The following is a 115343-nucleotide window of genomic DNA, read 5'->3' on the forward strand; positions in this document are numbered from 1 at the left end:
TTGCAATATATTGTTCCTTGTAAATTATTGGTAGTTCAACTTGATTTTTAATAAATAACCCAGCCTGAGATAACTCATACATTAAACAAGATTCATAGCTTGACTCCAATAAGCCAGGGCCTAAAGTTTTGTGTACCTCTATTGCGCAGCCAATTACTGTTTGTGTTAACTCGTCAATGTGCATGATTATCCTTATTCAATGGTAACTTTAAGAGTTAGATTTTTTATTTCTACTTGTATTGATTTAAACTGATTATAGTTTAGTAAAGTAATTTATCCTTTACTCAACAATGCAAAGCTTACCTCACATAGAAAATTGTATGAGAAAACATTAAATACTAGGCCTAGTTATTAATTAAAATATTCTGTATTTGTCACGTCCTCTAAATCGCAGAGCCTTTTCATCCTTTATATGAATAATTTACTAAGACCTAATTGAACTGAGAGAAGCGAATGAGGAGCAAATGAGAAGATCAAACAGATCTTAGGTAGAGCTCATAACTTATAGACGCTGAGCTTGCCCGCGTGAGAAGTACAGCTTCTGATTTTTAAGTGTCATCCTCTAAAAGCGCAGCGTCTCTTAGCCCTCTTTGTGCATAATTTTCTTAAAGATCTTATTGCACTGAGAGAAGCGAATGAGTAGTAAATGAGAAACCAAAGCCATTAACCTAAGTACTAATTATTTTGTCACTACCTCTAAAAGCGCAGCGTCCCTTAGCCCTCTTTGTGCATAATTTTCTTAAAGATCTTATTGCACTGAGAGAAGGGAATGAGTAGTAAATGAGAAACCAAAGCCACTAACCTAAGTACTAATTATTTTGTCACTACCTCTAAAAGCGCAGCGTCTCTTAGCCCTCTTTGTGCATAATTTTCTTAAAGATCTTATTGCACTGAGAGAAGGGAATGAGTAGTAAATGAGAAACCAAAGCCCTAATCCAATTGAATAATTATTTTGTCACTACCTCTAAAAGCGCAGCGTCTCTTAGCCCTCTTTGTGCATCTTCACTTAAGAGAATATTAACTATCAAGTTGATTGAAAAATCATAAATTAAAGCGCTTGATACCATCAACCAACTTTAGTGTATTAAAGTTAATTAGTAAGCCCGTATTTATATTTGATAGCTTCATATATGTAATCAACTGCGCTGAGTGAATAGGTTGTAGTTTATCAACGGCCTTCAGTTCAATTATTAATTCATTTGGTAATAAAATGTCCAATTTATAGCCTGTTGCAATATATTGTTCCTTGTAAATTATTGGTAGTTCAACTTGATTTTTAATAAATAACCCAGCCTGACATAACTCATACATTAAACAAGATTCATAGCTTGACTCCAATAAGCCAGGGCCTAAGGTTTTGTGTACCTCTATAGCGCAGCCAATAACTATTTGTGTTAACTCGTCAATGTGCATGATTATCCTTATTCAATGGTAACTTTAAGAGTTAGATTTTTATTTCTGCTTGTATTGATTTAGACTAATTATAGTTTAGTAAAGTAATTTATCCTTTACACAACAATTCAAAGCTTACCTAACATAGAAAATTGTATGAGAAAACATTAAATACTAGGCCTAGTTATTAATTAAAATATTCTGTATTTGTCACGTCCTCTAAATCGCAGAGCCTTTTCATCCTTTATATGAATAATTCACTAAGACCTAATTGAACTGAGAGAAGCGAATGAGGAGCAAATGAGAAGATCAAACAGATCTTAAGTAGAGCTCATAACTTATAGATAGACGCTGAGCTTGCCCGCGTGAAAAGTACAGCTTCTGATTTTTAAGTGTCATCCTCTAAAAGCGCAGCGTCTCTTAGCCCTCTTTATGCATAATTTTCTTAAAGATCTTATTGCACTGAGAGAAGGGAATGAGTAGTAAATGAGAAATCAAAGCCACTAACCTAAGTACTAATTATTTTGTCACTACCTCTAAAAGTGCAGCGTCTCTTAGCCCTCTTTGTGCATAGTTTTCTTAAAGATCTTATTGCACTGAGAGAAGCGAATGAGAAGTAAATGAGAAACCAAAGCGACTAACCTAAGTACTAATTATTTTGTTACTACCTCTAAAAGCGCAGCGTCTCTTAGCCCTCTTTGTGCATAATTTCTCTTAAAGATCTAATTGTAATGCTAGGGCAAGTTTCGGGATTAAGCTCGTAACCCGATCCCCGAAGCCCGTTAACTTTCCCCTAGACAAAAAAAGACCCAGAGCTATAAGAACTCTGGGTTATAGAGGGGCTCGTATTTGAGCCCTGCGCTAACTAAAGACACTTTCAGATTCTTAGGGAGAAGAAGAAAGTTATTTAAGTATAGTCAAAAGTGCTAAAAATACACATTTTTGTTCGTTTTTTATACTGAAATAATTACAGTGAGTTACATTTGTTATGCACACCTTTGTTACATTTAAGTTGGAGTTTACGCCCAGTTTATTAACTGCGTATTTTGTACTAAATCTCTTGGTAAAGAGTTTTTAACTTTATTTTTTTGCCATTTCCCTAACCCAATAGGGCAACCACATAAAGTTAGGATCACCTCGCCGCTTGATTTGGTTACCTCTTCTAGGCGTATATCTTTACCATTAAAGTAATCGTTAGCCTGTTCATTGGTTAATGCCAGTACATTACTTTTACACTGCTTACCAAATACGGTGGCAAATTCATGGGCGAGGCGCACGCCATTTTTATGAATAACGCCAACCTGAATACCTAATCGCGCATATTTAATTTTGTTTTGTATCGCTTCAAATTCATCAGGAAACAGCCAAAGCTCTTTGTCGCGCTGCATTAAAGTGCCTGGCAGGCTTGTTAAACCAAATTGCTTTTTGAGAGAGCTCATAAACGCACTTTGCTGTTTACTATCAAAATCAGTAAAGGGGAATGCCCCTTTTTTAACTTTTAGATTTTGGTTTTCGCAGCTGCTGTGCTTTTTAAATTTAGCAATAAAAAAGCCTTCGCTGTCGAAGGTTTGCGGCCAAACATGTAAGTAGCCCTCTGCGGTGGTGGCTTTATCAGCCCCTGGGAAAAGATCACTTAAAGGCTCTGGCTTAATGTACTCACCAAATTCTTCTAGCAATGCCTCACACACTTGCTGGTTTTCGAGAGGGGTTAATGTACAGGTTGAATACACCAATGTGCCGCCAGGTTTAAGTGCGTAAAATGCACTTTTAATCAGATCTTTTTGTACTTGGGCAATGGTAATATTTGATTCGATAGACCAATTTTTTAGCGCGTCGCTATCTTTACGTACTGTGCCTTCACCTGAACAGGGCGCATCAAGCAAAATACTATCAAAGCATTCAAACATGTAATTACCAAATACCACGCCATCAAAATGCGATAACGCACAATTACCTACACCCATTCGTTTTAATGTGGCACTGAGTACTTTTAAACGTGATGACGACAGCTCATTTGCAACCAAAACGCCTTGATTGTTCATTAGTGCAGCCAGTTGTGAGGTTTTAGAGCCCGGTGCCGAGGCCATATCAAGAACTGTTTGGCTGGTTTGTAAGCTTTGCTTTAGTGCTATTGGCGGCAACATTGAGCTTGCCTCTTGCACGTACATAGCCCCGCTTAAATGTAAATCGGTATTACCCAGCGCTAGGTTTTGCTCTTCATCGTTTGGGCGCTCTAACCAAAAACCTTCATCACACCAAGGAATAGCGGTAAGTTGCCAGTTTTTTTTAGCCGCTTGTTGCTTAAACTCTTCAACACTCATTTTTAATGTATTAACGCGAACAGACTTACGTAAAGGTCGACGACACGCATTTAAAAAATCATCTAACGTAAGGTGATCAGGCAGATAAGTTTTTACGTCGTCAATAAATTGTTCTGGGATATAAGTGTTAGCGTCCACGATTTGGCTCATACAATAAAAATTAAAGCCGGATAATAGCATTTTTAACGATTTTTTTCAGTGTTAAAAATGAAAGAGTAACCCTTTTAAAGTGTCGACACCTTGTTGAGTAAAGCGGCTTAAACACTATTTTTTATTATACTTTTAGCTAATGCTGTCGACAATGTGGTGGTTTTTTATTCATTTTTAGTGTTTTCAGGGTTGACACTGTAGGTTAATAAGCACATAGTTAACCCATAAATTGTCGACAATATAAAAATACTTTATGACACAGCACTTGTTAAACGACACCGCAGTTACAACCGCTTCCGATAAAGTGTTTGTAGATATGCGCCGCGAGATAGTAGAAGGCAGTATTGCACAAGGCAGCAAAATATCAGAGCCGGAGCTTGCAAAGCGTTATGGTGTAAGCCGTGCAACCCTTCGAGAGGCATTAAATCGTTTAGAAAGTTGTTATTTAGTTGAGCGCAAAGCCAATATAGGTTGTCGTGTTGTAGCATTAACCGCGGAGCGTTTAATTGAGGTTTACCAAGTACGTAGTGCCCTTGAAGGACTTGCATGTAGGTTAGCTGCCGACAATATGGAACCAGATGAAGTACAAGGCTTGAAACAATTACTCAACCAGCATTTGCACACTCAGCGTGTTAAAGAAGGTGAGTCGTACTATCAAGAAGCAGGCGACTTAGATTTTCATTACAGAATAATCAAAGGCAGTAAAAACGCGCACTTAATTCATTTGTTATGCCACGACCTGTACCAATTAATAAGAATGTATCGTGTACAAATGGGTATGGTAGGGCCGCGGGTATCTAAAGCGTTTGATGAGCATTTAGCGATTATAAACGCCATAGAAAACCATGATGGAGAGCTTGCCGAAATGTTAATGAAGCGCCATATCAGTGCATCACAAGCAAATATACAAACAAAATTTGATAGATATCAACAATCAGTACAAGCCACTCAAAATGAAATGGCTAGCTAGTACAGATGTTTAAAAAATACTAAGTTGCCAAAGAGCAGCCCCGTTCAAAGTTAGGAGAAGGTAATGTCAGCAGGATTAAAATTTAAACAGGCAATTGCAAATAACCATCCGTTACAAGTGGTAGGTACTATTAACGCGTACACCGCGATGATGGCTGAAAAAATGGGCCATCAGGCTATTTATTTATCGGGTGCGGGTGTGGCTAATGCCTCATTTGGTATGCCAGATTTAGGTATGACCAGCCTTGATAACGTGCTTGAAGATATTCGCCGTATTACCGGTGCTAGCGATTTACCTTTGTTAGTGGATGCCGATACAGGTTGGGGCGGGGCCTTTAATATTGCCCGCACCGTTAAAGAAATGACTAAAGCAGGTGCAGCAGGCTTTCATATTGAAGACCAAGTAGCGCAAAAGCGTTGTGGCCATCGTCCTAATAAAGAAATAGTTACCCAAGCTGAAATGGTAGACCGTATTAAAGCGGCGGTTGATGCAAAAACCGATAGCGATTTTTACATTATGGCACGTACCGATGCGTTTCAAAAAGAAGGCTTAAACGCAGCAATAGACCGTGCAGCAGCTTGTGTTGAAGCCGGTGCCGATGCCATTTTTGCAGAAGCCGTTCATGACCTTGCAGATTATCAAGCATTTACCAAAGCGATTAATGTGCCTATTTTGGCCAACATTACCGAGTTTGGCCAAACCCCAATTTACACCAAAGAGCAACTAAGCGATGTGGGCGTAGAAATGGTGCTTTACCCATTAAGTGCATTTAGAGCAATGAACAAAGCGGCACTTAATGTGTACTCGGCTATTTTGAATGAAGGGTCGCAACAAAGCCAAATTGAAAACATGCAAACGCGTGCAGAGCTTTACGACTTTTTAGATTATCACTCATACGAAAACACGCTCGATAACCTTTTTTCAGCAAAATCTGACAAATAATAAAAATTCAACAGGAGACACATCATGGTAGATAAAGCATTAGGTGGCGCAGGCTTACGTGGCCAAGTAGCAGGACAAACCGCATTATGTACAGTAGGGCAAACAGGCTCAGGTTTAACTTACTGTGGTTACGACATTAGCGAATTGGCTGAAAAAGCGCAGTTTGAAGAAGTGTCGTTTTTACTTTCACGCGGCGAGCTACCAACATCAAGCGAACTGGCAGAGTACAAAGCTAAACTTAAAAGTTTACGCGGTTTACCAGAGGCACTAAAAACAGTGCTTGAGAACATCCCTAAAGACGCACACCCAATGGATGTAATGCGCACAGGGTGTTCTATGCTAGGTAACCTTGAAATGGAAAATGACTTTAGCGAAGCAAACGATGCGATTGACCGTATGGTGGCAACTTTCCCAAGTATTATTTGTTACTGGTATCGTTTTACTCATGACGGTGTTCGCATTGAAACACAAACTGATGATGACTCAGTTGGTGCACACTTTTTAACGCTATTACACGATAAAGCGCCAAGTGAATTATTTGCACAAGTAATGAATGTATCACTAATTTTGTACGCAGAGCATGAATTTAATGCCTCTACCTTTACCGGTCGCGTGTGTGCATCAACGCTTTCTGATATTCACTCATGTGTTACTGGTGCAATTGGTACCTTACGTGGTCCACTGCATGGTGGTGCCAACGAAGCCGCCATGGATATGATTGAAGGCTTTACCAGCGCCGATCAAGCAGAAGATGCACTGATGGAGATGCTTGAGCGTAAAGATAAAATTATGGGCTTTGGCCACGCTATTTACCGCGAGTCAGATCCACGTAATGTTATTATTAAAAAATGGTCTAAAAAATTAGCCGCAGAAGTGGGTGATGAGGTGCTTTACCCAATATCAGTTCGCTGTGAAGAAGTTATGTGGCGTGAGAAGAAGTTATTCTGTAATGCTGACTTTTTCCATGCATCGGCGTACCACTTTATGAGTATTCCTACTAAGTTATTTACGCCTATCTTCGTAATGAGCCGTGTAACTGGTTGGACAGCTCACGTAAAAGAGCAACGTGCAAATAACCGTATTATTCGCCCAAGTGCTGATTACACCGGGCCAGATGCGCGTAGCTACACGCCAATTGAATCAAGAGGCTAATTAGTTAGCGTTTAAGGTGAGCCTAGCTCACCTTTTATTGTTTATAGCGCTGATGATTACTCATTATAGCGCTTTAGCGTACTCTCCTCCGTCACCAAATTAGCGAATTTATTATGACCATTATTAATAACACCCAATACCGTAAGCCTTTACCGGGCTCAAATGTTGATTACTACGATACCCAAGCCGCCGTCGATGCCATTAAATCTGGCGCATACGCTACACTACCTTACAGTTCGCGTGTATTTGCCGAAAACTTAGTGCGTCGCTGTGAGCCCGAAATGCTAACCGATGCACTGAGCCAAATAATTGAGCGTAAACAAGACTTAGACTTTCCGTGGTATCCGGCACGCGTTGTATGTCACGATATTTTAGGGCAAACCGCACTGGTTGATTTAGCGGGCCTGCGTGATGCTATTGCTGCAAAAGGCGGCGATCCTGCAAAAGTAAATCCGGTTGTACCGACTCAACTGATTGTTGACCACTCATTAGCTGTTGAGCACGCAGGTTTTGATCCCGATGCATTTGAAAAAAACCGCGCCATTGAAGATAGACGCAACGATGACCGTTTTCATTTTATAAACTGGACCAAAACCGCGTTTAAAAATATTGATGTGATCCCACCGGGAAATGGCATCATGCATCAAATTAACCTTGAAAAAATGTCGCCGGTGATTCAAAACCGCGATGGCATTGCATTCCCAGATACCTTAGTAGGTACCGACAGCCATACCCCACATGTTGATGCTTTAGGTGTTATTGCTGTTGGCGTAGGTGGCCTTGAAGCCGAAAGCGTAATGCTTGGGCGCGCATCATATATTCGTTTACCCGATATTGTGGGCGTGGAGCTTACCGGTAAACGCCAACCCGGCATTACTGCAACCGATATTGTATTGGCTATTACCGAATTTTTACGCGAGCAACGTGTGGTATCGACTTACCTTGAGTTCTACGGTGAAGGGGCTGATGCACTAACCCTGGGTGATAGAGCCACCATTTCGAACATGACCCCAGAATTTGGCGCCACCGCGGCTATGTTCTACATTGACGATAAAACCATTGATTACTTGCGTTTAACAGGCCGTGATGAAGAGCAAATTGCCCTGGTAGAAAACTACGCTAAAACAGCGGGTTTATGGAGCGATAGCTTAAAAACTGCTCAATATGATCGTGTGCTTAAATTTGACCTATCAAGTGTAGGGCGCAACATTGCAGGCCCTTCAAATCCGCATCGTCGTGTATCTACCAGCGATTTAGCAGCGCAAGGTATTTCGGGTGTTGTTGAGAACGAAGAAGGCTTAATGCCAGATGGCGCCTGTATTATCGCCGCTATTACCAGCTGTACTAATACCAGTAACCCACGCAATGTAATTGCTGCAGGTTTATTGGCGCGTAACGCCAATGCAAAAGGTTTAATGCGTAAACCTTGGGTTAAAACCTCATTGGCACCGGGCTCTAAAGCAGTGCAATCGTATCTTGAGGATGCAAAATTATTACCAGAGCTAGAGCAACTTGGTTTTGGTATTGTTGGTTTTGCCTGTACTACCTGTAACGGCATGAGTGGTGCACTAGACCCTAAAATTCAACAAGAAGTGATTGATCGCGATTTATATGCAACAGCAGTGCTTTCGGGCAATCGTAACTTTGATGGTCGTATTCATCCGTATGCAAAGCAAGCGTTTTTAGCGTCACCACCGCTTGTGGTTGCTTATGCAATTGCCGGTACCATTCGTTTTGATATAGAAAAAGACATCCTCGGTAAAGATCAACAAGGTAATGATATAACCTTAAAAGATTTATGGCCATCTGATGAAGAAATAGATGCGGTTATCAAGCAAAGCGTAAAACCAGAGCAGTTTAGAAAAGTATACGAGCCAATGTTTAACTTAACCGTTGATTACGGCGAAGATAACGACCCACTTTACGATTGGCGTCCAGAAAGTACCTATATTCGCCGCCCACCTTATTGGGAAGGGGCTTTGGCAGGTGAGCGCAGTATGAGTGGTATGCGCGCGTTGGCAGTGCTTGGCGATAACATTACAACCGATCATTTATCACCCTCTAATGCGATTATGGCAAGCAGCGCGGCAGGTGAATACTTAACTAAAATGAACGTGCCAGAAGAAGACTTTAACTCGTACGCAACGCACCGAGGCGATCACTTAACTGCGCAGCGCGCCACGTTTGCAAACCCTAAACTATTGAACGAAATGGTATTGGATGAAAACGGCGAAGTGAAGCAAGGCTCATATGCGCGTATAGAGCCTGAGGGTAAAAACACACGCATGTGGGAAGCCATCGAAACCTACATGCAGCGTAAACAGCCACTCATTATTGTGGCAGGCGCTGATTACGGCCAAGGCTCGTCGCGCGATTGGGCGGCAAAAGGTGTAAGGCTTGCAGGTGTTCAGGTTATTGCAGCTGAAGGGTTTGAGCGTATTCACCGAACTAATCTCATTGGTATGGGTGTGCTACCACTGGAATTTGCTGCAGGTACAACCCGCAAAACACTTAACCTAGATGGTAGCGAAAGCTATGATGTAAAAGGTGAACCAGCACCAGGGGCAACTTTAGAATTAGTGATCACTCGTAAAAATGGTGAAGTAGTCACTGTGCCAATGAAATGCCGATTAGATACGCAAGAAGAGCTTTCTATTTATGCGGCAGGCGGTGTCTTGCAACGCTTTGCGCAAGACTTTTTAGAAGCAACGCAAGCATCATAAGGACATAAAAAAGATGTTTAAACCACAAATTAAAGTGCCAGCGACCTATATGCGTGGCGGCACCAGTAAAGGCGTGTTTTTTAATTTAACTGATTTACCTGAGCCTGCCCAAGTGGCAGGCGAGGCGCGCGATAACTTATTACTGCGCGTTATTGGTAGCCCAGATGCGTACGGTAAACAAACCGACGGTATGGGTGGCGCAACCTCAAGTACCAGTAAAACGGTTATTTTGAGTAAGAGTGAACAGCCCGATCACGATGTTGATTATTTATTTGGTCAAGTTGCTATCGATAAGCCATTCGTTGATTGGAGTGGTAACTGCGGCAATTTAACCTCTGCTGTGGGCGCATTTGCCATCAGCAATGGTTTAGTTGATAAAAGCAGAGTGCCAGATAATGGCATTGCTATTGTGCGTGTATGGCAGGCTAACATTAAAAAAAGCATTTTAGTGCATGTACCTATGGCCAACGCTCAAGTACAAGAAACCGGTGACTTTGAGTTAGATGGTGTTACCTTTCCTGCCGCTGAAGTAAAGCTGGAATTTATTGACCCAGCTGATGGTGATGGCGCGTTATTCCCAACAGGTAATGTGGTGGATGACTTAGAAGTGCCAGGCGTGGGCACGTTAAAAGCAACCATGATCAACGCAGGTATTCCGACTATTTTTGTAAATGCTAGCGATATTGGTTATTCCGGTACTGAGCTGCAAGATGATATTAATAGCGATAATGCGGCGTTAACTATGCTTGAAAGCATTCGTGCCCATGGCGCAGTAAAAATGGGCTTAATTAAGAATATTAATGAAGCGCAAGCACGCCAACATACGCCTAAAGTGGCTTTTGTTGCTCCAGCAAAAGACTACACAGCCTCAAGTGGTAAGCAGGTTGATGCCAGCGATATAGATTTGTTAGTACGTGCAATGTCAATGGGTAAGTTACACCATGCCATGATGGGCACAGCCGCCGTGGCTATTGGCACAGCAGCCGCAATTGACGGAACATTAGTTAATTTGGCCGCTGGTGGCGGTGCTATTAACGAGGTTAATTTTGGTCATCCATCGGGCACACTTAAAGTAGGTGCCGAGGCGGTTGTTACAAATGGCCAATGGCAAGTGACTAAAGCGAGTATGAGCCGCAGCGCACGTGTATTAATGGAAGGCTGGGTAAGAGCGCCATTTGATTTTTAAACATTATATAATAGCTGATGGCTATGAGAGCATCAGCTTTATAGTTACTATGGAGTTTAAAATAAATCGTTAATTATCCAAGGTTATAACACTGCTGTTTTTTATTTTTTATAAAGCCTTCAAATTCATTATTTGCACGCATAATCGCTATTTCTGCGTTGATATCATCTAAGATAAATTGCCAATTAGGCGTACTTTTACTGATTTCATAACACAGGGCTTTGTATTCTATGCTTGGCGTTAATGCAACTAGCGCACTAAGCATCCTCTTTTTTCTCTAGCTGATAATTGTGATTTATAAATACTGGCTTTTAGCACTTCTAAGTCGGCAACAATAAGCTCAACCCGACCATTTAAAAGCAAATGAATAAGCTGATATTCACTGTTAGCAACGATGGTTTTTATTTCGCCTTGTTCAATAAGTTCATCTAATTATTTACTATTTGTATATGAGCGTACCACCCCATAACCCTGTTTTTTTTACAGACTCAATACTGCCATCGTAATCTATGCTGTGATCTTAAAGTGCTACAAATGATAAGTCGCCACTAGGAATGGGCTCAGATAACGCCAATAACGGATTACGTGTTTTGGTTAAAGTGTTTTCTGACATTACATCGTTACTAATAAAATACTCAGGAAATAAAATATCAGCTTTACCTAATTCAGCTTCACGCACGGCACGCGTCCAAGGGTAAAACTCTATATGTACACCATAGCCGCTTTTGCATTTCTCTCCGGGAAGCGTGATGTTTTTATTGTCGACCGTATAGGTTACTGGCGCAGGTTGTGCGTAAGTGAAAAATGATAGCACTAAGGCAGCGATTAAAAATATTCTCATGAGGGTAATGCATTTTATCTTTAATTTTAAGTTTAGTGCGTTATTTGGAATAAACAACTTAAATAGTGAGGTTCTTCTAGAACAATTAAATATAGCCTTAAAAAGCGATAGCTATTAACATGCAAAGGTAAGTAATTTCACTTTAATACGACATAACAACTAAAAGTCTTTTTTACTAGAGGGAATTTTTATGGCTAACAAGCCAATAAGTGAAGACAATCCATTTGCTAATTTATCTGATGTACAGTGTGAGCAGATCCAAAATTGGTACCAAAAGCATATTTCTTCAACTTTACATTCTTTACTTAGAGGCAGTAAGTCTGGGCAAATTATTGAGAGTAAGTTAGAAAGTACTTTAAATAAAGCATTCTCTCAGAGCAAACAGCTTACTACTTATGCTATTGAGGGGAATTCGAGTATTAAATTAAAAAATGCCAGTGTTATGGCTGAGCTTAATGATACCCGTGATTTGTTTTATGGCGCGCAAGTTAAAATAAATATACTAGAGCAAAAAATAACAACCAGTGCTCAAGAAATACAATTATTAGAGACAGAAAAAAGCGAGCTGCAAGTAGAAGTACGTAGCTTAAAGCAACGTTTAAGTCACGTACTTTCAAAGCTAGAATCGCAAGGAGTCTCATTCCAAAAAAGCCATTATGTAGGACGTATATTAGTCCAGGCTTTGCGAGCAAGTTTTGAAAATTGGCAGCAAACTCCACAAGGAGAGCCCTTTAAAAATCATGATTTTTACAAGCTTTTCCCGCGTGTTTTGTACTCAAGCTTATTAAAGGAAATAGAAAAACTGCTAGGGGAGCAAGATTATAATCAAATCGAGCGTTCACTTAGTGATTTTGTGTTTAAGCAAAAGGGCTCGCCTGTAGAAAATTGGCCAGATGAAGACCCGATTTACGAGACGCGATTAATTAACCAAAAGCAGTCAGAGCTGTTAATAAAATTACATAGCCAACACCTGCAACGAAAAAACTTTACGTGCTATTTAGAAAAACGCCTCTCCAATACTGGTTTTACCCATAAACACAGTGATTTATTGATGACTTTAGTTGAGTTTGCGACACACGATGAAAATAGCAAATTTTCTAGTTATTGCCATTAAATGATAAGCAAAGCTGATGGGTAGAAAATAAGCGCTACTAGAGATTATGTTGTTGTAAGCCAAGCTGCTCTAATCTAGTTGCAAAAGTATTTTGTGAGAGTGCTTTTTTTACTAATTTATAAAGCGTGTTTATACCAAGTTGCTGTGTTGGACGAATTAATAACTGGTTTTTATACGTTTGCGCGACGCGTTCAGATATAAGCAGCTTTTTTTTACTTTGTGGGTATTTATTGAGGTATTGATTTAAGTAAGAACGGGTAACAATCGCCATATCGCTGCGTTTTTTTAATACTAATTCAATACTTTTTTTATGACTGCTCAGTAACGTCATTTTATATTCGTTTTCAAGTATTGATGGATTGTTTTCAAAGTTTGCTAACTGATAATGATAGCCTAAAATCCCAATGAGGGTTTTATCGTCTAAGTTATCAAACCAAGCTTGTGACTTTGCAAATTGCTTTAAAGCAATAAATACTTCGCTGTCTGTTGCTATCACAGGGGAGTTACTGATTATATGGTTGCCTTGCAGCCACCCCCAGTTTGGATCTTCAAAAAATACCGCATCGAACAAACCTTGCTGATAATCTTTAAAGCGCCGAATAGGTGTAGTGAGCACAAGCTCAAAATGATAGTCAGATTGTATTTTATTGAGTTCGCTAATTAGCTCTACGGTGAGACCTGAAGCTCGGCCGTCAACAATCTCTACGTAGGGAGGAAATTCATAGCCACCCACTTTGACCAGAGTTTTAGCTTGAACTTGCCCAGCAAAAATAAATAGCGATAGTAATATAATGAGTGCGGCAGACTTCACAGGTAAATCCTTTCCTAGAATACTTTCTGGTATTTAATCTTATAAGATAGCCTACTTGTTAACATAGTATTAATTTTCAAGCAATAAATTCTGACTTTGCAACGTGATTAAATGGATGTTACCTGATATTTATTAAGGAAGTTTAGAGCGTGTGCGCTTTTTCTTGGAATGTTTTTTGATGTTGGGCGTTGCTTGATGGCGGTAGGTTACACAATGTCGGGTGGCGCGGCTTCGCCACTTAACCGACCTACGTTCCCAACAATTAACGTAGGTTGGATAAGCCGGAGGCGTCATCCGACGATGTTGGATAATTCGGAGGCGTCATCCGACGATGTTGGATAATTCAAAGGCGTCATCCTACGATATTGAATAACCCAGAGGTATTAGCCGTTTATTATAAGGAGATTTTTTGTGAGATATCGTCGAAATTATCAACCGGGAGGAACGTATTTTTTTACGGTTAATTTGCAGGATCGTAAAGAGTCATTATTGGTTGAGCATATTGATTTATTGCGTGGAACTGTACGCTGGGTAAAAATGCATAAACCATTTTATATTGATGCGTGGGTGGTGTTGCCTGATCATATACATGCAGTGTTAACTTTACCCAAAGGTGATAGCGATTATTCTGGCCGTTGGCGCGAAATTAAAAAACGTTTTTCTAAAGGCTTGCCTAAAAACGAACATTTATCACTCGCACGCGTTAATAAAAATGAACGAGGGATTTGGCAACGCCGTTTTTGGGAGCATACCATTGTTGATGAACGTGATTATTGGCACCATGTAAATTATGTGCATTTTAACCCGCTTAAACATGGTTTGGTTGAGCGGGTGGTTGATTGGCCTTATTCAAGCTTTCATAAAGCGGTCGCATCAGGAATGTACAGCCGTAATTGGTGTGGGGAATAATATAATATATTTTATGTCGGGTGTTTCCAATACGTTACCAATAATGAACGTAGGTTGGATAAGCCGGAGGCGTCATCCGACGATGTTGGATAATCCGGAGGCGTCATCCGACGATGTTGGATAATTCGGAGGCGTCATCCGACGATGTTGGATAATTCAAAGGCGTCATCCGACGATGTTGGATAATTCGGAGGTGTCATCCGACGATGTTGGTATTTGTTATTACCGGTACAGGCCTTGCTTTATGTTGGGTGGCGTTTGGTATTGGAATGTTACCTAATGTCGGGTGTTTCACCCATGTCGGGTGGCGCGGCTTCGCCACTTAACCGACCTACGTTCTTTTTGAATTGGTACGACCGAGTGGATTCGAACCACCGACCTCTACCATGTCAAGGTAGCGCTCTAACCAGCTGAGCTACGGTCGTACAATTTTTTTAGGATTCTTAAATGTTGGTACGACTGAGTGGATTCGAACCACCGACCTCTACCATGTCAAGGTAGCGCTCTAACCAACTGAGCTACAGTCGTACTATGAGTTTACGTACTATTTAATTCATCCATGAAGCTTCATCCTGTCGGCGTCCTGCCTCCACCTCGTTCGGCTGCGAAGCTTCGCTTCGGTCTAACCTCGCCCAACTGAACTACAGTCGTACTTCTGTATTTAAGAATTGTTAATTGCTTAACAACGGTCGCTAATATATAGCGTGATGAGTGGTGAATCAAGCATGTTTATGTTATTTGAGTTTATTTGCCGTTTTTTTATTCATATTGGACTGATTTCGCACGTTTTATAAAATTTTTGCCACCAGATAACATGTTCTTTTGCTGACGCTTTTAGCTGAGCGAGTAAGTTGTTAGAATTTGGGTCAAGTAGGGCATTTACCGCTTCGCTACTCACTGCTTGATTAAACCATAGCTGCATATAAAGCGGCTGCAATGTTTCTAAATACCCGCTCAGCTGTGCTTGATAAGGCTGTATTTGTTTTAAATAATATTTATTAAATATATTACTGACAATTTTAGCTTGCTGCTTGTTTTTACCTTTAGGGCAAATATCTTCTACTACTAATGAATTTACAAACTGGGTTGCTGTATGATTTAAGCTAATTTGTTCTCGCGCAGCTTGAATAAGCTGTTGGTCAAATTTGTATTTGTTGAGCGTTTCAAGCGCTGACAAAATATCATCGCTGTTTATTGCCATACTCCCTTTAGTTTCTATTAGGTGTTTAATGGTCGTTAGCTTTTTAAGCGCCTCAACCGTGTCACTAAACCCAGCCGGTTGGGTGCTGAGTTCTTGGCCAGTTAGCTGCCAAGTGCTGCTTAGTTCAGGTTCACTATATAAAACATTATTAAAATAATAAGTGAGTTGAGTTTGTTTTTGGTTTTTTGCCGCTGTAATTTTACTGTGAACGTTGCTTTGTTTATCTAAGGTGTTTAAACAGTTTTGCGCGCTTTGAATAAAATCTATTTGGTACTTCAATTGGCTAGCAGCGGTGGCGGTTTTGCCTAATTGATTATTATGCTCGCTTATCAGAACGTTAAGTTTACATTGGCTAATACCAGCTAGTTCAGTTATGCCAATTTTAATGGCAGGTTGCAACGCTTCAACTGGCTTTACTAAGGCTAATTGTTGCAGTGGCTTTGTGTGTGGCTCAGGCGTTTGTAAGGTATTATTCAAGCGAGACAAATAGGTTTTATTTGCCTCACTGGGCTGCTCTGAGCAGCCCAAAAGCACCATACAACATGCCGCCAATAACCAATTAACCGGCAGTTTGGTATAGATTGATTGTTTAAGTGAGAATAAATGGTTCACGTTTAAATCGCCTATGAACGGTCAGCATCAGTAGTATAGCTGCAGCTGATAAGCCAACGATAATGCCTATCCAAAAACCATGCGGGCCCATTGCTGGCACTATCATGTCTGTTCTTGCTAATACGTAGCCTAAACTAAAGCCGATTAACCAATAAGAAATAAAAGTAATATACGAAATCGGCGCTGTGTGTTTTAAACCACGTAAAATACCGTTTGCAGCTACTTGTAATGCATCAGGAAGTTGGTAAATACAGGCTAAAATCATAATTGATGAAGCAAGCGCAAGTACCGCAGGGCTATCGCTATATAATTGGCTAATCACATCACGCCCTATAAATGTAATAAAAGCGATAAACAACGCAACCATAGCCGCCATAATATAACTTGTTGATACTGCAACTTTTAATTGATCTAAATGATTCTGCCCAAATAAATTACCAATTCGTATGCTAATGGCAATTGAGAGGCTCAGAGGCATCATAAATAATAGTGCCGTAACACTGGCTGCAATTTGATGGCCAGACACAGCCACCGCACCCAAATGCGCAATAAACAAGGGAATACAGGCAAACAAGGTCACTTCAAAAAAAGTAGCGAGTGAAATAGGAATACCGAGTTTGGTAATAATACCTATGGTTTTAAAATTGGGTTTTTCAAAGCCAGTTAATAGGCCTTTGGCATCTATTTTTTTACTCAGCTGGCAATAAGTAACTTGCGCAATAGCCATTACAGTAAATACCAGTGCGGTGGCAATACCACAGCCAGCGCCCCCAAATGCGGGTAGACCAAAGAAGCCCTTAATAAAAATATAATTGAGTGGGATATTTACCGCAAGTCCGAGTAGGCTGATATAAAACGCAGGCTTGGTCATCCCCATGCCTTCGGTCATATTTCTATACACGGTAAAAATTAAAAAACCAAATACACCCCATTTAACAAAATGAATGTAATCAAAAGCAAGTCCCGCAATCGCCGGGCTAGTATCAAGCTGTAAAATAACGGTATTAGCAAGCTGGGCAGCACAAAAACCTGCAATACTTAAAAGGAGCGTTAAATAAAGCGCTTGCTGAAAATAATGGCTAATGCCGTTGCGGTCTTTAGCACCCGCGAATTGAGCAATGACTCCCGTTAGGGCTAATAGAATACCTTGTATTGCTAATAAAATTGGGTTCCATATTCCTGTAGCGATTGACAGTGCAGCAAGATCGGTAGGGCTCACTTGTCCGGCCATAATGGTATCAACCACTGACATTAATACTAAGGTCACTTGTGCTAAAAAAACGGGAAAGGCGAGGGAAAGTAAACGTTTAGCTTCCCAACTACAAAAAGTCATAAAAAACAGCTATTCAGAAAAACATGGGCGCATTGTAATCTATTGTGATTGCTCTATCTATGTAGACAATCAGCGAATCTATTTAATTGCTGCATAAGCTTACTTTTGTTGCGAATAAAAGTGCTCTTAAGTGAATTATTTTAGCGATTGATACGTTAAACTAGCACTTTGTTAGAAAGAGAAGCGATTTTTATGTTTACCGGTATTATTCAAACTCAAGCAACAGTAGTCTCTAGAACCCATACGCAGGGTGTATTACGTTTAGTCGTTTCTGTTAATGAGCAATACGTAAAGCATTTAGACTTAGGTGCTAGCATCGCTATAAATGGTTGCTGCTTAACGGTTGTTAAAGTAGAGCTTAGTAATCAAGATGTAGTGGCTCAAGTGCATTTTGATGTTATTGACGAAACTTTGCAGCTTACTAACCTTGGACAACTGGAATTGGGTAGTTTAGTCAATTACGAGCGTTCTGTGTCGTTTGGTACTGAGCTGGGTGGGCACATAGTCTCTGGTCATATTCATTGTACTGCCAAAATAGTGCAAATAGTTAAACTAGAAAACAACTATAAAATACAGCTCAGCCTGCCACAAAAATGGCAAAAATATGTGTTATACAAAGGGTTTGTATCTATTAATGGCGCCAGTTTAACGGTTGGCAATATTGATGAGCATGGCTTTTGGCTGCATTTAATACCAGAAACACTCGATATTACTAATTTAGGTGCAGCCGTTGTAGGTGATGAGTTTAATATAGAAGTTGATCAGCAAACATACACTATTATAAACACCGTCGAAAACTACATGCGCCAACATAGCTAAAATATTTGTTCGTCATCGCTGTCCACGTGTAACTCTAATTTATTACGTGCATAGTCTATATGCATATTTAAATGAATTAGATTACAGCAGGCACTGCATTCTTCGTAGTAGTCTTGGTCGCCCATACTGGCATCAAGGTCTAAATGAATATGGTGTCCACAATGTGGGCAGGCGATACGTTGTGATAAAAAGTCTTTCATAACACCCCCTTAAAAATTAAGTTATTTTACCTAGATAGCACATAACGGCTTAACACTAGGTAGCTTAAACTCTGACTAAATGATTTACTTATATTGAGCTATCAACAGTCACTTATTACAAGTAAATTCAATGCAATTAGCGTTAAAAATAACACTCGAATAGATTTATTTTTTAGAGTTCAAGTATAAGTATAGTGCTTATATTTTGTTTACTCATTTATTTAAGTTTAGTAGTTTTTCAACGTGTTCTTTAGCCTGATTTAAGTAATGGCCTGCATAAATATTGGCGTGGTTTAAAATAGGGTAAAGCTGATAAATAAGCTTACGATGTTGGTAGTTCTGAGAGAGTGGATAATGATGATTATAGGCGCTATAAAATTCATCGGGTAATGGGGCAAAAAGCTCACTCATAGCAATATCGACCTCCCGATCACCGTAATAGCAAGCAGGGTCAAATAGGGTCGGAATATTATTTACAAATCCCATGTTTCCGCGCCAAAAGTCGCCATGTAATAACGAGGGCAAAACATGATGATTATGCAGTTGCTCTTTTACTAAATTTATCAGTTGTTCGGGGTCTGCCAGCACAATGTCTTTTTCAGCTAATAGCTGTAATTGCCAACCAATACGCTCTTCTGCAAAAAATACATCCCATTTTTTATGCCATTGATTTGGTTGAGGCGTAGAGCTTAAATAATTGTCTGTATCAAAACCAAACATCGCTTGCTCGTGTTTTTGATGTAACATGGCAAGGTGTTCACCCATCGTTGACCAATGCGTGTGGGGAAGGTCATCAAGTGTAAGCCACTCTAATACAATAAACGCATATTCTATATTGGCGCCAGTTGTAATACAGTCGGGCACCATAAATATACTGTTTTGAGTGAGTTGTTTTAAGCCCTGTGCTTGTGCTTCAAAGCGATCAAGCTCATTTTTTTGCGCAATTTTAACTAAATAATTGTGCTTGCCATCACTTATATGGAAAAGCTTATCGGTTGATGTGTTTTGCAACTGACGTTTATGGGTGTGTTTAAAATCGTAATGGATAGCCTGACTGATCTGTTGATTGATTGTTTTCCACATAACAATTGCTCACCTTTTAAACCTATAAATAAACTATGGCAAAAAGGGATTAAATAAACAAATTAATCGGTGTAAAATTAAGACTATCAATTTCTGATACAAATCACTGAAATGGAATAAAAATGAATAAAAGTTTTATCACTAACTTATTGGCAGCGTGTTGTGTTGTTATTGGTTTTGTATTTGATCAAGCCATTGTACTTTCGGTGGGCTTATTTGCACTCTCTGGTGCGGTTACAAACTTACTCGCTATTCATATGCTATTTGAAAAAGTCCCGTTTTTATATGGATCGGGGGTGATTGCGCTCAAGTTTGAAAGCTTTAAAGTAGCTATAAGAAATTTAATACTTACGGAGTTCTTTTCTGAGCATAAAATAGACAAGCTTCTAAGCAAGGCGCAGCCAACGATAGACTTTGAATCGGTAATTGAAAAGGTAGATTTAAATCCCGCTTTCGATAATTTGTTAGTGGTGATAGAGCAATCACAATTTGGCAGCATGCTGGCAATGTTTGGCGGTACAGAGGCGTTAGAGCCAATGCGAGAAAAATTTATCGAAAAAATGCAATTATCACTGGTGCAAATAAGCGGCACCGACGATTTTAAAATGCTACTAAGCGATATGCTTACTCAAGGCAATAACGCGGAAAGTTTACATAATACAGTACTCAAATTAGTGGATGAACGCTTAGATGAACTCACCCCTAAAATGGTAAAAGAAATAATTCAAACTATGATCCGCGAACACTTAGGCTGGCTCGTTGTATGGGGTGGGGTATTTGGTGGCTTGTTTGGTTTGTTGGCAGCGCTTATTTAATAATAAATACACGTTAAGCAGGTACTAAGCCCTGCTTAACGTGTTTGATTCGCGTAAATTGACCGTATTAAAAACCGATTTTCTAGTCATAATTTAGGTTATTTAGATCCCGCCATAATAACCACCATCGGTTTATTTACCTTTGCCAAATCCCTTATTGATGTGTTGGTGGTAGCCTCAATATTGAAAAAGCGTGCAGATTTGTCTAAATCATAAAGCGCTACAAAATCATTCATTGATAAATTATTGCAGCGTAATTTTTTGCCAATTACATGCTTGTTGGTATGGAGATCTTTAATTGTTTTGTGCAGTGTCAGTTGCTTGTTAGACACAACAGCCATGCAAACTTGTGTACCGGGTGATGAATCAGCGGCAACAAAAGTGGTTGCCTCTTTGTTTATGTGCAATTTAAGTATTGCTTAATGTAGCCGAAATCTTGTTAACTGAATGGGGCAAGCTGTAATAAGATGTGCATATAAATCATGCAATTTGTAGGGTGTATGAAAAGTTGTTCATAAGTAACCTGAACTATGAATAATGAATCTATCTCAAGCAGCTATTTTCAGCGCTAACTGGGTTGAATTTACTTGCAATACGCCCGCTATTGACACGAAAATTCGCCTTGTTTTCACTGTAAATTTCTAGCTGGGGAAAACAAACCAAGTTATTAATATAATTCAATATGTTAGTAAATCTCTTAACCAGAGTTCAGGTTAAGTAATTTATTTTTGACACACTTTAGCGTTTTCATACTGAAATATTTTTTCAGACTGTTATTATCGCGCCCTAAATTTGTGGCATTTTATATTTTTGGAGCGCAATTGTGAATAAAACGTTAGCCAGTTACTACCAGCAAGCTTATGCATGTGAGCAACAGCATTTTAACCAATGTTTTTATTGCGGCTGTGAGGCAACAGAGCGCGATCATTGCCCGCCATTACACATGCTACAAAGTATTATTGATTTAGGCGAAGAAGCAGATTTTGTTGCTATTGCGGCTTGTTATGAATGCCATGCATTACTTCATAATGAACGCTTAATGACCATTGATGAGCGTTTTAGTAAGCTTAAAAAGAAACTCTCAAATAAATACGCCAAGCCCTTACGTGTCTACAACATGTGGGAAGAAAGCGAGCTTGGCGACATGAGCGATGAATTTGCGCACAGCATTCAAGCGGGCATGAAACTCGGTAAAGAAGCGGCTGAGCGACTCGCCTTTACAGGATTTAGTTATGCCACTGAAGAAGCGCGCGTTACGGTGCGCGAAAAAACCAAAGAGTTTGATGTAGAAGGCACCGTATTTACCGACTTTAAAGAAGCGCTTAACTATTGCATTACTGTATTAAAAGTACAAAAAAGTGATTTTTATAAAATTTTAGTCGAGGATTATCAAGGCGATTTTAATAAGGCATTGAGCCAATACAGGCATCGTCATGATAAAGTCACCGCCGCAAAAGATGGTAATACATTAATTAAAGATTTTTCAAAATTACATAAGCAAAATTCGGATTTTGTAACCCGAACGGTTAAACACTTTATTAGTAAAGATCCATCGCTCACCACAGAAGGGGCACTGGATAAGCTTTATAACAATTATATAAAAAAATAATTACAGAAACTCACCTTAAATAACGGCCTTTTCACCTGTTTTTTTAGCTTTATGCGTTTGCTTTCGCTAAAGTAGTAAAAAAACAGGAGAACCTAAAAACATGCAAAAATTTGCTCCCTCATTGTTAGCTGTTGGTTTAGCAGCGGCTCTTGTTGGTTGCCAAGAAAGCGGCCCGCAAGATGCAAAAGTAACCATTAATAAAAACCCATACCCAAGTACTTATCAACCCGTTGCTACATCAAGCACATTAATTACCAATGCTACTGTATTAACAGGCACGGGTGAGCGTTTAGATGAAGCCGATGTATTACTTGTTGATGGTAAAGTACAGCAAGTTGGTAAAGATTTAACCGCTAACGCAGACACCACTATCGATGCGCAAGGCAAATGGGTAACACCAGGTATTATTGATGTTCACTCTCATTTAGGTGCTTATCCAAATCCGTCGGTTGAGTCTCACCAAGATGGCAACGAAATGACTAGCCCAAATACAGCAGAAGTATGGGTTGAGCATTCAATTTGGCCACAAGATCCAGGCTTTAATCGCGCACGTGAAGGCGGTATTACCTCGTTACAAATTTTACCAGGTTCAGCTAATTTATTTGGTGGACGTGGCGTTACCCTTAAAAATGTACCGGCTCACACCATGCAAGGGATGAAGTTTCCTGATGCACCATACGGTTTAAAAATGGCGTGTGGTGAAAACCCTAAACGCGTTTATGGCCGTAAAGGTGAATTACCGATGACACGTATGGGTAATATGGCAGGCTATCGCACAGCTTGGATTGGCGCTCAAGAGTACAAACGTGCTTGGGACAAATACGATGCTGATTACGCTGCGGGTAAAAACCCAGAAGCTCCACACCGCGATATTAAATACGATACCCTACGTGGTGTTTTAGAAGGTGAGGTTCGTATTCACAATCACTGTTATAAAGCTGAAGAAATGGCGATGATGATCGACCTTTCTAAAGAGTTTAATTATCATGCGGGTACATTCCATCACGGTATTGAAGCCTATAAAATCGCAGATTTACTGGCTGAAAATGGCTCGTGTGCAGCACTTTGGCCAGACTGGTGGGGCTTTAAAATGGAAGCCTACGATATGGTACAAGAGAACGTAGCGATTGTTGATGCAGTTAAAAACTCATGTGCCGTTGTGCATTCAGACTCAGACACGACGATTCAGCGCTTAAATCAAGAAGCCGCAAAAGTAATGTACAGTGCAAACCAAAATGGTTTTGATATTTCTGAGCAGCATGCAATTAAGTGGATCACGGCTAATGCCGCTAAATCACTCGGCATTGAAGATAAAACAGGCTCACTTGAAGCAGGTAAACAAGCTGATGTGGTTATTTGGAATCAAAGCCCATTTAGCGTTTACGCAAAAGCAGAGCAAGTGTTTGTTGATGGCGCAAAAGTTTACGATAGAAACGATAGCGCATTCCAAGCACAAAGTGATTTTATGTTAGGTCAACAATAAGGAGCACCCAGAATGAAAAAATTATCACGTTCGTTTTCGCTTTCTCTGGTTGCTGCAGGGTTACTAGCATCGGGTGCGGTGAGCGCTCAATCTCTTGCTATTATTAATGCAACTTTACATACATCATCAGATCAAGGCGTATTAGAGTCTGCCAGCATCGTAATGAATGATGGCAAAATTACTGCAATCAATCCTAGCGATGTTAAAGCAGATAAAATTATTGATGCCAAAGGTCAAATCGTGACCCCTGGTTTTATTGCCACTGTAAATCAACTTGGTTTAGTTGAAGTCGGTGCGGTTGCAGGCTCTCGCGATGCGGGAGAAGAAAAAGCAGGTATTGATTTTGATGCAAGCTTGGCATTTAACCCTCGTTCAAGCCTAATCCCTTATGCACGTAAAGGCGGTGTTACTCGTGACTTAATCACCCCGTACGGCGGTGACAGCATATTTGCGGGCCTTGCCAGTGTAGTGGATTTAAGTGGCAGCTTTGAAAGCGTACTTAAAAAACAAGCGGCATTAGTGGTTCATTTGGGTGAGCGAAGCAAAGGCTCTCGTGCATTTACATTGCAAACACTGATCAATAAGTTAGATGAGCACCAAACCAAAGCAAGCAAAGAAGCTAAAAAAGACGATGCTAAGCCAAGTGCTGAAGATAAAATAATGGCTAAAGCACTAAAAGGCGATATGCCATTACTAATTAGTGTGTCGCGTGCATCGGATATTGTTGAACTTATAAAAGTGAAACAGCAGTTTGGGGTAAATATTGTTCTTAATGGTGCGCAAGATGCCGTTGTAGTTAAAGATCGAATCGCAAAAGCGGGTATTCCTGTGATCATCAGTGCAATGGATAACTTACCAGGCAGTTTTGATTCATTACATGCAAGCCTAAATAATGCCGGCATACTAGAAAAAGCAGGTGTTAAAGTACTTTTAACTGTGGGTGGCGATGCTAGTCATAATGTTTACCAGCTCCGCTATGATGCCGGTAATGCAGTGTCTTATGGTATGAGCCAGCAAGGCGCGTTAAAAGCGATGACTTCAAATGTGGCTGATGTATTTGGTATTAATGCGGGTAGCTTAGAAGTAGGTAAAGCCGCTGATGTTGTAATGTGGAGTAATGACCCGTTTGAGCTGAGCAGCCACGTAAATAAAATGTTTATTAATGGGGTTGAGGTAAGTACTGAATCTCGCCAAGATAAACTGCGTGAGCGCTATACAACAGAATCAAACATGCCACGTGCATACACTAAATAAACTTGTTTAGTTGAATTTAAAGGCCGCATTAGCGGCCTTTTTTATGAACAGCTTTTACTTATACCAATCTGCAAAGTAAACCACTTAAACAAGCGAATTGGTATTAGGCACAAAAAAAGGCGCTCTTTGGAGCGCCTTTTCATTCATTTTATGGATTTATACCAGTTTAGATAAAATCTCGTTAAATGTTGTGCTTGGGCGCATTGCTTTAAAAGCTGCATCATCATTTGGCTGGAAGTATCCGCCAATGTCCATTGCTGGGCCCTGTGCATCGTTTAGCTCGCTAACAATTTGCTCTTTGTTAGTTTCAAGGTCGCTAGCAATTTGCGTAAACTGCGCTTTAAGCTCGCTGTCATCATTTTGCTTAGCAAGTTCTTGTGCCCAGAATAAAGATAAGAAGAAATGAGAACCACGGTTATCAATCTCTTTTACTTTACGTGAAGGCGACTTGTTTTCAGCTAAGAATGTGCCGGTAGCTTTATCAAGTGTATCTGCAAGTACTTGTGCTTTTTTGTTACCTGTTGTTGTGCTTAGGTGCTCAAGTGACGCAGCAAGTGCTAAGAATTCACCTAAAGAATCCCAACGTAAGTGGTTTTCTTTTTCAAATTGTTGAACGTGCTTAGGAGCAGAGCCACCGGCACCAGTTTCAAATAAACCACCGCCATTCATTAGTGGCACAATTGAAAGCATTTTAGCACTGGTACCCAATTCTAAAATTGGGAATAAATCTGTTAAGTAATCACGTAACACGTTACCCGTTACAGAAATTGTGTCTTTACCTTCTTTGATGCGTGCTAGTGAGAACAAGGTTGCATCCATTGGCGATAAAATTTGAATATCTAGGCCAGCAGTGTCGTGATCTGGCAGGTATTTATTTACTTTTTTGATTAGCTCAGCATCGTGTGCACGTTCAGCATCTAACCAGAAAATAGCCGGATTACCTGTTGCGCGAGCGCGGTTTACTGCAAGTTTAACCCAATCTTGAATAGGTGCATCTTTAACCTGACACATGCGCCAGATATCGCCTTTCTCAACACTGTGCTCAAGTAACGTATTATCGTTTGTGTCTACAACACGGATAATACCGTCAGCTTTTGCTTCAAATGTTTTATCGTGTGAGCCGTACTCTTCTGCTTTTTGAGCCATAAGGCCAACGTTTGGTACGCTACCCATAGTAGTAGGATCAAATGCACCGTGCTCTTTACAAAAATCAATCGTTGCTTGGTAAACGCCAGAGTAACAACGATCTGGAATTACAAAGCTTGTGTCTTGTAATTTATCGTCTTTATTCCACATTTGACCGCTTGAACGAATTGCAGCAGGCATAGAGGCATCGATGATAACATCACTTGGTACGTGTAAGTTTGTAATACCGCGATGAGAATCAACCATTGCGATAGCAGGGCGGTCAGCGTAAACAGCTTGAATGTCAGCTTCAATTTCTTCGCGCTTAGCGTCATCTAAAGTTTGAATTTTAGAGTACACATCGCCTAAACCGTTATTTACATCAACACCTAGCTCTTCAAAAAGTGCACCGTGTTTTGCAAAAACGTCTTTGTAAAATACTTTTACAGCGTGACCAAAGATGATCGGATCAGATACTTTCATCATGGTCGCTTTCATATGAAGCGAAAATAACACGCCTTTTTCTTTAGCTGCATTAATTTCAGCTTCAAGGAATGCTTGTAATTTTGCAGCACTAATACGTGATGCATCAATTACTTCACCAGCAAGTAGCGGTGTGCTTTGCTTAAGTACAGTGATATCGCCATTAGCCGCTACGTGTTCAATACGAACATCCGTTGCTTCATCAACAGTTAGTGACTGCTCTGAACCAAAGAAGTCACCTTCTTCCATGCTTGCAACATAAGACTGGGAATCTTTGCTCCATGCACCCATAGAATGTGGGTTATTACGTGCATATTCTTTTACTGAACCTGGTGCGCGACGGTCAGAGTTACCTTCACGAAGTACAGGGTTTACTGCACTGCCTTTAATTTTGTCATAGGCGGCTTGAATCGCTTTTTCTTCATCGTTTTTAGGTTCTACAGGGTATTCTGGAAGTGCATAACCTTTTCCTTGAAGCTCTTTAATTACAGCGCGAAGTTGTGGAACTGAGGCGCTGATGTTTGGTAATTTAATGATGTTAGCTTCTGGTGTTTTTGCCATTTCGCCAAGCTCTGCAAGTGCATCACCAATGCGTTGTTCTTCTGTTAGGTAATCCGGGAAGCTCGCAATTACACGACCAGCGAGTGAGATGTCGCGTGTTTCAACTTCAACACCTGCCGCATTTGTGTACGCTTGGATAATTGGTAACAACGAATACGTTGCTAATGCCGGAGCTTCGTCCGTTTTTGTATAGATAATTTTTGATGTCATCATCATTCCTAGATAGTAGGCCGCATTGGCCAAATTCAACAATGCAAAGATATCATCGCCTAATACCTTGTAAGTAAAGCATTAATATATGCAATGAAAAGTCTGTTAGGTGTTGGTACTCGTATAACCTAAACAAGGTGAGAATAATCACACCTGACGGACTAGTGTCTCTTATAACTAAAATTTATGTAAATACAAATTAGCCATTAGGCTAAAGTAATTACGTTTTACAGGATAAAGAGTGTAACAAGCTTGGCTAAAAAGGGCTAGGATTACGCGCCAAACGCCAGTAGTTAAACATCTAACAGTGAAATTATTGGGGTAGATAAAATAAAATCAAGGAGTGGGGTTGAATTAACGAACAATGAAGCAATTAATATAGAAGTGGTTAGGGGTTTTAGGGAATTAAGCGAGGATCTAAATAGGTCGCTCGCTTTAGTCTCATATTTACAATCACTCTAAAATATCGCCGTTAGGGGCAATATTAGTAGCGTGTAGACCTTTAGGGCCTTGTTGTAATTCGAAGGTAACATCTTGACCAGCTTTAAGTGTCTTGTATCCGTCCATTACAATAGTGGAGTAATGAGCAAAAATGTCGTTCTCGCAACCGTCTTCTACGATGAAACCAAAACCTTTGGCGTTGTTGAACCATTTGACTTTACCACAAGCCATACTTCTACATCCTTCTATAAGTTGACTAATTTAGTTATCCTAAACTGTATTGTTTGCTAGACTGACTAAGGTTTAATCAATCACCATTTGACTGTAGTTTATTTAAGCAACCAGTCAAGTGTTTTGGGTTATTTTTTAACATTTTATTTATTTTTTTATTCAAGTTTGCTTGAGTTACAAAGACAAGACTATATTTAATTATGAGTGGTATGAAAGATTCTGGTGTTATCGACACCGTTCGCGATAGTGAAAAGCAAAAGCTGCAGCCACCGCGAAAATATAAAGTTGTGTTAAACAACGATGATTACACGCCGATGGATTTTGTAATTGAGATCTTGATGACGTTTTTTAATATGGATAGCGATAGAGCAACTGATGTGATGCTGCAAATACATCAGCAAGGTAAGGGCATTTGTGGTGTTTACAGCGCAGATGTAGCACATACCAAGGCTGAGCAAGTTAACCGCTACTCAAGGGATAACGAGCATCCACTGCTATGTAGTTGTGAGCAGGAATAAATACCAAAAGGGTGAACTTTCATCTTTGAAGTGCGGTATAAAATTATTATCTCTGTAAGGGGTTGCCAATGCTAAATAAAGACTTAGAACTAACTTTGAACACCGCGTTTCGTGAAGCGCGTACACGTCGTCATGAGTTTATGACCGTAGAGCATCTTTTATTAGCTCTACTCGATAATCCATCAGCTGGAGAAGCGCTTAATGCGTGTGGTGTTGACATTTCTGGATTAAAAACAGAGTTACTTGAATTTATTGATGAAACCACACCGGTTATTCCTGATTTAGAAGAAGAACGCGAAACTCAACCAACGCTTGGTTTTCAGCGTGTATTACAGCGCGCGGTATTTCATGTGCAATCTTCGGGAAAAAATGAAGTGACAGGTGTAAATGTACTGGTGGCTATTTTTTCTGAGCAAGAAAGCCAGGCAGTTTATTTACTTAAAAAGAATGATATTTCTCGCCTTGATATTGTTAATTTTATTTCTCATGGGATTGCTAAAGGTGATGACGAATTAGGCGATGACACTGACGATATACATGAAGAAGTGCAAGAAGTTGACAGTGAAGAAGCGAGTAAGCTCGACAGCTTCACCACTAATCTCAACATACAAGCCAAAGAGGGCAACATTGACCCGCTTGTTGGTCGTGACAGCGAAGTAGAGCGCACAGTGCAAGTGTTGTGTCGTCGTAAAAAAAATAACCCATTACTGGTTGGTGAAGCTGGCGTGGGTAAAACAGCCATTGCCGAGGGTTTAGCGTATCGTATTGTTAATGAACAAGTACCTGAAGTTATTGCAGATGCGGTTGTGTACTCTTTAGATATGGGCGCGTTACTTGCCGGTACCAAATACCGAGGCGATTTTGAGAAGCGCTTTAAAAGCTTATTAAAAGAGCTGCAAGCAAAACCGGGTTCAATTTTATTTATTGATGAAATTCATACCATTATCGGTGCAGGTGCTGCGTCGGGTGGGGTAATGGATGCCTCAAACTTAATTAAACCGCTACTTTCAAGTGGGCAATTACGTTGTATGGGTTCAACGACTTACGGTGAGTACAAAAACATTTTTGAGAAAGATCGTGCCTTGGTACGTCGCTTTCAAAAAATTGATGTGCTTGAACCTAGCGTTGAAGATACCACTAAAATTCTTAACGGCTTAAAAGAGCGTTATGAAGCACACCATGGTATTCGTTACACGCAAAAAGCGTTAAAGGCGGCAGCCGAGCTTAGCGCAAAGTATATTAATGAACGTCACCTGCCTGATAAAGCGATTGATGTTATTGATGAAGCGGGCGCAAACCAACGTTTGTTACCTACCTCTAAGCGTAAAAAAACGATTGGTGTATCTGATATTGAGATGATTGTGTCTAAAATGGCGCGCATTCCACCACAAAATGTGTCGTCTTCTGATAAAGAAACGCTGAAAAACTTAGACCGTAATTTAAAAATGTTGGTGTTTGGACAAGATCAATCCATTGATGCATTAACTTCTGCTATTCGCTTATCGCGCTCAGGTTTAGCAAACGAGAACAAACCGGTTGGTTCGTTCTTATTTGCAGGCCCAACAGGGGTCGGTAAAACAGAGGTTACCAAGCAATTAGCTAAATGCATGGGTGTTGAGTTTATTCGCTTTGATATGTCTGAATACGTTGAGCGCCATGCGGTGAGCCGTTTAATCGGTGCGCCTCCGGGTTATGTAGGTTTTGAACAAGGCGGCTTATTAACAGAAGCGGTTATAAAAAATCCACATGCAGTGGTATTGCTGGATGAGATTGAAAAAGCCCATCCTGATATCTACAACATTTTATTACAAGTTATGGATCACGGTACGCTAACAGATAATAACGGCCGAAAAGCTGACTTTAGAAACGTAGTCGTGGTGATGACCACCAATGCCGGCGTACAAGAAACTACACGTAAGTCGATTGGTTTTAGTGAGCAAGATCACACACACGATGCAATGGGTGAAATTAACAAAGTATTTTCACCTGAATTTAGAAACCGCTTAGATAACATTATTTGGTTTAATCACCTCGAGAAAGAGGTTATTTTACAAGTGGTTGATAAATTTGTTGTGGAGCTTCAAGCGCAACTAGACAAGAAATCAGTTAACCTTGAGCTTACCTCTAAAGCACGTGAATGGTTGGCTGACAAAGGCTATGACAAAGCAATGGGCGCACGCCCTATGGCACGTGTTATTCAGGAAGACCTTAAAAAGCAATTAGCAAACGAAATACTGTTTGGTGAGCTAATTTCTGGCGGTACGGTAAAAGTATCGGTTAAAGATAAAAAACTACGTTTTGATTACGAGAGTGATTTAACGCCAGCCTAACCTAAAAGGTTAGCGATTTTAAAAAGCCTGCTTTGTGCAGGCTTTTTTTATTTGCCAAAGAAATAGGCAACAAAAAACCCAGCAAAGGCTGGGTTTTTTGTTTATTAAATGTAATTACTGGCTACTAGGGTCTGTTGACCTTTCAAGGTTAAATTTGCAGCAGTCTGTTTGGTATTTAGGCAAGGCAGAGCCTATGTGGTGTGGTTATTCCCCATAAATAGGCGATAACGCAGCATCAATGCCAAACAGGCGCTGCCCGAAGGGTTCTGCCTAGGGGCGATTTACTCTTTGTTGCTCGGTTTTTACTTAGCCCACTAGGTTACAAACCTCGCGCCGCGATTAAACCGCCCTTAGTTTGAACAAATTTTAATCCGCAAAGGTCAACAGACCCTAGCATTAATTACATTTAATAAACGCTTAAAGCTAGTTTGCACTAGCCAAAAACTAAATCTCGTTTACGCACTTACTTAGCGAGCACGGAATACGATACGACCTTTCGATAAATCGTAAGGAGTCATTTCTACCGTTACTTTATCGCCGGTTAAAATACGGATATAGTTTTTGCGCATTTTACCTGAAATATGAGCCACAACTACGTGACCATTTTCTAGCTCAACTCGGAACATTGTATTTGGTAAAGTATCAAGGACTGTCCCTTGCATTTCGATTACGTCTTCTTTCGCCATGTTTAGCGTAACACCTCTTTAATAGTTAAACGCTGCAGATTTTGCCCAAAATACGCCAATAAGTAAAGGCGCAGGGGCTATTTTTGTAAATTAAATAGCCAGCCACTGGTCATTGCACTGTTTTTGAGAGGGTAAAAACTGCGTTTTATAGTTCATTTTGTCGCATTCATCTATTTGATAGCCTAAATAAACAAACTGTTTGCGCTGCTGTTTAGCAAATTTAAGCTGCTGTAATATCATTACAGTGCCTAAACTAAAGTGTTCGTAGTCAGGGTCAAAAAATGTATAAATGGCCGAAATAGCGCTGTCCATACAATCAGTTACAGCAACAGCTACTAAGTTTTCTTGATCCCAAAGCTCAATAAAAGTAATAGTTAACCAACTACAAAACAAAAAGCTTTGAAATTGTGATTTATCAGGCGGATACATACTACCGTCTTGGTGGCGCAAGCTAATGTATTTACTGTAAAGTGGATAGTATTGTTCGCGTTCAACTTGAGAATATTTTACCTCAAAGCGGTTTTTTGCTTTGTTAAGTTTACGTTTTTGCGATTTTGTCGGTATAAACTTATCAGCTAAAACGCGCACAGAACTACACGCGCTGCAAATAGGGCAGTGCGGACGGTAAATTTGGTTACCGCTGCGACGAAAGCCTAATGCTAATAATGACTCAAACTTATTGCTGCTGTAACAACTTGGATCGAGTATCACCAGCAATTGCTCTTGGCGATCAGGTAAATAACTGCACTCAAATGGTTGGCTTAGGCCAATACGAGCCGGAAGTTGTTCATTCATATATCGCGATTAGCTCCTGTGGCTGCCACATACTGGCAGCTGGGGTGTAACACTGTGCTTTATTGAGTTTAGTTAAAAATTCTTCACGTGGAATCACGCTGGCACCCAACGACATTAAATAAGGATTTTCTAATTGGCAATCAATAAAATGCGCATTGTGGCGTTTAAGCCAATTAACCAGCGCCCACATAGCCAGTTTGGAACAATTTGTTTGATGATGAAACATTGATTCACCACAAAAAACACCTGTTTGCATGATGCCATATAAGCCACCTGCAAGCTCTCCCTCGCGCCAAACCTCTAAACTATGAGCTAGGCCATTGTGATAGGCATTAATGTACGCCTGTTGCATTTGCAAAGTGATCCAGGTGCCATCGGTATCAATGCGTTGATCGCGACATGCTTCTATCACTTCTTCAAAGGCATGGTTTATGGTTACGGTGACCGGGTGCTTTTTTAAATGCTTACGTAGACTTTTACTAACATGAAAGTCATTGAGCTCAACAATACCACGTTCACTAGGCGACCACCACATAATTGGCTCGTGCTCACTAAACCACGGAAAAATACCTTGGCTGTAGGCATTTTTTAATCGCGATACTGATAAGCATCCACCAATGGCAAGTAAACCATCGGGATCATCTAATGCATGGTTGGGATCAGGAAAAGCAAAGTGGCTTTGAGCGAGTTGATAGAGTTGTTTAGTCATAACACCGATTGAATAACTGCATGGTCAAGGTAAAGTGTAACCTGTTGCTTTAAAATCACAAACCACAAATTATTGTGTTGTCCATAGGGTTGGGCAGGGCTTACATTCCTGTTAGATAAATTTTAGACATAAAAAAAGCGCGTTAAAAAACGCGCTTAATTAAATGGTAAACTAATCGAATTAGCTAACCACTTTTACTGGTACTGCTTCACCTGCGTTGAACTTAGTTGTCATTGCTTCTTCAACAGGTGTAAACGAGGTAAGGTCAATGCCTTCAACCGCAGACTTATACTCTTCGATAGTCGGGAAACGACCAAGTACAGTAGAAAGTACTACAACCGGCGTAGAACCTAGTAGTGACTCACCTTTTTTCTCAGATGTATCGGCTACTACACGGCCTTGGAACAGACGAGTTGATGTTGCGATAACAGTGTCACCAGGTTCTGCTTTTTCTTGGTTACCCATACATAAGTTACAACCAGGGCGTTCTAGGTATAGGATATTTTCATACTTAGTACGTGCCGCTGTTTTTGGTTTTTCATCGTCAAATTCAAAACCAGCGTATTTAGCAAGAATATCCCAGTCGCCTTCCGCTTTAAGCTCATCAACAATGTTGTATGTTGGTGGCGCAACAACTAATGGTGCTTTGAATGTGATAGAACCGTTTTTCTTTTCAAGGTTACGTAGCATGTGAGCAATAATTTTCATATCGCCTTTGTGAACCATACACGAACCAACGAAACCTAAATCAACAGGTTTGTCGTTGTAAAAAGAAACAGGGCGGATCACATCGTGAGTATAACGTTTAGAAACATCATCGTTGTTCACGTCTGGATCGGCAATCATTGGCTCAACGATTTGGTCCAAATCAACCACAACTTCTGCGTGGTATTTAGCGTTGTCGTCTGGAGAAAGTGCTGGCTCTTCACCAGATTGAATACCTGCAATACGCTTGTCAGCTAAGTCGATTAGACCTTGTAGCGTTTGCGCTTCGTTATCCATACCTTTGTTGATCATGATTTGGATACGTGATTTAGCAAGTTCAATTGACTTAATTAGCGTTTCATCATTTGAAATACAGATTGACGCTTTTGCTTTCATTTCTGCAGTCCAGTCAGTGAAAGTAAACGCTTGGTCAGCCATTAGGGTACCAATATGAACTTCAATGATACGACCTTGGAACACGTTTTCTCCGCCAAATTGCTTAAGCATTTGCGCTTGCGTTGCATGAACAACATCGCGGAAATCCATGTGCTTAGCCATTTTGCCTTTAAATGTCACTTTAACTGAATCAGGAATCGGCATCGCTGATTCACCGGTTGCAAGTGCAACAGCAACGGTGCCTGAATCGGCACCAAAGGCAACGCCTTTAGACATACGTGTATGCGAGTCACCACCGATGATGATAGCGCGATCATCAATGGTAATGTCGTTCAATACTTTGTGAATAACGTCAGTCATTGCATGGTAAACGCCTTTCGGGTCACGTGCAGTGATCAAACCAAACTTATTCATGAACGCCATTAGTTTTGGAATATTTGCTTGTGCTTTGCTATCCCATACTGATGCAGTGTGACAACCAGACTGATAAGCACCATCAACAAGTGGTGAAATCGTTGAAGCAGCCATCGCTTCTAATTCTTGTGCTGTCATTGGACCGGTTGTATCTTGCGAACCAACGATGTTCACTTTAACACGAACATTTGAGCCTGCGTGAAGTGGCGTATCTGATAGAACACCTACCGCATTACGGTTAAAGATTTTTTCAACCGCTGTTAAGCCTTGGCCTTCATGTGAAATTTCTTTTGAAGGTGCATACACAAGAGGAGTTTCAATACCCAGCGTTTCAGCAGCAAACGTTTGTAGTTTTTTACCAAATACAACAGCGTAAGAACCACCAGCTTTCATGAATTCAACTTTTTGCGGTGTGAACGCTGATGATACATCAACCAGTTCTTTATCGCCGTTATAAAGCTTTTTCTCTTTTGTATTGATTGTTAATACAGTACCTGTGGCAACTGAATAAGCTTCTTCAAGCACTGCATCGCCATTTTCATCAGTTACAGTATTGCCTTCTGCATCTACTTTCTTAACCCAGTTTTTAAGGTCAAGACCAATACCGCCGGTTACATCAACCGTCGTTAAGAAGATTGGTGCAATACCATTAGTACCTGCAACAACAGGTGCAATGTTGATGAAAGGAACGTATGGACTTGCTTGTTTACCCGCCCAAAGTGCAACGTTATTTACACCAGACATACGAGATGAACCAACGCCCATTGTGCCTTTTTCAGCAATAAGCATTACTTTAGCATTAGGGTGTTTCTTTTGAAGTTCAACGATTTCTTGTTGTGCTTCTTCAGTGATCATACACTTACCGTGTAATTCACGGTCAGCACGTGAGTGTGCTTGGTTACCCGGAGACAGTAAATCAGTTGAGATGTCGCCTTCACCAGCAATGTAAGTTACAACTTCGATTTTTTCTTCGATGTCAGGTAGTTTTGTAAAGAATTCAGCTTTTGAGAAACTCTCTAGTAATTCTTTAGCAATTGCATTGCCTGCTTCGTAGGCCGCTTTAATACGCTCCATATCAGCATCGTATAAGAATACCTGAGTTTTAAGTACTTCAGCCGCTTGTGCTGCGATTGCTGCGTCATCACCAAATGCTAAATCAATTAGCATTTCAATTGACGGGCCGCCTTTCATGTGTGAAAGCAGTTCAAATGCAAATTCTGGAGTGATTTCTGCAACGTGCTCTTCACCTAAAATGATTTCTTTTAGAAACTGTGCTTTAACGCTCGCAGCACTGGTTGTTCCAGGTAAAGTATTATAAATAAAGAAATGCAGTGAATCTTTACGGTGCTCGTTATTAGTATCTTTAATTTGATTAATTATTTCTGATACTAGTTCAGCGCTATCGATTGGTTGTGGGCTTAATCCAAGCTCCGTTTTACGGGTTTGGATTTCTTCCATATATTTTGTATACAAACTCATAGAAAACTCTCGGTAATTTACTTGATATGAAGTTAAGCATTTTAACTGATTTTACAGTCTCTAGTAATGCCTAAATGAATAAAGCTTTTATTCCTGACGATAATTATAGCTAGTTTTACTTTTATAATTTGACGGTATTCGTTGCTCACCCTTAGATCCTATCGCACCTAAGCCATTAATTGTATAAATAAAACTAATTTTAATTATAAATGCAATGAATTTTGGTCTGTGTACAGTTATGTTTGGGCACAAAAAAGGGCTGAAAATTCAGCCCCAAAAGTATGCTATGTATGCTTATAAGTTATCTAAAAAGCGTTCTGCATCAAGTGCAGCCATACAGCCAGTACCGGCAGAGGTAATCGCCTGACGGTAAATATGATCAGACACATCACCAGCAGCAAATACACCTGGCACACTGGTTTGGGTTGCATTACCGTTAAGACCAGATTCAACCACTAGGTAGCCGTCTTTCATTTCTAGCTGACCTTCAAACATATCGGTGTTTGGCTTATGGCCAATGGCAATAAACACACCCGCTAAATCAAGTTCTTCAGTAGCATCTGACGCCACATCTTTAATGCGAACGCCGGTCACACCCATTTGGTCACCAAGTACTTCATCAAGTGTACGGTTGTAGTGCATTACAACATTACCGTTCGCAGCTTTTTCAGCAAGGCGGTCAGCAAGAATTTTTTCACTGCGGAAACTGTCACGACGGTGAATAACATGAACTTCATCAGCAATGTTAGACAGGTATAACGCTTCTTCAACGGCTGTGTTACCACCACCAACAACCGCTACTTTTTGACCTTTATAGAAAAAGCCGTCACAGGTTGCACAAGCAGAAACACCGCGGCCTTGGAAATTAGTCTCAGACTCTAAGCCTAAATATTTCGCAGAGGCACCGGTTGCAATAATTAAAGCATCACATGTGTAAGTACCTTGGTCACCGGTTAGTGTGAAAGGGCGCTTAGATACGTCAACTTTGTTGATGTGGTCGAACACAATTTCAGTTTCAAAGCGTTCTGCATGCTCTTTCATACGATCCATTAATGCAGGGCCGGTTAAACCGTGTGCATCGCCAGGCCAGTTTTCAACTTCAGTGGTGGTCGTTAGTTGGCCACCTTGTTGAATACCTGTAATTAAAACAGGGTTTAAATTAGCACGTGCAGCGTAAACTGCGGCTGTGTAGCCAGCAGGGCCCGAACCTAAAATAAGTAACTTACAATGTTTTGCTTCAGTCATGATCTTTTCCTAAACGTTTAATACGGTTTTAATGCGCCCGATTCTAAGAAAAACAAGCAGGAAGTAAATAAAAGATGAGATTATTTTTTTTCGCAAATTACAAAGCTGTTCATTAATGTGTACTGGTAAATGCATTAAAGCCAGCGCCCGCCTAATAAATAGACTGTTAGCCAATAAAACGACGTTAATTCATGACCAGCCTGATTTTTTTTGTTATCTTTTAACTAATTTTGATTTGTCACTGCTTAATTATGTGACCTAAGTGAATAGGCAACTATGTTATTTTGGCAAGAGAAACCCGCATTTGGGTTGACTTCAAAAGACGTTAACGTCTTAACCAATGCGCAAGAATACCGTACGCAATTGTTAGATTTAATTGCCAACGCAAAAAAACGAATTTATATCACCACACTTTACTTACAAGATGATGAAGCGGGTCGTGAAATATTAGCCGCACTACACAGTGCATCGTTAGCTAACCCTTCGCTTGAAATTAAAGTACTGGTTGATTTTCATCGCGCACAGCGCGGTTTAATTGGTGCAGAAAAGTCTGAGGGCAATGCAAGCTTATATTGCGACAGCTTAGAGAAGTTTAATTCAAACGTTCAAGTGTATGGTGTTCCCGTAAAGGCAAAAGAACTGTTTGGGGTATTGCATTTAAAAGGCTTTGTTATAGACGATACATTGCTCTACAGCGGTGCCAGTTTAAATAATGTGTATTTGCAATATAGCGACCGATACCGACTCGATCGCTACTTTTTAGTCTTGCAAAGCGAATTATGTGACTCAGTAGTCGATTTTATTGAATCAACTTTATTAAGCTCTGAAGCGGTACCAAGAATAGATCAACGACCGCTTAAACGCATGGCTGACTTTAAACTTGAACAAAAGCAACTTATGCGTGAGCTTAAATCGGCAAGCTATAAAAGTGCGCAGCACTTGAATACTCATGCAATGGGTATTCGTTTATTTTTAGGATTAGGCCGTCGTAATAATGAGCTTAATCGCTTAATTAAAGCGTTATTTGATACCACCGAGCAAGAGCTGGTGTTATACACGCCGTATTTTAATTTTCCGGCGCCATTAATGCGCTCTTTACGCAGGTTATTAAAGCAAGGTAAACAAGTTACTATTGTGGTGGGTGATAAAACCGCAAACGATTTTTATCTGCCACCTAGCGAGCCATTTAGTAAAATTGGTGCACTGCCGTATTTATACGAAACTATTTTGCACAAGTTTGTAAAATCGCAAAAACGCCACATAGATAATGGCAACCTAAACGTATACCTTTGGAAACACGAGAGTAACTCGTTCCATCTAAAAGGGATTTGCTGCGACCGTAAAATGCATTTACTTAGCGGGCATAACCTAAATCCGCGCGCGTGGGGGCTGGATATCGAAAATGGCATTCTGATAGAAGATCCTGAACAATCTATCATGCGCGATATTGATAATGAACGCCAAGAAATTTTAAAGCATTGTCGTCGTTTAACCGGCCCAGATGATCTAGAAACCATGGACGATTACCCACAGCCAGTGAAAAAACTGCTTGGTCAAGCTAAGCGCGTAAAAGTCGACTTTATTATTAAACGATTTATATAACATTAGGGTCTGTTAACCACAGACCCTAAAATTTAGATACAAAAAAAGCAGCTAATTAGCTGCTTTTTTAATGCTTATACCTAAATTATGGCTTAGGTATAAGCGGTAACAATAATAGTTACGCGTTTTCTACTGCAGTGCGTGGGTCAACATATTCCATATTGAACGCTTCAGCTACTTCTTTGTAAGTTACTTGGCCTTTAATTACGTTTAAGCCTTTTAAGAAGTGAGCGTCATCTAGTAGTGCCTTTTTGTAACCTTTGTTTGCAAGGTTAATAATGAACGGCAATGTTGCATTGTTAAGTGCAAACGTAGATGTACGTGGAACAGCACCTGGCATGTTAGCAACACAGTAGTGAACAACTTCATCAACGATGAAAGTAGGATCAGCGTGCGTAGTTGCTTTAGACGTAGCAATACAACCACCTTGGTCAATGGCAACATCAACAATTGCAGCACCTGGCTTCATTGCTTTAATGTGTTCAGCAGTCACTAGCTTAGGTGCAGCAGCACCCGGGATAAGTACGCCACCAATTACTAAATCAGCTTCAAGTACGTGCTTTTCAAGCGCGTCAGCTGTTGAATAAATAGCTTTAACTTTATTACCAAACTGTGCGTCTAGTGCACGTAATACGTCGATGTTACGGTCAAGTACAACAACCTCAGCACCTAGGCCAACGGCCATTTGTGCAGCGCTTCGACCAACCATGCCGCCGCCAATAACAACTACTTTAGCTGGCTCAACACCTGGTACACCACCTAGCAACATACCACGACCGTGGTTTGCTTTTTCTAGCGCTTGCGCACCTGCTTGAATAGACATACGGCCAGCAACTTCACTCATTGGCGCTAGAAGAGGTAAACCACCGCGTGAATCAGTCACAGTTTCATAAGCAATACAGATTGCTTTACTTTTAACAAGGTCTTCAGTTTGTGGAAGATCCGGTGCAAGATGAAGGTAAGTGAAAAGAATTTGGTCTTCACGTAACATTGCACGCTCAACAGCTTGTGGCTCTTTTACCTTGATGATCATTTCTGCTTTTGCAAAAACATCAGCAGCTGTTTCTAAAATTTCAGCGCCTGCTTGAACATAATCATCATTTGTAAAACCAATGCCCATACCAGCGTTAGTTTCAACAATCACTTGGTGGCCGTGATTTACAAGTTCGCGAACACTCGCAGGAACCATACCTACACGGTACTCATGGTTTTTAATTTCTTTAGGTACACCAATAATCATAATTTTGCCTTGTTAGAACGGGATAAAAATTTTTCACTATTATATTCATGCTAGGGTAGTGTGTCTCACCTTTTTTTAAGCTCTTTGTAGTGTTAGTATCTGTAAAATTAATTTTATTAGAATAAAAAACTAAAAAGCCATGCATAACTTATTAGACCGTATTGATCGCAAAATTTTAGTCGAATTACAACTTGATGGCCGCCTGTCAAATGTTGAACTGGCCCGACGAGTTGGCCTAAGCGCCACGCCCTGTTTAGAGCGAGTGAAAAAGCTCGAACGAGAAGGGTATATTTTAGGCTACAAAGCAGTGGTTGATCCCGCCAAGCTTGGTCAAGGGCTTTCTGTGTATGTAGAAGTAACCATTACCAAAACATCGCCCGACGTATTTGAAGAGTTTAGTGCTGCTGTTAGAAAGCACAAAGAAATTATAGAATGTCATTTGGTTTCGGGTAATTTCGACTTTTTATTAAAAACCCGAGTTAACGATATGTCAGAATATCGCGGCGTGCTCGGTGATATACTATTAAAGCTGCCCAATGTGAGTGAAAGCCGCACCTATGTAGTCATGGAAGAAGTAAAGGGTGAAGAGGGCGTGGTGATCCGTCCTTTTGTTGCTTAATGATAGAGTAACAGCCTTTAAAATACTTTTATTGTTGCAGTCAATTTTGCTTGGCTTGGAAAAAGCCGATTAAATAATAAAAACTTGTTCATAATCAGGCCATCATGGTTAAGATAGAGTGCATCAAAATACATTTCCTGCTAAGGTATTCTATTGCCAAGTGAGTGTAAAAAATAATAATGAGGGATAGGTAATTATGCGCCTAAACGGTGTGCAAAGACTATTAGAAACGGGGCTGATCGTCAGCACCTTTGCAGCGGTATTTATTTTATGTGCTTTAATTAGTTTTCATCCTGCCGATCCTGCTTGGTCGCAAACGGGTGAATTTACCAACGTACAAAATATAACGGGTACAGCGGGCGCGTGGGTGGCCGACATACTATTACTTACCTTTGGCTGGCTTGCCTATTTTGTGCCAGCGGCTATTCAGCTGCTAGGTTACTTGGTGTTTAAGCAGCCACACCGTATTTTACAACTCGATTACACCACACTTGGATTACGCATTATTGGTTTTGCGCTGTTTATTACCTCAGCAACTGCTATTAGCAGTATTAATTTTGATGATATTTATAATTTTTCATCCGGTGGGGTAGTGGGCGATGTGATTGCATCAGCCATGATGCCAGCGTTTAATTTTACCGGTACCTCTATTTTACTACTGTGTTTCTTTTTTGCAGGGCTAACGCTATTAACGGGTGTGTCGTGGGTACAATTTGTTGATTACTTAGGTGATTTAATTGTTCGATTATACCGCTTTTTGGTGACCTATGCCCGTGGTTGGATGCAACGCGAACGCACTGCAGGTAAAGTACAAGACGAGCAACCTGATGCCTATTTTGAAAACGATACACGCCAACAAGAACCTGAGCTTGCTAATAAAGTAGCAGACAAACCAAAAGCAATTGATAAACCAGCAACTAAGGTTAATGCCCCTCAAGACGACGAATTTATGCCGTTTGACGAACTTGACCAAATACTCGATCAAGAAATTAGCTTTAGCGCCATAGACGATGAACCGATGGACACAGAAGCAGCACTTAACGCGCTGGATCAAAGCCCTGTGGTTGAACCTGAAAAACCAGCAACAACCGTGGTTTCACCAGCAAGGCCAATTAACAAGCCAAAATCAGGGTTTCAACCGCCGCCAACTGCAAAAGAAAAGTTTGAGCAATTATTAGAGCAAGAGCCACCTCCGGGGCCATTGCCATCACTTGATTTACTCGACAGACCCGACAAAGCAAAAAACCCCATTTCGCAAGAAGAGCTCGATAGCGTATCACGCCTTGTAGAAACAAAATTACTTGATTTTAACGTACAAGCAACCGTAGTTGGGGTTTATCCAGGCCCTGTTGTTACCCGTTTTGAGCTTGATTTAGCACCGGGTATTAAGGTGTCTAAAATTACTGGGCTGTCAAAAGATTTAGCGCGCTCACTTTCGGCAATTAGTGTGCGCGTGGTAGAAGTTATTCCGGGTAAAACCTATATCGGTATTGAGCTGCCTAATAAATACCGTGAAATTGTACGTTTATCAGAAGTCATAAACGCACCTAAGTTTGAGCAAAACCCATCGCCGTTAACCATGGTGCTAGGTAAAGATATTGCAGGGCAACCTGTGTGTGCCGACTTAGGTAAAATGCCACATTTATTAGTGGCCGGTACAACCGGTTCAGGTAAGTCAGTGGGCGTTAATGTAATGATATTAAGCTTACTGTATAAATCGGGCCCTGAAGATGTTCGCATGATCATGATTGACCCGAAAATGCTTGAACTTTCTGTTTACGAAGGCATTCCGCATTTATTATGTGAAGTTGTGACCGACATGAAAGAAGCGGCTAACGCACTGCGCTGGTGTGTAGGTGAAATGGAACGCCGCTATAAGCTGATGTCGGCTTTAGGTGTACGTAACTTAAAAGGTTACAATCAAAAAGTAATGGAAGCCAAAGAAGCGGGCTACCCAATTATGGATCCATTATTTAAAGATACCGATGGCATGAAAGACGGCCCAGATGAGCTAGATAAATTACCTAGCATAGTGGTGGTTATTGACGAATTTGCCGACATGATGATGATTGTAGGTAAAAAAGTTGAAGAGTTAATTGCTCGTATTGCGCAAAAAGCGCGTGCTGCGGGTATTCACTTAATATTGGCAACGCAGCGTCCGTCGGTTGATGTAATAACCGGTTTAATTAAAGCGAATATACCTACACGTATGGCGTTTCAGGTATCAAGTAAAATAGACTCGCGCACCATACTGGATCAACAAGGCGCAGAGAATTTATTAGGCATGGGTGACATGCTTTATTTACCGCCAGGCACCAGTGTGCCAGAGCGTGTGCATGGCGCGTTTGTAGACGACCATGAAGTACATGCCGTGGTAAACGATTGGAAAGCTCGTGCTAAACCAAATTACATAGATGAAATTTTAAATGGCGATGCCACTGAAGATATTTTATTACCAGGGGAAGCAAGCGAAAATGGCGATGAAGAGTCAGATCCGTTATACGACGAAGCGGTCGCCTTTGTAATAGAAACCGGTAAAGTGTCGGTATCATCAGTGCAACGTAAATTACGTGTAGGCTATAACCGTGCCGCACGATTAGTAGAACAAATGGAAACATCAGGTATCGTGAGTGCACCAGGACATAACGGTGCGCGCGATGTATTAGTACCTAATGGAGCAAATTAATGAAAAAATTAAGTAGTTTATTATTAGTGCTTGGTAGTTTAGTGGCGATGCCAAGCTTTGCTGACGACAGCCAAGCATTACAAGATAAGTTATCGACTTTAAAAAGCTTTAAAGCACAATTTAAACAAAACGTAACCGACGGTGAAGGCCAACTGGTAATGCAAGGCCAAGGTAATATTGCGTTGCAACAGCCATTAATGATCCGCTGGCAGCAAACTAACCCAGACGACACTTTATTTGTATCAAACGGTGATAAAACCTATTACTTTGATAGCTTTGCTGAGCAAGTAACTATTATGAAAACCAGCGGTTTAATTGACTCAACGCCGTTTATATTGCTCACCTCTAAAGACCCTGCGCAATGGGAAAAATACAGCGTGATCGCTACTGACTTAGGCTTTAGCATTACCCCAAATAAAGGGGTAGAAAGCCAAGTAGAGCAGCTTGATATTACTTTTGCTGATAACGAGCAAGGGCTTGCAAAACTGGTAGTTAAAGATAATTCAGGCCAGCTGTCTGCGTTTACATTTAGCAATGCACAGGTTAATACTGAGCTTGATAAAACAACTTTTGAATTTACCCCGCCAGCGGGTGTAGAAATAGACGATCAGAGTAACGGTGAGTAATTTAGGATTTAACTTTGGGCCCGATGTGCGCCCACTCGCTGCGCGTATGCGTCCTTTATCGCTTAACGATTACATAGGGCAGCAACATTTACTCAGCGCTGATAAACCCCTTCATCAAGCGATAGTAGCAGGGCGCTGCCATAGTTTAATTTTATGGGGGCCGCCGGGGGTAGGTAAAACTACGCTGGCGCAAATTATTGCCAACCATGCAGACGCTGAACTAATTCAAATGTCGGCAGTAACCGCTGGCGTAAAAGATATTCGCGATAGCGTAACCCAAGCTCGCGATAACTTACAAAGCCGTGGTCAGCGCACTTTGATGTTTGTTGACGAGGTACACCGCTTTAATAAATCTCAGCAAGACGCGTTTTTACCCCACATTGAAGATGGCACTTTTATATTTGTAGGCGCCACCACCGAAAACCCCTCGTTTGCGCTTAATAATGCGATTTTGTCTCGTGCAAGGGTGTATGTTTTAAAATCCTTGCAGGAAAGCGATTTATACACAGTAATAGAGCGCGCACTCAAACAAGACGAACAACTTAGCCAAAAGCAAATCGTGATTGCAGATAACGCTAAACAAGCGCTGTGCCAAGCAAGCGGTGGCGATGCTCGTAAAGTGCTTAATTTACTCGAGCAAGCAGTGGATTTAACCACTGAGCAAAACGGCCAATTTCATGTTGACGAACAGGTACTCAGCCAAGTACTGCCTACGCATTTAGCTAAATACGATAAAGGCGGCGATGAATTTTACGATTTAATTTCGGCGTTTCATAAATCAGTGCGAGGCAGTTCGCCAGATGGTGCGCTTTACTGGTACTGCCGTATTTTAGCCGGTGGCGGCGACCCGCTTTATGTTGCAAGGCGCTTATTAGCAATTGCTACAGAAGACATTGGCAACGCCGATCCGCGCGCTATGGAAGTGGCTTTAAACGCATGGGATATATTCCAACGTGTTGGCCCAAGCGAAGGTGAGCGCGCTATTGCACAGGCCACTTTGTACTTGGCTAGTGCACCTAAAAGTAATGCGGTTTATATGGCGTTTAATCAAGCTAAACAAGACGCTAAAAACGAGCCAAGCTACCCCGTACCAGAGCATTTACGAAACGCCCCCACCAACTTAATGAAAGACTTAGGCTATGGTGCAGAGTATCGTTATGCGCATAACGAAGAAGGCGCATTTGCTGCTGGTGAAAAATACCTACCGCCAGAAATGGATGGCAAACAATACTACCAGCCAAGTGATCGTGGACTTGAGCAAAAAATTAAACAAAAGCTCGAGTATTTAAAAGAGCGCGACGCACAAAGCCCAATAAAACGTTATGAGCATGATTAAACTTTACATGATGATAGCTCTTGGCGGAGCGTCAGGAGCCTGTTTACGGTTTTTTATTAGCGAAACCATGCTAAAACTCCTCGGTAGGGGATTCCCTTTTGGCACGTTGACGGTTAATATTCTGGGTTCATTGTTGATGGGCATTTTATACGGTTTAATAGATAAACAAGTTATTGCCGTCAGTCCTGCTAAAACCCTCATCGGAATTGGCTTTTTAGGTGCGTTAACCACCTTTTCAACATTCTCAATGGATTCGTTGTTGTTATTACAACAAGGTCACTTTATTAAAATGGCCCTCAATATCATCTTAAACGTGATGGTGTGTATTTTTATGGCTTGGCTGGGCCTTCAGCTAGTAATGCAAAAAGGTTAAAAAACTAACATGTTAGATTCTAAATATTTACGTCAAGATGTCGAACAAACTGCAGCACGTCTAGCCGCACGTGGTTATGAGCTAGATGTAGCGGTAGTGACTGAACTTGAAGAAAAACGCAAAACATTACAAGTAAAAACGCAAGAACTTCAAAGTCAACGTAACGCCAGTGCTAAAGCCATTGGTCAAGCAAAAGCAAAAGGCGAAGATGCACAGCCATTGCTAGACGCAGTTGCTAACTTAGGCAGCGAGTTAGACGCAGCTAAAGCTGAGCAAGACGAAGTGTTAGAAGCAATTAAACAAATTGCCTTAGCAATTCCAAACTTACCGGACGAGTCGGTACCAGAAGGCGCTGACGAAGACGATAACGTAGAAATTTTAACTTGGGGTACACCTAAAAAGTACGATTTTGAAGTTAAAGACCACGTTGATGTAGGGCAAGACCTAAACGGCCTAGACTTTGAAATGGGCGTTAAAATTAGTGGCGCACGTTTTACCGTAATGCGCGGCCAAGTAGCACGTATGCACCGTGCACTTACCCAATACATGCTAGACACCCACATAGATAAAAACGGCTACACAGAAATGTATGTACCGTACTTGGTTAATAGTGCAAGCCTCTATGGTACGAGCCAATTACCTAAGTTTGCGGGCGATTTATTCCACACATTAGGCCTAGTGAACGATGATGGCGAGCAACAAGCTGGTTTTAGCCTTATTCCTACAGCAGAAGTACCGCTTACCAACAGCGCCCGTGATGAAATTTACGAAGAAAGCGATTTACCTATTCGCCTAACAGCGCACACACCATGTTTTAGAAGTGAAGCAGGCAGCTACGGTCGCGATACACGTGGTTTAATCCGTCAGCACCAGTTTGATAAAGTAGAACTAGTACAACTTGTAAAACCAGAAGATTCAATGCAAGCACTCGAAGAGTTAACAGGCCACGCTGAGCAAATACTACAAGCACTAGAATTGCCATACCGCAAAGTAATTTTATGTATGGGCGACATGGGCTTTGGCGCAGCAAAAACATACGATTTAGAAGTATGGTTACCAGCACAAGACACCTATCGCGAAATTTCATCATGTTCAAACATGGTCGATTTCCAAGCACGCCGTATGCAAGCACGTTTTCGTCGTGAGGGCGCTAAAAAACCAGAGCTTTTACACACACTAAACGGCTCAGGTTTAGCGGTTGGCCGTACGCTTGTTGCCATACTAGAAAACTACCAACAAGCCGACGGCTCTGTAGTCGTACCAGAAGTACTTCGCCCATACATGGGTGGACTTGAAGTGATTGGTAAAGCGTAAAATACTAGCTGTCAGTTTTTAGCTATAAGCTTTAGAAAGCCGCTGTTTGTAATGAACAGCGGCTTTTTTGTTTTAGGCTGTACTTGAAACACTGAAAATATAAAAGTCGAGGTAAAAATTTATATTTATCATATTTGTCAGTTATTAATTTATAGCAGATATAATATTTTATTTACATAAACGGTATTTAGTGCAACATTATGTATTTTAATAAGGAAGTTAACTTGAACAAAACAATTGCAAAAAGAAAGACTTCAATGGTGCTTTACACTATTGAAGAATCGCTAGGTAACTACGTTCTAGAAAATGAGAATTCTATTTCCTTGGATGGTTCTATTTCTCACGATTTTAAAATTAAGGATTCTTTAGAGAAATCATATCTTGACGATATATTTCAGTTAGTTATTAAGGCTACAAAAGATACAACAGAGGAAGAGGCTATAAAGCGGTTGTATAAACTAGCTCATGAATTAAACTTGTTTGAAATTAGAAATGCAATTGCACACCCAAATAGAGCTTTTTTAGATGTTTATTGGTATAGGGTTGCAGCAATAGCAGCTGACCCTGTATTTGAATGTATAGGAATTAAAAATATAAAAGCAGTTCTTTACTCTGCGGAAGAAGGAACTATAGAAGAGCCACCCGAAGGTTGGGAAAGCAAGTATACCTGGAACATACCAAATAATCTCCCTGTAAAGTTTGAGTCTGACATAACAGGTTTAATTGGTCGTAATAAAGAATTAACTGATTTAAAAGAAAAGTTAATGAGTGCAAGAACATCGACTGCTGCAATAGTAGCGCCAGGTGGATACGGGAAAACAGCTGTAGTTTTAGACTTGTTAAAGGATATTGTTACCACTGCTGAGTCAACCAAGTGGGTAGATGCTGTTTCTTATATTACGTTGAAAACAGAGACATGGAAAAACGGTGAGTTCGTTAAACTAGATGCATCTTCTGAAATGATTGAAGTTGAAAAGCAAATTGCTGAGCAGTTAGGAGTTATATTTGACGAATATATTGACGATATAGAACAAGCAATAACAGAGCTTGCAGACAAGAGAATCATTATCTGTATCGATAATTTAGAGACTATTTTGCGCGATAATGATGAATTGTTCCATAATTTCGTAGACCGACTACCTAGGGATTGGAAAATTGTTGTTACCAGCCGGATATCGATTACTAATGCATATATTTATACATTGAAAGAGCTTAAAGAAAAGCCTGCAATTCACTTAGCACGCCTATATAACAAAAATCGTGGTGGTGATGAATTATTGCAAGAAAAATATACTCAATTAGCTAAAGATTGCCACTTAAACCCCCTCGCGATAAAAATGACCTTAGATCTTTATTTATCAGGAAAAGAGATACCTACTTCAATAAATGAAGCTAAAAGTAATATAGCAAATTTTTCATTTAGTAATTTAATTGAATCTCTATCTACAAATGCAATTAAGATATTAGAACTAATATTTATTGAATCAAAAAGTAGTAGGAAATTAATTTGTGATATTTTAGAAATAAATACCGATGAAGCTGCCAGTGTCATTAATGAACTTTCCAGAACATCACTGATTAATAGGAGTTCAAATGAAACAAATGAATCTTATGAGATTAATGGTTCTATTAAAGATCTACTTATAATAAACCCAAAGTGTCTTGAAATAAGAACTGAGATACAAAATAAGCTTAACAGACAGGTTACACTAGCGAATGAAATAGATATCAAACAAAAGGCCTCGAATCTTCCAGAGTGGCACTTCCAATATATACCTCCAAATATAGATCATGGTTTAAAGTTATTAATGAATAACTTTTCAAAACTACGATTCTCAAAAAACAACACAAGAAACGAAAGGTTATCTGAAGTGTATTCTAGCTTCAAAGAAAAGGAGGAACATTACAAGGAAAACTACCTTTTCTTAAGATCTTACGCAAAGCTGCTTGAGACTATGCAGCTTAAAAGGTTAGCAGAAAATTATTATATAAAAGCTACAACATTTTCAAATGATATGGTTAGTAACTATTTATTGGCTCGTTTCTATTTCGATCAAAATAACTTTGAAAAATCATTGTTTTTATATAAAAAACTAGTCGAGGTTATGGAATATATTGAAAAAGATTCTTCACTTATTCCATTTTATGACACTATTTATCAAGGTTTCTTTTTAAGTCATCTATATGATGGCGATTACCAATCTGTCTTGGATTATACAAAAAAATGGCAAGAAGAAAATGTGTTTAGAGCTCTATTCGGAACCTATCGTGCTAGTGCTTATAAACGTAGAGTCGAGGCTATTATAAATACGGAATTTGATGAAACTATTAACTCTTTGAACAGTGCAACTAAAATACTAGATGATGTTTTTAGGACTGATGGTTATTCACAAGCCTCATGTGGGCAAGGGTATAAAATAATAGAAGAGGTATACTACTGCCTACGCAAAAATCATTACGTTAAGGCATATGAGTCCGAGTGTTTACAACTCTTAAATTTTTGTGATAAACACTTAATCAATATTGTGGATACATCCAGAAGTAAAGACGCTAACGACATAAAATTTATAGTTTCAGCTTTCATTGAAATAACTATTAAAGGCAATCCGTTTATTTTAAATAGGCATTGGAAATCATATTCACAGTCATCCTTTAATGATGCGATTGATGTTAATGAAATATCAGGTGACCACACACTTGTTCATGTTAAGCATGTGGCTTCAAATCCCAAAGGAGGGAAAACTAATTTTTTATTTGCAGAATGTATAAATCATAAAGAATATTTTGTGCATTTTAATGCAATAAAAAACTGTGATTGGAGTGATTGGCTAAAAATATCAGAAGACACGGAACTAGCTATAACTGAATGTGAAATAGTCAAAGGTAAAACGGCTTTAAATGTCATTGCTTCTTATCTGGTAAACACCTAAAAGCTTAAAACCTGACTCCATATGTAAACTAAATGGGGTCAAATCTTGACTTCAGATATCAGAACTTAAATTTTTCAAAGCGGCTTAATTCAAGCCGCTATTGTGCTCTAAAAGCGCAGCGTCTCTTATCCTCTTTGTAAATTAATTTGCTTTAAACAACATCAGCTTTGCCTCTTTTCCATCCGTTAATATCGCCACATTACCTTCAGCAGTGACAAACACATCTCTGAGCCTGCCTGTGGCTTCTGGGAAAATATGAGTCTGGGTGTATTCACCATTCGCTAAATTTACACTGTAGAGCTTTTTATCGACCAATGTAGTAATAAGCACGTGACGTTGCAGTGAAGGGAAGGCTGCATGGTTAGCGCCATAATATGCCATGCCTGATGGGGCGATTGAGGGCGTCCAATCTATGGTTGGTTGAGCCATTCCGGGGTAGTCTCTAAAGGGGGAAATACGTGCTTGTGAATAATCGTCACCGTTGGTGATTACTGGCCAGCCGTAATTGGTGCCAGCCGTTAAATAGTTAAGCTCGTCACCGCCTGCAGGGCCGTGTTCGTGACTAATAATTTGCTTGGTATCGTAATCATAAACCAAGCCTTGCAAGTTACGGTGCCCGAGTGAATAAATGGCATGCGCGTTAGCGTTTTTGTGGCTAATAAACGGGTTATCGCTTGGTATTGTGCCGTTTAAGTTTATGCGTAATGTTTTGCCAAGTTGACTGGTAATAACCTGTGCTTGCTCACGGTAGTCAAAGCCATCGCCACTTGAAAATAATAAGGTGTTATCCGGCAACACAAGCGCGCGGCCAGAATAATGCTGCGGTGTGCCTTTATCGGTGACTACTTTATAAATAATTTTTGGCGTTGAAAATTGCGCACCATCAAACGTGGCTTTGGCTATTACTAGCCTGTTTGCATCAAGCTCACCTTGGGCGTAAGTGAATATAATTTCTTTTGATTCACTGTAATTTGGCGAAAGCACTACATCAAGTAAACCACCTTGCCCTGCAACGTATAAGCCCTCGAAGTTTATTTTAACTCGGGTTTGTTGGTTGTTTTTAATGATAACAACATGGCCATCACGCTCGGTGATTAACCAGGTATTGTTTGGGAGTTTAACCATGCTCCACGGTGAATTGAGCCCTGTTGCTAAAGTACTAGCAGTATATTGCTGTGTTGGTAACTCGGCACTGGCGTGACAAGAAAACGCTAAAAGTGACAGTAGCGTAATACAATATAGAGATTGTTTACCCTGCAAGCCTTTGCTAGTGTAAGGAAAAAGTTTTATTTTAAGTTGAGATAACCATGCAGTTTTTAACACGTATATTCCCGTCATTTTTAGTTTCTTGGTTACTAACATTCACTCTTGCTAGCTTGTTTCATAGTCAATACGTTGTCAATCAATTAGTTAATGTAGGTGTTGTAGTGGGCTTTAATGATCGTGTTAACTTAACCCTTGAAGATTGGCTCGGCTTGCTACCGACCTATGGCGCTATTATTGCGGTTGCACTTGCTATCGCGTTTTTGGTTACTTGGTTTATTGCTAAAAAAATGAACAAGCAAGGTACACAACTATTTGTTATTGCTGGTGTGGTGGCGTTTGCAACGGCGTTAATTGCGATTGAATCTATTATGAATATTACTATTATTGCAGGCGCAAGAGGTTGGGGTTTTTATGCGCAATTATGTGCAGGTGCAGTAGGGGGTTATGTATTTGCAAAATTCATTAAGGAAAATAAGCACAAGGCAGCGCATCGCGGCTTTTAAGTCAGTATTGGTCTGCAATGTAAAAAGCCGCTATTAATATAGCGGCTTTTGTGTGTATAAATTGCGTCTTGATATCAAAAAATCAAACTAAACAGCTTGTAACCACTTAAGCCAAAAATAAGCACTAACACCGGTAAAGTAAGCAAGTTTACCAACATTGAGTTGGTGTATTTGCCCATTACTGATTTTTGGTTAACCAGCCACACAAGGTAAGTGGTGACAATAGGCAGTAATAGGCCATTAGCTGCTTGGGCAAAAATTATCACGGCAACAGGGTCTAAACCCAGAGACGCCACGGCTGCACCAAATAATAAAATAACAATGGCGACACTTTTAAATCGGATGTTATCCATTTTATTTGACCAACCTAACATGCCACATACTGCATACGCACCGGCAAGGGGGGCTGTAATTGCGCTGGTTAAACCTGCTGCAAATAAGCCAGTAGCAAAAAAGTAATGGGCAGCATCGCCAAGTAATGGCTCAAGTTGTACCGCCATGTTGGCAGCGCTAATTTGCCCTGCATCTGTGCCATAAAATGCCACTGACGCGGTTGATAAAATTGCCAGCGTGATCACGCCACCTAAGGTGATAGACACACCCGTATCTACATTAGTTTTCTTAATAACTTTTTGCTTATCACTTTTACTGTCGTGTCTAGCAGCGAGTACGCCGGAGTGCAAAAATAAGTTATACGGCACAATGGTGGTGCCCACTAATGCCAATACCGTGGTAATTGAACCCTCAGGCATACTAGGAATAAAGCCTGCTAACACATCATTCAGCGAGGGAGCAGCCATAACTAACGTAGAGATAAACACTAGGCTCATTAAAATCACTAATAAAATAAGCGCGTTTTCAACAACTTTGTGTTTACCGCTGTAAAGTAACACCGCACTTAAAAATGCAATGAGTGGCGTCCAAAGCAGGGCATTAACATGAGGAAATATTTCAATTAATCCCATGCTGGCACCGCTAAGGTTGCCAGCCTCGTAGGCGGCACTACCTACTCCAATGGCGCTGATCACTAAAAATATAGCGAGAGATTTACATAGGGGCGTTTCAATGTGAGCTCTTAGCGCTTGCGCTAAATCTTGCCCGGTGGCTACGCCAAGGCGCGCCGCCATAGATTGTAATAATATGGTGGCAATAACTGAAAACAGTAATGTCCATATTAGTGCAAAACCAAAGTTTGCACCTGCCACGCTGGCAGTCGTAATAGTCCCTGGTCCAATGAAGGCAGCGGTGACGAGTAGTCCTGGTCCTAATCGCATAATTGACCTTAATAGTACTTTTGCATATTGCTATTTAAAGTTACATCTAACGTTTTATAACGCGATGCCTGTATTATTGCTGCCACTTATATAAAGTGCCTTGCAGCGATAGCCGCCCCTTGGCAAACCCTTTTGATGATAATCATATGTTAAAAAAGGTCGCGTAGCATACCAACTTATATATAAATTTAAAGGGGGGGGGGCGCGTTTGCACAAAATTAATACAATCAATAAATAACAGTAATACCGGCTGTCTATCATCAACATTCCCAGCTGTCACTTTTACAGCTAATAAACCACCTTCATCATTCATGATGAGGTGAAGTTTAAAGCCATAAAACCAGCCCATTGTTCCTTTGCCTCGTTTGGCTTCTCCCGCGAAAACTTGGTGGCGAGGAATACGCATGTTGTGACACACCTTGAGAGAAGTGGAATCGATAAATGCAATGCCTGTTGGTTTATCAAAGCGCTGCTTCAGATAGCTACACAGAGCAGGTAACGTGGCCTGAAGTAACTTCAACATACGTGTATAACTGACTAAATCAGGAAAATAATGTCGCCAATACTGACAAACAAATTTGGTGTAGTAAGTTTTAAAATCGCGATAACCTGATTGATGAAAAGCAATTAATATAGTCATCACTTCGCTAGAGGATAGTCGAGATGGCTTAATGCGTTGCTTTTCACCTGATTCTATTAGGTGTTTAAGCCATTGAGGTTCAAACAATAAACAAAAATCATCGACATCTAGGTAAATTGCATCTAAATTATTCATGCCCTTGCCTCGGTAATCTTATGTTTCTTGGTCGAAAGATCTGATCACCGCAAGGGCATTTAGTTCCATTTCTTATGTGCAGCTCAGGTTAGCTAATAAATCGAGATGCTGTACTTCTTCATCAGTGATGACATAACCTATAGGGTTAGTAGGGCAAGACACACAGTACGCTAATGCTGCTGTCGCTTGCTAATACTTGCTCAACAGCTTTAAATTTAATGATATATTTAAATTGGTTTGAGCCACTTTCAGTATTTAAAATTTCGATATCGGGCTTTGTTGCTACAAACATATCGTCTGTTAAGCTTTGATCTGCATAGCCTACATATCAGGTGCCAGCGGAAATAAAACCTTTTTATGGCTTCCAATCAGGCATACTGCCAGCTAACAGATTGAATAACAAAAAAATTGGCTTGGCTGCCATTACCCGCAGGGCCATCGTAAAGTCTGAATACGTTGGAAAGTGTATTATTCACAACAAACTTTTGTAACTCATTGATAATAAATTATTAACCTCAGGCACTAAGGTCGGATTACCACCACCGAGCATAACAATATTTGGATTGTTACTGTTTTTAGCATCGCCTAAATCTTCAATTAACTGAGTAATACCATTAGGTTGAGTAAATTTAGTGCCGAAGTTTGATTAATCCATAATGACCGTGTGCCTTAAAAAATGATAAGTTAGTGTAAATTAACACTATGAATTTGATATTGAAAAATTTTCACCGCTTAGATTACTATAGCGATAACCCGCTATGATCGTTTTTAATATTTTAAGTAGGGCAGCCTTATCAGCAACCTTGAATCACACACTAAAACATCGTTAAACACCACAGCAGACGATTCGGTTATTACTGATACGAGCCTTAAAATTGCTACTTTTAATTTGTTTAATTACCTCGAGCCGCCTAATGCCTATTATGAATTTGAACGCATATACACCGCAGAGCAGTGGGCTAAAAAGCAGCGTTGGCTTGTAAATTACTTAACCGAGCATCAGCCTGATGTGATTGGCTTTCAAGAAGTATTTAGTATTAAGTCGCTTAAAGAATTAGTTAAAGAGCAAGGTTATGCGTACTTTGCCGTGGTAGATGAGCCCCAGGTAATCGACGACTTTATTTACAAACGCCCTGTAGTAGCGCTTGCTGCTAAATATCCCATCGTTGAAGTGGCGAGTGTTGAGCATGACCATGAGCTTGCTAAAACTCTTGGCTTAACTGAGGATTTTACATTTAGCCGAAAGGTGCTTAGAGCTACAATAACCTTACCGCATATCGGCAATACCGATTGCTATGTGGTGCATTTTAAGTCTAAACGCTCAATGATAGAGCTCGATGAGCAAAACCAAGATCTCACACCCGAAAAAAACATTATCGAGCTATTAAAAGCCGATATAGCAGGGAGTTGGGGCTCAACAATTCAGCGCGGCAGTGAGGCTACATTGCTGATGATAGACATCATTGCACGCCGCGAATCTGCACAAAACCCAATAGTTTTAATGGGCGATTTTAATAACAACTTAGCCGATGGTGTATTAAGCCATTTGTTAACTAATACGCTGCGTTTTGCCCCGACGTTTGACAGTAAAACTTACCTTGCAAAATATTGCCTTAACGACGCGTGGCAGTTATTTACAAGGTCGCAATTAAATTCGGCTAATCAAAATAATGAAAATAAAGTAGATTTAAAGCGAAAGCCTACCCATTATATTGGCGCGAGCAGCTCAGTGCTTGACTACATTTTGCTATCTTGCGAGTTTGACTCAAGTTACGACGACAGCTTTTTTGAGGTGAGCCAGTACCATACTTACGATCGTCATTTAATTAACCCTGAATTTGAGCGTGATGATTTAAGCACCGATCATGGCGTTGTATTGATTAGCTTAGCATTAAGGTCGTGACGGATTTTGTTACTAAAAATTATAAGCTAATCTGCCGCTGACATAATTAATATTAAGGCGCTCAGTAGATGCGTTGATGTTATCCCTTTCTTTTATCCTGCTGTTTTAAAAAATCACTAATAAATAGTGCATTAACTCTAATTTATATTGATCCACATCATCTTTATTAGCGGTGAGGATGGTAGATTAGTGACGCTGGATTTTTAAGTTCGTTTAAATTGCTTATTACAACTACCCATGTTGTACTTTCAAGGCAGGGTTGCTTTAATATAACAAATAGCGTGCTGTATCATAAAAATTTTTACCTTGACTACCCTCACTTACATTACTTTATACATACATGGAGTTTTAGCACATGACAATTAAATCAACGTTCAAATCTTTGAGTAAGCTCGCTGTTTTGGTCATTGTGGGGGGGGCTGGCTGGTATGCTTGGCAAACCTTGCAGCCTACATCATTTGCTGAACAACTCCCTAACAGTGTTGCCTATGGAAATGGGCGAATTGAAGCGACTGAGTACGATATTGTTACAAAATTACCGGGCCGCTTAGTTGACGTTATGGTGCAAGAAGGCGATATGGTCAAAGCGGGTCAAACGTTAGCGGTTATTGACACTGATGATTTAAATGCACAGTTACGTGAAGCTGAGGCGGGGCTTCGTGTTGCTAATGAGTCTCGTAAATACGCATTAGCGATTGTAGAGCAGCATAAAAGTGAGCTTAATTTTGCACAAACTGAATTGCGCCGCTCTGCAAAATTATTGGAAAAAGGCCATATTTCAAAAGAAGTGGTTGATCAACAACGAACCACCTCTGCTATTGCGCAAGCTGCTTTAACCGCGGCAAACGTAAAAGTTGTGCAGTCGGATGCTGAAATAGAAGCAGCGCAGGCACGTATTGAGCGATTACAAAGCAACATAGCCGACAGCACGCTCACAGCACCAATCAATGGACGCATATTGTATCGATTAGCTGAACCTGGCGAAGTGCTTGGCAGTGGTGGTAAGGTTTTATCGTTATTGGATTTAACCGATGTTTATATGAGTATATATTTACCAACAGCGCAAGCGGGCAAGGTAACAATAGGCTCACAAGCGCGCATTGTTATTGATGCTATTGCCGAGTATACATTACCGGCTAAAGTGACGTTTGTATCTGCACAGGCGCAATTTACCCCTAAATCGGTAGAAACCCGAAACGAGCGCGATAAACTGATGTTTAGAGTTAAGGTAAAGCTCGACTCGCAGTTATTAAAAGATCATATCAAACAAGTAAAAACAGGGGTGCCAGGGCTTGCTTATGTGTTGTTAGCGCCTGAAAAAAATTGGCCTACGTCATTACAGGTACGAGTGCCTGAATAATGGATAACGACGATAAAAACATTCAACAGCCATCAAGTGAAAGTGTGGTTAGGCTTACTAAGGTGAGCCATCGCTATGCTAATAATCGCGTGCTTGACAACATTAGTATTTCATTACCTGCCGGGAAAATGGTCGGGTTTATAGGCCCTGATGGCGTAGGAAAATCAAGCTTGCTGGCACTTATCGCAGGGGCAAGGGCGATTCAAGAGGGGGAGGTTGAGGTATTAAACGGCAATATGCGCAGCAGTGGTTTTCGTAATACGGTGTCGCCACGCATTGCTTACATGCCTCAAGGACTTGGCAAAAATGTGTATCCAACACTTTCTGTGTTTGAAAATATAGATTTTTTTGGTCGTCTATTTTCTCAAAATAAAGCCGAGCGAAAACAACGAATTAATAACCTTTTAAAAAGTACAGGCTTAGAGGCATTTGCCGATCGCCCCGCAGAAAAGCTCTCTGGCGGGATGAAACAAAAACTCGGTTTGTGCTGCGCACTGATCCATGACCCTCAAATATTAATTTTAGATGAGCCAACAACCGGGGTTGATCCGTTATCACGTCGTCAATTTTGGCAATTAATAAACAGTATTCGCGCTGAAAATACACAGATGAGCGTACTGGTTGCGACCGCCTACATGGAAGAAGCCGATGATTTTGATTGGCTAGTCGCTATGGATGATGGAAAAGTAATCGGTACGGGCAGCCCACAAAACCTAAAAACGCAAACGAATAAAGAATCGCTTGATGAGGCGTTTATAGCATTACTTCCTGAAGAAAAGCGCCATGATCATCAGCGGTTAGTTGTGCCACCTCGTAAACAAGACATAATCACAACTCAGTTCGCTATAGAAGCAAATGGATTATGTAAAACATTTGGTGATTTTACCGCCGTTAACAAGGTGAGCTTGAGTATTGAACAAGGTGAAATTTTTGGCTTTTTAGGCTCAAATGGCTGTGGAAAAACCACCACAATGAAAATGCTTACGGGGTTACAACCGGCAACTAGTGGCGAAGCAAAATTGTTTGGTGAAAAGGTCGATGCCAATAACATCGAAAGCCGCAAACGCGTTGGTTTTATGTCACAAGCGTTTTCGCTTTATAACGAGCTTACAGTGAAGCAAAACTTGGTATTGCATGCGCGTTTATTTCACTTGCCTGCAGAGAAAATAGAGCCGCGCGTTAAAGATTTAATTACTCGGTTTAACCTTAAAAAATACAGTGACGATTTTCCTACCGATTTGCCCTTAGGTATTCGCCAGCGTTTATCGCTTGCTGTTGCGGTAGTACATAGCCCTGAAATGCTCATACTTGATGAGCCCACATCGGGGGTAGACCCCGTTGCGAGGGATGACTTTTGGCAGCTACTCATTGAGCTTTCGCGCGAACAAGGCGTGACTATTTTTATTTCGACTCACTTTATGGATGAAGCGGCACGTTGCGATAGAATTTCGTTAATGCATGCAGGTAAAATACTTGCCAGCGATACGCCAGCTGCACTGTGCCAAGCGCGTAATACCGACACACTAGAAGCTGCCTTTATTGAATATTTAGAAGAGGCGGTAAATGCAGCCGGAGCAAGCTCGGCGATACAAGCATCGATAACGGATAAAACCAAAGCATTGGATTCAGCGCCCGCTACTTGTAAAAATAACATTAACCCCGCATTTAGTTTGTTGCGGTTATTTGGTTATGCGCATCGCGAAACGCTAGAGTTATGGCGCGATCCTATTCGCCTAACGTTTGCTTTGCTGGGCTCGATAATTTTACTGTTTATTTTAGGTTACGGCATTACATTTGATGTTGAAGATTTAAGCTTTGCGGTACTAGATCAAGACCAATCGCCCGAGAGCCGCAACTACATTCAAAATATGGCAGGTTCACGTTACTTTATTCAAAGAGCAGATATTAAAAGCCCGCAAGAGCTTGATAAACGAATGCGAAGTGGTGAGTTAAGCGTGGCCGTTGAAATTCCACCTAACTTTGCTCAGCAATTTAAACGCGGCCGTAAACCTGAAATTGTAGTGTGGATTGATGGTTCTATGCCGTTTAGGGCAGAAACGATTAATGGTTATATGAGCGGCTTGTATTACAGCTATTTAACCAACTTATCTTTGCGCACTTATGCACAAGTACCAAACTTAGTGCCAGCTAATATTGAATCTCGCTATCGTTATAACCAAGATTTTAAAAGCATTGAGGCCATGGTGCCGGCGGTTATTCCACTGCTATTAGTATTTATTCCTGCGATATTGATGGCGCTTGGCGTAGTGCGGGAAAAAGAGTTGGGTTCAATCATAAACTTATATGTAACACCGGTTAACCGGCTGGAATTTATTATTGGCAAACAGCTGCCTTACATTTTAGTGAGTATGATCAGCTTTTTTGGCTTAGTCGCACTTGCTATTACTGTGTTTGGTGTGGCGCTAAAAGGCAGCTTTTGGGCGCTTAGTTTGGCTGCATTATTATACGTTACAGCGACTACCGGAGTTGGGCTGTTAATTTCGGCTTTTACAAAAACACAAATTTCAGCATTGGCAGCCACTACGGTGGTTGTGTTAATGATTGCCGTTAACTTTTGTGGGCTAATTGACCCTGTTTCTTCCTTAGAAGGGTTTGGCGCTATTATTGGCAAACTGTTTCCGACTACCTACTTTTTAGAGGCGTGTCGAGGGGTCTTTAATAAAGCGCTTAATTTTTCTGATTTATCAGCCCAGCTACTGCCTTTATTCGCTTTTATACCTGTGCTGACTCTGGCCAGTGTATTTTTACTTCCAAAGCAGGACAAATAGCCATGCAACGTCACGGAAATATTGTTAATTTAGGTATTAAAGAGTTGCGTAGTTTATGGCGTGATAAGGTTTTACTGCTATTTGTTTTTTTTGCTTTTACTGGGTTGATTTATGTGGTGGCTTCAGCCACGTCGATAGAGTTAAATAATGCGCCGATTGCAGTTGTTGATCACGACCAATCGCAATTATCTAAGCGTATTATTAATGCCTTTTATGAGCCTTACTTTAAAACGCCAGACAGTATTTCATTAAGCGATGTTGACTCAGCTATGGATAATGGCCGCTATACTTTTGTGCTTAATATTCCGCCTTATTTTGAGCGTGATGTACTTGCAGCTAAGCAACCTACAATTCAAGTAAATATAGATGCTACGCGCATGTCGCAAGCATTTATTGGTGATAACTATATTCAAACCATTATTAACGGCGAAGTAAATGAGTTTGTGCAAGGTTATCGAACCGTTTATTCACTGCCAATAAAGCAATCGGCGCACATTATGTTTAATCCAAACATGACAAGTGTATGGTTTGGTAGCGTGATGGAATTAATGAACGTGATCACAATGATTTCGATTATTTTAACTGGCGCCGCGGTGATCCGTGAACGCGAACACGGCACATTAGAGCATTTATTAGTGATGCCGTTAAGCCCCTTTGAAATAGTGATGGCGAAAATTTGGGCCAATGGGTTAGTGATTTTATTACTAACTGCGTTTTCATTATTTATTGTGATCGAAGGTTTGTTACAAGTGCCTATTCATGGCTCGCCAGGCTTATTTTTATTTGGCGTTGCTATTCATTTATTTGCGACCACATCGCTGGGTATATTGTTAGGCACACAGGCGCGCACCATGCCGCAACTCGGGTTACTGATGATCTTAATTTTATTACCATTACAAATGCTCTCTGGCGGTGTTACGCCGCGTGAAAGTATGCCTGAGGTGGTGCAAAATATTATGTTATTGGCGCCAACAACGCATTTTGTAAAATTTGCTCAAGCTATTTTATACCGAGGAGCAGGGTGGGATGTAGTTTGGCCTTACTTTTTAGCATTAACTGTTATTGGCAGTGTGTTTTTTACTGTTGCATTAATGCGCTTTCGTAAATCAGTGGCGCAAGGTTAGGGTAATATACCAACCTGCATAAATATTTGAACAATTTAACGAATTAAATCACCCTATAACGTTGTTAAAAATTTTTCATTTAGAACAACTAGATATCAAAAATTTTGCCTAGTTATAGAGCAATTTTCTTATCGTTAAAATAGATCCCATATCCAAGCAGATTGGTATTAAATATAACGCGTGTTTTCAAAAAATCACTTTAAGATAAAGCCACCCGTTAACGTTAAAGCGCTAATGGGTGGCTGTTGAAGTATGGGGGAGTGATACCATCCGCAATAATTATTAAGCGAATGGGTTTGACTTAGTTTAGTCTTGGGTTAAGTGGTAAACCTTTCAGTTGTTGTAACGCGTTGTTTGCTAAACGAGTATTTTGTTGTGTGTGCATACCTAAAGACGGTAGCTGATCCGCATTCAAAACCAGTTTATATTGGCTTAGCGTTTGTATAAGATCAGCGTTTAATACACTGTAATTAAGCGCTATTTTTTTGCGAAATTGCGTTTAATGGTGGCTACGTCTTTGTATTGTGCCAACTTAGCCAAGTTTTCACCTTTTTCGATTTCATATTGAGCTGAAAAAGCGGGCGCTGATACACAGTTCAATAGCGCTAAGGTTACCAAGCGTTTGGTTATTTTATTCATCATATTCATTTTACCGTTCCGTTATCAGTAACACCATAAAACAACACTTAGAATAAATGCTAAAATAAAAATTATAAAATACGTAATTGGTACTGGTTTTAAGTTGCGCTCAGACTCTAAAAAATACTAAGACGCTGTGATAGAGTAAGTTTTATATAAAGAATGAATCTATTACAAAAAATTATTTTACTAAAAAGTAATTGCTATATACATCAGTGGCTTATCTTTGGCTTGATAGTTGCTGTAACTACTACTCTAATAACAACACAAAGGATTAAACAATGACCGATATAGCACATTCAGCGTTTATAGCATTTTATTTATATTTAATTATGATGTTAGTTCAGTGGGCAGTGGCGACGTTTAGTAAAGCCAAACAGCCTGGGGCTGTACCAGGAAAAATTGATAAAGACCTATCTCATGAGAGTTTTATATTTAGAGCGCATCGCACCTTTCATAACACATTAGAAAACAGTGCGTTATTTATAGGAACGGTTTTATTTGCCTTTGTGATGAATTATCACAGTTCGGTTTTTGCAATCTGTATTTGGGTTTACGTTATTGCACGTTTAATTCATATGGTACTGTATTACGCCATTGCCACAGAGAAAAACCCCAGCCCGCGTAGTTACTTCTTTTTAATCGGTGTGATTGCAAACATTGTGATGTTAGTGCTGTTAGGACTGCGATTAGCAAGCTAATTAAATGATTAAAGCGAAAAGCAGACAGTCCCTAGCTTTTCGCTTACTTATTTTATTGGGCTGGCTTTGTTTTTCGGGTCACCATAAAACACATTAATGAGCCTAATGTAACTAATACTACGCCTTGCCAAAATGCGTTGGTGAGCGATAGTGATAAGTAAATAGAGGCAAATAGCGTAGACAATACAGGAATAAAGTAAGACAAGGTGCCTAACAACACTAGGTTACCGCCAATTATTGCTTGGTTCCATAGTGCGTAACCTCCACCAATAACCACCCCTGCCAGCAATAAAGTAAAACTAGAATATACGTTAAACTCAAAGCTGGGTTCATTACTCAGTCCGTAACTTATCCATAAAGAGATTGCCGTGGCTGCAAAAAATACACTAATGGCATTTTTACCCTCGCTAAGTTTAACCGTTACACTGCAATACACAGCCCAAATAAACGCTGCTGCAAACGCCATAGAGTAGGGCAATGGGTTGTCGCTAATATTAGCGGTTAATACAGCCATAGATAAACCACTGTTGCCTGCAATACACCATGCAACGCCTAAAAATGCAATCAGTATGCTCGGGTAGACTAATACGCTTACTTTAGTGCGGTTAACAATAATCGAAAATAAAATGGTTAACGCTGGCCAAAGGTAGTTAATAATTGCCATTTCTAACGCTTGTTGGCGACTATTTGCAAAGCCGAGGGATAACGCTAAACACATTTCGTAAATAACAAATAAGCTGCCACCAAAGACTAAATAGCGTTTTGGGTAATTGCTTAGCCTTGGTACACCCATGACTAGTATTAAAAAAATCGCACTGACGCTGTAAATTAAAGCAGCACCGCCAATTGGGCTGAATAATTCTGATAAATCACGAATAAAGGCAGTTAAACTGCTCCAAAGTAAAATAGCGAACACCCCATAGAGGGTGTATTTATGTTTGCTTAAAAATGACATGGTGAATTGCTTGATGAATGATAAAAAGTCAGTCGCGAATGTGGCATTTAAAAAACAGTAGGGCAAGAGGTAGACTATAAAATTCGACTAAATAACTATAAATAGCTTTAAAATCAAAGAATAAGTTTAATTTTAGCAAACAAGAGCGGGCTATAATAGCCCGCCCTCAATTAGTTTAATTACTCAACGCCAATAAAGCCGCCGGTTTGATGTGCCCAAAGAGCAGCATAAATGCCGCCTTGGGCAATTAATTCATCGTGACTGCCTTGCTCTACAACGCCGCCTTCATCAAGCACGATGAGTCTGTCCATTTGTGCAATGGTCGATAATCGATGGGCAATGGCGATTACTGTTTTACCTGTCATTAAATCATCTAAGCTTGCTTGAATAGCCGCTTCGACTTCTGAGTCTAAAGCGCTGGTGGCTTCATCAAGTATGAGGATTGGCGCGTTTTTAAGTAGCACGCGTGCAATAGCAATACGTTGGCGCTGACCGCCTGACAGGGTGACCCCTCGTTCGCCAACTTGCGCATCAAAGCCTTTGTTGCCTTTGCTGTCTTCTAAATCGGTTATAAAATCAAGGGCTTTGGCTTGCTTAGTCGCATCGAGCATTTCGGCTTCTGTGGCATCGGGTCTGCCGTATAAAATGTTATCTTTTACTGAGCGATGTAGTAGGGATGTATCTTGGGTAACCATAGCAATATAGCGGCGAAGGCTTTCTTGGCTTACATCCGTAATATTTTGGCCATCAATACTAATGCTGCCTTTGTCGGTGTCGTAAAAACGCAGCAACAAGTTAACTAATGTGGATTTACCCGCGCCAGAGCGACCCACTAAGCCGATTTTTTCACCGGGTTTAATGTTTAAGTTTAATCCGTTTATTACGGGGCCACGGTTATTTTCATTCGCGGCTTTACCGTAGTTAAAATGTACATTATTAAAGTCGATTGCCCCTTGGGTGACCTGTAACGTTTCGGCTTCTGGTTTGTCATCCACCGCAATAGGATAAGAAAGGGTGCGCATGCCATCAGCCACGGTGCCAATGTTTTCAAACAAGCTGCTAATTTCCCACATGATCCATTGGGCCATGCCATTGAGCCTTAATGATAAACTCAATGCCACGGCAATCGCTCCTGCACTAATGGCGCTTAACGACCATAAATACAAAGACACAGCTGCTACCGAAAACACTAACAAATAGTTTAAGCTTTGAATAACCACGTTTAAGCTGGTGACCAAGCGCATTTGTTTATAAACAGGCTGTAAAAATACATCCATACTTTGTTTAGCGTATTGTTCTTCGCGTTGAGTGTAAGAAAACAGCTTAATGGTTGAAATATTTGTGTAGCTGTCGACGATACGGCCGGTCATTTCTGAGCGTGCATCAGCTTGTGAACTTGCAATACTTTTTAATCGGGGTACAAAGTAAATTTGCACGCAAATATACAATGCTAACCACACTAATAATGGCAACATTAAACGCCAGTCTGAGGCGGCCACTAAAAACACCATTGAGCCAAAGTAAACAGCAATGTACATAAGTACATCAAGTAACTTAGTGACTGACTCACGTACTGCTAATGAGGTTTGTAATACTTTTGTAGCGATACGCCCAGCAAATTCGTTTTGATAAAAGCTGACACTTTGACGCAGTAAATAACGGTGTGCCAACCAACGAATCGACATAGGGTAATTCCCCAATAGCGCTTGGTGTAAAATAGCTGATCTAAAAAACACCACTACAGGCATGACGACTAAAAGCATTAACCCCATTTTTATTAACGCGGATTGTTGCTGCGAAAACAGCTCTTCAGGTGTGTACTCGCCAAGCCAGTCAACCAGTTGGCCCATATAACTAAATAAAGACACCTCTAAAATAGCGAGTAATGCGGCACTGAGCGACATAAGCACTAACGACAGTTCCATGCCTTTGGTGTAGTGACGACAAAATGCAAAAAGGGTTTTAGGAGGCTGAGATGGAGAACGCTCTGGGAACGGTTTAGTCATCCGTTCAAATAGTCGATACATATTAACTGCTTAATTAAATATTTATAAAGATGTCCCATTATACCATTGTAAAACACAAAGGCGCAGTGGGAATGAGGTGTGCGTCGGTTAACTCAAGTTGAGTTAACCGTTTATAGCTTAGTGTGGCCGGTTTTATTTTTTACCAGCCAATACGATATATCCAGTGCTAAAGTAACTAACGCCAGGCCAACAATTTGCTCTGAGGTCACTAATTTTAAATCGAGGACAATAATTTTACACGCCACAACCATCAATGCGGTAGCAATAACCAGTTCAACGGGCAGCGAGCTAGAGCCTAAATATAACCGGATTTAGTAAATCAGGGGATCAACATGATCATCTGGTAATTTTTCGTGTTTCTTCATGTTATTTCAGCACCTTATTGATTAAATTAGCCTTTATAAAATGATAGCTGATTAATTTTGTTTAGCACTATATACGGTCAAAACAGTATAAGTGATTATTTTTATTAAAATAGTGTGCTTGAACAGAGGACTTGTTTGGTGAGGGTTAAATTGTAAGTAAAATTCAAGGTGTTAATAATCTGTAATTAAGCGTGTGATTTTTAGTGTCTATCTCAAAAGGTTTGCGGTTATTGGTTTCTGCTGTCATGTTGGTAGCATTCATTATGAGGATAACAATGCGATGTCTTATTTAGGTTTAAAGTTAGTTAATCGACTTATAAAGTATGGTGTGTTGACATCATTATGCTCTGTAACGCTTACAAGCTTTGCTGGCGAGTCTACACAACAAGCATCATTGCATAAAATTGCACAAGAAATTTCGGCGCAGCGTATTGAGAGTGATATTCAAACGCTGGTGAGTTTTGGTACGCGACATACGCTATCAGAGACTAAGTCTGATACACGTGGTATTGGCGCTGCAAGGCGTTGGATTAAAAAAGAATTTGAAGCGATTTCGGCACAATGTGGTGGCTGCTTAGAAATAATAGAGGTAAAACAAACCATTTCGGGAGAAAAGCGCATTCCTAACCCTGTAGAAGTGGTTAACATAATTGCGATTCAGCGCGGCAGCATTGAGCCTAATCGTATGGTGATGATGTCGGGTGATATAGACTCGCGCGTTAGTGATGTAATGGATTTTACCAGCGATGCGCCAGGTGCAAACGATAACGCTTCAGGGATTGCCGGTGTTATTGAGACAGCGCGTGTTTTATCGAAATATACATTTAATGGCTCGGTTGTTTACGCGGCGCTCTCAGGTGAAGAGCAAGGTTTATTTGGCGGTAAAATTTTAACCGCTTATGCGCAAAAAAATAATTGGCAGGTTCATGGTGTTTTAAATAACGACATGATTGGTAATATTACCGGTATTAATGGCGTAACCGATAACACCACTGCACGCATTTTTTCAGAAGGGACGCGAGTGGTTGAAACCAAAGAGCAAGCGCGTACTCGTCGTTTTACAGGTGGCGAAGTTGACTCAGCGAGTCGTAATTTAGCGCGTTACATAGACACCATTGCCGATAAGTACATTGAAAATTTAGACACTATGCTGGTATACAGACTCGACCGATTTGCTCGAGGAGGGCATCATCGCCCATTTAATGATGCGGGCTTTGCGGCTGTACGTATAATGGAAACTAACGAGCATTACGACCGTCAACATCAAGACCTACGCACCGAAAATGGCATAGTGTACGGTGATACCATCGATGGGGTTGATTTTGATTACGCCGCAAAACTCACGTCATTGAATGCGGTGAGCCTAGCGTCAATGGCATGGGCACCAGCGCCACCGAAAGAAGTGAAAATTAGTGGTGCCGTACGCGCCAGTACCACACTTTCTTGGCAACCATCGGAAGATAAAAATATTGCCGGTTACAAAATTTACTGGCGCTATACGAGTGAGCCACAATGGCAATACAGCCAATGGGTTGATAATGTTAGCGAGTTTACGCTTAAAAATGTGGTTATTGATAACTACTATTTTGGCGTTGCTAGCGTGAATAAACAGGGTGTTGAATCGCCAGTGGTGTTCCCCGGTGATGTGGGGTCGTTTGATCACAACATAAAATAATCGGTTTGCTTAAAAACCCAGCAAACAGCTGCGAATAAGGTGTTAAGCACGCTATTTATGCTTGCGCCTTATTTGTTATGCCCTTAAAGTGTAAACAAAGAAGTAAAAAGGTTATTAAAATGCAGCAACAAGAACAAAAACCATTAACACCAGAGCAGCAAGCTGAACTTCAGCAACAAGAAATTCAATGGCAGCGCGAATGCTTTCAAAATGCGCAAAAGCATTTAGCTGAAAAAGGCATTATGCCCAAAACATTGCTTGAAAAAGAAAGTCGCTTTTTAGCGCCTTTATGTGCGCTTTGGAAATTTAAAGCGCAAAACGGTAAAAGCTACTGGGTGATCACCGGTCGTTTACCAACTGATCATGCTGAAGCGTCTGCAGCAAAAGATGCACGCGATGCAATGCGTTATTTTTCACTGCAGTGGCAGTTAAAGGCCGATCAAATTATTACCGCGGGTGCGCGAGATAAAACCCAAGCTGATTTTGCAAATTTACTGATTAACCGTGCACATGGTTTATATGAAATGCATGAAAACGAGCAGCTTTGGGCAAAAGAACCCGCTTAATAAATAAAAGTGAATACATTAAAAAAACCTAACTTAGCGACCTAAGTTAGGTTTTTTGTTGGAACTTTAATAATTAAGCTCGAAACATAAATAGACTCTAATAAGCGCTATCTACGCGGACTGTGTTATTAGTTAAATAAATAAGACGCACATTATCACCTTGGTGAAAACGCATAGCGGGATCGTTGTCTTGTACCACCATAAATTGCTCACCACTTTCTACTTGTATTAGCAGTTCAACTAATTGGAGGTTTTCATAGCGTTGTGTCTGTTGCTGATTATGCGCAACATTACCACCAATCACTGATCCTAAAATAGTCGCTACTGTGCGACCGCTGCCACCACCAAACTGGTTGCCAATAACACCACCTAATAGGGCACCCCCAAAGGTTTTCCAACCGTTACTTTTATCGTGAACCAATTGTTGCTCTGTAATGTTGCGCACCGACTTCACTTTACCAAATAGTACTTGCTGCACAGGAACGGCTTTATTGCGTTCATAGTTGGCAAAAGTGGGGGCGCTAAATATTAATAAAGTGCATAAAAATAAGCTAAGTGTTTTCATGGTTCGCTCCTGTTAGTTACCAACCAAAGGTAGATTTTTCACGGGTTTTACGAATTTCAGTTTCGTCAGCCCATTCAACAAGGCCACTTTGCATATCCATTAAGCGCATTGTAAATTTGTAGTATACATCGGCTTTATCAGCATTGGATTTAACAATGCTCGATAGGTTACCGTACAGCATATATTGCGCACCAATTTGTTTACCAAAGGCCACCGCAGTGCTTGGATTGATCAGTGCATCTTCATTTTGAAATGTAAGTTGTTCACGAACCGCTTCTACACGGGTCATATCAACAAATCTAAATTTTCCACTGCGAAGTAATTGAGTCGAAATTGAGTCGGTAATTGACTCAGTGTCTATGTGTTCACTGGTTTTGTTTTTAATACGCTCAACAAATACCACAGGGCGTGTATTGGCAGTCATAGTACCAACCACTGGCGAACTGAGCAGTGAGTCGGTCATTTGCGAGGCTACTTTTTGTAGGTCGGTAGAGCCAAAGTTTATATCTGTGGTTTCTACGGCTTGGGCATCACCATAACTAACGACTGCTTTATTAGCACAGCCGGTTAGTGTGAGTGCGGCTAGGCCTAAAATTGCATAGCCAGAGAGTGATTTGAATTGTTTATTGATCATCATGGTTTCCTTTAATCTTTAAATTTTTGAGCTTCAGTAGACACTTCTCTTACAGCTAAAGAGAAAGTAACGGCATTAGGGCTAGGCGCGAGTCCTGCAAGTTGAGTTTTAGCAAAGCCAAATAATGTGAGGGCTTGCCACGGCGAGTGGTTGCCTTTAATTACAAAGCCATCTTTATCAAACCAGTTAAATTGATACTGTAAATATTGTGACTTTTTATAGGTACTCGCCAAGGTGACTACCACGTCGGTTAAGTTATTTGTTTGACGGGTTTTTACATCACTAATTAATAGCTTTTTTGCTAACTGTGGATTGTTAACATTGAGCTGCTCTTTGTAGGCGTTGGTAGTTTGTTCAACTCCAATGCCTGAGGTTACAGGTCGGCTGCTACATGCACTAAGCATAAACAACGCAATAATGGGGAGTATGTATTTCATGATGGCTCCTAAAGTTGCACTACATGGGAGTTAAAATAGTTATTAACAGAGGTTAGGTAGATTAACGTTAACCTTTGCTTACTAACGGTAAAATTTATTGGCGGTTGTGAGCCAACATTTAAGGTATGTTCGCCTGCAGCCACTGCACTGCGGGCAAGACTAATTTGATTGGGTAAGGTAAGCCAGCTGCGAGTATCGGCTTGCTCAGATGCAAGATTATATAAGTTTGCTAAAATATTCCCTACATCACCGCCACTGCGGGCAAGCTCAGCGCGCAGCTTTTCTTTCGCCACTAAGCGAAATATTTGTCTCGATACGCGCTCAGCAACTTGCTGCTCTAACGTTTTAGCGGCCAATGCTTCTAAGTGTACTAACGGGCTTAGTGATAATACATGGTCATTAATTTTGACGTTGTTAACGGTGCTTTCATAAGCATTATTTATATAAATGGGCATGGCGAGACTATAAAAGCGGGCGTCTCCTTGTGAAGTATAAATGGGTAATCGTAATTTAAATTCGTGTTGTTTTGGTATCAGGCCTTGTTCGAATAATATAACCACTTCACCTTGGTTTTTTTCTAAGCTGTTAACTTCGCCAAACTGGCGTTTAAATTGGTTATAGTCATCAGCAAAACCTTGTTGCTTAGCAAGACGCAGTACATCGTGTTGTAAATACGGATTGTTAGGTTGTATTTCGAGCGCTTTTTTATAGTCTATGTAGGCATCATCTCCTTGCTTTGCCGTTTCATATAGCAAGCCTGATAAATAAAACGTGTACGCATTTTGAAAGCCATTTTTAGCCGAGCGAATTAAGTTATCCATATTGGGGTAGTGTTGCTGTGCTTGGGCAACGGCATTATCAAATTCGCTTTGATTATTTAGTAGTTCATCAACTTGTACTTTATTAGCACGGCGTATTTCAACTAAGGCGCTTTCAATATCATGTTTATAAACATAATTGAGCGCTTTGTAGCTATGCAACATACTCATTTCGTAGGCGGGCGGTGTATAACCAATAGCTGAGTCGTTGGTTAACAGCGCATTACTTTGCTCAAGCCCAGCACTTACTTGTATTTTTGCAGCTTGGCGCTTAGATTGCATTTGTTGATAGACATTTTCAAAATGAATTTGTGCGTTATCGGGGTTATTGGCTAAATCCGCGATGCGGCCTTGCTCTAATTGGCTCAGTAAATAATTACTGTGTGTTTTGCTGTTTTTGCTTATTAAGGAGCGTGCACTCTCAATATTATTATTCGTAATGGCTTGTCTAATAGGGGTGGTATTAGTGGCGTAATCATTAAAGAGATCGTCAAAGCCAATGGTGCTACAACCACTTACAATAAAGCAAAGACTAAAAGTTAAAATGTGACGCACACGCACTCCTTCTTATTTATTCTGTAAGGTTAACATACTGCCAATAAATACAAGTGTGAAAGATTGTAAAAAAGCGTAGTGTATAAACATAGAACAAAAACCCTTAACAAAAACTTTATCATTTAAAAAATAACCATGTTAACGTTTACAACATTGGGCGTTAATTTAATCGGTATATAAATACGGTACATATTTATCAATACGTTAGGAATTAATTTGAAAGCAACACTGTTTACCATTATCGCGTTAGTTGCTTTTGCTGCAAACTCATTATTGTGTCGGTTAGCGTTGGCGCAAGGCTACATTGATGCGTGGAATTTTACCGTTATTAGGTTAATGAGTGGGGCAGTGTGTTTGACCATTATTATGCTGCTCTACACTAGGCAGTTAAATAAAAAAGCGCAGTTAAGTAATCCTATTATTAACGATACTGGCAGTTGGCGAAGCAGTGCTAGCTTATTGATATATGCGCTGTGTTTTTCTGTTGCTTATATCGAGCTTGATACCGGTATGGGGGCGCTTATTTTATTCTCAGCGGTGCAATTTACAATGATTGGCTGGGGCATATATAAACAAGAGCGTTTAAGTGCTGTGCAATGGCTTGCATTTATAGTGGCGTTTGCGGCATTTGTTTACTTAATGCTGCCCTCACAGACAGCACCACCGCTGATGGCTGCATTATTAATGAGTATAAGTGGCATTGCGTGGGGAATTTACAGTATTCGTGGCAAGGCGTGTGTGTCGCCGCTAAGAGCTACTACCTTTAATTTTATTCGTAGTTTATTAGTGCTACCTATTTTAATTGTGGTGGGAATGAGCCAGCTTAAAAATATACGTATCGAAGGAGCGTTACTTGCAATAGCCTCAGGTGCCATCGCATCTGGCGTAGGGTACAGTATTTGGTATGTGGCTATGCCACTATTAAAGAGCACGCATGCAGCCATAGTGCAGTTATGCGTACCCGTTTTGGCGGCTATTGCAGGGGCTGTGTTTTTATCTGAAACATTAACTGTACAATTTATGCTCCCCAGCAGTATCATTTTACTAGCGGTATTGGTTTTTACTTTAAATAAAAAGACTAAAACTGCTTAGCTGGTGGACTTACATTGATCACAAAGCGTTCATACAATGCAGGTAAGTGGGTTAAAATAGCGTCTTTACCTAATAAATCACTGTGTTTAATGCAGTCGTGCAACACTTCTGGCGTAAGGTGGCGAATAAGCTGTGCTGATTGCGCTATGTGGCTAATATGCCAAAGCTCAGGAGCTACCCCGCCTAAGTCGAACTGGTAAGGTCGATAAAACCCAAATTCTGCTAGATGAGTGTCTAGCCATTGGCTTAGTTTAGCAAAAGGCCCACCTTGCTGATATTCATTAGGACTCAATTGCAAAACATAATCGTCACTTACTGCGCCTTTATCGTAAATATCTAAATCAGTCCCTAAATGATGGCGACTCGCCCCCGGTAGCGCAGAATAAAGCATAATGGCAATGCATTTATCAATATCACTGAGCGAATTAATATCAACGTGTTGCTGGGCTTTGTTTAATACCGGCCGCTTAGCGGAAAATTTAGCGTTCCAAATAGCTGATTGACGGTTAAAATCCCGAAAACTTGATGCAATACATAAGTCAAGGCCTGCTGATGCAGCCGCTGTTTGCAGTGCAATAAAGTCATTTACAATATCGGCATGCAAAGAGTGATTTTGTATGGCAACTAAATGTGCATCACTTTGGCCAGTGATGCATTGTATGAGTTCTTTATTTGCAGTCATTAAGTTAACAGGTGCTCTAATATTTGTTCGTAAATATCGGCCAGCGCGATTAGGTCGTCGGTGCTAACACACTCGTCCACTTTATGAATAGTGGCATTACGTGGCCCTAATTCAATAACTTTAGCACCCGTTTGTGCGATAAAACGACCATCTGAGGTGCCACCTGTTGTTTCTAAGTTAGTGGTTAACCCCGTTACCGATTTAATGGCGGCTACGGTGGCATCAACCAATGGGCCGTGATCGGTTAAAAACGGCAAGCCATTCACAATCCAATTGAGTTCATAATTTAAATTGTGTTTTTGTAAAATGGAATTTACTTTTTGTTGTAGTTGTTGATGAGTAACTTCGGTACTAAATCTAAAATTAAATTGTACCTCTAGCTCCCCAGGGATCACATTGCCTGCGCCCGTACCGCCATTAATATTAGAGATTTGAAAGCTGGTGGCTGGGAAAAAATCATTACCCATATCCCACACAGTTTGGCTTAACTCGGCTAAAGCTGGCGTGGCTAAATGAATTGGGTTTTGTGCTAAATGTGGATAGGCCACATGACCTTGCACGCCTTTTATAGTTAAAAACCCCGTGAGTGAACCACGGCGGCCATTTTTAACCACATCACCGAGTACATCGCGAGAAGAGGGTTCACCTACAAGGCACATGTCTATTTTTTCACCGCGCTCCTCTAAAGTATCAATAACGCGGGTAGTGCCGTTAATAAACGGGCCTTCTTCATCTGAGGTAATTAAAAACGAAATGGAACCTTTGTGATCTGGATGTTTAGTCACAAAGCGTTCGGTTGCCACAATCATCGCTGCTAATGAGCCTTTCATGTCGGCAGCGCCACGGCCATGCAATAAGCCGTCTTCAATTAGGCCTGCAAAAGGCGGGTGCTGCCAGTTTTTTTCAGGCCCAGTGGGCACCACATCAGTATGACCGGCAAAACAAAAATGGGGCGATTGGGTCCCTTTACGTGCCCATGTGTTTAGGGTATCGGTAAAAAATAGCGATTCAATATCAAAGCCAATGGCGCTTAGACGTTCATTCATAATATGTTGGCACCCGGCATCTTCAGGTGTAACCGACTCTCGCTGAATTAAGGCTTGGGCTAGGGTAATTACTGGATGGGTCATTATTTAAAAATCTCATCGTATTGTGCTGCTTTAAAGCCTAAGTGATATTGCCCGTTATTAACAAGAACAGGACGTTTGATCATCGCCGGTTGTTCAACGAGTAAATCTATAGCGGTTTGTTTAGTCAAGCTTTGTTTTTGCTCATCAGTAAGCGCTCTGTACGTTGTGCCACGTTTATTAACCAATTGTTCCCAATCAATATGTTCTGCAAAGTCGCTTACCATGTCGTTATTAACGCCGTCTTTGCGGTAGTCATGGAAAGTGAATGCGATGTCGTTATCGCTTAGGTATTTTTTTGCTTTTTTAATTGTATCGCAGTTGCTAATGCCATAGAGAGTGATCATAAATCTACTCCTTTTTAATAATAGTTAATAAGGTATCTACACCGGCATTAACTTGCGGGTGAGAATAATGAAAAGTGCCTAAATTATGGCCGTTGAGAATTATAAGGCTGGCTAAAATAGGCGAGTCGAGCTCACGTAAATCAAAATAAGCAAGGCGTTGGCCTTTGGTTATTTTGCTGCCGTTAAGCTGAGCAATATGAGTATGCGTAAGTGTTTGTGAATCGGGAACAGCTAGGTTTATTAATACTTTTAAGCCGTTATTGGCTTTTAAAATAAATTCACAACCGGCACTTTTTACCTGCAGTAAGGTGCCATTGAAGGGCGCTAATACTTTATGACTCGATAAACTAACAACAATACCTGGGCCGAGTGTGCCAAAACGAAAAAAGGGTTGTGGATGCTCTTCCATTGGCATTACTTTACCACTGAACGGACTCGTGATTTGTATCGCGTTTCGGGGTATTTTATTTTTAGTTAAATAGCTAACGTCTTCAGATTTCATTATTTATTGAGTTACCACGTTGTAGCCATCGGCTTTAAGGGCTGTAATTGCTTTGGTGACCGTTTGTTTTTTTACTAAAATATAGTCGGTATCGTAGGTCGATATCGAAAAAATGGACACGCCGGCTCTGGCTAATACGCCTGACAGGTTTGCCATAATGCCAGTTAACGAAAACCCTAAAGGGCCTATTACCTCCAGTGCTTGCCAATTAGATTCAGTGTCTTGGCTATCAATAATAAAGTCGACAGGGCAAACAACTGACAGTTCATCATGCGTTTTTGAGATAAAAAATAACGGTTGCTTTAACAGCGCAGGCGGTATGTCAGCATCAAGGGCTAAACTATGAATAGATAACACGGTGCTGTGTAATTGTAATGTTTGTTTTGACATTAAACGTATCGCCAGCAGCAAAATAATAGCTTTATAGTATAGAGTATTGAAGCTAAATTAAAGGCTCAAGTTTAGGCCGTGCTATATTTTTATTAGCTAAAAAATAATTGTCCACAATTTCTGTGGATAAGCTTGGGGGTTGTGAGGTATAAATAGCCTAACCAGTTGATTATTAAACAAAAAATGGCTAGGCTATAAAAAAGGCATGTTAATTACAGGCCTTAATTAAGCGCTTCTACTTGCGCCGCCTGAATGGCTGTTAAAGCAATGGTATACACAATATCGTCAACTAATGCGCCACGGCTCAAGTCGTTAACAGGTTTGCGCATGCCTTGTAACATAGGACCAATACTGGTCAAATCAGCACTTCGTTGCACTGCTTTGTAGGTGGTATTACCCGTATTTAAATCAGGGAAAATAAACACGGTTGCTTTACCGGCAACCGGGCTATCTGGCGCTTTTTTAATAGCTACACTTTCCATAATGGCCGCATCGTATTGCAATGGCCCATCGATAATGAGATCAGGACGCTTTTGTTGGGCAATTTTTGTTGCTTCGCGGACTTTTTCTACATCAGCGCCACTGCCCGAATTACCCGTGCTGTAACTTATCATTGCTACACGAGGTTCTATGCCAAATGCGGCAGCAGAATCGGCAGATTGAATTGCAATGTCGGCTAGTTGTTCAGCATTAGGATCAGGATTAATAGCACAGTCACCATAAACAAGCACTTGATCAGGCAAAAGCATAAAAAATACCGACGAGACTAATGATGAACCTGGTGCGGTTTTAATCAACTGTAAAGGCGGGCGAATGGTATTAGCCGTGGTATTGACTGCCCCTGAAACCAGCCCATCTACTTTTCCTTGCTCTAGCATCATGGTGCCCAGTACCACGTTATCTTGCAGTTGTTCCTTTGCAATAACGTCAGTTAAGCCTTTGTTTTTACGAATTTCGACCATAGGTGCTACGTAGTCATTAATAATACTAGTTGGCTCTATTACAGTCACATGCTCGTTCAGTTCAATCCCTTGTTGCTCCGCGATTCGAAATATTTCATCGCGATCGCCAAGTAAAATTGTTTTAGCAATGCCGCGCTGGCCACAAATAGCAGCGGCTTTAATGGTTCTAGGTTCGTTACCCTCAGGCAGTACAATCGTTTTATCCGCTTTACGTGCTTTATCGGTTAATAAATACCTAAAGGCCGGCGGGGATAACTTGCGGGTTTTTCCCACACTTTTTGCTAATGTGTCCAGCCAATCAGAATCGATATGTGCAGCGTTATGATCTTTTACTTTTTCAATGCGTTGTTCATCGTCGCTAGGCACTTCTAGGTTAAAGTTATGCAACAATAAAGAAGTGCGCCAGGTATCGCCCTCGGTTGCCAAAATTGGTAGGCCAGTTTGCATAGCTTGTTCACATAGCGCCATAATACGCGGCTCAGGCTCAAAACCACCGGTAAGTAAAATTGCACCTAGTTTTGTGCCATTCATGGCCGATAAGCAAGCTGCAACGAGTATATCTGAGCGATCGCCAGGGGTAACCAATAACGCACCTGGCGTAAAATAGTTTAAAATATTGGATACCGTGCGGGCACAAAATGTAATTCGTCTGAGTCGGCGGTGTACCATATCACCTTCGTTGATAATAGTGGCTTTTAGATAGGCACTTAAATCTTTAACACGTGGGGCAACCAGTTCAAAATCCCACGGAATAGCGCCGAGTAACATAAACGGGTTTTTTCTAAAAATAGGTAAAGAAGCTAAGCGGTTTAATTCGTTATCAAGCGCTTCTGGCTTATAGGTATCGACTAAATCGGCGCGAGCACGACCTTCCTCATCAAGGGGGGCGTTTACCTTATTAAAAATACAGCCAAGCACGCGAGGATGGTCAATGCCACCATAGTTACCAGCGGCTATTTCTAGTCGGTCTTCAATTTGAGTAATGTTGTAATTGCCAGGGGTAAGTACAAAAATGATATCCGCCCCTAAAGTTTGTGCGATTTCGCGATTTACTCTCCCCGCATATGGTTGGCGACGGGTAGGCACCATGCCTTCAATAATAGCCACTTCATCATCGTTAATTTTACTTTGAAAACGCTCTACAATTTCTTCTAGCAGGTCATCGCCTTTGCCATCGCCAATCATTTGCTCGGCATAATCCAGCGCAAATGACGTAGGTGGATCAATAGGTGAGCCTTGGGTAACAATTTGTGTTGACTTTTCTGGGCCTGTTTCACCCGCGCGTGGTTGAGCTATAGGTTTAAAAAAATTAACTTTAACAGTTTTCTGTTCCAGCGCCCTTACCAAACCCACCGATACTGAGGTTAAACCTACCCCTGTAGAGATAGGAACCAACATAATACGACGAGCCATATTATAACTCCTTGGTAATGTTTGCGGCATCAAGTGCGATCACCCATTCTTCGTTAGTGGGCATAACGACCGCTTTGCTACGTGAATCAGCTGTACTAATTAACCCAGCTTGGCCAAAACGTGCATCAAGGTTTGCTTGTGGGTCTAAATTAATACCTAAAAAGGCCAATTGTTTAAGTACTTTATCACGGATAATATCGGAATTTTCGCCAATACCGCCGGTAAAAATAACTGCGTCTAGCTGTTGCAGCGGGACCATGTAAGCGGCTATTTGTTTTGCGAGGCGGTAACAAAACATATTAAGTGCCAGCATAGCTTGCTGGTTGCCTGCAATAGCGGCTTCTTCTATGGTACGACAATCGTTAGACAACTCGCTTATGCCTAATAAACCACTTTTTTGATTGAGTAAGTCATCAATTTGCTGAGCAGTGTAATCGAGTTGCGTGGTTAAAAAGTTAAATAGGCCCGGATCAATGTCGCCACAGCGCGTACCCATAATAAGCCCTTCAAGCGGGGTTAACCCCATACTGGTATCAACACTTTTGCCATTTTTAATCGCACACACTGAACAGCCGTTGCCTAAGTGGGCGCTAATAAAGTTACTGTTTTCAATAGGAAGAGCCAACAACTTCGCAGTTTGTCCTGCCACATAAAAATGGCTGGTGCCATGAAAACCATAGCGCCTAACACCAAAGTCTTTATAAAGCTGATAAGGAAGGGCATAAAGATAAGCGACTTCATCCATTGTTTGATGAAATGCCGTATCGAACACGGCTACTTGCGGTAAGTTTTTAAATGATGCTTGCGCTGATGAAATACCCAGTAAGTTAGCGTGGCCATGCAAAGGTGCTAGCGTGGCTGCTTGCGTGATACCTACAATAACGCGTTCATCAATTAATACTGATTGGGTAAAATGCTCACCACCATGCACAACACGATGACCAACAGCAACTAGTTGCTCATCAAGATTGTGATCTTTTATTAAATCAACCAGCGTATCAATCACATGCGCGTGTGCCTGATTAGCAGCAAGTTTAATGGTGGTCTTTTCTCCCTTAAATTTATATTTTATTGAGGGAGCATCTGCACCTAGGCGCTCAGCTAAACCTGAAATAATGTCTTTTCCTGTGTTTGCATCAATAATTGCAAACTTTAAACTTGAGCTTCCACAATTAAGTACCAAAACATGGTTTGGTTTTTTTGGGAGAGTTGGCATAGAATCATTTTCCATTTAAATATTAATCAGTACACTTGGTTGATATATAAGCATTGTAGGCTTAAATGGGTCTAGACTAAAGTGTAGTTGACTTTATTAAAAGGGCTTTGTGGAATTCTTTCTATAATTTATGCTTTTTGTGAGTTTTACTAATGAAATTAAGCATTTTTACCGATAAAGTGAGAGTTGTGTTACACTTTTATAAGCAAGATGCTTTTACAAGTGTTAAATGCCGTGATTGTGAGGATTTATAATGCAAAAAAGTGTGATATCACAAGTTCAATTAGGGCGCGCTTATGCTAAAACATGGCCTATGCGCAAAGAGGTCGCGCCATTATTTGCCGAGTTTAAAGTGATCAGAGCAACCGAGCTTGCGATTACAGTAATGCCTATTTTAGCCATGTTAACTTTGTTTTTTCAGCTTAATTATTTAGGCCCTGATTTTTTACCTCAAGCTATTGCCAGTAGTCTATTTTTTATCTCCTTGCCGTTACAAGGGCTTTTATGGCTAGGTAAACGTGCGCAAACAGAATTAGAACCCGCTATGCTGCAATGGTACAACGAGTTGTTTGCAAAAATGGTCGCCAACGGTTACGACGCACAAATGGGGAAAAACAAGCCCCGCTATTTGGAGCTTGCTGAATTGTTAAAAGACATGTTTGATAAAATGGATAAAACCTTTACTAAAGAGCAGTTTTAACAAACTGGCTAATATAAAATGACAAGGTAACCTTATGATGCTGTTTTTGTTCAAGTGCCTGCCAATGCTCGGGTCTGAACTTCCATGCAAAGGGTGTCATCATTATTAAATTTCTTACGTCGCTAAATGTGAGTGACACTTGCTCTGTAATGAGCTGTTGCGATGATTGTTTAAAGCCTGTTGGCGTAGCAACTTCAGTATGTTCATTTACCGTATTATAGATATATTTTTTCAACTCTTTGAGGTGCATAGGCCCAGGGCTTGCCACCACTAAACAGCCATCCTCTTTCACAAGGCGAGAAAGTTCATCGTCGAACAAAGGGGCAAACACGCTAATTAACACATCAGCAAGGTGATCATTAAAGGGCGCGTGGCTTATTGATGCCACGCTAAATTGACATTGTTTGTATCGTTTTGCTGCGTATTTTACCGCCGACTTAGATATATCAACACCATACACAGTAGCTTGCGTGTTATTTGCTATAGCATGGGTGTAAAACCCCTCGCCACACCCTAAATCAATCACTATATTTGCATTGAGCGGTTTGACTAAATTAGCTAAAGCCGTCTGTAAAAATGCATAATAGCCTTGCTCTAAAAAAGAACGCCTTGCTTGTACCATTTCTAAAGAGTCACCGGGCTGTTTAGAGTTTTTATTTTGCACGGGGAGTAAGTTTACATAGCCTTCTTTGGCAAAATCAAAGCTGTGGTTATTATCACAGCGTAATGTTTTTTCATTAAGTGCCAATGGAAGTTTGCAAATAGGGCAATGGTAATGAAGACTCATGAGCCTAAATAGTCCTTATCAAAAAAAGTTTTTACCCAGTGCGGGCGATAGGTGATCATAACAGTTATTGCCATACCGTTTAGCATTGCTTCAGGAAACGCTAAAATAGGACTGAGATAAATGTAGTTTTCTGTTAGCTGATGCCAATTATATTCGCCAATTGCGTAATAAAAAACACCCCCAAGTATAATGTTAACGCAAGCAACGACACCAGCCGTTAAAAAGCTACAAACAAATATATAGATAAAAAAGTGCCGCGCTAAGTAGTGGTAACAAAGCATAAATACAAAGTAGCTTAATAATACTGGAATAAACGCACTTATTAGTAATTTTACCGCAATCAGCTCGAATGCTATTTGTCCAAAAGCAGTTAGCAGGGCTGTTGCTAATACACAACTTAAAATAGCCAGACGCCAGCCTAAAATCAGCGTAACAGCAGTAATGCCCAGTATATGAAGATCAAGACCAGGTAAAATACCGGCTTTTATACGCCATAGTAAAGCGAGCACCAGCGCGCAGGCAAACACACCGGTTTGCCTTGCTGGCGTATTAAATAAATTGGCGTATGTTGATTTATTAACACTTAAAAAGCCAATAACAATAACACCAATCCACAGTAATGCCTGTAATTGCACGCTTAGCATAATCGTTAATTAAACTCAGACCAAATAGGGGCATGATCTGAAGGCTTGTCGATAGCACGTAATTCGTAATCTATACCGGTGTCGATACAGCGAGCTGCTAAGTCATGCGTTGCCAAAACCACATCAATCCTTAGTCCACGATTATCAACAAAACCCTTAGAGCGGTAGTCAAACCACGAGTATTGATCGTTAGTTTCTGGGTTTTGCTCCCTAAAGGTGTCTTTAAAGCCCCAGTTTAATAACGTTGCTAGCCATTCACGCTCAACGGGTTGAAATGAACATTTTCCGGTTTTTAACCAGCGTTTTGCGTTTACCTCACCAATACCAATATCTAAATCGGTTGGAGAGATATTAATATCGCCCATTACAATTACATCTTGATCAGGCGTGTAATGACTATTTAGGTGAGTCATTAAGTCTTGATAAAATTGACGTTTATAAGGGAATTTAGTTTCGTGATTGATGTTATCGCCTTGCGGGAAGTAGCCATTCATAACATGTAGGTCACGGCCATTTTCTTGCTCTACGGTAACGCTGATCATTCGCTTTTGCGACTCATCTGTGTCGGTGGAAAAGCCTTTTAATACCGACTTAGGCTCTTTTTTGCATAACATTGCCACACCGTAATGCGCTTTTTGTCCATGAAAATAAACGTGATAACCCATTTTTTGTACATCGTCTAGCGGAAATGCTTCATCGTGCACTTTGATCTCTTGAAGACCAATAATATCTGGCTGGTGTTTATCAATAATAGCTTGTAACTGATGTAGGCGAGCACGCAGACCATTGATATTAAAAGAAATCACTTTCATAAAGTTTACCTTCAAATTTATTTTCATTGTTGGCCAAATTGTATCAGTATTTGGAGCGACATAACATGACTGAAACGAGAAAATAGCTGCACAAATGTTGAACAATTTTTGCTTAATGTTTAAACATTGTAAATGCAATATTAAACAATAAAATAAATAAAATATTCAATTAATATGTTAAAACTTGTCTATATAATACGCAAAAATCATATGTTTAACTCGTTCAAATAGGACCTCCTAATGAAAACTCAATTACTTTTAGCCGCCTCTCTTTTTGTTTCTGTAACTGCTACTGCGCAAAGCAATACGTATTACAGCCAAGACAACAAATTAGAGTCTAACTTATGTGTAGTAAGCGCCAATGAGGGGTTTTCGGCTGCTCGTAAAATGGCAGCAAAGCACGGTGTATATTTATCACGTTATTCAAAAAGTATCCTATGTAACGGTCAAGACATCCGTGACATTGCAAAAAAAGAAGAAGCAACGCAATCAGTTGTGTCTAAAGTAGAAGTATTTGCAAAAGATTCACACCAAGAAACACAGTTATGTATGACTGCAGTAAAGCAAGGCCTACAACCAGTACGTAAGCAAATTGGTAACTTAAATTCATTAAAGTGTAATGGCCAAAGCGTTACTGATTTTGTTAAGCGTTACCAAAACGCTGCAATCTAAATTACCGTTTTAGATATAAGTAGCTCGGTTCTTACCGAGCTTTTTTTTGCAAAAATTACCAGAGTAGCTTGCAAAAATTGCATTATTGAATATCGCAATAGAAGTTGTTTTTGGTTAATTGTTTGATTTTAATGGTTTATTTTTTTTGGCATCGTATTTGTATTACTAGATTTGAAATTTATTAATACAAGGATACGTCTGATGAAAAAATTAACGATAGTTTCTACTGTTTTAGCCGCATTGAGTTTAGCAGCTTGTTCTTCTAATCAAGGTTTAGAAAAAATCGACAGTGATTTTGCAAGCTTAGATAACGATAGCGATGGCTTTATTTCTAAAATAGAAGCCGACGATGATAGTATTTGGCAGCACTTTTCGAATATAGATACTAATATGGATAATCAAATAAGCCGTAATGAATATGACGCTTATATGCAGCTAAATGCTGGGAAAGTTGCTACAGATAGTGAAGTGAGTGAGTCTGCATTTAAGGCTGATATTGCGAAGTTTGATAAAATAGAAAATGACTTTAAAAGCTTAGATAATGATAGCAACGGTTTTATTTCAGTTTCTGAAGCTGACGATGATGATATTTCAAATCATTTTGGTTACATGGACAGCAATAAAGATAAACGAGTAAGTAAAAAAGAGTTTAATAGCTATATCCAAAAGCATGGTGATTCTGTTGCAGAGGACGATGCACTTGAGCAATTTAAAAAATAGCTAAATTACATTATTAAATACACTTGATACCAAGCCAGTGTTTTTCACTGGCTTTTTTATACCTATAAAATGTTATTTTATTAATATGTTTTCCTAGTTTGCCGTTGTTCTGTCATAATAGATGGCTGTGTGTGTTTATTAACTTTAGAGTGATTATGGTTGGTCGGCGAATTAGTGATGAACAATTAATTGAAATCATTGAAGCGGCGATTTTTGTGGCAGGCAAGCCCGTATCAAAACGTCATCTTAAGGACACGGTTTTAAACGACTTAGCAATTTCTATGGCGCGCATTAATGATGCTGTAGAGGCCATTCAAGTTCACTATCAGACGCGTGGAATACGTTTAGTTGAGGTAGGCAGTGGCTATCGTTTTCAAGCGTGCAGTAGTTTAAGCCCATGGTTGAGTAATTTATGGCAAGAACGTGCCCCTAAATACTCGAGAGCTTTACTCGAAACCCTGTCGTTAATTGCATACAAGCAACCCATAACCCGTGGTGAAATTGAGCAAGTGCGGGGCGTAGCAACAGGCTCAAATATTATTAAAACTCTGCTTGAAAGAGAGTGGATTAAAGTAGTTGGGCATAAAGAAGTACCCGGTAAACCGGCACTTTATGCAACGACTAAACAATTTTTAGATTATTTTTCGATAACGGGACTTCATGATTTACCCGCATTGCCAGAGCAACAGCAAAGTAAAATTACCCAGTTATTAAGTGATCCTTCTGTGAGAGAACCATCCAAATGAGTATACAAGGTGAAAAGTTACAAAAAGTCCTAGCCCGTGCAGGTGTAGGCTCACGCCGTGAAATGGAAAAATACATTGATGCAAATCGTGTGAGTGTAAATGGTAAAGTAGCTAAGTTAGGCGACAGGGTTGAAGAAACCGATTTAATTCGTGTTGACGGCCATACCGTTAAAATAGAAGAAAAAGCTGACAGAATTTGTCGTGTAATTATGTATAACAAACCAGAGGGTGAGTTAAGTACGCGTAAAGACCCTGAAGGCCGTAGAACCGTTTTTGACCGCTTACCTCGTATTGATGGCGATCGCTGGATAGCAGTAGGCCGATTAGACGTAAATACCTCAGGACTAATGTTGTTTACCAATGACGGTGAATTGGCAAACCGCTTAATGCACCCAAGCTATGAAGTTGAACGCGAATATTCAGCACGTGTATTTGGTGAAGTCACTAACGAAACAATAAAAAACTTACTGCGTGGCGTAGAACTTGAAGATGGCCCCGCAAAGTTCACTGGTATCAAGCCTATGGGCGGTGAAGGTATTAACCGCTGGTATAATGTAACGCTTAACGAAGGTCGTAACCGTGAAGTGCGTCGTTTATGGCAATCACAAGATGTGGAAGTGTCACGCCTAATTCGTATTCGTTACGGTAAATTAGAGCTTGATAAGCGTGTACCGCAAGGTGGCTGGATTGAGTATGATTTAGATACGGTTAACTATTTACGTAAAACAGTAAAGCTTGGCAAAGAAACACAAACTAAGCTGTCGGTTATTCCTGAAAAGCGTAAAGACAAGCGCGCTAAAATAAACCAAATTCGCAAGGCGGTTAAAAAGCACAATCAACGTGTAAAACCGACTAAACGTAAGTAAATACGCTACTAGCTACTAATAAAATAATAAAGCCGCTTTTTATAGCGGCTTTTTTACGTTTAAAACTAAATATTACTTTTTAGCTTGTGCGTCTAACGATTGGCCATTGATATCTTTAGAGTCATCACTCATTAAATACAGGTAAGTTGGCATTAAATCTTCAGGTGTTGCGAGTAAATCACGATCTTCACCTGGGAATGCACTTGCACGCATTGATGTACGGGTTGCGCCTGGGTTAATACAGTTAACACGGATTGGCGTTTTTTCAACTTCACACGCCCATGTTTGCATCATACCTTCTACTGCAAATTTAGAAATTGCATAAGGTCCCCAAAACTCTCTTCCTTTACGACCGACACCCGATGAGGTAAATACCACTGAGGCACTTTTTGATTTACGCATAACAGGGAATAGCGCTTTAGTGATCATCGCTTGTGCAGTGACGTTTACTTTCATGACGTTTTCGAATGTTGATGAACAAAAATGCTCTAACGGCCCTAAAGTACCTAAAATACCCGCGTTATTTAATAGTCCATCAAGGCGGCCAAATTGACTTTCGATCGTTGCGGCTAAATCACGATAGTTCTGCTTAGTTGCACCTTTTAAGTCCATAGGCACAATCGCTGGCTGTGGGTAGCCTGCATTGACGATTTCGTCATACACACATTCTAGTTTATTAGTTGTTTTGCCTAATAAAATAACGGTTGCACCATGTTTAGCATAGGTAATAGCTGCGACACGGCCGATACCATCACCTGCGCCTGTGATCAAAATTACTTTGTCTTTAAGTGCGTTTTCAGTTGCTTGATAGGTATGCATAAAAGTACCAATGTTTAAATTTTTTTTGATTTTAACATAGCAAATCGACAAGTAATCGAATTTATTACAAATTTAGGTGGCGAAACTAGAAAGTTTACGTTAAGTTTAACTGGTCTAATGTCTCATTAATATACTAGCTACATTATTTTAACTTAATTACACTGACTATAAACACACTATAAAAATAAGATTTGTGCGGAGAACACTATGAAAAAAATGCTACTCTCGCTCTCAGTTGCAGCTGCATTAGCAGGCTGTGGCGGCGGAGAAACGTTAGAAGATGTTAAAAACGATTCGGTTACAGTTATTCCAAAAGCTACGGTAAAGTTTGACCCTGCAAATGGTGTAATTTCGGTTCCTAATGATTTATTAATGAGCGGTACGCTTGATGGCACACTCAATATTCCTGGGGAATTAAATGACGAGAATGTTTCTATCTCTCGAGCTAAATATGCAGATCCGCAACTTGCACTAGGGGCACTTGATGGCTGGTCTACGCAAGTTCCTTTTAAAATAGATTTAACGTTTCCACCGGGCATTAGTCTAGATGAAACGTCTGCAGCTTCACCAGGCTCAGTACGTATTTTTGAAGTGATCATGGGTGCAAGCCTAACAGATGCCGAATGCTCGCAAGCACCAGCTGGTACAGCATGTAAACTAGTAGGTGAACTGACCTTTGGTGTTGATTTTGTTACACAAGGCTCTGGAGACGCGGTTGCTATTATTCCACTTAAGCCATTTAAGGCCGGTAGTTCATACATTAATGTGTTAACGACTGGACTGAAAGATTCAGAAGGGCGCTCAATTGAACCATCTTCAACGTATGCCACTGTTAAACAAGAAGCGCCTTTAGTAACGCCATCACAACTTGCGCTGCAAGGAGCTGTTAATAGCTACGAAAACGTAGTGGTAAGCTCTGGCGATATTACTAAAGACGATATTATTTACTCGGCTGCCATGACAATGCAATCAGCAGGAGCAGTGCTTGGTACGATTAAAAAGGTTTTAGCAGCAAGCTTAACAGAGCCAACAATTCCAACCCCTGCGTTGCAAATTCCAACTCAGCCCATGCAAAACGTACAGGATATCTTTGAGGACTTAGGTAGAGCAGTCCCCAACGTATTTCAGGCGGCACAATATCAAAAAGGTAGTATTCAATTACCTATGTATTTAGGTACGCCGAAGGGTAAAGAAATCAGTGATTTAAATGATACTTACTGGCAAGGTATGTGTGATAACGCTGTCGCTGTTATGGGTTACAAAGCACAGGCTGGTGAAAATTTTCCTGCTGATCCTGTTAGCGTTAATGATGCAAAATGTGCAGCCTTAAGTGATGGGCGATTGCGAGATTTAGATAAAGACTTAGACGTTACACGTCATCTAACTAAATATAACTCACTTCCTAAAGTGCAAAGTATGGCTAATGTGCCAGTGCAAATTACTAAGCCGATTTTACCGGTTGTTAATGCATACCGTACAGCTTTAGATTTAGAGCCATTTACTGCTATGCCAGCAGGTGGTTGGCCAGTAGTGATTATGCAACACGGTATAACCACACAAAAAGAAAGCATGTTGACACTAACAGCGCAGCTTTCACTGCAAGGCTTTGCCACAGTTGCAATTGATCATCCTCGCCATGGTGAGCGTGGTGTAGATGTTGATGTAGATGGTAACGATGACTTTAACGCAACTTCGGGAAAAGGCTCTGTACTTAGTTACATGAACTTGAATTCGTTATTGGTAGCTAGAGATAGCTTGCGTCAGTCAAGTGCTGACTTACTTGGTTTACGCTTAGGCTTAAGATTCAGCGGTGATAGTTCACTCAGTTATACCGATGTATCTTATATTGGCCATTCACTGGGCTCAATTGTAGCACCTGCATTTATTGCACAAGCTAATAGCCCATTAAACGACCAAGTAGATCCATTGTTTAAGGTTAACGCTGTAGCATTAGCAAGTGGCGGCGGCGGTATTGCTAGCTTCTTGTTAGAATCAGCCGCGTTTGGTCCATTTATTCAAGGCTCTGTCCTTGCTAAAGCTGGAACTGCTGAATCGATAGAGTTTAAGGCATTCAGAGATGGCCCCGCTGTTTCTAACTGTGGTGAGTCAGCGCAAACGCAAGCAAGTATCTCATGTGGCTTTACTGAGTTTGCAAAAGCACTAACGATGGCGGGAGAAACTGATAAACTTGCTAATATCAAGGGCGTGATGACGCAGTTTGTATTTGCAGCTCAAACAGCATTAGATAGTGGCGACCCAACCAACTATGCAGCAACGGTTAAAGCACTAGAAACACCTGTATACATGAACGTAGTGGTAGGTGATGGCACAGATAATAACAAGCCAGATCAAGTTATTCCGCCGATGACTGCCAATAACCCAATTGCAGGTACTGTCCCTTTGGCTAACTTTATGGGGTTAGACACGGTGAGTACCACTCAAGCGCCAACAGAGATGGGGGCTAGCTATTTAGTTAAATTTACTCAAGGTCATCATGGGTCAATATTAACACCTGCACAGGATGCGGGAGAGTCTTCTACAGTTGCGGGTAGTGCAGCTGCGAATGCTGAAATGCAATTGCAGGTTGCTACTTACCTAGCTTCAAGAGGGCGCCTTTTAATGGTGCAAAACACTGAGGTTGTGACGAATTAATAATCAACCACTCAATTAAGTACTAAAAGCCACTGTATAGTGGCTTTTTTTTATTTTAAAGCATGCTAAATTGACTGAAATTTATAAACGGAGAACACAGTTGGAATTTTTATACGAGTACGGTTTGTTTTTTGCTAAAACCATTACCTTTATTATTGCTATCGCTGTCATTTTGACCTTAATTGTAAGCTCGGCTGTTAAGCCAAAAGCAAAAAAAGGTGAGATAGAAATAGATGACTTATCAGAGCAGCTGACCAATATAAAAGAAAGCTTTTTAAATAATACGCTAGGTAAAAAAGAGTTAAAAGCCTATCAAAAACAACAAAAAGCAGAGCAAAAAATAGCGGACAAAGAAGCGCCTAAATCACGACTCTATGTTATTGACTTTAATGGCAGTATGGATGCACATGAAGTAGAGAGTTTACGCGAAGAAGTGACCGCGGTAATTTCAATCGCGGATGCAAAAAAAGATAAAGTGTTAGTTCGCCTTGAAAGTGGTGGTGGCGTGGTACATGGCTATGGTTTAGCTGCATCACAATTACAACGTTTAAAGTCAGCCGGTATTGAGTTGACTGTATCAATAGATAAAGTCGCCGCCAGTGGTGGTTACATGATGGCTTGTGTGGCTGATCATATTATTGCAGCACCGTTTGCAATTGTTGGCTCTATTGGTGTTATTGCACAAATTCCAAACTTTAATAAAATATTAAAGAAGAACGATGTCGAGTTTGAGCAAATTACGGCGGGTGAATTTAAACGCACGTTAACTTTATTTGGTGAAAATACCGATAAAGCCCGTGAAAAGTTCCGCGAAGAGATAGAGCAAACTCATGGTTTGTTTAAAACGTTTGTGAGCACTCAGCGCCCAAGTTTAAATATGGATTTAGTGGCAACGGGTGAACATTGGTTTGCAACCCAAGCAATTGAAAAAGGGTTAGTCGATACTATTAAAACCAGCGATGATGCGTTGTTAGAGCAACAACAGCAATATCAAATTTATAAAGTGCAATACAAGGTTAAAAAAGGGCTAAGTGAAAAGCTTGCAATAGGGCTCAGCCATGGAGTGAATAAAGCAGGCGTAAGTTTAATGTCAAAGTTTAAGACGTTACACCCTTAATAATTTAATCACTTAAACCCAACAAAAAAGCCTTGTTACTTAACGAAGTAGCAAGGCTTTTTTTATGACTATTGTCAGAAATACTAATCAATAGATTTGTGGTAGTCTTCTAAATCTTTAGCTGCATTAGGATCGTTAAAGATACTTTCATCTAGCTCACCCTCACTTTTAGCAACGACACAGGTTACCATACAGTCGCCTGTTACGTTTACCGCGGTTCGGGTCATATCAAGTAGTCTATCAACACCTATTATAATTGCGATGCCTTCAACCGGTAGGCCGACTTGGTTTAATACCATGGCCAGCATGATCAAGCCAACGCCAGGAACACCCGCCGTACCAACAGAGGCAAGCGTTGCAGTTAGTATCACCATTAAGTAATCAGAAATAGTTAAATCAACACTAAATACCTGAGCGATAAATACCGTAGCCACACCTTGCATAATTGCAGTGCCATCCATGTTAATGGTTGCACCAAGCGGAATAGTAAACGAAGCGACCGAATTATTAGCGCCAAGCTTTTTAGTTGCCGTTTCAAGTGTGATAGGCATAGTTGCGCTTGAACTTGAGGTACTAAAAGCAAATAAACAGGTGTGTTTCATTTTAGCCAAGAAAGTGAGCGGGCTTAGACCCGTGAGTATTTTTAGCAGCAGGGTGTAATTTACGAATGCATGCAATAACAGGGCTAAAACAACCACGCCAAAGTACTTAGCTAAACTCACAATTAAGTTCAGTTCAATGGTAGTGAACAATTTAGCCATTAAGAAAAATACGCCGTAAGGGGCAATATTCATTAGCAAAGTAACCAGTTTTAAAATAACGGTGTTTAAGTCTTCAAATACAGTAGCGACACGTTTACCTGCTTTTCCGCTAAGTGCCATTGCAATACCGAATAACAAAGCAAATACAATTACTTGTAACATATTGCCCTTTGCCATTGCTTCAAAAGGGTTGGTAGGGAACATATCAATAATTACGCGAGCTAAAGTAGGCGCTTCTTTGGCATCATAGCTTGCTTGAGAAGGAAGCCCAATGCCTTCACCTGGGTTAAATAGTAACGCTAAGGTAATCGCTACTGTAATCGCTATTGCCGTTGTAACTAAGTACAAACCAATTGATTTACCGCCTAATCGGCCTAATTTCTTAGGATCGCTTAAACTGCAGGTACCACATACCAGTGATACAAATACTAAAGGCACAACCAGCATTTTCAAACTAGCTATAAATATTTGCCCACCTACATGAAAAAGGCCATCAACAAAAAAGGCTTTAATTGGCAAAGAGAATAACCCAAGAGGGATTAGGTAATCGTCTTCACCAGCTAATATAGCCTGAAATATAAAGCCTACTGCAACACCAAGCACCATACCAATCATGATGCGAGTAGTTAAACTCATTGAACGGATTTTAGACATATTTCCAATCTATTTTTTATAAATTTGGCATAGACTAACAGCATGTAATTTTTTTTACAGAAAAAACGTCAACTTTTTAAAAATTTTTATCAAAAAAAGGAGTAAAAAACTGAGATTTTAGACTAAGTTATAGGTTAACATTAAGTAGATAAGTTTAACTTAGTAATAGCGCAACGGAGAAACCTATGCCTTTAACTCGTTTGCTCAGCATTATATGGCTCAGCACATTACTCATCGCCTGTGGCGGTGGTGGCTCACTGGAAAAAGAAAGTGGAACCGTTGGAGGTGATACTGGAGGCACCGGTGGAGACGCTATCGAACAAGCAATTCAAGTTGAACTTGATTTTGAAGATAGAATTGTTACTGCCGATAACCCGCTAGAGGTGGTTGCAACGGTAACCGGAAGTGATGGTCAACCTGTTGTGCGTCAAGAGGTAAGCTTTACCACAACACTGGGTTCTTTTATACCGGCTACAGGTAGCGCTTTAACAAATTCCAGCGGTGTTGCAACTATCGAGCTTAGCGCGGGTAGTGTTGAAGGAGCAGGAACCATTGTTGCTAGCTATGAAGACGCAACAAGTAAACTTGGCTTTTACACGGCAGGTGATGAGCCTCAATCGAATGACTCAACCGCAAATATTGACATTAAAATTTTACAAAACTGCCCTGATAGCTGGTTAAATATAGACAGAGATTCTATAGAGCTTGATCCATCTGACTGTTCTCAAAATAGTAATTTACTTGGGCAACAAGCTATTGTATACGCAAAAATCACCAAACCTGGCAGTAATACGCCAGCAAGTAATGTACTGGTTCAAGCGACAACAACGCTAGGTATTTTATTACCTGAAAGCTTAACGGCTAAAACGGATGCGTTTGGTGTTGCTATTTTGAATTTATTGCCTGGCAGTAGCTCAGGTGTTGGCCAAGTTGAGTTAACCGCTCAGGGCGGCGTTGCGAGTGCTTTATTTGAAATTAACGCTGTTCAAGTTAATGTAAATTTAAGCGCGGGTATTGCAACTGGTGATGTGTTGTCTGCAGGTTCTACTACTATTATTACCGCTCAGATTGTAGATGGCAGCAATAACTTATTCACCACTCCACTTGAAGTACAATTTACCTCGGCATGTGCTGAAGAATCTACTCCTAGAGCCACTATCGATAGTGTGGTAACTAGTATTGGCGGCACGGCAAGCGCAACTTATAAAGCGGATGGTTGTAATGGTATAGATACGATTACAGCAACCGTGGTTACCGGTGGCAACGTTGCTACTAAAACAATTAATATTAATGTAGCTGCCGCTCAAACGGGTTCAATCGCGTTTATGGGTGTGACCAATCAAGTGTTAGCTATTAAAGGAGCTGGCGGTCAGACTCTCACTGAAAATTCAGAGCTTACCTTTAAACTTTTAGATATTAATGGTAACCCTGTTGGTCAAAAGCAAATTGATTTTGCTCTTTCGCAAAACCCCGGCGGCGCGTTGCTAGACAGTGCATTTCAGTTTACCAATAATGAAGGTTTAGTGACTGTAAATGTCCGCTCAGGAAGAGCCGCAGGAGTTTTATCTGTTATTGCATCACATCAAGTTGAGGCTGGCGACGCATCACAAAATAATGTGATTTCTATTGTGTCAAATGACATAACCATTACCACAGGTGTGCCAGATCAAGACAGTTTTACGCTTGCAGTGCAAACATTTAATACCGAGTCATTAAATGAAGCCGGGGTGACAACAGACTTAACTGTATTTGCAGCCGATCACTTTAATAATTTTGTTCCTGATAACACGGCAATTTATATAGCCAGCGAAGGTGGTGCAGTAGGCACAATAGATGATCAACAATTTACACCTTTATTACTTTGCCGCACCATAGATGGTGTGTGTAAAGCGCAGTGGCGTAGCCAAAACCCAATTCCTTATCATTACAGCATTTATAAAAACTCTGTGGCTGATAAGTGTGACCGTTTTTTTGGTCAAGCAGCACCTTGTACATTAGGTATCAGAGAGTCACAACTAGACACAAACGGCAATCTAATTACTTATCTTGATAGTAGTGGTAACCCGATATCACTTGCGGATGCGCCAAGTAATGCGCCAATAGATTATCCATTAGGTGGTCGTGTAAGCTTGTTAGCATACTCAGTGGGTGAAGAATCATTTAATGATGTATCTGCTAACGGTGAATTTAATCAAAACGAGTTTGATTCTACATTACAAGATTTACCTGAAGCCTTTATAGATTTTAATGAAAACGGTATTTTTGACGGAAATTTACCCGCACCTGCGAACCCTGTAAATTCTAATGGCGGTGAGGATGAGTGGTATGTGGAGCGCTCTGGTGCACTAAATAATGGTCAGTTTGATTCCGGCGATGGCATTTACAATGGCTTGTTATGTAGTGACGAGGCGCTTGCTGCAAATGCATGTACGCGTGAAACAGTAAATGTACGCGATCGTTCAGAGTTAGTGATGTCTGGAAGTACACCTTACATTAGAGCTGTAACGGCTTTAGATGACTGTAGTTTAAGTGATGGTATTCGCTTAGAAGCTTCTGATATGGCGGGTATGTGTGACATAAACCTTATTGATATTAGCAATTCCACACCTTACAGCGCGATTTCAGTGACTATCTTCTTCAGTGATATTCATAATAATCCATTGCCTGCAGGTACTACAGTTACTGTCACTGCCGACAATGGTGTGTTAAGAGGGTTAACAGATTACACCGTTGTGAATACTGCTCAACAAGTGCCTATCTCTGTTTCAGTAAATATTACAAAAGAGGCTGAGCCAAATGATGTTGATTCTGGCTTTTTATACATCGAATTTGTGACCCCTGGTGGGGTGAAAACTCAATATACCGTGATGTCGATTTTAGACGAGCCTAAGGTTTAAAATTAATAAAGCATAGAAAATGCCAACCAATAAGGTTGGCATTTTTGTTTCTATTCTATATATTCCACATCAATTATTCAAAAAGCACTGGTTTGATTAAATTTACAACAGAAATTGTTTGTTTATTCAGTAAATACTGAAAAGTTTGTATTAAAAGCTTGTAAGAACTAGTGTTTGTAGATATACCTATAAATATTCGCGCCGCATGAGTCGGCTAAACACATTTAAAAAACTAGGTTAGAAATAGGCAACTATGGGCAAATCGCTAGTAATTGTAGAGTCACCTGCTAAGGCTAAAACAATTAATAAATACTTAGGTAATGATTTTATCGTAAAGTCCAGTATTGGACACGTACGAGATTTACCTACTTCAGGTTCTGGCAAAAACAAGGCACCAGCAAGCAAAACGCCTGCTGAAGTGCGTAAAATGCCACCTGATGAGAAAGCAGCGTATAAACAGCAACGTGACTACACTAACTTAGTCGCGCGAATGGGAATCGATCCTGAAAAAGGATGGGAGCCACATTACGAAATATTGCCGGGTAAAGAAAAGGTTGTTCAAGAATTACAAAAGCTTGCCCAAAACGCTGATAAAATCTATCTCGCAACGGATTTGGATAGAGAAGGGGAAGCTATTGCTTGGCACCTTCAAGAAATTATTGGTGGCGAGCCAGAAAAATATAAGCGTGTTGTTTTTAACGAAATCACTAAAAATGCAATACAACAAGCATTCGAAACCCCAGGTGAGTTAAACACCGACATGGTTTATGCACAGCAGACCCGTCGCTTCTTAGACCGTGTTGTTGGCTTTATGGTATCGCCCCTATTATGGGCTAAAGTAGCGCGTGGTTTATCAGCGGGTCGAGTGCAATCTGTTGCAGTGCGTTTATTAGTTGAACGCGAACGTGAAATTAAAGCATTTATTCCTGAAGAATTTTGGGACATTCATGCCGATGTTAAAAATAGCGAGTCTGACCTACGTTTAGAAGTCACTAAACAAGCAGACAAGCCATTTAAGCCAGTAAATGAAGCTCAGGCTAGTGCAGCAGTTAAAAGCCTTGAGAATGCCGAATATAAAGTTGTAAGCGTTGAAGAGAAACCAAGTAAGAGCCGTCCAAGTGCGCCATTTATTACTTCAACAATGCAACAAGCAGCAAGTACCCGATTAGGTTATGGCGTTAAAAAGACCATGATGCTTGCCCAGCGTTTATACGAGGGGGGTTATATTACTTATATGCGTACCGATTCAACTAATTTATCGAAAGATGCGGTTGAAATGTGTCGCGAATACGTAACCAATGAGTTTGGTGCCAAGTATTTACCTGCTGATCCGATTAACTATAGCTCTAAAGGTAATGCACAAGAGGCGCACGAAGCGATTCGTCCTTCTAGCGTATCAGTGCTTTCTGGGCATGTTGAAGGTGTGGATGCCGATGCGAAAAAGCTTTATGAGCTTATTTGGCGTCAGTTTGTGGCCTGTCAAATGGTGCCAGCTGAGTACGATTTAACCACCTTAACGGTCGCTGCCAACGATTTTACATTGAAAGCAAAAGGCCGTGTTTTACGTTTTGATGGTTGGACTAAAGTGCAACCGGCAGTACGTAAAAAGAATGAAGAAGAGCAATCGCTGCCTGCTGTTAAGCAAGGCGAGGTGCTCACATTAGTTGAGCTTGATCCTAAGCAGCACTTTACTAAGCCACCGGCTCGTTTTAGTGAAGCAAGCTTAGTTAAAGAGCTTGAGAAACGTGGGATTGGTCGTCCTTCCACGTATGCCTCTATTATATCAACGATACAAGAACGTGGTTATGTACGAGTAGAAAATCGTCGCTTTTTCGCTGAAAAAATGGGGGAGATTGTCACCGATCGCCTTGTTGAAAACTTTACCGATTTAATGAACTTCGATTTTACCGCTAAAATGGAAGGCCGTTTAGATGATATTGCTGAAGGTAAGCGTGTTTGGACGCAGGTACTTGATAAGTTTTATGCCGATTTTTCAACCCAGTTAAACATTGCCAAAGGTGAACCCGATGAAGGCGGTATGCGTCTTAATCAAATGGTAGAAACCGATATTGACTGCCCAACGTGTGGCAGAAAAATGGGTATTCGTACTGCTTCAACGGGCGTATTCTTAGGATGTACTGGTTATAACCTGCCACCTAAAGAGCGCTGTACTACCACTATGAACTTAGTGTCGGGTGATGAAGCGGTTGCAGCTGATGTTGAAGACGTTGAAACAGAAACATTAATGCAAATGAAGCGCTGTCCAATCTGTGAAACAGCTATGGACTCTTACCTAATAGACGAAACCCGTAAATTACATGTTTGTGGTAATAACCCTGCTTGTGAAGGGTACATCGTTGAGCAAGGTACCTTTAAGATTAAAGGGTATGATGGTCCGATTATCGAGTGTGATAAATGTGGCTCAGACATGGAGCTCAAATCAGGTCGTTTTGGTAAGTATTTTGGTTGTAACAACGAAGAGTGTAAAAACACGCGTAAGTTACTTAAAAACGGCGAAGCTGCGCCACCAAAAGAAGACCCTGTGCACATACCTGAACTTGAATGTGAAAAATCTGACGCTTATTTTGTTTTACGTGATGGCGCTGCAGGTATTTTCTTGGCGGCTAACACTTTCCCTAAATCACGCGAGACGCGCGCGCCTAAAGTGGCTGAGCTAAAGCGTTTTAGAGACCGTATTTCACCTAAGTTTTATTACCTAGCGGATGCACCAGAAAAAGATCCAGATGGTAACCTAGCGGTAGTACGTTATAGCCGTAAAAATAAAGCCCAATATGTGATGACAGAAGTTGATGGCAAAGCAACTGGTTGGACGGCACACTACGAAGGTGGTAAATGGGTAGAAGAGGCTAAGAAAAAAGCCGCGCCTAAAAAGAAAGCCGCCGCTAAAAAAGCGCCTGCTAAAAGTAAAGCGAAAGCAAAAGTAAAAAAAGACGATGAATAATTAATTATTCACCGCTTTAAGTAATAAAAAACCGGAATGCACAGCCTTTGACAGTTCCGGTTTTTTTTGTCAAATAAAACCTATCGCAATGGCATTTCTAATCTGTTTTTTTACTTTACAGGATTAAAAAATGTAACCAATTTAGGTTCAATTCACTCAATTATTCATTAAATTTTAACAGCAGTGACTTTGTTATAGCCTTCAGATGTTAGTTCATCATTCACACACTTTAAAACATAGTTATAAAGCTCTTCATTGCTTACGTCATCTTCTTTAGCCCAACTAACACACATTTCTGTGAATTCTTGAATCGTCTCAGCTGAAGCGTCTGTAGCATCGTTTGCCACTGCATTAGCAGCAGATAAAACGAAAAATGGTGCAACGATTAACGCGAGTAATGCTTTATTCATTTTCTTATTCCTAAAAATGGAGTAACAATCGAGTTATGCATGCATACAATGCCTACATAAAACAAGTGTAACCAAGCCAGAACATATCTGTTGGTATATTTATTTTTAATCGAATATAAAATAAAGGGAAACGAAATATTTTTATCGTTAAGATGAGCGTATCGCGTAAAAGTGTTTAACCTTAACTAATTGTGTTACAGCTAAATTTAGGCTAATGTCGCGTTTTAACTTTTAGGTGTTCTTATGTCAGAGCCACACACAAATAATATAAATAAAAAAATACAACCTGTTCATAAAGTAGAGCATGCTCTTGAGTCGTTTATATTCAAAGGACGCTGGTTATTAGCCCCATTTTTTGTCGGTTTACTATTTGCTGTGGTTTTATTACTAATAAAATTTTTTAAACAGCTGTATTTGATGGGGATCGCAACGTTTACTGCCAGTAATCAAGAGTTGTTGGTGGGTATACTAACTTTGGTTGATACCGCTTTGTTAGCTGGACTTTTATTAATTATTATATTTAGTGGCTACGAAAACTTTGTCTCTAAGCTTAATATCGACAATCATGAGGACCGTCCCGTATGGATGGGAAAAGTAGGGTTTTCTGGTTTAAAAATGAAACTGATTAGTGCGATAGTCGCTATTTCAGCCGTTGAGCTACTAAAGGTGTTTATAAGCTCTGCATCTCATTCAAATGATGAATTACTCTGGAAAGTGCTGATACACGTTACCTTTGTGGTATCGGGTGTACTGTTTGCATTTACTGATTACTTAAATAGTAAAACAATTAGCCATTAAAAAATGCTAAAAAAACCCGAGCAGTGCTCGGGTTTTTTATAATAATGTAAATATTAACTACAGTGGGCGTAATAACAACCAAATGGTTCAACTGTCAGTGTTTCATTATCAAGTTTTGCGTTGTGATGAGAAAGGTCGTTATGTTCATTTTCAACACTTGCATTAATAGTAAGTTTTGCTTGTGAAGCACTCAAATTGAATACACACAACATTTTTTCATCGTTTAGAGTACGGTAAAACGCTAAAATAGGTTCTTCGGTTTGTAAAAACTCAATATCACCTTCAAGTAATACCGGCTGGTTTTTACGCCATGCCATAAATTCACGATACGCATTTAATATTGAGTTTGAATCATTCTCTTGCTCAGTAACTGCTTGCAGCCTATGTTGTTGATCAACAGGTAACCACGGTTTTACCTCACTAAATCCTGCGTTGTGGGCATTTGGTTGTGAGTTATCAAGGTTTTCCCAAGGCATTGGGGTACGACAGCCATCACGACCTTTAAAGTTTGGCCAAAATGTAATGCCGTATGGGTCTTGTAAATCTTCAAACGCAACGCTTGCTTCACCGAGTCCGAGCTCTTCACCTTGATACATACATACGCTGCCGCGTAACGAGGCCAATAGGGCTGTTAACATCTTACATTGCGCAGGGTTTACTTCACCCGTTTCGCTCCAACGGCTTGCAACGCGCTCTACGTCATGGTTACTAAATGCCCAGCAAGGCCAGCCTTCAGTCATACGATGTTCAAGTGTAGTAACGGTATTTCTTATATACTCGCTCGAGTAATCATCCGTTAATAGCTCAAAGCTATAGCCCATGTGCAGTTTATCGCCACCTTGGGTGTATTCTGCCATGGTGGCTAGTGAATCTTCAGATGAAATTTCACCCAGTGACACGGTTCCTGGGTATTTATTGAGTAAGGTGCGAATATCACGCATAAACTCAATGTTTTCTGGCTGTGTGTTGTTGTAGTAGTGATACTGAAAAGCATACGGATTGTCTTCACTAAAACCACGGCCCTGACGCTTTTCTTTTGGTTTTGCAGGATTATCACGAAGCTGTGCGTCATGGTAACAAAAGTTAATTGCATCTAACCTAAAACCATCAACGCCTTTTTTAAGCCAAAACTCAACATTGTCTAGTACAGCTTGGCGAACATCAGGGTTATGAAAGTTAAGATCAGGCTGTTCCGTGAAAAAGTTATGTAAGTAGTATTGTCCACGACGCGGCTCCCATTGCCATGCACCGCCACCAAAAATAGACAACCAGTTGTTTGGTGCTGTTCCGTCTTCTTTAGCATCGGCCCATACATACCAATCAGCTTTATCGTTGGTTAAATCTTCACGGCTATCAATAAACCATTGGTGTTGATCTGAGGTGTGGCTAAGTACTTGGTCTATAATAATTTTAATATCGCGTTGATGTGATTGCGCAATGAGTTCATCAAAATCATCTAAGTTACCAAAAAGCGGGTCGATATCGCGATAATCGCTAATATCATAACCAAAATCTTTCATAGGTGATTTAAAGAAAGGTGAGATCCAGATAGCATCCACCCCTAAGCTTTTAATGTAATCAATGCGATTTATTATCCCTTTTAAGTCACCAATGCCATCGTTGTTGCTATCTTGAAAGCTACGCGGATAAACTTGATAAATAACCGCACCTTTATACCATTGCTTTTGGGTCATGCCTTTCTCCGTTTTCACACTGTCTTTGTGTTGTTCTTTTTTAGAGGTGTTAATCCTCGTTTATTTGAAAAAGCATACTTGAAGCCGGTCATACTGTAAAAAGTCTGCATACGTATGCACCGTTTTAAGGCCATTAAAAGAGGTTAAATCAATCACTTATTTCATCGATTTTAACGTCGGTTTATTGAATATCTCTTTACCAATTTGGTTTGTTAATTTATTGTTTGCGTTATTTAGGTACTTAAAAATAAGGGGATGCACTAATTTGGTGATTATTAAAATTGGTCTTACCAATTGTACTTAAATAAATGTCCTCGATAATAATAAATTAGAAAATAAAATAGCCTCGTGTCATTTTATTTATGTTTAATGACGCACTTATTTTATCAAAAAATAAGTAATGACTATCATTAAAGCTACAAATGCTAATTGCACTAAAATAAATCATAATAAAACAGTAACTTATAAAGTGGTGTGTAAACTTAATGTTAATTTAATGTGTGTAATGCAACTTTGAATACGTATGCATAAAGTTGTTAATAAAATAATACGAGCGTTAGAATTCATCCTGACAACAAAATAAGCTCGCAAACTTAATAGCAGGTAAGCGGGTATCACATTATGGGTAACGGGAAAACATTATGGCTATGTTCAAACCAAGTATATTAACGCTAGCATTAACTGCTGCCGGACTATCAAGCTTTGCCACCACTGCGGCACAAGAAGAAACAATAAAAAATGATGATGTAGAAATTATTGAAGTAAAAGGTTTTCGCGGTAGTGTTGTTGAATCAATTAATACTAAGCGTTTTTCAACACAGGTTGTTGAGTCAATTTCTGCAGAAGACATTGGTAAACTTCCAGATACATCTATTGCTGAATCAATCGCGCGTTTACCAGGTTTAACAGCACAACGTCTTGATGGTCGTGCTAGTCGTGTAAGTGTTCGTGGTTTTAGTGAAAACGAAAGTGCAACCACCTTCAATGGCCGTGAGCAGGTATCTATTGGTGACAACCGTGGTGTTGAGTTTGACCTTTACCCGTCAGAAATTATGAGTGGTGTTACTGTATATAAAACGCCGAGTGCTAGCATTGAAGCAGAAGGTATTGCCGGTGTAATTGATATGCAAACGGTAAAACCTTTAAGTAAAGGCGAGCGCGTGATCATGTTTAATGGTCAGTTAGAGCAGTCAGGTTTTGATAAGCTAAACCCAGATGGTGATGACAAAGGCTTTCGTGGCACGGTTTCATACATTGATCAGTTTGCAGATGACACTATAGGTGTTGCATTTGCTTACAATACTATGAGCTCACCAAACCAAGAAAAACGCTGGAACTCTTGGGGATACCCTGAATTCGACGTTGATGGACAGAGTTATTCAATCTTAGGCGGCGCTAAACCTTTCGTACGTTCGTCAACACTTGAACGTGATTCAGCAATGCTTGTAGTTGAAGCTGCACCAAACGACCGTTTAAACATGACATTTGATGCGTTGTATGTAGATTTTAACGATGAAAAAATCCTACGTGGTATTGAAATTCCATTTTTTCCTGGTTGGGGTGGGCAAGGCAATATAGATCAAAATAGCCTAACTATAGATGAAGAATCTGGGTTTATTACCAGTGCAACAACGCAAGGTCAACGCGTTGTAGTTCGTAATGATGTTGAAGAACGTGATGCTGAATTAACGCAATTTGGTTTTAATACTAAATATGACATTGACGATTCGTGGTCGGTAGAGTTTGATGCGAGCTTATCTGAAGTTGAGCGTAAGGACTGGAGCTTACAAAGTTATTCTGGCACAGGCCGCGGTGAAGCGAATGGTGTTGCTGACAACATTGGCTATTCACTTAATGGCGGCAATACCGGCGCCAAATTTAGCCACGAGTTAGATTATAGTGATTATGCTTTAATTCAGCTAGGTAGCCCTTTGTCATGGGGAACCAGCTCAGCGCTAAATAATAAGTACGGCTTAAATGATACGGCTTATCAAAACACTGCACAAGATGGCTTTATTAATGCACCTGAAGTCAATGATGAACTACATACTTTAAAACTAGCAGCAAGCAAGCTATTAGAAAACGATTACTTAAGCAAAGTAAGTCTTGGTATGTCATACCGCGACCGCGAGAAGAGTAAAAAGTCTGAAGGGTATTACTTAACATTAAGCGATTTCTCATTAGATAATCCTGGTACGCTTGTCGTTCCAGAGCAATATCGCCTTGGAACAGCTAGCTTAGACTTTATCGGTATGGGGGATATGATTGCCTATGATACCCGTGCACTAGTTGACGATGGATATTATAACTCAATTCAAGAAAGCTTAACGGATATAAAACACACTACGCAATCGTACACAGTTCAAGAAAAAGTTACGGCGTTTTTTGTACAAGCAGATATTAATGCAGAAGTAGGTAACTTGCCGCTTTCTGGTAACGTTGGTGTTCGCTATGTTAGAACTGAGCAATCTTCGCAAGGTTTTGCGGCTGTGCCGAATGACGTGACTGGTCTAGTTGAAGCTGTTCCTAACAATGTGTCACACGATTATAGCCATGTTTTACCTAGTCTTAATTTATCTTTGGCGCTAGATGAAGATCAAACCGTGCGTTTTGGTGCCGCTAAAACTATCTCACGAGCCCGCCTAGATGAAATGAATGCTTCTGTTAATGCGAGCTATAATTCAGAGCGTCCTGATGAAAATGGCAACTATTGGTCAGTATCGGGTGGTAACCCTACACTTGAACCAAAAGAAGCAACGGGTTTTGATTTGACTTATGAAAACTACTTTAGTGCAGAAGGCTACTTCTCAGCGGCTGTATTTTATAAAGACTTGAGTCAATGGATATTTGATGGCGTATACGAAGTTGATATGTCAGGGGTTGCTGATCCTTCAACGGGAGAAATACCAGAAAATAGTACCGGTACTGCGTCAGGTAAAGTGAATGGCGGTGGTGGAGACCTTTGGGGTTATGAATTGTCTCTTGCTCTACCGTTTAACGTCTTTAGTGATTCACTTGAAGGTTTTGGTTTAATTGCCAGCCATACTGGGATTGAACAAGATATTGAAGATCAAAACGGTAATGAATACGAATTACCTGGTTTGTCGGATAAAATTCAAAGCTTAACGTTTTATTATGAAAACTATGGCTTCCAAGCGCGTACTAGTATGCGTAAACGTAGCGACTTTAAAGGTGATATTTACAACGCAGGTTATGAAACACAGCAAGTGAATATCTTAGGTGAAACAATTTGGGACGTACAAGTTGGTTACGATTTTGGCGAAGCAGGTGTTGAGAGCTTAGATGGCTTAAATGTGACATTCCAAGTACAAAATATCACTGAAGAACCATTTACAACACTAAGTGGTGATAATGCCTTACAAGTGCGTGATTACCAAGATTATGGGCGTAACTTTATTCTTGGATTTAGCTACAAGCTTTAACTGAAATTTAGTTAAGATATTAGCCCTTGTAATTAGTTTTACAAGGGCTTTTTTATAGCTACTTTACCTAAGTTTTATCAACCTTTATGAACGTGAGCAATAATATGAAACCAATAAAACACGTCGTCATTGCAGGCGGTGGAACAGCCGGTTGGATAACCGCAGCACTACTTAATAAAGTATTAGGTAAAGTAATTAATATTACCCTTATTGAATCAAGTAGCATTGGTACTATAGGCGTTGGTGAAGCAACAATTCCGCCTATTATTCAACTTAATAACGCACTGGGTATAAACGAGCAAGATTTTATCAATGCCACTAATGCGTCTATCAAACTGGGTATAGAGTTTGAAAATTGGAAAACATCTGGGCATAGCTACATGCATGCATTTGGCTCGTTTGGTAAAGATTTTCCTTTATGTGACTTTTACAATTTTTGGGTGAAAGGGCACATTAATGGCAGCGAGGACTCTTTATGGGATTTTTCTCTTAACTATCAAGCTGCTAAAAAAAACAAATTTACGCCACTAAATGCTATTCCTAATACTCAATTACCTGGGCTTAGTTATGCTTTTCACTTTGACGCCACTTTGTATGCGGAATATTTAAAAAATCTTGCATTATCACATGGCGTTAAACACATTGATGCAAAAATAGAACACGTTGAGCAATGCCAAGATACAGGTAATATCACCAACTTAATACTTGACGATAATAGCCAAATCCAAGGGGATTTATTTATAGATTGTACTGGTCAGCGCGCACTTTTAATTGAGCAAACTCTCAATACGGGGTTTGTTGATTGGTCGCATTATTTACCTTGCGATAGTGCCGTTGCAGTGCAATCAACAGGCAGTAACGAATTAAAGCCCTATACGCGCTCCATAGCCCATAACGCAGGTTGGCAGTGGCAAATTCCGCTACAAAACCGAACAGGTAATGGCTTAGTGTATTGCAGCCGTTATTTATCGGATGAGTCAGCAACCGCGCTTTTATTAAATAACTTACCGGGTGAGCCAACAACAAGCCCGCGATTAATTAAATTTAAAACAGGTCGACGTTTAAAGCAGTGGCATAAAAATGTAGTCGCAGTAGGGCTCTCTAGTGGATTTTTAGAACCCTTAGAGTCTACTAGTATTCACTTAATACAAAGTGCGGTCACACGTTTAATTAAGTTGTTTCCTCATAATGGCATTAGTGATGCGTTAGTAACTGAATTTAATAAGCAAAGCATCAGTGAAATCGAGCATATTCGTGACTTCATTATTTTGCACTATAAGTTAACTGAGCGAGAAGACACCCCATTTTGGCGTCAATGTAAGCAAATGGAAATTCCGCAATCGTTAGTGCATAAGATGGATTTATTTAAACAAACAGGCAAAGTTGTGCGCGAAAACGATGAGTTATTTGCAGAAGTAGCTTGGCAACAAGTCATGATAGGTCAAGGCCTAATACCTGATGACTATAACAGTATTGTTGACTCATTAAGCAGTAAACAGCTAACAGATTTATTCGCAACGTTAAAAACCCTAATAAATTCAACGGTAGATAAGCTGCCCACTCATAGAGAGTTTTTAGCTAAGTTAAAAGTAAACTAAGTGGCGTAACGTGGTGCTTTAGTTGCGGGTTAATTGTCACTGAATATGGCTGTGAATACGTATGCAGCAACTGTAACCAAGCCTTATTTAGCTTTAGTATGAACCTATAACAACACTGAAATAAAAATGACACACACAATGAAAAAAAGATTTTATACGCCATTGCTTATATGCAGCGCATTGCTGGTGCACGGTTGCAGTGATGACAAACAAACAAAAACAGACTTGTTAGTTAAGCAAACAGACCCAGTTAAGCCAGTGGTATATCAAGTATTTACTCGTTTATTTGGTAATACTCAAACCGCTAATGTGCCATGGGGAACCAAAGAACAAAATGGAATTGGTAAGTTTGCTGATTTTAACGACGCGGCTTTAAAAGGCATTAAAGAGCTAGGTACCACGCATGTTTGGTATACCGGCGTTTTGCATCATGCCTTGGTGGGTGATTACACTGAATATGGAATAAAACAAGACGATCCTGATGTGGTAAAAGGGCGTGCAGGCTCGCCTTACGCAATAAAAGATTATTACGATGTAAATCCAGATTTAGCTATTAATGTTACCAATAGACTTGAAGAGTTCAGCGCGCTAATTGAGCGTACTCATGATCATGACATGAAAGTAATTATTGATATTGTTCCTAATCATGTGGCTCGAGATTATCACTCAATCGCAAAGCCTAATGGCGTGAAAGACTTTGGTGAAGACGATGATACCAGCAAGGCATATGCTAAAAATAATAATTTTTACTATGTACCGGGTGAATCATTTAAAGTACCAACAAACGACAGTTACCAAGTGTTAGGTGGCAACAAACACCCTTTAGCCGATGGCCAATTTAGTGAAACGCCAGCAAAATGGACTGGCAATGGAGCGCGCTCACCACATCCAGATATAAACGACTGGTACGAAACGGTAAAAGTTAACTACGGTGTTAAACCCGATGGCAGTTTAGAGTTTCCAACTTTACCTAAGTCGCTTGAAAACCAAGATTACCGTGCACATTATGCCTTTTGGCAAGATAAAGAACTGCCAAATAGTTGGTATAAATTTAGAAATATTGCCCTTTATTGGTTAGATAAAGGGGTTGATGGCTTTCGCTATGATATGGCTGAAATGGTACCCGTTGAATTTTGGAGCTTTTTAAATTCATCAATAAAAATACATAAACCCGATGCTTTTTTACTCGCCGAAGTATATAACCCGTTGATGTACCGCACCTATATTCACCAGGGTAAAATGGACTATTTGTATGATAAGGTCGGCTTTTACGACACCCTAAAAGGGGTTATGCAAGGTAAACAACCCGCTAACACGCTATTTAAAGCGCAAGCTGAAGTGGCAGACATTGAGCAGCACATGCTGCACTTTTTAGAAAACCATGACGAACAACGTATCGCAAGTCCTGACTTTGCCGGCGACGCTGCATGGGGTAAACCGGCTATGGTGGTTTCTAATTTAATTAGTCGCTCGCCAACCTTGCTTTATTTTGGTCAAGATGTCGGTGAAGATGGGTCAGAAAACGCAGGCTTTGGTTTGCCTACACGCACCAGTATTTTTGATTATATTGGCGTACCAGCGCACCAAGCATGGATGAATAATGGCAAGTTTGATGGCGCTAATTTAACCCCTGAGCAAGCACAGTTACGTCAATATTACATTTCAATTATGGCACTTAATGGTTTACCTGCTGTTGTTGCCGGTGATATGGCACCCTTGTTGGTAAAAGACAGTGATAGAGTGGTAGGTTTTGTCCGCTCCTTAGGCCAGCAATCATTATGGGTGCTAAGTAACTTTAGCCAGCAAGCGCAAACAGTCACTATTACTCTCACGCCAAATCAAGCAACCATGCTCAAACCAAACTCCACGCTATACGACCTGCTAGAGTCGCATAACGGTATTTTGGTAAGCAATGAGAAACAAAGTACAACCTTTACGCTGACCCTTGATGCACTCAGTAGTGCCGTTTTAACAAATAAGGCTGATCATGAATTATAACAACAAACCAACCTTAAGCTTTTGGCAAATATGGAACATGTGCTTTGGCTTTTTAGGCATTCAATTTGGCTTTGCACTGCAAAACGGTAACGTAAGCCGTATATTTCAAACACTTGGCGCTAATGTCGACGATATTCCGATTTTATGGGTTGCAGCGCCGCTCACAGGCTTAATTGTGCAACCAATTATTGGTTATTGGAGTGATAAAACGTGGGGCAAATTAGGCCGCCGTCGTCCTTTCTTTTTATACGGCGCTATATTAACCACGTTATCGCTTTTTATTATGCCAAATTCCCCCACGCTTTGGATTGCTGCGGGTATGCTGTGGATTATGGATGCCTCAATTAACGTTACCATGGAACCGTTTCGTGCTTTAGTAGGTGACAACTTGCCAAACAAGCAGCGCGCCACAGGCTATGCCATGCAAAGCTTTTTTATTGGTGTGGGAGCGGTGGTTGCATCAGCACTCCCTTGGATGATGACCAACTGGTTTGATATTGCTAATACCGCACCGATTGGTCAAATTCCTGACTCTGTAAAGTATTCGTTTTACTTTGGTGGTGTTATTTTATTTATTGCAGTCGGCTGGACTATTTTCACTACAAAAGAGTACTCACCCGAGCAGCTTGCACAATTTAATCAACAAGAATCACAAACAACACAAACCAATCTTACTAATAGCGTTAATTTCACCAAAGGCGGCGTTATTTTTAGCGGCTTAGGTTTGCTTGTTTTAGCCACTGTATTAGGGCTGGATCTGGAAAAAGAACTTTACTTGCTGGCTGCTGGGTTAGTTAGTTTTGGTGTTATTCAATTTATTGCAGCGGCATTAAAAGCTAAACAGCACACTAGCGGCGGTTTTTATAATGTAGTGAATGATGTATTTACTATGCCTGAGGCGATGAAGCAATTGGCATGGGTACAATTTTTTAGTTGGTTTGCGTTATTTGCTATGTGGATTTACAGCACCTCAGCGGTAACCAGTTTTCATTATGGTAGCAGCGATACAAGTTCAGTGGCGTATAACAATGGTGCAGACTGGGTGGGTATTTTATTTGCAGCCTACAACGGCTTTGCCGCGATTGCTGCTTTATGTATCCCGATCATCGTTAAGCGCGTCGGCTTAAAAGTAGCACATGCACTTAACCTTATTTTAGGTGCGTTGGGCCTAGCAAGCTTTATGTTTATAAAAGATCCAAGTTTACTTATTTGGCCAATGATAGGCGTAGGTTTTGCTTGGGCGTCTATTTTGTCATTACCTTATGCAATGTTAAGTACTTCGGTACCGAGTCATAAAATGGGCGTTTACATGGGCATTTTCAACTTTTTCATTGTGATCCCACAATTATTAGCCGCCAGCGTACTGGGATTAATATTACGGCACTTTTTTGAAAACCAACCTATTTACGCATTAGTACTGGGCGCCGTGTCGTTTGTACTTGCAGCGGTTGCGGTATTGCGTGTTAAGCACACTCAATAAAGTAACGAGTAAACTGAAATTAATTAAGGCTTTAGAATGAAAAAATTAAATACAATTACCACCAGTTTATTAATGCTTGGTTTAACAGCTTGTGGCGCGCAGCAAGAGCCTTCAAACAGCTCTATAATGCAAATATCGGCGCCGGGTGCCCCTGGGGCAGAGCCATTTTGGGCTTATGCAGGTAAAACCGGTATTGGCACATCTTTTGAGCAATATCAAAATGGCCATTACAGTGATGAGGCCCCTACAGGTAAAGTATCAAAAGTATGGTTTTCGATTGCCAAAGGGATGATCACCGAAACCATGTTCGGGCTTATTCATAAAGCGCAAATTAAAGACATGCAATTTGTTGTAGTCGGAAAAGATTTTACAGTCACCGAAGCTGACGATTTAGACGTTACCATTGATTACTTATACAAAGACGATAAAGGCCGTCCGTTATCATTAGCTTACAAAGTAGTAAGCAAAGATAAACAAGGCCGCTTTAGCCTCGAAAAACACATATTTACCGATCCTGATGGGCAAAGCTTATTTGTACGCAGTATTTTTAATACCCAGCTTGAAGGTGTTAAGGCCTACGTAAGCGTTAACCCGTATGTTGATAATAACGGCCTTAATGATTTTGCTAAAACTACAGAACAAGGGCTGCTGGCATGGCAAGACAACAGCTACCTTTCATTACAAGGTGCTCAGCCATTTAAACAAACAAGTGTTGGTTTTACAGGTGTAAGCGATGGTTTAAGCCAGCTTAAAACAACTCAGCAGCTTACTCAGGTTTATAAAACTACCGGTGAACAATCAGGTAATGTTAGCTTACTTGCAGAGCTGGGTGAAATTGGTGAAAACAGCCAGTTCGATTTAACCCTAAGCTTTGGTAATAGCGAACAAACCAGCTTTAAACAAGGCCAAGCTACGTTAGCCAAAGGTTACCAAGCGGTGCTTGATAATTACAACGGTAAAGGCGAAGCGCTTGGTTGGCAAGACTACCTGCAAAGCCTTGCACCGCTAAATAACATGAGCGAACAAACCGCTGATAACGGCAAATTACTTTACACCAGTGCCATGGTACTTAAAGCGCAAGAAGACAAAACTCATGCAGGCGCACTTATTGCCTCATTATCTAACCCATGGGGCGAAACCGTATCAGCTAAAACCGGCTCTACTGGTTACAAAGCGGTATGGGTGCGCGACTTTTATCAAGTTGCCATGGCGTTTATGGCCATGGGCGATACTGCAACAGCTAAAACCGCATTTGAATACCTTGAAAAAGTACAAGTAAACAGCAAAACCCCGGGCAACAACGGCGACACAGGTTGGTTTTTACAAAAAACACACGTAGATGGCGAACTTGAATGGGTAGGCGTACAGCTAGACCAAACTGCTATGCCTATTATGCTTGCATGGAAACTCCATCAAGCTGATGTTTTAACAGATGCAGAGCTGAGCGATTGGTATAGCCGTATGTTAAAGCCTGCGGCAGACTTTTTAGTTGAGGGTGGCCGTGCAAACATTCTGTGGAACGACACACAAATAACGCCGCCAGCCACTCAGCAAGAACGCTGGGAGGAGCAAGAAGGGTATTCGCCATCAACCACCGCCGCTGTTGTTGCTGGTTTAATTACCGCCGCTGATATTGCAAAAATGGCAGGTGATGAGGTGAATGCTAAACGCTATCTTGCAACAGCAAAAAGTTACAACGCCGATATAGAAAGCATGATGTTTACCACCGCAGGTAATTTAGAATCAAACGCATCAGACGGCGAGTATTTTATACGTATTGGCCAAGACAAAGATGCTAACTCAAATACCAAAATTAACGCTAATAATGGCCGTGACGGGTTTAATAAAAAGCAAATACTTGATGGTGGATTTTTAGAGCTCGTTCGCTATGGTGTACGTGATGCACTAGCGCCTAGCATAGTAAAAACCCTCCCAGAATATGATGACGAAACCCTAACAGATAACCTACAAGTTAAATACAGCTTTGAGTTTACTGATGGCAGCGGCACATTTGCAGGCTACCGCCGTTATGGTAACGACGGGTACGGTGAAGATGAAGTAACGGGCGCTAATTACGCCGAAGGTGGGAAAAACAGCCCAGGGCAACGTGGGCGAGTTTGGCCATTTTTTACCGGTGAACGTGGTCATTACGAAATTGCCGCTGCAAATGCCAATAACAGTTTAGATGCAACAAAACAGCAGGCTATTAAAAATAGCTATGTAAAAGGGCTAGAGCAATTTGCTAACGAAGGTATGATGCTACCAGAACAAGTATGGGATGGCGTAGGCGTAAATAAAGCAGGATACACGTTAGGCGAGGGTACAAACTCGGCCACACCACTGGCGTGGACGCATGCGGAATACGTGAAACTAGTGCGCTCATTAAGTGACAAGCAAGTATGGGATCATTATCCAGTTGTTACTAAAGCACTAAAATAACTGCAAACCAATTAACGAGGCTGAAATGAAAACATTTACCTTGAGCGCATTAGCATTAGCAATCATGCTAACAGGCTGCCAGAACGCACCATCATTAAATACCAAGACGAATAATACCGAAACATCGCAATTAAATACTAAACAACAAGCAAGCCCGTGGTGGGAAAGCGCCATTTTTTACCAAATTTGGCCGCGCAGTTTTTACGACAGCGATGCTGATGGCCATGGCGATTTTAACGGTATGACCCAAAAGCTCCCGTATCTACAAGAGCTTGGCGTTAACGCATTGTGGTTAACCCCGATGTTTGAAGCGCCGTCGTATCATGGTTATGATTTTACTGAATTTTACCAAGTAGAAAACGACTACGGCAGCATGGCCGAGTTTGAAGCCTTTATAAAAGCTGCTGACGACAAAGGCATGAAAGTCATACTTGATTTAGTTATAAACCATATATCAAGTAACCATGAATGGTTTCAGCGTTCAGCAAAACAACAAGCCCCTTATACAGATTACTTTATTTGGCGCGACGATATGCCAAAAGCTGGAAGCGGCTGGGGCCACGCATGGAGTAATAACGACCAACCCGATGCTGTATGGCATTGGAATGAAACTCGCCAGCAGTATTACTATGGTGCGTTTGGAGCAAGCCAACCTGACTTGAATTTACGCCACCCAGATGTTGTTGCCGAAATGGAAAAAATGGCTAAGTTTTGGCTCGATAAAGGCGTTGCAGGGTTTAGATTAGACGCAGTACGTTTTGCCATGGAAGGTGGCGCAGATGCGCAAGCTGATACCGACGAAACCATTGCATATTGGCAGCACTTTAACCAATATGTAAAAAGCGTTGATCCAGAGGCGTATTTAGTGGGTGAAGCTTGGGCTGACATTCCCGTTGCAGCAAAATACTTTGGCGAAGGTAAGGGCCTCGATCAAGGCTTTGATTTTGAAGTGGGCTATAAAATACTGGGCTTATTAAAACCCGATGTCAGTGGTGAAGCGCAATTTGGCACCATGCAATCTAACCAACAAGTGAATACAGTTGATGCCAATGTGCTTAAACAAAATTTACAACAGCGAATAGATTCAACTGCGCCACTTGATTTTTTTGCACCGTTTTTAACTAATCACGACCAAGAACGAGTGGCTTATCAACTTGCAGAGCACGACGATAAGGCAAAACTTGCCGCCGCCATGTTATTAAGCTCTCCGGGTACTCCGTATATTTATTACGGTGAAGAAATTGGCCTAACACAAGGTGGCACAGGTCACGATGTGTATAAACGTGCGCCAATGCAATGGGATAACAGCAATCAAGCTGGCTTTACTCAAGCTCAAACAAGTTGGGTTGAGCAGGCTGAACTGTTTGGTGATAACTACACCCAGTGGTGGCCAGAATTTTTAGCACAGCAAATTAATGCTGCTGATCGCAATGTAAAAACGCAACAAGCACAATCTGATTCACTGTGGCGTATATACCAGCACTTAATCACCTTGAAAAAACAGCGCCCAGAACTGGGTATTAAAGGTAGTTATGAATTAACGCAACACAACAACGGCCTTGTCGAAATAACCCGCGAGTTAAACGGCAGTAAAAGTATGTTTATACTTAACTTAACCGCTAACCCGCAAAGCATCAGTAGCATAAAACGAGAGGGGTTAACGCCTAGCTGGCAACACGACCTCAATGACGAGCAACTCGCAGCCTATGGTTTGTTGTTACTAAACAACGCACTCTAAATAAAATATACACAAATTGGGGTTAACATACGTTAGCCCCTTTTGTGAATATGCTTTAATTGCATCCCCCAACTTATAGCGCATTTTAATGAGTCATAAGTCGCTTAACTTCCTCTGGCGTCATGGCGCTTATCATAAAAATGAATATAAGATACAATCCACCTCAGGTAGGTGTCCACGGTACGTAATGAATACTGACGTACCAACATATAATAAGCGACATAAATTAAAAATGGGGAACGCGTTTTCATATCATCACCAATGTTGAGGGCTGTATAAATATACAGCCTAGTTGTTTTGCTCACATATTCAAGAAAATGAGCGCACTTTCTTCTTATATTTAGTAGCAAGAAATAATTATAGCTGGCAATTGCATTAACTCTAATTCGTTTATCATGCGGGTACTCTTGCCAATCTAAGTTTTGTATTCACTGGCGTAAGCACCACTTCTTTAGCAATGGCCCATATGTACGCAATCATTTCTCGGACAATTGCGGTGACAACCAGGTTGTAGTGCTTCCCTTTGGCTATCATTTTTTATAGCGCTTGCAGAGCCTAAGTTGTGCTTTGCACGCAATATCAATAATGTCCTTTGGTAAACCTTCTTGTCGCTTTTGCATATCTGTCGATATATTTGCTGCATAGCGATAAGTGTACGCGCCTTCAACAAGGAGGCGTCTTGCTCGGCTATTTCCACATTTTGTGACACACCTTGAGTGGAGTGGAATCGATAAATGCAATGCCTGTTGATTTATCAAAGCGTTGCTTCAGATAGCTACACAGAGCAGGTAACGTGGCCTGAAGTAACTTCAACATACGTGTATAACTGACTAAATCAGGAAAATAATGTCGCCAATACTGACAAAAAAATTTGGTGTAGTAAGTTTTAAAATCGCGATAACCTGATTGATGAAAGGCAATTAATATAGTCATCACTTCGCTAGAAGATAGTCGAGATGGCTTAATGCGTTGCTTTTCACCTGACTCTATTAGGTGTTTAAGCCATTGAGGTTCAAACAATAAACAAAAATCATCGACATCTAGGTAAATTGCATCTAAGTTATTCATGCCCTTGCCTCGGTAATCTTATGTTTCTTAGTCGAAAGATCTGATCACCGCAAGGGCATTTAGTTCCATTTCTTATGTGCAGCTCAGGTTAATTAGTAAATATGTAACACTAGAAATATGGGAGCTTTTAAATGAGCTTAAAGACATGGCTATTGCAAAAGGCATAATAGAGAAGGACGATACGTAGTTTTAATCTATTTTCATCTGCTTTAAATTGGTTATTGATAGTAGTATCAGTGACGCACATTTTGAACTTAAATCATCATATTCACGGCCATAAAAAACCGCTGTATGAAAAAATCATACAGCGGTTTTTTAATTAACTTTAAGCTTATGCATTAAATTGATTTTTGATTGTTTCAATCGCGCTATCAATATCTATCATTAGTTTTTCACCAGTGCGGCGGTTTTTAAGTTCTACCTTGTTTTCATCAAGGTTACGCTCACCAATTACAAGCGTGTAAGGTACACCGAGTAATTCCATGTCGTTAAACATAACACCAGGGCGCTCTTTACGGTCATCAAATAGCACATCTAAACCTGCATCTTTCAAACCTTGATATAGATTATTAGCAATATCAGGGATACGATGCGATTTATGCATATTCATTGGCACAATTGCTAAATCGAAAGGGGCGATGGCTTTAGGCCAGGTAATACCGTATTGGTCGTTATTTTGCTCAATGGCAGCGGCAACAACACGCGATACACCAATACCATAACAACCCATAGTCATTGTTTGGTTTTTACCCGATTCGCTTAATACACCTGCTTTCATTGCTTCTGAGTACTTAGTACCTAGTTGGAAAATATGACCAACTTCAATACCGCGCTTAATTTGCAACGTGCCTTGGCCACACGGGCTAGGATCGCCCTCAATAATATTACGGATATCAGCAACTTCGTAGTCTGTTACGTCGCGGTCCCAGTTAATACCACTAAAGTGCTCATCGTCTTTGTTGGCACCAGCTACAAAATCAGCCATTACATTCGCCGCTCTATCAACAATAATTGGCATGTTTAAGCCAACAGGGCCTAAAGAACCCGGTTTTGCGCCAATGGCAGCGACAATATCTGCCTCGGTTGCCATCTCTAGTGGTGAAGAAACCAGTGGATGTTTTTCAGCTTTAAGTTCATTAAGTTCGTGATCGCCACGCAATACTAGTGCAACTAAGCCACGTTTTCCGTCTTCATCAGGGGCGCCATAAACAATCAGTGTTTTAACACCGCGATGTGGTTTCACACCATAGTGTTTTTTCAGCTCATTAATTGTTTTAGCATCAGGTGTTGGGAATGCTTTTAGCTCTTTGCTTGCTTCAGGGCGCGATTCAGTTGGCGCTAGCGCTTCTGCTTTTTCAATATTAGCGGCGTAGTCACTAGCATCACTAAAGGCAATAGCGTCTTCGCCAGATTCAGCAAGTACGTGAAACTCATGCGATACACTACCGCCTATAGAGCCGGTATCAGCAATTACAGGGCGGAAATCAAGGCCTAAACGTTCAAAAATATTACAGTAGGCTTTGTGCATAACTTGATAAGTTGCATCTAAACATTCATCGGTTAAATGGAATGAGTAGGCATCTTTCATAGTAAATTCACGAGCACGCATAACACCAAAGCGCGGACGACGTTCGTCACGTACTTTAGTTTGTACTTGGTATAAAGTAATAGGCAGTTGCTTGTAGCTGTTAATTTCTTTGCGGACAAAATCGGTGATCACTTCTTCATGGGTAGGACCCATAGCAAATTCACGATTGTGACGATCGGTAAAGCGCATAAGCTCTGGACCAAACTCACTCCAGCGGCCCGATTCTTCCCATAAGTCAGCCGGTTGAATTACTGGCATTAGCATTTCAATTGCGCCTGCTTTATCCATTTCTTCGCGTACAATGTTTTCTACTTTTCTAAGCACACGTAAACCAGAGGGTAGCCAAGTGTATAAACCCGAAGCGACGCGACGGATCATTCCGGCTCTAAGCATTAATTGATGCGATACAATTTCCGCATCTGATGGCGTTTCTTTAAGTGTAGCGAGTATATATTGACTAGTACGCATGTTTTTTCCGAAATAGAGTAATATGTTCTTTTAATTAAGGCGCTCAGTTTACCAGCGGATGCATTGACACTAAAGCGCTAAGTGATTTTTTATCGCATTTTATAGCCATAGCAGGGTTTTAAAGTTAGTTTAACTGGGCTCTATATGAGTAACCAGATGATGAGAGTCAGTCACTT

The 115343-nt window shown here is 40.5% G+C and carries 94 protein-coding genes, 2 tRNA genes and 2 pseudogenes (2 of these 98 cut by a window edge); 47 read left to right on the forward strand and 51 right to left on the reverse strand.

Annotated elements, in window-relative coordinates; translation table 11 throughout:
- The 3 genes from MTN96_RS03025 to rsmF all read right to left on the reverse strand — a co-directional run.
- Positions 1-184, reverse strand: the 5' end (the start) of a protein-coding gene (locus tag MTN96_RS03025; RefSeq protein ID WP_193051445.1) for a GxxExxY protein. Its footprint begins 188 nt before the window's first position; the window shows 184 of its 372 coding nt (coding positions 1-184); the start codon lies at positions 182-184; the stop codon falls past the left edge of the window.
- An 857-nt stretch (positions 185-1041) separates the two neighbouring features.
- Positions 1042-1413, reverse strand: coding sequence for a GxxExxY protein (locus tag MTN96_RS03030; RefSeq protein WP_138570616.1), 372 nt, complete (start codon positions 1411-1413; stop codon positions 1042-1044).
- 998 nt (positions 1414-2411) lie between these two features.
- Entirely contained in the window at positions 2412-3851 is a 1440-nt protein-coding gene (gene rsmF / locus MTN96_RS03035) for a 16S rRNA (cytosine(1407)-C(5))-methyltransferase RsmF (protein ID WP_248530708.1), read from the reverse strand.
- Between the two features lie 265 nt (positions 3852-4116).
- On the opposite strand from rsmF, the gene MTN96_RS03040 reads away from it, so the two are divergent.
- The 5 genes from MTN96_RS03040 to prpF all read left to right on the forward strand — a co-directional run bounded on the left by MTN96_RS03040 (position 4117) and on the right by prpF (position 10836).
- Positions 4117-4833, forward strand: coding sequence for a GntR family transcriptional regulator (locus tag MTN96_RS03040; protein ID WP_248530709.1), 717 nt, complete (start codon positions 4117-4119; stop codon positions 4831-4833).
- Between the two features lie 63 nt (positions 4834-4896).
- Positions 4897-5775, forward strand: coding sequence for a methylisocitrate lyase (gene prpB, locus MTN96_RS03045; protein WP_013464731.1), 879 nt, complete (start codon positions 4897-4899; stop codon positions 5773-5775).
- 24 nt (positions 5776-5799) lie between these two features.
- A complete protein-coding gene (prpC, locus tag MTN96_RS03050) occupies positions 5800-6927 on the forward strand; it encodes a 2-methylcitrate synthase (protein ID WP_248530710.1) in 1128 nt (375 codons plus the stop codon).
- A 113-nt stretch (positions 6928-7040) separates the two neighbouring features.
- Positions 7041-9650 (forward strand): Fe/S-dependent 2-methylisocitrate dehydratase AcnD, encoded by a 2610-nt coding sequence (gene acnD, locus MTN96_RS03055; RefSeq protein ID WP_214553481.1) that lies wholly within the window; start codon positions 7041-7043, stop codon positions 9648-9650.
- 13 nt (positions 9651-9663) lie between these two features.
- Complete coding sequence (gene prpF, locus MTN96_RS03060) at positions 9664-10836, forward strand: 2-methylaconitate cis-trans isomerase PrpF (RefSeq protein ID WP_248530711.1); 1173 nt, start codon at positions 9664-9666, stop codon at positions 10834-10836.
- Positions 10837-10909: 73 nt separating this feature from the next.
- Here prpF and MTN96_RS03065 read toward each other — a convergent pair whose 3' ends face one another.
- The gene (locus tag MTN96_RS03065) at positions 10910-11101 is read right to left on the reverse strand and encodes a hypothetical protein (protein ID WP_248530712.1); all 192 of its coding nucleotides are present in this window, start codon (positions 11099-11101) and stop codon (positions 10910-10912) included.
- Positions 11102-11356: 255 nt separating this feature from the next.
- Positions 11357-11677 carry a hypothetical protein gene (locus MTN96_RS03070; protein WP_248530713.1) on the reverse strand — a complete coding sequence of 107 codons (321 nt, stop codon included), beginning with the start codon at positions 11675-11677 and terminating at the stop codon, positions 11357-11359.
- Positions 11678-11867: 190 nt separating this feature from the next.
- Here MTN96_RS03070 and MTN96_RS03075 point away from each other — a divergent pair, with 190 nt between their 5' ends.
- Positions 11868-12791, forward strand: a complete 924-nt coding sequence (locus MTN96_RS03075) for a hypothetical protein (protein ID WP_248530714.1) — start codon at positions 11868-11870, stop codon at positions 12789-12791.
- Between the two features lie 37 nt (positions 12792-12828).
- Here MTN96_RS03075 and MTN96_RS03080 read toward each other — a convergent pair whose 3' ends face one another.
- Complete coding sequence (locus MTN96_RS03080) at positions 12829-13602, reverse strand: transporter substrate-binding domain-containing protein (protein WP_248530715.1); 774 nt, start codon at positions 13600-13602, stop codon at positions 12829-12831.
- Positions 13603-14013: 411 nt separating this feature from the next.
- On the opposite strand from MTN96_RS03080, the gene MTN96_RS03085 reads away from it, so the two are divergent.
- Positions 14014-14511, forward strand: a complete 498-nt coding sequence (locus MTN96_RS03085; protein WP_069439354.1) for a transposase — start codon at positions 14014-14016, stop codon at positions 14509-14511.
- A 348-nt stretch (positions 14512-14859) separates the two neighbouring features.
- On the opposite strand, the gene MTN96_RS03090 is transcribed toward MTN96_RS03085, so the two are convergent.
- The 4 genes from MTN96_RS03090 to MTN96_RS03105 all read right to left on the reverse strand — a co-directional run bounded on the left by MTN96_RS03090 (position 14860) and on the right by MTN96_RS03105 (position 17657).
- Positions 14860-14936, reverse strand: a tRNA-Val gene (locus MTN96_RS03090).
- Positions 14937-14962: 26 nt separating this feature from the next.
- Positions 14963-15039: transfer RNA gene (locus MTN96_RS03095), tRNA-Val, on the reverse strand.
- A 235-nt stretch (positions 15040-15274) separates the two neighbouring features.
- Positions 15275-16324, reverse strand: coding sequence for a DUF3080 family protein (locus tag MTN96_RS03100; protein ID WP_248530716.1), 1050 nt, complete (start codon positions 16322-16324; stop codon positions 15275-15277).
- Entirely contained in the window at positions 16302-17657 is a 1356-nt protein-coding gene (locus tag MTN96_RS03105) for an MATE family efflux transporter (protein WP_248530717.1), read from the reverse strand. Before MTN96_RS03105 ends, MTN96_RS03100 begins: the two co-directional genes overlap by 23 nt.
- A gap of 192 nt (positions 17658-17849) precedes the next feature.
- On the opposite strand from MTN96_RS03105, the gene MTN96_RS03110 reads away from it, so the two are divergent.
- On the forward strand, positions 17850-18476 hold the full coding sequence (locus tag MTN96_RS03110; RefSeq protein ID WP_024601680.1) for a riboflavin synthase: 627 nt from the start codon (positions 17850-17852) through the stop codon (positions 18474-18476).
- Here the strand turns inward: MTN96_RS03110 and MTN96_RS03115 are convergent.
- Positions 18473-18676, reverse strand: coding sequence for a CPXCG motif-containing cysteine-rich protein (locus MTN96_RS03115; RefSeq protein WP_008464077.1), 204 nt, complete (start codon positions 18674-18676; stop codon positions 18473-18475). The two genes, MTN96_RS03110 and MTN96_RS03115, sit on opposite strands and share 4 nt — an antisense overlap.
- Before the next feature lie 213 nt (positions 18677-18889).
- Positions 18890-19759: a fructosamine kinase family protein gene (locus MTN96_RS03120; RefSeq protein ID WP_036982909.1), complete on the reverse strand. Its 870-nt coding sequence runs from the start codon at positions 19757-19759 to the stop codon at positions 18890-18892.
- A 122-nt stretch (positions 19760-19881) separates the two neighbouring features.
- Here MTN96_RS03120 and MTN96_RS03125 point away from each other — a divergent pair, with 122 nt between their 5' ends.
- On the forward strand, positions 19882-20574 hold the full coding sequence (locus MTN96_RS03125) for a DUF445 domain-containing protein (RefSeq protein ID WP_248530718.1): 693 nt from the start codon (positions 19882-19884) through the stop codon (positions 20572-20574).
- Between the two features lie 98 nt (positions 20575-20672).
- Here the strand turns inward: MTN96_RS03125 and MTN96_RS03130 are convergent, their stop codons facing one another.
- Positions 20673-20981 (reverse strand): DUF3718 domain-containing protein, encoded by a 309-nt coding sequence (locus MTN96_RS03130; protein WP_215908108.1) that lies wholly within the window; start codon positions 20979-20981, stop codon positions 20673-20675.
- Positions 20982-21397: 416 nt separating this feature from the next.
- Between MTN96_RS03130 and MTN96_RS03135 the strand changes: the two genes are divergently transcribed.
- From MTN96_RS03135 to MTN96_RS03145, 3 genes are all read left to right on the forward strand, one after another.
- Complete coding sequence (locus MTN96_RS03135) at positions 21398-22183, forward strand: hypothetical protein (RefSeq protein WP_013464747.1); 786 nt, start codon at positions 21398-21400, stop codon at positions 22181-22183.
- A 100-nt stretch (positions 22184-22283) separates the two neighbouring features.
- Complete coding sequence (locus MTN96_RS03140; protein ID WP_016899875.1) at positions 22284-23666, forward strand: amidohydrolase; 1383 nt, start codon at positions 22284-22286, stop codon at positions 23664-23666.
- Positions 23667-23678: 12 nt separating this feature from the next.
- Entirely contained in the window at positions 23679-24920 is a 1242-nt protein-coding gene (locus tag MTN96_RS03145) for an amidohydrolase family protein (protein ID WP_248530719.1), read from the forward strand.
- A 156-nt stretch (positions 24921-25076) separates the two neighbouring features.
- Here MTN96_RS03145 and MTN96_RS03150 read toward each other — a convergent pair whose 3' ends face one another.
- A complete protein-coding gene (locus MTN96_RS03150) occupies positions 25077-27299 on the reverse strand; it encodes an NADP-dependent isocitrate dehydrogenase (protein ID WP_248530720.1) in 2223 nt (740 codons plus the stop codon).
- Between the two features lie 453 nt (positions 27300-27752).
- The gene (cspD, locus tag MTN96_RS03155) at positions 27753-27971 is read right to left on the reverse strand and encodes a cold shock domain-containing protein CspD (protein WP_013464751.1); all 219 of its coding nucleotides are present in this window, start codon (positions 27969-27971) and stop codon (positions 27753-27755) included.
- Between the two features lie 209 nt (positions 27972-28180).
- On the opposite strand from cspD, the gene clpS reads away from it, so the two are divergent.
- Both clpS and clpA read left to right on the forward strand, forming a co-directional pair.
- The gene (clpS, locus tag MTN96_RS03160; protein WP_008110102.1) at positions 28181-28489 is read left to right on the forward strand and encodes an ATP-dependent Clp protease adapter ClpS; all 309 of its coding nucleotides are present in this window, start codon (positions 28181-28183) and stop codon (positions 28487-28489) included.
- A gap of 68 nt (positions 28490-28557) precedes the next feature.
- On the forward strand, positions 28558-30819 hold the full coding sequence (clpA, locus tag MTN96_RS03165) for an ATP-dependent Clp protease ATP-binding subunit ClpA (RefSeq protein WP_036982899.1): 2262 nt from the start codon (positions 28558-28560) through the stop codon (positions 30817-30819).
- 467 nt (positions 30820-31286) lie between these two features.
- On the opposite strand, the gene infA is transcribed toward clpA, so the two are convergent.
- The 5 genes from infA to trxB form a co-directional block, all read right to left on the reverse strand.
- Positions 31287-31505 (reverse strand): translation initiation factor IF-1, encoded by a 219-nt coding sequence (infA, locus tag MTN96_RS03170; RefSeq protein WP_002962494.1) that lies wholly within the window; start codon positions 31503-31505, stop codon positions 31287-31289.
- Positions 31506-31595: 90 nt separating this feature from the next.
- Positions 31596-32300, reverse strand: coding sequence for an arginyltransferase (locus MTN96_RS03175; RefSeq protein ID WP_248530721.1), 705 nt, complete (start codon positions 32298-32300; stop codon positions 31596-31598).
- The gene (aat, locus tag MTN96_RS03180; protein WP_248530722.1) at positions 32293-33009 is read right to left on the reverse strand and encodes a leucyl/phenylalanyl-tRNA--protein transferase; all 717 of its coding nucleotides are present in this window, start codon (positions 33007-33009) and stop codon (positions 32293-32295) included. Before aat ends, MTN96_RS03175 begins: the two co-directional genes overlap by 8 nt.
- Before the next feature lie 180 nt (positions 33010-33189).
- Positions 33190-36003 carry a bifunctional aconitate hydratase 2/2-methylisocitrate dehydratase gene (locus MTN96_RS03185; RefSeq protein WP_248530723.1) on the reverse strand — a complete coding sequence of 938 codons (2814 nt, stop codon included), beginning with the start codon at positions 36001-36003 and terminating at the stop codon, positions 33190-33192.
- A gap of 294 nt (positions 36004-36297) precedes the next feature.
- Entirely contained in the window at positions 36298-37248 is a 951-nt protein-coding gene (gene trxB, locus MTN96_RS03190; RefSeq protein WP_008110078.1) for a thioredoxin-disulfide reductase, read from the reverse strand.
- A 276-nt stretch (positions 37249-37524) separates the two neighbouring features.
- Between trxB and pssA the strand changes: the two genes are divergently transcribed.
- Positions 37525-38850, forward strand: a complete 1326-nt coding sequence (pssA, locus tag MTN96_RS03195; protein WP_036982895.1) for a CDP-diacylglycerol--serine O-phosphatidyltransferase — start codon at positions 37525-37527, stop codon at positions 38848-38850.
- 118 nt (positions 38851-38968) lie between these two features.
- On the opposite strand, the gene ald is transcribed toward pssA, so the two are convergent.
- Positions 38969-40090 (reverse strand): alanine dehydrogenase, encoded by a 1122-nt coding sequence (gene ald / locus MTN96_RS03200; RefSeq protein WP_008110075.1) that lies wholly within the window; start codon positions 40088-40090, stop codon positions 38969-38971.
- 139 nt (positions 40091-40229) lie between these two features.
- On the opposite strand from ald, the gene lrp reads away from it, so the two are divergent.
- The 7 genes from lrp (at position 40230) to MTN96_RS03235 (ending at position 49974) form a co-directional block, all read left to right on the forward strand.
- A complete protein-coding gene (gene lrp, locus MTN96_RS03205; protein WP_036982893.1) occupies positions 40230-40709 on the forward strand; it encodes a leucine-responsive transcriptional regulator Lrp in 480 nt (159 codons plus the stop codon).
- A 196-nt stretch (positions 40710-40905) separates the two neighbouring features.
- Complete coding sequence (locus tag MTN96_RS03210; RefSeq protein ID WP_036982891.1) at positions 40906-43395, forward strand: DNA translocase FtsK; 2490 nt, start codon at positions 40906-40908, stop codon at positions 43393-43395.
- Positions 43395-44021: an outer membrane lipoprotein chaperone LolA gene (lolA, locus tag MTN96_RS03215; protein ID WP_024601693.1), complete on the forward strand. Its 627-nt coding sequence runs from the start codon at positions 43395-43397 to the stop codon at positions 44019-44021. Before MTN96_RS03210 ends, lolA begins: the two co-directional genes overlap by 1 nt.
- Positions 44014-45357, forward strand: coding sequence for a replication-associated recombination protein A (locus MTN96_RS03220; protein ID WP_036982890.1), 1344 nt, complete (start codon positions 44014-44016; stop codon positions 45355-45357). Before lolA ends, MTN96_RS03220 begins: the two co-directional genes overlap by 8 nt.
- Positions 45350-45730, forward strand: a complete 381-nt coding sequence (gene crcB, locus MTN96_RS03225; RefSeq protein ID WP_010389726.1) for a fluoride efflux transporter CrcB — start codon at positions 45350-45352, stop codon at positions 45728-45730. The genes MTN96_RS03220 and crcB overlap by 8 nt, the downstream gene beginning before the upstream one ends.
- Before the next feature lie 9 nt (positions 45731-45739).
- Complete coding sequence (serS, locus tag MTN96_RS03230; protein WP_248474591.1) at positions 45740-47044, forward strand: serine--tRNA ligase; 1305 nt, start codon at positions 45740-45742, stop codon at positions 47042-47044.
- 224 nt (positions 47045-47268) lie between these two features.
- Positions 47269-49974: an NB-ARC domain-containing protein gene (locus MTN96_RS03235; RefSeq protein WP_248530724.1), complete on the forward strand. Its 2706-nt coding sequence runs from the start codon at positions 47269-47271 to the stop codon at positions 49972-49974.
- Between the two features lie 141 nt (positions 49975-50115).
- Here the strand turns inward: MTN96_RS03235 and MTN96_RS03240 are convergent, their stop codons facing one another.
- Positions 50116-51297: a PQQ-dependent sugar dehydrogenase gene (locus tag MTN96_RS03240; protein ID WP_248530725.1), complete on the reverse strand. Its 1182-nt coding sequence runs from the start codon at positions 51295-51297 to the stop codon at positions 50116-50118.
- On the opposite strand from MTN96_RS03240, the gene MTN96_RS03245 reads away from it, so the two are divergent.
- A complete protein-coding gene (locus tag MTN96_RS03245) occupies positions 51282-51743 on the forward strand; it encodes a hypothetical protein (protein ID WP_248530726.1) in 462 nt (153 codons plus the stop codon). The two genes, MTN96_RS03240 and MTN96_RS03245, sit on opposite strands and share 16 nt — an antisense overlap.
- Positions 51744-51817: 74 nt before the next feature.
- Here MTN96_RS03245 and MTN96_RS03250 read toward each other — a convergent pair whose 3' ends face one another.
- From MTN96_RS03250 to avtA, 3 genes and pseudogenes are all read right to left on the reverse strand, one after another.
- Positions 51818-53017 carry an Nramp family divalent metal transporter gene (locus MTN96_RS03250; RefSeq protein WP_248530727.1) on the reverse strand — a complete coding sequence of 400 codons (1200 nt, stop codon included), beginning with the start codon at positions 53015-53017 and terminating at the stop codon, positions 51818-51820.
- Between the two features lie 142 nt (positions 53018-53159).
- A complete protein-coding gene (locus MTN96_RS03255) occupies positions 53160-53792 on the reverse strand; it encodes an IS982 family transposase (RefSeq protein ID WP_248530728.1) in 633 nt (210 codons plus the stop codon).
- Between the two features lie 90 nt (positions 53793-53882).
- Positions 53883-54402: pseudogene (gene avtA / locus MTN96_RS03260) on the reverse strand (valine--pyruvate transaminase); the annotation flags it as partial.
- A 279-nt stretch (positions 54403-54681) separates the two neighbouring features.
- Here avtA and MTN96_RS03265 point away from each other — a divergent pair.
- The 4 genes from MTN96_RS03265 to MTN96_RS03280 all read left to right on the forward strand — a co-directional run bounded on the left by MTN96_RS03265 (position 54682) and on the right by MTN96_RS03280 (position 60968).
- Positions 54682-55695: an endonuclease/exonuclease/phosphatase family protein gene (locus MTN96_RS03265; RefSeq protein ID WP_248530729.1), complete on the forward strand. Its 1014-nt coding sequence runs from the start codon at positions 54682-54684 to the stop codon at positions 55693-55695.
- A gap of 355 nt (positions 55696-56050) precedes the next feature.
- The gene (locus MTN96_RS03270; protein ID WP_248530730.1) at positions 56051-57055 is read left to right on the forward strand and encodes an HlyD family secretion protein; all 1005 of its coding nucleotides are present in this window, start codon (positions 56051-56053) and stop codon (positions 57053-57055) included.
- The gene (gene rbbA / locus MTN96_RS03275; RefSeq protein ID WP_248530731.1) at positions 57055-59844 is read left to right on the forward strand and encodes a ribosome-associated ATPase/putative transporter RbbA; all 2790 of its coding nucleotides are present in this window, start codon (positions 57055-57057) and stop codon (positions 59842-59844) included. Before MTN96_RS03270 ends, rbbA begins: the two co-directional genes overlap by 1 nt.
- A gap of 2 nt (positions 59845-59846) precedes the next feature.
- Complete coding sequence (locus MTN96_RS03280) at positions 59847-60968, forward strand: ABC transporter permease (protein WP_248530732.1); 1122 nt, start codon at positions 59847-59849, stop codon at positions 60966-60968.
- Positions 60969-61445: 477 nt separating this feature from the next.
- On the opposite strand, the gene MTN96_RS03285 is transcribed toward MTN96_RS03280, so the two are convergent.
- Positions 61446-61610 (reverse strand): hypothetical protein, encoded by a 165-nt coding sequence (locus tag MTN96_RS03285; protein WP_248530733.1) that lies wholly within the window; start codon positions 61608-61610, stop codon positions 61446-61448.
- A gap of 278 nt (positions 61611-61888) precedes the next feature.
- Here MTN96_RS03285 and MTN96_RS03290 point away from each other — a divergent pair, with 278 nt between their 5' ends.
- Positions 61889-62308, forward strand: a complete 420-nt coding sequence (locus MTN96_RS03290; protein WP_248530734.1) for an MAPEG family protein — start codon at positions 61889-61891, stop codon at positions 62306-62308.
- Positions 62309-62360: 52 nt separating this feature from the next.
- Here MTN96_RS03290 and yddG read toward each other — a convergent pair whose 3' ends face one another.
- The 3 genes from yddG to MTN96_RS03305 form a co-directional block, all read right to left on the reverse strand.
- The gene (gene yddG / locus MTN96_RS03295) at positions 62361-63263 is read right to left on the reverse strand and encodes an aromatic amino acid DMT transporter YddG (RefSeq protein WP_248530735.1); all 903 of its coding nucleotides are present in this window, start codon (positions 63261-63263) and stop codon (positions 62361-62363) included.
- Between the two features lie 179 nt (positions 63264-63442).
- Positions 63443-65290, reverse strand: coding sequence for an ABC transporter ATP-binding protein (locus MTN96_RS03300; protein WP_248530736.1), 1848 nt, complete (start codon positions 65288-65290; stop codon positions 63443-63445).
- A gap of 110 nt (positions 65291-65400) precedes the next feature.
- Positions 65401-65541, reverse strand: coding sequence for a phosphate-starvation-inducible PsiE family protein (locus MTN96_RS03305; RefSeq protein ID WP_248530830.1), 141 nt, complete (start codon positions 65539-65541; stop codon positions 65401-65403).
- A 394-nt stretch (positions 65542-65935) separates the two neighbouring features.
- Here MTN96_RS03305 and MTN96_RS03310 point away from each other — a divergent pair, with 394 nt between their 5' ends.
- Both MTN96_RS03310 and MTN96_RS03315 read left to right on the forward strand, forming a co-directional pair.
- The gene (locus MTN96_RS03310) at positions 65936-67330 is read left to right on the forward strand and encodes a M28 family peptidase (RefSeq protein ID WP_248530737.1); all 1395 of its coding nucleotides are present in this window, start codon (positions 65936-65938) and stop codon (positions 67328-67330) included.
- A 119-nt stretch (positions 67331-67449) separates the two neighbouring features.
- Positions 67450-67896 (forward strand): DUF4826 family protein, encoded by a 447-nt coding sequence (locus MTN96_RS03315; RefSeq protein ID WP_008110031.1) that lies wholly within the window; start codon positions 67450-67452, stop codon positions 67894-67896.
- Between the two features lie 97 nt (positions 67897-67993).
- Here MTN96_RS03315 and MTN96_RS03320 read toward each other — a convergent pair whose 3' ends face one another.
- Genes MTN96_RS03320 through MTN96_RS03335 form a run of 4 tightly spaced genes read right to left on the reverse strand, consistent with a single transcriptional unit; the run spans position 67994 to position 70905 of the window.
- Complete coding sequence (locus tag MTN96_RS03320) at positions 67994-68461, reverse strand: glycine zipper 2TM domain-containing protein (protein WP_248530738.1); 468 nt, start codon at positions 68459-68461, stop codon at positions 67994-67996.
- Positions 68462-68477: 16 nt separating this feature from the next.
- Positions 68478-69095, reverse strand: coding sequence for a penicillin-binding protein activator LpoB (gene lpoB / locus MTN96_RS03325; RefSeq protein ID WP_051894383.1), 618 nt, complete (start codon positions 69093-69095; stop codon positions 68478-68480).
- 11 nt (positions 69096-69106) lie between these two features.
- Positions 69107-69532, reverse strand: coding sequence for a YcfL family protein (locus tag MTN96_RS03330; RefSeq protein ID WP_036982869.1), 426 nt, complete (start codon positions 69530-69532; stop codon positions 69107-69109).
- 8 nt (positions 69533-69540) lie between these two features.
- The gene (locus MTN96_RS03335) at positions 69541-70905 is read right to left on the reverse strand and encodes an adenine DNA methylase (protein ID WP_248530739.1); all 1365 of its coding nucleotides are present in this window, start codon (positions 70903-70905) and stop codon (positions 69541-69543) included.
- 216 nt (positions 70906-71121) lie between these two features.
- Between MTN96_RS03335 and MTN96_RS03340 the strand changes: the two genes are divergently transcribed.
- Entirely contained in the window at positions 71122-71997 is an 876-nt protein-coding gene (locus MTN96_RS03340; RefSeq protein ID WP_248530740.1) for a DMT family transporter, read from the forward strand.
- On the opposite strand, the gene MTN96_RS03345 is transcribed toward MTN96_RS03340, so the two are convergent.
- From MTN96_RS03345 to MTN96_RS03375, 7 genes are all read right to left on the reverse strand, one after another.
- Entirely contained in the window at positions 71984-72679 is a 696-nt protein-coding gene (locus tag MTN96_RS03345) for a M15 family metallopeptidase (RefSeq protein WP_248530741.1), read from the reverse strand. The genes MTN96_RS03340 and MTN96_RS03345 overlap by 14 nt on opposite strands.
- Positions 72679-73809, reverse strand: a complete 1131-nt coding sequence (gene dapE, locus MTN96_RS03350; RefSeq protein WP_248530742.1) for a succinyl-diaminopimelate desuccinylase — start codon at positions 73807-73809, stop codon at positions 72679-72681. Before dapE ends, MTN96_RS03345 begins: the two co-directional genes overlap by 1 nt.
- Positions 73809-74153 carry an ArsC family reductase gene (locus MTN96_RS03355; RefSeq protein ID WP_013464787.1) on the reverse strand — a complete coding sequence of 115 codons (345 nt, stop codon included), beginning with the start codon at positions 74151-74153 and terminating at the stop codon, positions 73809-73811. The genes dapE and MTN96_RS03355 overlap by 1 nt, the downstream gene beginning before the upstream one ends.
- A 4-nt stretch (positions 74154-74157) precedes the next feature.
- Positions 74158-74655 (reverse strand): PTS glucose transporter subunit IIA, encoded by a 498-nt coding sequence (locus MTN96_RS03360; protein WP_248530743.1) that lies wholly within the window; start codon positions 74653-74655, stop codon positions 74158-74160.
- Between the two features lie 3 nt (positions 74656-74658).
- Positions 74659-75045 (reverse strand): ACT domain-containing protein, encoded by a 387-nt coding sequence (locus MTN96_RS03365; RefSeq protein WP_029609972.1) that lies wholly within the window; start codon positions 75043-75045, stop codon positions 74659-74661.
- Between the two features lie 221 nt (positions 75046-75266).
- Positions 75267-77420 (reverse strand): phosphate acetyltransferase, encoded by a 2154-nt coding sequence (gene pta, locus MTN96_RS03370; protein WP_248530744.1) that lies wholly within the window; start codon positions 77418-77420, stop codon positions 75267-75269.
- Position 77421: 1 nt separating this feature from the next.
- Entirely contained in the window at positions 77422-78636 is a 1215-nt protein-coding gene (locus MTN96_RS03375) for an acetate kinase (protein WP_248530745.1), read from the reverse strand.
- 253 nt (positions 78637-78889) lie between these two features.
- Between MTN96_RS03375 and yfbV the strand changes: the two genes are divergently transcribed.
- Positions 78890-79336 carry a terminus macrodomain insulation protein YfbV gene (gene yfbV / locus MTN96_RS03380; RefSeq protein WP_036956398.1) on the forward strand — a complete coding sequence of 149 codons (447 nt, stop codon included), beginning with the start codon at positions 78890-78892 and terminating at the stop codon, positions 79334-79336.
- Here yfbV and rlmA read toward each other — a convergent pair.
- From rlmA to xthA, 3 genes are read right to left on the reverse strand one after another with little or no spacing between them, the layout of a single operon-like run.
- Positions 79320-80123, reverse strand: a complete 804-nt coding sequence (gene rlmA, locus MTN96_RS03385) for a 23S rRNA (guanine(745)-N(1))-methyltransferase (protein ID WP_248530746.1) — start codon at positions 80121-80123, stop codon at positions 79320-79322. The two genes, yfbV and rlmA, sit on opposite strands and share 17 nt — an antisense overlap.
- A complete protein-coding gene (locus tag MTN96_RS03390; RefSeq protein WP_013464794.1) occupies positions 80120-80767 on the reverse strand; it encodes an energy-coupling factor ABC transporter permease in 648 nt (215 codons plus the stop codon). The genes rlmA and MTN96_RS03390 overlap by 4 nt, the downstream gene beginning before the upstream one ends.
- A 5-nt stretch (positions 80768-80772) precedes the next feature.
- Positions 80773-81579: an exodeoxyribonuclease III gene (gene xthA, locus MTN96_RS03395; RefSeq protein ID WP_013464795.1), complete on the reverse strand. Its 807-nt coding sequence runs from the start codon at positions 81577-81579 to the stop codon at positions 80773-80775.
- A 240-nt stretch (positions 81580-81819) separates the two neighbouring features.
- Here xthA and MTN96_RS03400 point away from each other — a divergent pair, with 240 nt between their 5' ends.
- From MTN96_RS03400 to rluB, 4 genes are all read left to right on the forward strand, one after another.
- Positions 81820-82251 carry a hypothetical protein gene (locus MTN96_RS03400; protein WP_036982857.1) on the forward strand — a complete coding sequence of 144 codons (432 nt, stop codon included), beginning with the start codon at positions 81820-81822 and terminating at the stop codon, positions 82249-82251.
- Between the two features lie 201 nt (positions 82252-82452).
- A complete protein-coding gene (locus tag MTN96_RS03405; protein WP_076920981.1) occupies positions 82453-82971 on the forward strand; it encodes an EF-hand domain-containing protein in 519 nt (172 codons plus the stop codon).
- Positions 82972-83126: 155 nt separating this feature from the next.
- Positions 83127-83717, forward strand: coding sequence for an SMC-Scp complex subunit ScpB (gene scpB, locus MTN96_RS03410; RefSeq protein ID WP_248530831.1), 591 nt, complete (start codon positions 83127-83129; stop codon positions 83715-83717).
- Complete coding sequence (rluB, locus tag MTN96_RS03415; protein ID WP_036982855.1) at positions 83714-84583, forward strand: 23S rRNA pseudouridine(2605) synthase RluB; 870 nt, start codon at positions 83714-83716, stop codon at positions 84581-84583. The genes scpB and rluB overlap by 4 nt, the downstream gene beginning before the upstream one ends.
- Positions 84584-84655: 72 nt before the next feature.
- Here the strand turns inward: rluB and MTN96_RS03420 are convergent, their stop codons facing one another.
- Complete coding sequence (locus MTN96_RS03420) at positions 84656-85402, reverse strand: YciK family oxidoreductase (RefSeq protein ID WP_010389778.1); 747 nt, start codon at positions 85400-85402, stop codon at positions 84656-84658.
- Between the two features lie 207 nt (positions 85403-85609).
- On the opposite strand from MTN96_RS03420, the gene MTN96_RS03425 reads away from it, so the two are divergent.
- Entirely contained in the window at positions 85610-88054 is a 2445-nt protein-coding gene (locus MTN96_RS03425) for a VolA/Pla-1 family phospholipase (RefSeq protein WP_248530747.1), read from the forward strand.
- Positions 88055-88154: 100 nt separating this feature from the next.
- Positions 88155-89171, forward strand: coding sequence for a protease SohB (gene sohB, locus MTN96_RS03430; protein WP_248530748.1), 1017 nt, complete (start codon positions 88155-88157; stop codon positions 89169-89171).
- Between the two features lie 83 nt (positions 89172-89254).
- On the opposite strand, the gene MTN96_RS03435 is transcribed toward sohB, so the two are convergent.
- Positions 89255-90586: a dicarboxylate/amino acid:cation symporter gene (locus MTN96_RS03435; RefSeq protein ID WP_248530749.1), complete on the reverse strand. Its 1332-nt coding sequence runs from the start codon at positions 90584-90586 to the stop codon at positions 89255-89257.
- Positions 90587-90771: 185 nt separating this feature from the next.
- Between MTN96_RS03435 and MTN96_RS03440 the strand changes: the two genes are divergently transcribed.
- Together MTN96_RS03440 and topA are read left to right on the forward strand one after the other, a co-directional pair.
- Complete coding sequence (locus tag MTN96_RS03440; RefSeq protein ID WP_214552776.1) at positions 90772-93483, forward strand: Ig-like domain-containing protein; 2712 nt, start codon at positions 90772-90774, stop codon at positions 93481-93483.
- Between the two features lie 253 nt (positions 93484-93736).
- Positions 93737-96445, forward strand: a complete 2709-nt coding sequence (gene topA / locus MTN96_RS03445) for a type I DNA topoisomerase (RefSeq protein WP_248530750.1) — start codon at positions 93737-93739, stop codon at positions 96443-96445.
- 167 nt (positions 96446-96612) lie between these two features.
- On the opposite strand, the gene MTN96_RS03450 is transcribed toward topA, so the two are convergent.
- The gene (locus MTN96_RS03450) at positions 96613-96855 is read right to left on the reverse strand and encodes a hypothetical protein (protein ID WP_016899532.1); all 243 of its coding nucleotides are present in this window, start codon (positions 96853-96855) and stop codon (positions 96613-96615) included.
- 243 nt (positions 96856-97098) lie between these two features.
- On the opposite strand from MTN96_RS03450, the gene MTN96_RS03455 reads away from it, so the two are divergent.
- The gene (locus tag MTN96_RS03455; RefSeq protein ID WP_248530751.1) at positions 97099-97653 is read left to right on the forward strand and encodes a TIGR00645 family protein; all 555 of its coding nucleotides are present in this window, start codon (positions 97099-97101) and stop codon (positions 97651-97653) included.
- A gap of 53 nt (positions 97654-97706) precedes the next feature.
- On the opposite strand, the gene MTN96_RS03460 is transcribed toward MTN96_RS03455, so the two are convergent.
- On the reverse strand, positions 97707-99347 hold the full coding sequence (locus tag MTN96_RS03460) for an alpha-glucosidase family protein (RefSeq protein ID WP_248530752.1): 1641 nt from the start codon (positions 99345-99347) through the stop codon (positions 97707-97709).
- A 641-nt stretch (positions 99348-99988) separates the two neighbouring features.
- Between MTN96_RS03460 and MTN96_RS03465 the strand changes: the two genes are divergently transcribed.
- The 6 genes from MTN96_RS03465 to MTN96_RS03490 all read left to right on the forward strand — a co-directional run bounded on the left by MTN96_RS03465 (position 99989) and on the right by MTN96_RS03490 (position 112043).
- Positions 99989-102790 carry a TonB-dependent receptor gene (locus tag MTN96_RS03465; protein WP_248530753.1) on the forward strand — a complete coding sequence of 934 codons (2802 nt, stop codon included), beginning with the start codon at positions 99989-99991 and terminating at the stop codon, positions 102788-102790.
- Positions 102791-102894: 104 nt separating this feature from the next.
- A complete protein-coding gene (locus MTN96_RS03470; RefSeq protein WP_248530754.1) occupies positions 102895-104388 on the forward strand; it encodes a tryptophan halogenase family protein in 1494 nt (497 codons plus the stop codon).
- Between the two features lie 138 nt (positions 104389-104526).
- Positions 104527-106386, forward strand: coding sequence for an alpha-amylase family protein (locus MTN96_RS03475; protein ID WP_248530755.1), 1860 nt, complete (start codon positions 104527-104529; stop codon positions 106384-106386).
- Entirely contained in the window at positions 106376-107866 is a 1491-nt protein-coding gene (locus MTN96_RS03480) for an MFS transporter (RefSeq protein ID WP_248530756.1), read from the forward strand. Before MTN96_RS03475 ends, MTN96_RS03480 begins: the two co-directional genes overlap by 11 nt.
- 36 nt (positions 107867-107902) lie before the next feature.
- Entirely contained in the window at positions 107903-110305 is a 2403-nt protein-coding gene (locus MTN96_RS03485) for a glycoside hydrolase family 15 protein (RefSeq protein ID WP_248530757.1), read from the forward strand.
- 25 nt (positions 110306-110330) lie between these two features.
- Complete coding sequence (locus tag MTN96_RS03490) at positions 110331-112043, forward strand: alpha-amylase family glycosyl hydrolase (protein WP_248530758.1); 1713 nt, start codon at positions 110331-110333, stop codon at positions 112041-112043.
- A gap of 393 nt (positions 112044-112436) precedes the next feature.
- Here the strand turns inward: MTN96_RS03490 and MTN96_RS03495 are convergent.
- The 4 genes and pseudogenes from MTN96_RS03495 to tsaA form a co-directional block, all read right to left on the reverse strand.
- Positions 112437-112750 (reverse strand): annotated as a pseudogene (locus tag MTN96_RS03495) (IS110 family transposase); the annotation flags it as partial.
- The gene (locus MTN96_RS03500; RefSeq protein ID WP_248530759.1) at positions 112731-113111 is read right to left on the reverse strand and encodes a hypothetical protein; all 381 of its coding nucleotides are present in this window, start codon (positions 113109-113111) and stop codon (positions 112731-112733) included. The pseudogene MTN96_RS03495 and the gene MTN96_RS03500, both read right to left, overlap by 20 nt.
- A gap of 331 nt (positions 113112-113442) precedes the next feature.
- Entirely contained in the window at positions 113443-115167 is a 1725-nt protein-coding gene (locus MTN96_RS03505) for a proline--tRNA ligase (protein ID WP_248530760.1), read from the reverse strand.
- Between the two features lie 129 nt (positions 115168-115296).
- Positions 115297-115343, reverse strand: partial view of a tRNA (N6-threonylcarbamoyladenosine(37)-N6)-methyltransferase TrmO gene (gene tsaA / locus MTN96_RS03510; RefSeq protein WP_138627650.1) — the 3' portion only. It continues 658 nt past the right edge of the window; 47 of the gene's 705 nt are visible here — the last part of the coding sequence; its start codon lies off the right edge, out of view; it ends in the stop codon at positions 115297-115299.

Source organism: Pseudoalteromonas sp. 2CM28B (assembly GCF_023161935.1).

What these genes read in the sequence shown, in the direction of transcription:
- yddG (WP_248530735.1), bottom strand. Translation starts at nt 63,263, where the DNA reads ATGTCATTTTTAAGCAAACATAAATACACCCTCTATGGGGTGTTCGCT.
- crcB (WP_010389726.1), top strand. Translation starts at nt 45,350, where the DNA reads ATGATTAAACTTTACATGATGATAGCTCTTGGCGGAGCGTCAGGAGCC.
- prpB (WP_013464731.1), top strand. Translation starts at nt 4,897, where the DNA reads ATGTCAGCAGGATTAAAATTTAAACAGGCAATTGCAAATAACCATCCG.
- MTN96_RS03210 (WP_036982891.1), top strand. Translation starts at nt 40,906, where the DNA reads ATGCGCCTAAACGGTGTGCAAAGACTATTAGAAACGGGGCTGATCGTC.
- MTN96_RS03185 (WP_248530723.1), bottom strand. Translation starts at nt 36,003, where the DNA reads ATGAGTTTGTATACAAAATATATGGAAGAAATCCAAACCCGTAAAACG.
- rluB (WP_036982855.1), top strand. Translation starts at nt 83,714, where the DNA reads ATGAGTATACAAGGTGAAAAGTTACAAAAAGTCCTAGCCCGTGCAGGT.
- MTN96_RS03065 (WP_248530712.1), bottom strand. Translation starts at nt 11,101, where the DNA reads ATGCTTAGTGCGCTAGTTGCATTAACGCCAAGCATAGAATACAAAGCC.
- MTN96_RS03365 (WP_029609972.1), bottom strand. Translation starts at nt 75,045, where the DNA reads ATGTCAAAACAAACATTACAATTACACAGCACCGTGTTATCTATTCAT.
- dapE (WP_248530742.1), bottom strand. Translation starts at nt 73,809, where the DNA reads ATGACCCATCCAGTAATTACCCTAGCCCAAGCCTTAATTCAGCGAGAG.
- MTN96_RS03425 (WP_248530747.1), top strand. Translation starts at nt 85,610, where the DNA reads ATGAAAAAAATGCTACTCTCGCTCTCAGTTGCAGCTGCATTAGCAGGC.
- trxB (WP_008110078.1), bottom strand. Translation starts at nt 37,248, where the DNA reads ATGACTGAAGCAAAACATTGTAAGTTACTTATTTTAGGTTCGGGCCCT.
- MTN96_RS03125 (WP_248530718.1), top strand. Translation starts at nt 19,882, where the DNA reads ATGAATAAAAGTTTTATCACTAACTTATTGGCAGCGTGTTGTGTTGTT.
- MTN96_RS03270 (WP_248530730.1), top strand. Translation starts at nt 56,051, where the DNA reads ATGACAATTAAATCAACGTTCAAATCTTTGAGTAAGCTCGCTGTTTTG.
- topA (WP_248530750.1), top strand. Translation starts at nt 93,737, where the DNA reads ATGGGCAAATCGCTAGTAATTGTAGAGTCACCTGCTAAGGCTAAAACA.
- lpoB (WP_051894383.1), bottom strand. Translation starts at nt 69,095, where the DNA reads ATGATCAATAAACAATTCAAATCACTCTCTGGCTATGCAATTTTAGGC.
- scpB (WP_248530831.1), top strand. Translation starts at nt 83,127, where the DNA reads ATGGTTGGTCGGCGAATTAGTGATGAACAATTAATTGAAATCATTGAA.
- lolA (WP_024601693.1), top strand. Translation starts at nt 43,395, where the DNA reads ATGAAAAAATTAAGTAGTTTATTATTAGTGCTTGGTAGTTTAGTGGCG.
- MTN96_RS03500 (WP_248530759.1), bottom strand. Translation starts at nt 113,111, where the DNA reads ATGAATAACTTAGATGCAATTTACCTAGATGTCGATGATTTTTGTTTA.
- MTN96_RS03485 (WP_248530757.1), top strand. Translation starts at nt 107,903, where the DNA reads ATGAAAAAATTAAATACAATTACCACCAGTTTATTAATGCTTGGTTTA.
- MTN96_RS03465 (WP_248530753.1), top strand. Translation starts at nt 99,989, where the DNA reads ATGGCTATGTTCAAACCAAGTATATTAACGCTAGCATTAACTGCTGCC.
- MTN96_RS03255 (WP_248530728.1), bottom strand. Translation starts at nt 53,792, where the DNA reads ATGAATAATTTAGATGCAATTTACCTAGATGTCGATGATTTTTGTTTA.
- rlmA (WP_248530746.1), bottom strand. Translation starts at nt 80,123, where the DNA reads ATGAGTCTTCATTACCATTGCCCTATTTGCAAACTTCCATTGGCACTT.
- MTN96_RS03355 (WP_013464787.1), bottom strand. Translation starts at nt 74,153, where the DNA reads ATGATCACTCTCTATGGCATTAGCAACTGCGATACAATTAAAAAAGCA.
- MTN96_RS03505 (WP_248530760.1), bottom strand. Translation starts at nt 115,167, where the DNA reads ATGCGTACTAGTCAATATATACTCGCTACACTTAAAGAAACGCCATCA.
- MTN96_RS03110 (WP_024601680.1), top strand. Translation starts at nt 17,850, where the DNA reads ATGTTTACCGGTATTATTCAAACTCAAGCAACAGTAGTCTCTAGAACC.
- prpF (WP_248530711.1), top strand. Translation starts at nt 9,664, where the DNA reads ATGTTTAAACCACAAATTAAAGTGCCAGCGACCTATATGCGTGGCGGC.
- MTN96_RS03420 (WP_010389778.1), bottom strand. Translation starts at nt 85,402, where the DNA reads ATGCATACCTATCAAGCAACTGAAAACGCACTTAAAGACAAAGTAATT.
- MTN96_RS03345 (WP_248530741.1), bottom strand. Translation starts at nt 72,679, where the DNA reads ATGACTGCAAATAAAGAACTCATACAATGCATCACTGGCCAAAGTGAT.
- MTN96_RS03245 (WP_248530726.1), top strand. Translation starts at nt 51,282, where the DNA reads ATGCAGTTTTTAACACGTATATTCCCGTCATTTTTAGTTTCTTGGTTA.
- infA (WP_002962494.1), bottom strand. Translation starts at nt 31,505, where the DNA reads ATGGCGAAAGAAGACGTAATCGAAATGCAAGGGACAGTCCTTGATACT.
- xthA (WP_013464795.1), bottom strand. Translation starts at nt 81,579, where the DNA reads ATGAAAGTGATTTCTTTTAATATCAATGGTCTGCGTGCTCGCCTACAT.
- MTN96_RS03070 (WP_248530713.1), bottom strand. Translation starts at nt 11,677, where the DNA reads ATGAGAATATTTTTAATCGCTGCCTTAGTGCTATCATTTTTCACTTAC.
- yfbV (WP_036956398.1), top strand. Translation starts at nt 78,890, where the DNA reads ATGCAAAAAAGTGTGATATCACAAGTTCAATTAGGGCGCGCTTATGCT.
- ald (WP_008110075.1), bottom strand. Translation starts at nt 40,090, where the DNA reads ATGATTATTGGTGTACCTAAAGAAATTAAAAACCATGAGTACCGTGTA.
- MTN96_RS03330 (WP_036982869.1), bottom strand. Translation starts at nt 69,532, where the DNA reads ATGAAATACATACTCCCCATTATTGCGTTGTTTATGCTTAGTGCATGT.
- MTN96_RS03360 (WP_248530743.1), bottom strand. Translation starts at nt 74,655, where the DNA reads ATGAAATCTGAAGACGTTAGCTATTTAACTAAAAATAAAATACCCCGA.
- MTN96_RS03390 (WP_013464794.1), bottom strand. Translation starts at nt 80,767, where the DNA reads ATGCTAAGCGTGCAATTACAGGCATTACTGTGGATTGGTGTTATTGTT.
- MTN96_RS03435 (WP_248530749.1), bottom strand. Translation starts at nt 90,586, where the DNA reads ATGTCTAAAATCCGTTCAATGAGTTTAACTACTCGCATCATGATTGGT.
- lrp (WP_036982893.1), top strand. Translation starts at nt 40,230, where the DNA reads ATGCATAACTTATTAGACCGTATTGATCGCAAAATTTTAGTCGAATTA.
- prpC (WP_248530710.1), top strand. Translation starts at nt 5,800, where the DNA reads ATGGTAGATAAAGCATTAGGTGGCGCAGGCTTACGTGGCCAAGTAGCA.
- MTN96_RS03075 (WP_248530714.1), top strand. Translation starts at nt 11,868, where the DNA reads ATGGCTAACAAGCCAATAAGTGAAGACAATCCATTTGCTAATTTATCT.
- MTN96_RS03455 (WP_248530751.1), top strand. Translation starts at nt 97,099, where the DNA reads ATGTCAGAGCCACACACAAATAATATAAATAAAAAAATACAACCTGTT.
- MTN96_RS03115 (WP_008464077.1), bottom strand. Translation starts at nt 18,676, where the DNA reads ATGAAAGACTTTTTATCACAACGTATCGCCTGCCCACATTGTGGACAC.
- MTN96_RS03310 (WP_248530737.1), top strand. Translation starts at nt 65,936, where the DNA reads ATGTCTTATTTAGGTTTAAAGTTAGTTAATCGACTTATAAAGTATGGT.
- MTN96_RS03440 (WP_214552776.1), top strand. Translation starts at nt 90,772, where the DNA reads ATGCCTTTAACTCGTTTGCTCAGCATTATATGGCTCAGCACATTACTC.
- MTN96_RS03315 (WP_008110031.1), top strand. Translation starts at nt 67,450, where the DNA reads ATGCAGCAACAAGAACAAAAACCATTAACACCAGAGCAGCAAGCTGAA.
- MTN96_RS03450 (WP_016899532.1), bottom strand. Translation starts at nt 96,855, where the DNA reads ATGAATAAAGCATTACTCGCGTTAATCGTTGCACCATTTTTCGTTTTA.
- acnD (WP_214553481.1), top strand. Translation starts at nt 7,041, where the DNA reads ATGACCATTATTAATAACACCCAATACCGTAAGCCTTTACCGGGCTCA.
- MTN96_RS03175 (WP_248530721.1), bottom strand. Translation starts at nt 32,300, where the DNA reads ATGAATGAACAACTTCCGGCTCGTATTGGCCTAAGCCAACCATTTGAG.
- MTN96_RS03280 (WP_248530732.1), top strand. Translation starts at nt 59,847, where the DNA reads ATGCAACGTCACGGAAATATTGTTAATTTAGGTATTAAAGAGTTGCGT.
- MTN96_RS03400 (WP_036982857.1), top strand. Translation starts at nt 81,820, where the DNA reads ATGAAAACTCAATTACTTTTAGCCGCCTCTCTTTTTGTTTCTGTAACT.
- MTN96_RS03475 (WP_248530755.1), top strand. Translation starts at nt 104,527, where the DNA reads ATGAAAAAAAGATTTTATACGCCATTGCTTATATGCAGCGCATTGCTG.
- MTN96_RS03320 (WP_248530738.1), bottom strand. Translation starts at nt 68,461, where the DNA reads ATGAAAACACTTAGCTTATTTTTATGCACTTTATTAATATTTAGCGCC.
- MTN96_RS03305 (WP_248530830.1), bottom strand. Translation starts at nt 65,541, where the DNA reads ATGGTTGTGGCGTGTAAAATTATTGTCCTCGATTTAAAATTAGTGACC.
- MTN96_RS03145 (WP_248530719.1), top strand. Translation starts at nt 23,679, where the DNA reads ATGAAAAAATTATCACGTTCGTTTTCGCTTTCTCTGGTTGCTGCAGGG.
- MTN96_RS03120 (WP_036982909.1), bottom strand. Translation starts at nt 19,759, where the DNA reads ATGTGGAAAACAATCAATCAACAGATCAGTCAGGCTATCCATTACGAT.
- MTN96_RS03460 (WP_248530752.1), bottom strand. Translation starts at nt 99,347, where the DNA reads ATGACCCAAAAGCAATGGTATAAAGGTGCGGTTATTTATCAAGTTTAT.
- pssA (WP_036982895.1), top strand. Translation starts at nt 37,525, where the DNA reads ATGTTATTTTGGCAAGAGAAACCCGCATTTGGGTTGACTTCAAAAGAC.
- rbbA (WP_248530731.1), top strand. Translation starts at nt 57,055, where the DNA reads ATGGATAACGACGATAAAAACATTCAACAGCCATCAAGTGAAAGTGTG.
- MTN96_RS03470 (WP_248530754.1), top strand. Translation starts at nt 102,895, where the DNA reads ATGAAACCAATAAAACACGTCGTCATTGCAGGCGGTGGAACAGCCGGT.
- MTN96_RS03105 (WP_248530717.1), bottom strand. Translation starts at nt 17,657, where the DNA reads ATGACTTTTTGTAGTTGGGAAGCTAAACGTTTACTTTCCCTCGCCTTT.
- clpA (WP_036982899.1), top strand. Translation starts at nt 28,558, where the DNA reads ATGCTAAATAAAGACTTAGAACTAACTTTGAACACCGCGTTTCGTGAA.
- MTN96_RS03040 (WP_248530709.1), top strand. Translation starts at nt 4,117, where the DNA reads ATGACACAGCACTTGTTAAACGACACCGCAGTTACAACCGCTTCCGAT.
- MTN96_RS03375 (WP_248530745.1), bottom strand. Translation starts at nt 78,636, where the DNA reads ATGCCAACTCTCCCAAAAAAACCAAACCATGTTTTGGTACTTAATTGT.
- MTN96_RS03150 (WP_248530720.1), bottom strand. Translation starts at nt 27,299, where the DNA reads ATGACATCAAAAATTATCTATACAAAAACGGACGAAGCTCCGGCATTA.
- MTN96_RS03290 (WP_248530734.1), top strand. Translation starts at nt 61,889, where the DNA reads ATGACCGATATAGCACATTCAGCGTTTATAGCATTTTATTTATATTTA.
- MTN96_RS03405 (WP_076920981.1), top strand. Translation starts at nt 82,453, where the DNA reads ATGAAAAAATTAACGATAGTTTCTACTGTTTTAGCCGCATTGAGTTTA.
- MTN96_RS03285 (WP_248530733.1), bottom strand. Translation starts at nt 61,610, where the DNA reads ATGATGAATAAAATAACCAAACGCTTGGTAACCTTAGCGCTATTGAAC.
- MTN96_RS03490 (WP_248530758.1), top strand. Translation starts at nt 110,331, where the DNA reads ATGAAAACATTTACCTTGAGCGCATTAGCATTAGCAATCATGCTAACA.
- pta (WP_248530744.1), bottom strand. Translation starts at nt 77,420, where the DNA reads ATGGCTCGTCGTATTATGTTGGTTCCTATCTCTACAGGGGTAGGTTTA.
- clpS (WP_008110102.1), top strand. Translation starts at nt 28,181, where the DNA reads ATGAAAGATTCTGGTGTTATCGACACCGTTCGCGATAGTGAAAAGCAA.
- aat (WP_248530722.1), bottom strand. Translation starts at nt 33,009, where the DNA reads ATGACTAAACAACTCTATCAACTCGCTCAAAGCCACTTTGCTTTTCCT.
- cspD (WP_013464751.1), bottom strand. Translation starts at nt 27,971, where the DNA reads ATGGCTTGTGGTAAAGTCAAATGGTTCAACAACGCCAAAGGTTTTGGT.
- MTN96_RS03480 (WP_248530756.1), top strand. Translation starts at nt 106,376, where the DNA reads ATGAATTATAACAACAAACCAACCTTAAGCTTTTGGCAAATATGGAAC.
- MTN96_RS03140 (WP_016899875.1), top strand. Translation starts at nt 22,284, where the DNA reads ATGCAAAAATTTGCTCCCTCATTGTTAGCTGTTGGTTTAGCAGCGGCT.
- MTN96_RS03300 (WP_248530736.1), bottom strand. Translation starts at nt 65,290, where the DNA reads ATGTATCGACTATTTGAACGGATGACTAAACCGTTCCCAGAGCGTTCT.
- MTN96_RS03030 (WP_138570616.1), bottom strand. Translation starts at nt 1,413, where the DNA reads ATGCACATTGACGAGTTAACACAAATAGTTATTGGCTGCGCTATAGAG.
- serS (WP_248474591.1), top strand. Translation starts at nt 45,740, where the DNA reads ATGTTAGATTCTAAATATTTACGTCAAGATGTCGAACAAACTGCAGCA.
- MTN96_RS03250 (WP_248530727.1), bottom strand. Translation starts at nt 53,017, where the DNA reads ATGCGATTAGGACCAGGACTACTCGTCACCGCTGCCTTCATTGGACCA.